83 protein-coding genes and 14 pseudogenes (2 of these 97 cut by a window edge) are annotated in these 115343 nt (G+C 59.8%); 41 read left to right on the top strand and 56 right to left on the bottom strand.

What is annotated here, in order from left to right; translation table 11 throughout:
* The 4 genes and pseudogenes from AC1RQK_RS14460 to AC1RQK_RS14445 form a co-directional block, all read right to left on the bottom strand.
* Positions 1-408 carry the 5' end (the start) of an LLM class flavin-dependent oxidoreductase gene (locus tag AC1RQK_RS14460; RefSeq protein WP_492809471.1) on the bottom strand. Its footprint begins 924 nt before the window's first position, so 408 of the gene's 1332 nt are visible here — the first part of the coding sequence; it begins with the start codon at positions 406-408; its stop codon lies beyond the left edge, outside the window.
* Between the two features lie 8 nt (positions 409-416).
* Positions 417-1262: a class II aldolase/adducin family protein gene (locus AC1RQK_RS14455; RefSeq protein WP_492809470.1), complete on the bottom strand. Its 846-nt coding sequence runs from the start codon at positions 1260-1262 to the stop codon at positions 417-419.
* A complete protein-coding gene (locus AC1RQK_RS14450) occupies positions 1259-2083 on the bottom strand; it encodes an ABC transporter substrate-binding protein (protein WP_492809469.1) in 825 nt (274 codons plus the stop codon). The genes AC1RQK_RS14455 and AC1RQK_RS14450 overlap by 4 nt, the downstream gene beginning before the upstream one ends.
* Before the next feature lie 563 nt (positions 2084-2646).
* Positions 2647-3667, bottom strand: a pseudogene (locus AC1RQK_RS14445) (IS110 family RNA-guided transposase).
* A 1169-nt stretch (positions 3668-4836) separates the two neighbouring features.
* Between AC1RQK_RS14445 and AC1RQK_RS14440 the strand changes: the two are divergent.
* On the top strand, positions 4837-5040 hold the full coding sequence (locus tag AC1RQK_RS14440) for a hypothetical protein (protein WP_492809468.1): 204 nt from the start codon (positions 4837-4839) through the stop codon (positions 5038-5040).
* A 45-nt stretch (positions 5041-5085) separates the two neighbouring features.
* On the opposite strand, the gene AC1RQK_RS14435 is transcribed toward AC1RQK_RS14440, so the two are convergent.
* The 3 genes from AC1RQK_RS14435 to AC1RQK_RS14425 form a co-directional block, all read right to left on the bottom strand.
* The gene (locus tag AC1RQK_RS14435; protein ID WP_492809467.1) at positions 5086-5748 is read right to left on the bottom strand and encodes a hypothetical protein; all 663 of its coding nucleotides are present in this window, start codon (positions 5746-5748) and stop codon (positions 5086-5088) included.
* A gap of 153 nt (positions 5749-5901) precedes the next feature.
* A complete protein-coding gene (locus AC1RQK_RS14430) occupies positions 5902-6030 on the bottom strand; it encodes a hypothetical protein (protein ID WP_492809466.1) in 129 nt (42 codons plus the stop codon).
* Between the two features lie 242 nt (positions 6031-6272).
* A complete protein-coding gene (locus AC1RQK_RS14425) occupies positions 6273-7853 on the bottom strand; it encodes a methyl-accepting chemotaxis protein (RefSeq protein WP_492809543.1) in 1581 nt (526 codons plus the stop codon).
* Positions 7854-8538: 685 nt separating this feature from the next.
* On the opposite strand from AC1RQK_RS14425, the gene AC1RQK_RS14420 reads away from it, so the two are divergent.
* Entirely contained in the window at positions 8539-8820 is a 282-nt protein-coding gene (locus tag AC1RQK_RS14420) for a hypothetical protein (protein WP_492809542.1), read from the top strand.
* 214 nt (positions 8821-9034) lie between these two features.
* Here AC1RQK_RS14420 and AC1RQK_RS14415 read toward each other — a convergent pair whose 3' ends face one another.
* The 5 genes from AC1RQK_RS14415 to AC1RQK_RS14395 form a co-directional block, all read right to left on the bottom strand.
* The gene (locus AC1RQK_RS14415; protein ID WP_492809465.1) at positions 9035-9460 is read right to left on the bottom strand and encodes a transposase; all 426 of its coding nucleotides are present in this window, start codon (positions 9458-9460) and stop codon (positions 9035-9037) included.
* Between the two features lie 237 nt (positions 9461-9697).
* On the bottom strand, positions 9698-10180 hold the full coding sequence (locus tag AC1RQK_RS14410) for a hypothetical protein (protein WP_492809464.1): 483 nt from the start codon (positions 10178-10180) through the stop codon (positions 9698-9700).
* 215 nt (positions 10181-10395) lie between these two features.
* Complete coding sequence (locus AC1RQK_RS14405; protein ID WP_492809463.1) at positions 10396-10719, bottom strand: alternative oxidase; 324 nt, start codon at positions 10717-10719, stop codon at positions 10396-10398.
* A gap of 275 nt (positions 10720-10994) precedes the next feature.
* Positions 10995-11267 carry a hypothetical protein gene (locus tag AC1RQK_RS14400; RefSeq protein ID WP_492809462.1) on the bottom strand — a complete coding sequence of 91 codons (273 nt, stop codon included), beginning with the start codon at positions 11265-11267 and terminating at the stop codon, positions 10995-10997.
* A 431-nt stretch (positions 11268-11698) separates the two neighbouring features.
* Entirely contained in the window at positions 11699-11911 is a 213-nt protein-coding gene (locus tag AC1RQK_RS14395) for a hypothetical protein (protein WP_492809461.1), read from the bottom strand.
* A 378-nt stretch (positions 11912-12289) separates the two neighbouring features.
* Between AC1RQK_RS14395 and AC1RQK_RS14390 the strand changes: the two genes are divergently transcribed.
* Together AC1RQK_RS14390 and AC1RQK_RS14385 are read left to right on the top strand one after the other, a co-directional pair.
* Positions 12290-12412 (top strand): hypothetical protein, encoded by a 123-nt coding sequence (locus AC1RQK_RS14390; RefSeq protein ID WP_492809460.1) that lies wholly within the window; start codon positions 12290-12292, stop codon positions 12410-12412.
* 3 nt (positions 12413-12415) lie between these two features.
* On the top strand, positions 12416-12553 hold the full coding sequence (locus tag AC1RQK_RS14385) for a hypothetical protein (RefSeq protein ID WP_492809459.1): 138 nt from the start codon (positions 12416-12418) through the stop codon (positions 12551-12553).
* Between the two features lie 583 nt (positions 12554-13136).
* Here the strand turns inward: AC1RQK_RS14385 and AC1RQK_RS14380 are convergent.
* From AC1RQK_RS14380 to AC1RQK_RS14340, 9 genes and pseudogenes are all read right to left on the bottom strand, one after another.
* Positions 13137-13685 (bottom strand): annotated as a pseudogene (locus AC1RQK_RS14380) (beta-keto acid cleavage family enzyme); the annotation flags it as partial.
* A 99-nt stretch (positions 13686-13784) separates the two neighbouring features.
* Positions 13785-14678 (bottom strand): alpha/beta fold hydrolase, encoded by an 894-nt coding sequence (locus AC1RQK_RS14375; RefSeq protein WP_492809458.1) that lies wholly within the window; start codon positions 14676-14678, stop codon positions 13785-13787.
* 37 nt (positions 14679-14715) lie between these two features.
* The gene (locus AC1RQK_RS14370) at positions 14716-15510 is read right to left on the bottom strand and encodes a substrate-binding domain-containing protein (protein WP_492809457.1); all 795 of its coding nucleotides are present in this window, start codon (positions 15508-15510) and stop codon (positions 14716-14718) included.
* 36 nt (positions 15511-15546) lie between these two features.
* Complete coding sequence (locus tag AC1RQK_RS14365) at positions 15547-16488, bottom strand: SMP-30/gluconolactonase/LRE family protein (protein WP_492809456.1); 942 nt, start codon at positions 16486-16488, stop codon at positions 15547-15549.
* Position 16489: 1 nt separating this feature from the next.
* Positions 16490-17785: an MFS transporter gene (locus AC1RQK_RS14360; protein ID WP_492809455.1), complete on the bottom strand. Its 1296-nt coding sequence runs from the start codon at positions 17783-17785 to the stop codon at positions 16490-16492.
* A 12-nt stretch (positions 17786-17797) separates the two neighbouring features.
* Entirely contained in the window at positions 17798-18622 is an 825-nt protein-coding gene (locus AC1RQK_RS14355) for an amidohydrolase family protein (RefSeq protein ID WP_492809454.1), read from the bottom strand.
* Positions 18623-18624: 2 nt separating this feature from the next.
* Positions 18625-19449 (bottom strand): SDR family NAD(P)-dependent oxidoreductase, encoded by an 825-nt coding sequence (locus tag AC1RQK_RS14350; protein WP_492809541.1) that lies wholly within the window; start codon positions 19447-19449, stop codon positions 18625-18627.
* A 31-nt stretch (positions 19450-19480) separates the two neighbouring features.
* On the bottom strand, positions 19481-20041 hold the full coding sequence (locus AC1RQK_RS14345; protein WP_492809453.1) for a carboxymuconolactone decarboxylase family protein: 561 nt from the start codon (positions 20039-20041) through the stop codon (positions 19481-19483).
* 19 nt (positions 20042-20060) lie between these two features.
* Complete coding sequence (locus AC1RQK_RS14340) at positions 20061-21371, bottom strand: cation:dicarboxylate symporter family transporter (protein WP_492809452.1); 1311 nt, start codon at positions 21369-21371, stop codon at positions 20061-20063.
* Positions 21372-21728: 357 nt separating this feature from the next.
* Here AC1RQK_RS14340 and AC1RQK_RS14335 point away from each other — a divergent pair, with 357 nt between their 5' ends.
* Complete coding sequence (locus tag AC1RQK_RS14335; protein WP_492809451.1) at positions 21729-22670, top strand: LysR family transcriptional regulator; 942 nt, start codon at positions 21729-21731, stop codon at positions 22668-22670.
* Positions 22671-23406: 736 nt separating this feature from the next.
* Here the strand turns inward: AC1RQK_RS14335 and AC1RQK_RS14330 are convergent.
* The 3 genes from AC1RQK_RS14330 to AC1RQK_RS14320 are packed head-to-tail and all read right to left on the bottom strand — an operon-like array spanning position 23407 to position 26072.
* The gene (locus AC1RQK_RS14330) at positions 23407-24639 is read right to left on the bottom strand and encodes an NAD(P)/FAD-dependent oxidoreductase (RefSeq protein ID WP_492809450.1); all 1233 of its coding nucleotides are present in this window, start codon (positions 24637-24639) and stop codon (positions 23407-23409) included.
* 4 nt (positions 24640-24643) lie between these two features.
* Positions 24644-24952 carry a non-heme iron oxygenase ferredoxin subunit gene (locus AC1RQK_RS14325; RefSeq protein WP_492809449.1) on the bottom strand — a complete coding sequence of 103 codons (309 nt, stop codon included), beginning with the start codon at positions 24950-24952 and terminating at the stop codon, positions 24644-24646.
* A gap of 16 nt (positions 24953-24968) precedes the next feature.
* The gene (locus AC1RQK_RS14320; RefSeq protein WP_492809448.1) at positions 24969-26072 is read right to left on the bottom strand and encodes a fatty acid desaturase family protein; all 1104 of its coding nucleotides are present in this window, start codon (positions 26070-26072) and stop codon (positions 24969-24971) included.
* A gap of 168 nt (positions 26073-26240) precedes the next feature.
* On the opposite strand from AC1RQK_RS14320, the gene AC1RQK_RS14315 reads away from it, so the two are divergent.
* The 3 genes and pseudogenes from AC1RQK_RS14315 to AC1RQK_RS14305 form a co-directional block, all read left to right on the top strand.
* Positions 26241-27302, top strand: coding sequence for a LacI family DNA-binding transcriptional regulator (locus tag AC1RQK_RS14315; protein WP_492809447.1), 1062 nt, complete (start codon positions 26241-26243; stop codon positions 27300-27302).
* Positions 27303-27521: 219 nt separating this feature from the next.
* Positions 27522-28556, top strand: a complete 1035-nt coding sequence (locus tag AC1RQK_RS14310; RefSeq protein ID WP_492809446.1) for a xylose isomerase — start codon at positions 27522-27524, stop codon at positions 28554-28556.
* Between the two features lie 74 nt (positions 28557-28630).
* Positions 28631-29320, top strand: a pseudogene (locus AC1RQK_RS14305) (aldehyde dehydrogenase family protein); the annotation flags it as partial.
* A gap of 11 nt (positions 29321-29331) precedes the next feature.
* Here AC1RQK_RS14305 and AC1RQK_RS14300 read toward each other — a convergent pair.
* From AC1RQK_RS14300 to AC1RQK_RS14265, 8 genes and pseudogenes are all read right to left on the bottom strand, one after another.
* Entirely contained in the window at positions 29332-30225 is an 894-nt protein-coding gene (locus AC1RQK_RS14300; protein ID WP_492809445.1) for a MurR/RpiR family transcriptional regulator, read from the bottom strand.
* A gap of 214 nt (positions 30226-30439) precedes the next feature.
* Positions 30440-31612: a Gfo/Idh/MocA family protein gene (locus tag AC1RQK_RS14295; protein WP_492809444.1), complete on the bottom strand. Its 1173-nt coding sequence runs from the start codon at positions 31610-31612 to the stop codon at positions 30440-30442.
* 28 nt (positions 31613-31640) lie between these two features.
* On the bottom strand, positions 31641-32567 hold the full coding sequence (locus AC1RQK_RS14290; protein WP_492809443.1) for a TIM barrel protein: 927 nt from the start codon (positions 32565-32567) through the stop codon (positions 31641-31643).
* 134 nt (positions 32568-32701) lie between these two features.
* Positions 32702-33653: pseudogene (locus AC1RQK_RS14285) on the bottom strand (Gfo/Idh/MocA family protein).
* 318 nt (positions 33654-33971) lie between these two features.
* Entirely contained in the window at positions 33972-34883 is a 912-nt protein-coding gene (locus tag AC1RQK_RS14280) for a sugar phosphate isomerase/epimerase family protein (RefSeq protein WP_492809539.1), read from the bottom strand.
* 238 nt (positions 34884-35121) lie between these two features.
* Entirely contained in the window at positions 35122-36147 is a 1026-nt protein-coding gene (locus AC1RQK_RS14275) for an ABC transporter permease (protein ID WP_492809442.1), read from the bottom strand.
* A gap of 27 nt (positions 36148-36174) precedes the next feature.
* Positions 36175-37719 carry a sugar ABC transporter ATP-binding protein gene (locus AC1RQK_RS14270; protein WP_492809537.1) on the bottom strand — a complete coding sequence of 515 codons (1545 nt, stop codon included), beginning with the start codon at positions 37717-37719 and terminating at the stop codon, positions 36175-36177.
* Between the two features lie 86 nt (positions 37720-37805).
* Positions 37806-38735: a sugar ABC transporter substrate-binding protein gene (locus AC1RQK_RS14265; protein WP_492809441.1), complete on the bottom strand. Its 930-nt coding sequence runs from the start codon at positions 38733-38735 to the stop codon at positions 37806-37808.
* A 307-nt stretch (positions 38736-39042) separates the two neighbouring features.
* Between AC1RQK_RS14265 and AC1RQK_RS14260 the strand changes: the two are divergent.
* A pseudogene (locus tag AC1RQK_RS14260) lies at positions 39043-39421 on the top strand (thiamine pyrophosphate-binding protein); the annotation flags it as partial.
* Positions 39422-39688, top strand: a pseudogene (locus AC1RQK_RS14255) (aldehyde dehydrogenase family protein); the annotation flags it as partial.
* Positions 39689-39992: 304 nt separating this feature from the next.
* On the opposite strand, the gene AC1RQK_RS14250 reads toward AC1RQK_RS14255, so the two are convergent.
* From AC1RQK_RS14250 to AC1RQK_RS14230, 5 genes and pseudogenes are all read right to left on the bottom strand, one after another.
* A complete protein-coding gene (locus AC1RQK_RS14250) occupies positions 39993-40886 on the bottom strand; it encodes a MurR/RpiR family transcriptional regulator (RefSeq protein ID WP_492809440.1) in 894 nt (297 codons plus the stop codon).
* A 514-nt stretch (positions 40887-41400) separates the two neighbouring features.
* Positions 41401-42414, bottom strand: coding sequence for a bifunctional inositol 2-dehydrogenase/D-chiro-inositol 1-dehydrogenase (gene iolG, locus AC1RQK_RS14245; protein WP_492809439.1), 1014 nt, complete (start codon positions 42412-42414; stop codon positions 41401-41403).
* Positions 42415-42429: 15 nt separating this feature from the next.
* Positions 42430-43251: a TIM barrel protein gene (locus AC1RQK_RS14240; RefSeq protein WP_492809438.1), complete on the bottom strand. Its 822-nt coding sequence runs from the start codon at positions 43249-43251 to the stop codon at positions 42430-42432.
* Between the two features lie 152 nt (positions 43252-43403).
* Positions 43404-43776, bottom strand: a pseudogene (locus AC1RQK_RS14235) (TIM barrel protein); the annotation flags it as partial.
* A 105-nt stretch (positions 43777-43881) separates the two neighbouring features.
* Positions 43882-44267 (bottom strand): annotated as a pseudogene (locus tag AC1RQK_RS14230) (substrate-binding domain-containing protein); the annotation flags it as partial.
* Between the two features lie 368 nt (positions 44268-44635).
* On the opposite strand from AC1RQK_RS14230, the gene AC1RQK_RS14225 reads away from it, so the two are divergent.
* From AC1RQK_RS14225 to AC1RQK_RS14195, 7 genes and pseudogenes are all read left to right on the top strand, one after another.
* Entirely contained in the window at positions 44636-46597 is a 1962-nt protein-coding gene (locus AC1RQK_RS14225; RefSeq protein ID WP_492809437.1) for a bifunctional 5-dehydro-2-deoxygluconokinase/5-dehydro-2-deoxyphosphogluconate aldolase, read from the top strand.
* Between the two features lie 5 nt (positions 46598-46602).
* Positions 46603-48486 (top strand): 3D-(3,5/4)-trihydroxycyclohexane-1,2-dione acylhydrolase (decyclizing), encoded by a 1884-nt coding sequence (gene iolD, locus AC1RQK_RS14220; protein WP_492809436.1) that lies wholly within the window; start codon positions 46603-46605, stop codon positions 48484-48486.
* 67 nt (positions 48487-48553) lie between these two features.
* Positions 48554-49483: a myo-inosose-2 dehydratase gene (gene iolE, locus AC1RQK_RS14215; protein WP_492809435.1), complete on the top strand. Its 930-nt coding sequence runs from the start codon at positions 48554-48556 to the stop codon at positions 49481-49483.
* Positions 49484-49516: 33 nt separating this feature from the next.
* The gene (iolB, locus tag AC1RQK_RS14210) at positions 49517-50332 is read left to right on the top strand and encodes a 5-deoxy-glucuronate isomerase (protein ID WP_492809434.1); all 816 of its coding nucleotides are present in this window, start codon (positions 49517-49519) and stop codon (positions 50330-50332) included.
* A gap of 166 nt (positions 50333-50498) precedes the next feature.
* Complete coding sequence (locus AC1RQK_RS14205; RefSeq protein ID WP_492809536.1) at positions 50499-51551, top strand: porin; 1053 nt, start codon at positions 50499-50501, stop codon at positions 51549-51551.
* A gap of 272 nt (positions 51552-51823) precedes the next feature.
* Positions 51824-51993: pseudogene (locus tag AC1RQK_RS14200) on the top strand (IS6 family transposase); the annotation flags it as partial.
* A 57-nt stretch (positions 51994-52050) separates the two neighbouring features.
* Positions 52051-52375, top strand: a pseudogene (locus AC1RQK_RS14195) (glucose-6-phosphate dehydrogenase); the annotation flags it as partial.
* Positions 52376-52415: 40 nt separating this feature from the next.
* On the opposite strand, the gene AC1RQK_RS14190 reads toward AC1RQK_RS14195, so the two are convergent.
* The 9 genes from AC1RQK_RS14190 to AC1RQK_RS14150 all read right to left on the bottom strand — a co-directional run bounded on the left by AC1RQK_RS14190 (position 52416) and on the right by AC1RQK_RS14150 (position 64154).
* Entirely contained in the window at positions 52416-54086 is a 1671-nt protein-coding gene (locus AC1RQK_RS14190; protein ID WP_492809433.1) for a dipeptide ABC transporter ATP-binding protein, read from the bottom strand.
* Entirely contained in the window at positions 54083-54952 is an 870-nt protein-coding gene (locus tag AC1RQK_RS14185) for an ABC transporter permease (RefSeq protein WP_492809432.1), read from the bottom strand. Before AC1RQK_RS14185 ends, AC1RQK_RS14190 begins: the two co-directional genes overlap by 4 nt.
* Complete coding sequence (locus tag AC1RQK_RS14180; protein ID WP_492809431.1) at positions 54949-55944, bottom strand: ABC transporter permease; 996 nt, start codon at positions 55942-55944, stop codon at positions 54949-54951. Before AC1RQK_RS14180 ends, AC1RQK_RS14185 begins: the two co-directional genes overlap by 4 nt.
* Positions 55945-55947: 3 nt before the next feature.
* On the bottom strand, positions 55948-57540 hold the full coding sequence (locus AC1RQK_RS14175; RefSeq protein ID WP_492809430.1) for an ABC transporter substrate-binding protein: 1593 nt from the start codon (positions 57538-57540) through the stop codon (positions 55948-55950).
* A gap of 499 nt (positions 57541-58039) precedes the next feature.
* Positions 58040-58477, bottom strand: a complete 438-nt coding sequence (gene tolR / locus AC1RQK_RS14170; RefSeq protein ID WP_492809429.1) for a protein TolR — start codon at positions 58475-58477, stop codon at positions 58040-58042.
* 1 nt (position 58478) lies between these two features.
* Positions 58479-59279: a MotA/TolQ/ExbB proton channel family protein gene (locus tag AC1RQK_RS14165; protein ID WP_492809428.1), complete on the bottom strand. Its 801-nt coding sequence runs from the start codon at positions 59277-59279 to the stop codon at positions 58479-58481.
* Between the two features lie 34 nt (positions 59280-59313).
* Positions 59314-60078 (bottom strand): TonB family protein, encoded by a 765-nt coding sequence (locus tag AC1RQK_RS14160; protein WP_492809427.1) that lies wholly within the window; start codon positions 60076-60078, stop codon positions 59314-59316.
* Positions 60079-60256: 178 nt separating this feature from the next.
* Positions 60257-61573 (bottom strand): LLM class flavin-dependent oxidoreductase, encoded by a 1317-nt coding sequence (locus AC1RQK_RS14155; protein WP_492809426.1) that lies wholly within the window; start codon positions 61571-61573, stop codon positions 60257-60259.
* 139 nt (positions 61574-61712) lie between these two features.
* Entirely contained in the window at positions 61713-64154 is a 2442-nt protein-coding gene (locus tag AC1RQK_RS14150; RefSeq protein ID WP_492809425.1) for a TonB-dependent receptor plug domain-containing protein, read from the bottom strand.
* Positions 64155-65246: 1092 nt separating this feature from the next.
* Between AC1RQK_RS14150 and AC1RQK_RS14145 the strand changes: the two genes are divergently transcribed.
* Together AC1RQK_RS14145 and AC1RQK_RS14140 are read left to right on the top strand one after the other, a co-directional pair.
* Positions 65247-65621: a winged helix-turn-helix transcriptional regulator gene (locus AC1RQK_RS14145; protein WP_492809424.1), complete on the top strand. Its 375-nt coding sequence runs from the start codon at positions 65247-65249 to the stop codon at positions 65619-65621.
* A gap of 71 nt (positions 65622-65692) precedes the next feature.
* A pseudogene (locus tag AC1RQK_RS14140) lies at positions 65693-65788 on the top strand (DNA-binding protein); the annotation flags it as partial.
* A gap of 355 nt (positions 65789-66143) precedes the next feature.
* Here the strand turns inward: AC1RQK_RS14140 and AC1RQK_RS14135 are convergent.
* Both AC1RQK_RS14135 and AC1RQK_RS14130 read right to left on the bottom strand, forming a co-directional pair.
* Positions 66144-68120, bottom strand: coding sequence for an acid phosphatase (locus AC1RQK_RS14135; RefSeq protein ID WP_492809423.1), 1977 nt, complete (start codon positions 68118-68120; stop codon positions 66144-66146).
* A gap of 86 nt (positions 68121-68206) precedes the next feature.
* A complete protein-coding gene (locus AC1RQK_RS14130) occupies positions 68207-68581 on the bottom strand; it encodes a hypothetical protein (protein WP_492809422.1) in 375 nt (124 codons plus the stop codon).
* Between the two features lie 351 nt (positions 68582-68932).
* On the opposite strand from AC1RQK_RS14130, the gene AC1RQK_RS14125 reads away from it, so the two are divergent.
* Entirely contained in the window at positions 68933-69100 is a 168-nt protein-coding gene (locus tag AC1RQK_RS14125) for a hypothetical protein (protein WP_492809421.1), read from the top strand.
* Positions 69101-69242: 142 nt separating this feature from the next.
* Here AC1RQK_RS14125 and AC1RQK_RS14120 read toward each other — a convergent pair.
* Positions 69243-69593, bottom strand: a pseudogene (locus AC1RQK_RS14120) (IS110 family transposase); the annotation flags it as partial.
* Between the two features lie 118 nt (positions 69594-69711).
* Here AC1RQK_RS14120 and AC1RQK_RS14115 point away from each other — a divergent pair.
* From AC1RQK_RS14115 to AC1RQK_RS14085, 7 genes and pseudogenes are all read left to right on the top strand, one after another.
* A pseudogene (locus AC1RQK_RS14115) lies at positions 69712-69884 on the top strand (ISKra4-like element ISBte1 family transposase); the annotation flags it as partial.
* Positions 69885-70422: 538 nt separating this feature from the next.
* Positions 70423-70707 carry a YciI family protein gene (locus tag AC1RQK_RS14110; protein ID WP_492809420.1) on the top strand — a complete coding sequence of 95 codons (285 nt, stop codon included), beginning with the start codon at positions 70423-70425 and terminating at the stop codon, positions 70705-70707.
* A gap of 105 nt (positions 70708-70812) precedes the next feature.
* Positions 70813-72120, top strand: a complete 1308-nt coding sequence (locus AC1RQK_RS14105) for an NtaA/DmoA family FMN-dependent monooxygenase (protein ID WP_492809419.1) — start codon at positions 70813-70815, stop codon at positions 72118-72120.
* A gap of 14 nt (positions 72121-72134) precedes the next feature.
* The gene (locus AC1RQK_RS14100; RefSeq protein WP_492809418.1) at positions 72135-74117 is read left to right on the top strand and encodes a primary-amine oxidase; all 1983 of its coding nucleotides are present in this window, start codon (positions 72135-72137) and stop codon (positions 74115-74117) included.
* Between the two features lie 238 nt (positions 74118-74355).
* The gene (locus tag AC1RQK_RS14095; RefSeq protein ID WP_492809417.1) at positions 74356-74859 is read left to right on the top strand and encodes a flavin reductase family protein; all 504 of its coding nucleotides are present in this window, start codon (positions 74356-74358) and stop codon (positions 74857-74859) included.
* Positions 74856-75395: a hypothetical protein gene (locus AC1RQK_RS14090; RefSeq protein ID WP_492809416.1), complete on the top strand. Its 540-nt coding sequence runs from the start codon at positions 74856-74858 to the stop codon at positions 75393-75395. The genes AC1RQK_RS14095 and AC1RQK_RS14090 overlap by 4 nt, the downstream gene beginning before the upstream one ends.
* Positions 75396-75594: 199 nt before the next feature.
* Complete coding sequence (locus AC1RQK_RS14085; protein WP_492809415.1) at positions 75595-77037, top strand: MFS transporter; 1443 nt, start codon at positions 75595-75597, stop codon at positions 77035-77037.
* A gap of 67 nt (positions 77038-77104) precedes the next feature.
* Here the strand turns inward: AC1RQK_RS14085 and AC1RQK_RS14080 are convergent, their stop codons facing one another.
* Positions 77105-77686, bottom strand: a complete 582-nt coding sequence (locus AC1RQK_RS14080; protein ID WP_492809414.1) for a TetR/AcrR family transcriptional regulator — start codon at positions 77684-77686, stop codon at positions 77105-77107.
* Positions 77687-78333: 647 nt separating this feature from the next.
* On the opposite strand from AC1RQK_RS14080, the gene ribB reads away from it, so the two are divergent.
* The 14 genes and pseudogenes from ribB to AC1RQK_RS14010 form a co-directional block, all read left to right on the top strand.
* Positions 78334-79401: a 3,4-dihydroxy-2-butanone-4-phosphate synthase gene (ribB, locus tag AC1RQK_RS14075; protein ID WP_492809413.1), complete on the top strand. Its 1068-nt coding sequence runs from the start codon at positions 78334-78336 to the stop codon at positions 79399-79401.
* 908 nt (positions 79402-80309) lie between these two features.
* The gene (locus tag AC1RQK_RS14070; RefSeq protein WP_492809412.1) at positions 80310-81803 is read left to right on the top strand and encodes a DUF1329 domain-containing protein; all 1494 of its coding nucleotides are present in this window, start codon (positions 80310-80312) and stop codon (positions 81801-81803) included.
* Between the two features lie 65 nt (positions 81804-81868).
* Positions 81869-83695 carry a DUF1302 domain-containing protein gene (locus AC1RQK_RS14065; RefSeq protein WP_492809411.1) on the top strand — a complete coding sequence of 609 codons (1827 nt, stop codon included), beginning with the start codon at positions 81869-81871 and terminating at the stop codon, positions 83693-83695.
* A 145-nt stretch (positions 83696-83840) separates the two neighbouring features.
* Positions 83841-86237: an efflux RND transporter permease subunit gene (locus AC1RQK_RS14060; RefSeq protein ID WP_492809410.1), complete on the top strand. Its 2397-nt coding sequence runs from the start codon at positions 83841-83843 to the stop codon at positions 86235-86237.
* A 15-nt stretch (positions 86238-86252) separates the two neighbouring features.
* Positions 86253-87242, top strand: a complete 990-nt coding sequence (locus AC1RQK_RS14055; RefSeq protein WP_492809409.1) for a WD40/YVTN/BNR-like repeat-containing protein — start codon at positions 86253-86255, stop codon at positions 87240-87242.
* A 468-nt stretch (positions 87243-87710) separates the two neighbouring features.
* Positions 87711-90134, top strand: coding sequence for a TonB-dependent receptor (locus tag AC1RQK_RS14050; RefSeq protein ID WP_492809408.1), 2424 nt, complete (start codon positions 87711-87713; stop codon positions 90132-90134).
* 1028 nt (positions 90135-91162) lie between these two features.
* Positions 91163-92182: an extracellular catalytic domain type 2 short-chain-length polyhydroxyalkanoate depolymerase gene (locus AC1RQK_RS14045; protein WP_492809407.1), complete on the top strand. Its 1020-nt coding sequence runs from the start codon at positions 91163-91165 to the stop codon at positions 92180-92182.
* Positions 92183-92871: 689 nt separating this feature from the next.
* Positions 92872-94524, top strand: a complete 1653-nt coding sequence (locus AC1RQK_RS14040; RefSeq protein ID WP_492809535.1) for a sensor histidine kinase — start codon at positions 92872-92874, stop codon at positions 94522-94524.
* The gene (locus AC1RQK_RS14035) at positions 94505-95185 is read left to right on the top strand and encodes a response regulator transcription factor (RefSeq protein WP_492809406.1); all 681 of its coding nucleotides are present in this window, start codon (positions 94505-94507) and stop codon (positions 95183-95185) included. Before AC1RQK_RS14040 ends, AC1RQK_RS14035 begins: the two co-directional genes overlap by 20 nt.
* Positions 95186-95351: 166 nt before the next feature.
* The gene (locus tag AC1RQK_RS14030) at positions 95352-95822 is read left to right on the top strand and encodes an SgcJ/EcaC family oxidoreductase (protein WP_492809405.1); all 471 of its coding nucleotides are present in this window, start codon (positions 95352-95354) and stop codon (positions 95820-95822) included.
* Positions 95823-95888: 66 nt separating this feature from the next.
* Positions 95889-96299, top strand: coding sequence for an IS66-like element accessory protein TnpA (gene tnpA / locus AC1RQK_RS14025; RefSeq protein ID WP_249679065.1), 411 nt, complete (start codon positions 95889-95891; stop codon positions 96297-96299).
* On the top strand, positions 96296-96643 hold the full coding sequence (gene tnpB, locus AC1RQK_RS14020; RefSeq protein ID WP_492809404.1) for an IS66 family insertion sequence element accessory protein TnpB: 348 nt from the start codon (positions 96296-96298) through the stop codon (positions 96641-96643). Before tnpA ends, tnpB begins: the two co-directional genes overlap by 4 nt.
* A 30-nt stretch (positions 96644-96673) precedes the next feature.
* Positions 96674-98254, top strand: coding sequence for an IS66 family transposase (tnpC, locus tag AC1RQK_RS14015; protein ID WP_492809403.1), 1581 nt, complete (start codon positions 96674-96676; stop codon positions 98252-98254).
* A 775-nt stretch (positions 98255-99029) separates the two neighbouring features.
* Positions 99030-99504, top strand: a pseudogene (locus AC1RQK_RS14010) (transposase); the annotation flags it as partial.
* Positions 99505-99665: 161 nt separating this feature from the next.
* Here the strand turns inward: AC1RQK_RS14010 and AC1RQK_RS14005 are convergent.
* The 6 genes from AC1RQK_RS14005 to AC1RQK_RS13980 form a co-directional block, all read right to left on the bottom strand.
* Complete coding sequence (locus AC1RQK_RS14005) at positions 99666-101075, bottom strand: hypothetical protein (protein ID WP_492809402.1); 1410 nt, start codon at positions 101073-101075, stop codon at positions 99666-99668.
* Between the two features lie 811 nt (positions 101076-101886).
* A complete protein-coding gene (locus tag AC1RQK_RS14000) occupies positions 101887-102804 on the bottom strand; it encodes a DMP19 family protein (RefSeq protein WP_492809401.1) in 918 nt (305 codons plus the stop codon).
* 51 nt (positions 102805-102855) lie between these two features.
* Entirely contained in the window at positions 102856-104214 is a 1359-nt protein-coding gene (locus AC1RQK_RS13995) for a TolC family outer membrane protein (protein ID WP_492809400.1), read from the bottom strand.
* Between the two features lie 128 nt (positions 104215-104342).
* Positions 104343-105710: an HlyD family type I secretion periplasmic adaptor subunit gene (locus AC1RQK_RS13990; protein WP_492809399.1), complete on the bottom strand. Its 1368-nt coding sequence runs from the start codon at positions 105708-105710 to the stop codon at positions 104343-104345.
* Positions 105711-105770: 60 nt separating this feature from the next.
* The gene (locus AC1RQK_RS13985; RefSeq protein WP_492809534.1) at positions 105771-107948 is read right to left on the bottom strand and encodes a type I secretion system permease/ATPase; all 2178 of its coding nucleotides are present in this window, start codon (positions 107946-107948) and stop codon (positions 105771-105773) included.
* Positions 107949-107992: 44 nt separating this feature from the next.
* On the bottom strand, positions 107993-115343 hold the 3' portion of the coding sequence (locus AC1RQK_RS13980) for an SPM autocatalytic domain-containing protein (RefSeq protein WP_492809398.1). The gene runs 6800 nt beyond the window's last position; only the last 7351 of its 14151 coding nucleotides appear in the window; the start codon falls outside the window, past its right edge; its stop codon occupies positions 107993-107995.

Raw genomic sequence — 115343 nt, 5'->3', positions numbered from 1 at the left:
CTCCGCACCGAAATTGAGGGCGGCTGCGGCACTCGACGAGGTGACGATGTTCCAACCGGCCCGTCCACGGCTGATGTGGTCGAGCGAGGCGAGCTGACGCGCCGTGACGTAGGGCTCGCTGTAGGTGGTGGACACCGTTGCCGCGAGACCGATGTTCATTGTCTGCATGGCCACTGCGCTGAGCAGCGTGAGTGGCTCCAGTCGCGCGGCGACAGACGGACTGGCATGCCGCGAGGTGCTCAGCCCGTCGGCGACGAAAGCGAGCTGGAACTTGCCACGCTCCGCAGTGCGGCAAAGACGAATCAGGTAATCGATGTCTTCCGTGTCAGAGCAGGCGCTCTCATGCCGCCATCCTGCCGTGTGGTATCCCGCCGCGTGAAGAAACAGGCCCAGAATGAGTTTGCGCATGCCCGAGTTCATTGCCGATAGGACGGATCGATACGGTCGAGCTGCCGGATGATGGCCTCCCAATGACGCTGCGTGCGAAATCCGCCGACGGACTTGGCAATGTGGTTGGCCACGCGCTCGGCGATTTCTGACGGAGGAACCAACAGTGCAGTGCCACCGGCTTGGGCGGCGATCTGTGCCGAGCACGCGCGCTCGAGGAAGTGCAACTCCTGGAACGCCTGCGGAATGGTCGCGCCACACGCGATCAGGCCGTGATTGCGCAGAATCAAGGCGCTGTGCCTACCCAGGTCTGCGACCAGCCGCTCCTGCTCGGCGAGGTCGAGGGCAAATCCCTCGTAGGCGTGGTAGCCTAGGCGCCCCTGGTAGCGCATGGCATGCTGCGAGATCATCAGCAGTCCATCGCGTTGCGATGAGACCCCCACACCCGCTGCAGTATGCGTGTGAAGCACACAATGCAGATCAGGGCGCGCGCGATGGATCGCGCTGTGGATGACGAAGCCGGCCGCGTTGACCCCGAGGCCCGTGTTGTCCTCAATGATGTTTCCATCCAGGTCAATCTTGACCAGGTTCGAGGCGGTGACCTCGTCGAAGGTCAATCCGTAGGCATTGACCAGATAGTGCTCGTGGCGACCTGGAACACGCGCCGAGAAGTGGGTGTAGATGTGGTCGGTCCAACGGAAATGGACCGCGGCGCGGTAACAAGCCGCCAGCGCGATCCGAGCTTCCCGCTCATCCTTCGGCGCGCCCAACGGAGACACCGTGCGGCCCGAGGATTCCGGTACGCCGCCTTGCTCCTGCACGGCGGCTGGAAGACCGCTCTCCGCTGTCAACTGGCTGTCTAGCGCTCCCATCATTGATAGGCTGCCGCGACTTGACCGTAGGACGACAGGCCCGTGGTCAGGCCCCAGCGCTTCATGCTTTCGTACGTATCCTCGAACCGATCCGCAGTGAACGGCGTTGTGTGGACATAGCGGATGTACTGATTGCCCAGCTCCTCGGGTGCCAGCGCGTCACCGACGCGCGCCGTGATGACGTGCTTGTACTCGGCGAAGTCGCTGTTGATCAGATCCACCGCCTTGTCGATGGCGGCGAAGTAAGCGCGCTGCTGCTCGACATTGAGGTCGGCCGAAACAACCTCGACACCGCGATAGAACGTTAGGCTCACGATGTGCGCGCCCTCCTTCAGAGCCAGGCTGATGAAGGGCTCCATGAGCGTGACGGCGCGGTATTTTCCGCTTTTCAGTGCCGCATACCGGTCTTGCGGTGCACCGGCGTGTTCGATCAGCGTCTGGTCGGCCGGAATTGCGCCTTCGAGCAGTTGCGAGGTGGCATAGTGCGATCCCGCGCGGTCGTTGACACCGATCTTCACACCGGCGAGGTCGCGCGGTTCCTGGATCGCCGCGTCGAAGGTGATGATAGCTTGAGCAGCCACCGCTGCGCGCAAGCCCACCACCCGGGCCGCCCGCTGGCCTCTCTCGGAACGGTCAACGCCTGCCCATTCGCAGATGTTGTAGGTATCGGCCTCACATTTCTCGAACTGGTTTTCCTTCAGACGCTCGAACACGTCCTGCTCCGATGGGGACGTGTTGCCGTCTCCATCGGCGAATTCGACATCCAGGCCGGCCTGGTTGAAGAATCCCTCGTCTCTTGCCACATACAGCGGCAGGTAAAACATGGAACTTCCGGATGCAATCCGGATTTTTGGGCGTTGCCTAGACATTGCGTAACCTCAGGTGGATAAAGGATGACCGTAGTATCTAGCCAGGAACAATCTATCGGAAGTATTAGTTTCTCATATTAAATTACCGATTATTCATATTCATTTTGAAATTAGAATCCGTGGATGCCGTGGATGGATCGCGCGTAGCCTTAGAACCCACTTTCGATCGGCAATTGAAGCGTCCGACGGTGGAGGGGCACTGTTCGCAGTGCCCACCTGTAGAGCAGCGGTTCCTCTAAGAACGTCTTACGTGGACGCCTCCCGGATTGCAAGCTGTTTGGCATGTTGGTCGACGGGTAAAGGCAGCACGCTTATGTCCGGCACGTTGATGCAGGCCATCTGGCCTGCTGGCCCATATGGAATTCGCCGACGAGGGTCCCATCTAACAATCGAACGCTAAGGTTCAGCGCTCTTACCAGACTTTTCTCGTCCCGGTCCAACCTGTTAGCCATCATGTATTAGTGGCTTGCGTTCCTTGGTGAAGGGGTGAATGGATCGACGTTGGCCGGGCGGCAAGGCTAGGTAGCTTTGATCTCGCCTTGGTATCTTGTGCCTCGCGATAGCACTGCCCAGATAGTGCGAGCGAGCTTGTTTGCCATCGCGGCAACGACAACGTTAAAGGGGCGTCGCTGGAGCATCCCGTCTAGCCACTTGGTTCGTGTACCGCGAGTGATCACAGACCGCGCACCATGCATCAATAGAGTCCGCAAGGAGGTATCGCCGCGTTTGCTTAATCCGAACTGTCGAACATGACCGCCAGTCGCAGTTTGCCTCGGTACAAGGCCGAGCCACGCGGCGGACTCACGGCCGGAACGAAAGGTGGCCGCATCACAGATGGCGGCAACGGCTGCTGTGGCGGTGAGCAGACCAACGCCTGGGATTACCGCGATCCGTTGGCAGTCCAGATTGTCGTGAAGCGCGGCCTTGACCCGGCGTTCGAGCAATGCTATGTCTTTGTCAGTAGCCTGCACGCGGGCCCACTGCTCGCGCAGGCTATCGATTGGCATGGCAGGCACGCGATCCGCGAGCTTGGCAAGCGCCGTAGCAAACTTTGTTGAGAAAGCCTGATAGCCTTCCGGAAGTGTTTCTCCGAATTCATGGAGCAAACCACGCAGGGCGTTGGTCTGCATGATGCGGAGCTTCATCAGTTGTGTGCGCAAGCGGTGCAGCGCAAGAATGGTTTGTTGCGCTTCGCTCTTGATCGCTATAAACCGTGCCTCGGGTTGCTGGACTGCCGTCCAGATGGCGCGGGCGTCGGCGGCGTCCGTCTTGTTACGCAGCGCGAATGGACGCACTGAGCGTGCGTAGATGAGCCTGACCTGACGTGATGGCGTGTCCGAGGTGCTGCAGTTGTCGCGCCCAGTGGGGTGCTCCGCCACATGCCCCAATCGCCACCAGCGAGCGTTCCCTCCTCCCAAAAAACTCGAGAAACTGTCTTCGTCTGAGTTTGATGCGCTCGATTTCGCCCGTGTACGGGTTGACCGCATGCAGTTGGAAGACTTGCTTGGCAATATCCATGCCGATTACGGTAAGCTTCATTTCGGATCCTCCCGCAGGTGGTTGCACTCGGCAGCTCCACTTTGGCACAGCTTGGCCTACGCAGTGTACGATCTCCGGATCCCTATCCTTGCGCCAGAGATACCCTTTGCCGGGAGGAGGCGGCCATACCATCTAACAAAATGACTTCCTGAGGTGCCGCCAGCAGATGATGCCTAGTGTGTCGATTCGGCTGCCAATGCGTCACGCAAAAGCAGAGAGTAAACGCCAAGTGCCGCCTTGCGATTACCCACATTAAATTTAGTCAACTCCGCTGACGCCGTCGGCACTCGACCCCTGCGCGGCTTGTCCACAGGCTTGTCCCCTCGTGCGGCGGATAAATTCCATCGGACATCGCCGGCGCCCCCGTTAGGCCAGCCCGGGTTTGAAATTGGTGCGCGTCACCGGCGCCCGCCGCCTCGTGCTCGTCAAGCGGTGCGTCGGCGTGACTTCCGCCTGGGCACGCTCGGGCCACCGCAGCGCCGCCCCCAGTTCTGCCCTGCGCCGCCGGCCCCTCCGCTAGTGTCTGCAGCACCGCCAGCAACTGCCAACTGAGCTTGTCGCGCTCGGCCTGCAGCCGCGCTTGCGCCATCGCGAGTTCGGTCCGTAGGTCCGCCACCGCCTGCTGGCCCTCCTGCCGCAGCGTGCTCTCCTTGTCTATTTCGTGCGGCGCGCGGCGCTCCGTGGCGCTGGCCCGTTCCTGCGCCACCGCCACCTACTCGGGGGTGCGCTCGAGGTCCGCCGAGAACTGCGTATGCATCTCGCCCAGTTGCCGCTCGAGCGCCTCGATCTGGCACCGCCTTCCTCCTGGCGCGTCTACGTGGCGGCGTGGGCCTGGCGCTCGGCCTCTAGTTCCGCCTGCGCGCCGCGCGCGCTCGCTGGGCGACCTCGAGCCCGGCCTCTACGACAGCTTTCTCCTGCTCGGCCACGACCACTGCGGCGCGCGCCAAGTCGAGGGATGGCCGGGATTAGTCATATGAGTAGCTTCACATATTCGAGAATGCCGACCATCCCTCTATCCGGGTAGCGCGGAAACTGGCTTCGGGTCTAGGAAATGCTAAGTGGTAGGGAGCAATTCGAGGAATTCGAACGCTCCCCCAACATTGGGGGATCAAAGAACGCAGACCGGCCGTACACTGCTTCCAACGTGTGCACTGCACCATGAGGCCGCTATGAGCATCTCCCTGCTGGGCTTCCTCGTCTTCGAGGCGCTCTGGTTCTTCCCGTTCCGGAAGGTTTTCCGCACGGCTCGCTTCAAGTCGGGCTACGAGTATCTAGCCCTGATACCTATTTTTGGGCCTCTGGCCTGTGTCTGGATTCTCGCATTTAGGCCTTGGCCACTGAAGTCGAGACTGGTGCGCACGCTGACGCCCTAGATGAATAAAGCCACCCGAAGGTGGCCGTATTCTGGCGAATCGGTTCTACTGCGGTCGCTTTATCTGTGGAAGCGACTCTTGGAATCCGTGGAGCAAACAGCGGACGAGCGCCGGACCGTAATTGCTATCCGGACTATCTGGGATCTTCCATTCAAAGAAACCATCCTCGGAAAAGGTTGCGTTCCCCTGATCCTCGATCAGGATCACATGGAACGGAACCAGCCGCATCATCTCATCCGTGCCTAGAACGAAGCGCGAGAATTGGTACCGCCCCACGAGGTGTCCATCCCAGTTCGCAAAGCCGAACTGAGCATAAACGCGACCGAAGCTAGTATTGAGTTCGAAACTCTCTCTCTCATCACCCGGTAACGCTGGGCCTTCCACCCCGGAGCGGGCCAAGAATCCCTCTTGGGCGAGACATTCGCCCACGAACCTCATGAACCGCCTCGCCTGCGCGCGAAGCATCTCGGCGCGCATGGCATTTTTCCTGGCGGCGTCACCCTGCTCTTTTGTGGCGTCCATGTCAGCTGCATGATGGTGAAGTGATGGCCAGTCTCCGATGTGCTGGCTGTGTCGGCAATAGCCCTTCATGGGGGAATGTAGATCCCCGGATCGAGCTGGCGTGGCGAACCAATAGGTATAAAAATCCGACAAGAGCAACCTCGGCCCACCGCAGGCCTGCTCGCTCGCCCGTTCCAGTTCGGTCAAGATTAGGTACGTAGCACCACCAACTGACGGCCGGCTGCCTCCGGCTCCGCCCGGCCTCCATCGGGCCGCAAAGCTAGATCTTGCCCCGTGTCAGTCAATTCGCCCAACATCCGATTTCGTCGCTATGCGGCTTACACGTCAGCCAGAAGTTGATCAGCGCGCCACAAAGTGCCAGTCGATGTCCGTGCCCGGCCCGCAATGATATTCACCCGGCTCGACGCAACCGGCGAGCTGGAGCTTGGTCAAGGCTTGCCGGTAGCCCAGGACCATGCGTGGGTGCATCGACCCATGTCATTCCGGCCTCGGTCGCCTCGTGCGAGGTCAAAGATGACTTCGCGACGAAGTCTTGCTGCGTATCTGCCGTGGGATGGCGCACGGGTAAAGCGTACGCTTCCAGCAGCGTCAAGAAGTCCTGGGATGGAGGAGGAAGCCTTTGCAACTGTTTCCACGTCCGCGAGGATCCTGACAAGACACTCACCTCTGCGCGCGACGGTTTGGGCTTCTCGCACTCTGATCCAGCGAGCTCAATAGCCGCCAGCCCCCGCCAGCGCTACGCCGCCGGCAGGCAGCCGGAACGATGCCACCGCGGCCTTCAGCGCGTCAGCTTGTTCCGCCAGCGCCTGCGCTGCCGATGCTGCCTCCTCCACTAGGGCGGCATTCTGCTGGGTCACCTCGTCCATCTGGTTGACGGCTAAGCCGATCTGCTCGATACCCGTACTCTGCTCGTTGGAGGCTGCGCTGATCTCAGCCATGACGTTGGTGACTCGACGCACCGCTTGCACCACCTCGGTCATTGTAGAGCCGGCTTCGTCCACCTGATGGGCGCCGTTTTCCACTTGACTTACCGTGCTGCTGATCAGTTGCACGATCTCCTTTGCGGCCGACGCCGAGCGTTGGGCCAGCGCTCGGACCTCGCCCGCCACCACCGCAAAGCCGCGGCCCTGCTCGCCCGCGCGCGCTGCTTCCACGGCGGCATTTAGCGCCAGGATGTTGGTCTGGAAGGCAATGCCTTCGATCACGCCGGTGATCTCGCCAATCTTGCTGGAGGCGAGCCGGATGTCACCCATCGTATCTACCACGCGCCGCACGGCCTGCCCGCCGCGTGCAGCAAGGTCGGAGGCCTGTGCGGCCAGTGCATTGGCTTGCCGCGCGTTGTCGGCGTTCTGCTTCACGATGGAGGTCATCTGCTCCATGCTCGATGCGGTCTGCTCCAGGGCGCTGGCCTGTTCCTCGGTCCGCTGCGACAGGTCGAGGTTGCCTGCGGCGATCTGTTGGGTGGCACTGGCAATCGCGTCGCTGCCGCCGCGCATTGTGCGGATGGTGGCGATCAGGCCACGCTGCATTTCCTGCACGCCGCGCGCTAGCGCGCCCATCTCGTCCTGGCTGGTTACGGCGATGGTCTCTGTCAAGTTTCCGCGCGAGATCTCACCGAAGCTGCCCAGCATGCGTGCCATCGGCGCGGAAATGGCGCGCTGCAGGCCGATCGCGCAGCCGAGCGCTGCCGCGATGCCGATGCCAATGGCGCCCATTGCCAGCAGCAGAAAGCGCTGCGATCGCGCTGCAGCTTTGTCATACATGGCCTGGGCTTGCTCGCTCTGGTTGCGCTCAAGCGCATCCACGGCACCGGATAGCGCCACGAACAGCGGCGGGATAGTGATCATCACGGCCTTGTCGACGGCGGCGGGATCGCGGGCGCGGAGTGCGGCAACCAGCGGGTCGATGCCGTGGCGGAAGAACGTCTCGCGGTTCGTGGCGACCGTCGCCGACAGGTGCTTCTCCTCCTCGGACTTGGGCAGCGCCTGGTAGGCCTCCCATGCGGCCTCGGACTTGGCGCGATAGCCGAGCGCCTTGTCTACGATGCCGGACACATCGGCAGCATCAACGTGGAACGCCGCACGGTCCAGCGTAGTCCGCACAATAGCCGCACTCAGCTGCGACCTGGCAACGAAGACGGTGGATGCCATCTGGTTGGAGTGGATTTCCTTGATGTCTGCACTGGAGGCCTGCATGCCGACGATCCCGATCAGGCCGATGACGACCAGTAGCGCAGCCAATAGTGTCAGGGCGGCGTTGAGCCGGATGCGAATAGAGAGCTTGTGGAACATGACGAACCATCTGTACTTGGATGCTGTCGTTAACGGCGACGCCAGCGATCGACTGAAGCACTGACTGTGGAATGTGCCCGGCATCGTCCCTGCCAACGGCCAGCGATGGGCGCCGGCGCCGCGCAGTCGCCACAAAGTGCCGAATGACAGACTCCGCATACCGGTCAGCGGCGTCGGGGCGATTCGCCAACCACCACACAGTTCATACGTGGCGTATTCTCGAATGGATTCATCCAAAATCCGCCCGCCCTCTTCACGTTGCAACAGAATCCGTAAAGCGCGTCTTGGCGTGAAATCGAGGCATCCAAAGTAAGTTCGCATCGTCTCAGATGCTCAAGTTGCTGCCCCCTCGGCCCACCTCATGCAAACTTCGCACGGTGTGGACGCGCTCGACGGCGTGCTCGCCTTGCTTGCGGCATTCCATGTCTGAACCTGAGCGGCCGGAAACTTCGAAAGACTATCCTCACTCTCGATCTCGACGCATCGATATCAACGCATCAAAATCAGCTTCAACATCAACAAGACGTTACAAAGCACTCCCTGCCCCTTCGTCATCGTCGCCCGGTTCCGCGGCGTTACTGAATCATGCGCGGCCAATCCTGCCGGGCATCAACAAGTAAGGGAGCTCACGGTGTTTACTCGCAAACTGATCGGAAGTGTGGCAATCGCCGTTCTGGCGGCAGGCATGGCTGGTGGCGCAATGGCAAACGATACCCAGTGGCAGAAGAATCACCCGCGTCGCGAGCAGGTCAACGGGCGTCTTGCCAACCAGAATGCTCGTATCCACCAAGAGGTCAAGGAAGGTGAAATGTCCCGCGGCCAGGCAGCCAAGCTGCACAGAGAAGATCACCAGATCCGCGCCGAAGAACGCACCATGGCAAGCCATGACGGAAGCCACATTACCCGTGCCGACCAGCGCGCCCTTAACCAGCAGGAAAACGCAGTGAGCAGGCAGATTGGCCGTTGATTGATCGCTAAGGATTCGCGTTCTGATATCACTGCTTGCCAGGCAGGAATCAAGAAGCAAGCCGACGACCCAGTCGTCAAGCCCGCCGCTCGGCGGGCTTTTTTTAGGTTCTGTCGCAGTAAGAGACCATTTGATGTGCGACACGTGTCGCTGGCCGCCGCGCGTTAAGCGGCATGCTGAAAGAATGGCAAAGCGCTTTCTTGCCTTGTCACATTCAACAACCGAGACATTGGAGATTAAAGCCGTGACCTGCTGTACGACCAGCAGTTGCGACGACAATGGCGGCTGCGGCTACAGCGCGCGAACAGGCACTGGCCCGGGCACGGTTGGCCGCGCCGGCTCCATCTGCGGGCCGACACCGTGAACCTCCACAACCGGAATGAACGCCGCCGGTGCATTTTCGATGACGTCCATCGTGCCAGCAGCGTTTTTTCTGTTCCGCCTTGTATTGCTCAATCCAGCGGCGCAACTGGTTCGCGTTCACCCCGGCCTTGATTGCCATGCTGGCCACCGATACCCCCGGCTGCAGGCAAGCTTCAACTAACCGCCGCTTGTTGTCGCCTTTGGCAAGGCTGCGCTTGCCGTTGGCGCCGACGTTGATCACCCGCAGCGGCAAGAAATCCAAATCGATCTGGCCCATGACTTGTGTCCACTAAAAACAGTGGATACAATCCTGCGCCGTCTAGGCTTCCGACGCTATGTCTGGCAAGTTTCGCGCTTACGATGCAGTCGTGCAGGCCGCAGCGCGTCGCCTCGCACAAGGCGCCGGTCTGCTGCTAGGCAACACCAGGATGCCGAGGCAGATGCGGACGGTTCCTGGCTGCCCAAAGAACGTGCTGATGACGATCCTGTCAGATCATGCCTGGCACGCTCAACTTTAGCCGTGGCGCGTCGTGTCTAAGCCGTTCGTTGCCCAGTCGATGTCCCGTTTCTTGGCGCTCACGCGAAAGCTACCTGTTTGGATGAAATAGCCATCTGGCACCGGGAAGCAGTGCGACCAGTGGTCGGTCCCATTTTTTCCGTTTTCAGAAGGCACTACCAGCGTCACGTGGTCATTATCGAAGAAGAACCCAACGAACTCCTGCAGCGTAAGTGGCGTCTCACGCTCGACGAGAGCCACGCCGCGTTCCTTTCGCTCCATCTTGTGGTGGCCGCGTGGAACCCCCTTGGCATCGCCGGTCGCTCGGATGCTTTTGACTGCTTCCAGCGAAATATGAGTGACGTGCCACTGCTTGATTTCGAGGGCCAACTCTTCCAGACCCCGCCGCTTGAACTGGGTCCTGAAGGGCGTTTCGAAGAGGGCGAGGTAGGCGTTATACAGGTCGTCATCCGGCGCATTCGACGGGGCTCGCACTTTCATTTTTCTGCTTCCCCGTGAGGCACGATGCGTGTCGCGGCATTATGCCGGGTTACGGCGCGTGCGGCGATCCATCGGCGCCGGTGTGGGGGCGAGCCTATACAGGACGAGAGTGATTGGGATTGTCGCCGGCTAGCCGGCTTGAGGGATACCCTCAATTGCAGCTAGCAAAAGGCCCGCCGTTTAAAGGCGGGCATCTCTTTGTCATGGGGCTCTGCTTACTCAGCTTGACTGAAAGTTACCCCGGTTGTGAGGGCGTTGGCGAAGCCGTGGTTGACATCACGGTGACCGACCTCGTCGGCGCGCACTGCCACCACCACGTCACGAAGGCGGGCATTAGTCGGCAGGTTCCAGTATTCGATCGCGAAGGCTGGGGCGGAAACGTTCTCGACGCGACCAGCATCGATTTCGGTTAGGTAGAGGGTGTAGCTGATCACCGCTTGTTCTTCGAAATATCCAACCAGCCGCTGCGCGGTCCGGGCGGACGCTCCGGATGGCATCCCCACAATAGGGAAGACGTGTGGCGACAGCAATTTCCGCAAGGTCGCCTAGGGCCCGGGTGATTTGGAGGCTCGTCCTGGACGCTACCGGTCGGAAGTGGCGACTTTGGCCGATGAGCGAACGATCTATTCGCCGGGCAGATTAGCACCGCACCGGCGGCTCGCGATCGGTCCTCGTCGTCACTGCGGCTAGCGCCGGCGCGATCGCCAACACGCCCAGAAACCAGCGCCTCAGCCCCTAAACGTGCCGTGGTCGACGCGGCCTTACCACTCTCCCCGACGGTAATTCGATACCCATCGATACATGCCCATGATGTTCAAGGTCTGCATCGTGTCGAAGCGATCCACCGTTTTACCTCCTCGCTGAAACGGACGTTTCGATAGAGTTGACCCCAAGACTGCCCTGCCCGCACCAGATCCAGTACCTGCCGATGGAGATCGACCAGATAGGCTCGTAGGGTCATCTCGTCGGCCTTAGTAGCAGGAGAATAGTGACCGACATTGATGATGTCCACATCTTGCTGCGCCACCCAATCGAGCGTCTCAATCCAACCGTCATAGTAGAAATCGAGGAAGTCGTTGTAGGGCATCGATTTGCTTTCACAGATATCGGTGCACTGCAATGCAAGGGACCGTCGGCGGGGTAGGCGTCCGGATTGTCCCGGTCGAAGCCAACCATAGCCGCCAAGACGTCGAACCAATCCCTGCCCTGACATCCGAGCTCCAGCGAGTATTCGAAGCGTAGCTCGTAGGTGTAGATGGATGAACCCTTCAGTTCGTGCGGCGCGTGACCACGACGGGCCACTTCATGGCTGTGGATATACGTCGCGTTTTTCAGCCTGCGCCCGGTCTTCGGATCTACCCACAAGCCGAGCGGCCTTGAAACCTGCGGGCCGCGGGAGAGGCGGTACCCGAGCCGAGACAAGCGGGAATGTTGCGCCGTGGCCTTCGCAGAACGCAATCGTACCTGTCCATGGCTCTGCATCGCCGCATCCGTCCGTCGCAGCCTCCGGCACGTTCATCACATGCACAGGCGCAGCCACACCTCCTGCAGGCTGTCGCGCGCCGTATCGGGGCAACAAACATGGCGCGTCAGACGTCGACGGAGCTGGTCATAGTTCAATACCAGGAAGTCGCGCAGGACGACCCCGGACTCACCGGCATGGGAGGCCGCACCGGTCGCGTCGCCAGTTGTCCCGAGAGCCTTGATGCAATGCCGAATGCTCGTATCCATAAGACGTCTATCCCCGTGTTCCACTACGAAGTCCTTAACCGCACAGGTGATTCCAGCGCGAACGCTCCCGCCTCGACGACGTAATGCCGAACGCTGAGAGGAGTTGGAGAAGGCGATGCCACGATAAACGCGGATGCCGCTGGATCAGCCGCTACCGGATCTGTTTCAGATTGCGGCGCTCGTCGTCGGTCAGTCGCTCCAGTTGGCCGACGACACGCAGCCGCCTGCCAGGGACCCGGCACTTCCAGCGGCTGATGGCACGCGTGGAGCCCGGTGATCCGGCGGCTCTGTTGGCTCCGACTGACCTCAACCGCGGCCGGGCTGGTTCCCGGGGCATGGTGACTGTGGACGCGGACAACTACGGAACTGGAGCATTGCATGAACAAGGACGTATCCCAAGCCGTCAAGCTTGAACGCCTGTCGGACCACATCGCCGTTGTCACCATCAACCGGCCCGAGGCCCGCAATGCCGTCAATGGCCCCGTGGCATCCGGGATCTAGGCCGTGGTCGACGAGGTCGAGGCCGACGATGACATTTGGGTTGTCGTGCTGATCAGCGCCGGGCAGGACGCCTTCTGCGCCGGTGCCGACCTGAAGGAAATCGCAGCCAGTCGTGGCTGGAAACCAGCTTTTGCTATCTGAAGCTGGCCATGCCAGCGGAGAAGGCCAAGGGAACTATCCCCTTCCTGGGCGCCAATGTCGTCGCGCTGGTCCTGGTCATCCTCATTCCGGGCATCGCACTCGGGCTTGTAGGATTGATGCGCTAGTCGGAGCCGTGCAAGACTATTGCCGGCGCGTTGACCCCTGAAGCGCCAAACCGGTGAGGTACACGAAACGTCAACCGCAGACTGACGCTCGGGCAGTTGCGGTCGATGGCCGGTTAGGGCGGTGAAGGGCGCTTGCCGGCCAATTTGAGGCGCCCACGGGCGCCCTACTGGGCGGCCGAGTCGGAAGGGGCCGGTCGGCACCTCGCTTGATGGGTTCGGACTTCGGAATCGGATTGGTCACTTGTTCCCCACCGCTGATCTGTCTGAGTGGTTTTTACCAGATAGCTACCAGCTATCCTTTGGCACCGTAGCCTGGCCCCACCCTGAGCCAGACTCGGCCGTCTCCGGCCAGCACCACTGGCCCAACAACAACCCGTCAGGATCGCCTCGACCGTGCGCACACTGCACGTCCGTGCCGACATTTGAAAATGGGCCTTCCAGCCACATCAGAATGTCCTCTGGCGGTCCACCGGCATCGCGTTCATGATCCCCATATCGAACTGGATATGCAGCGCGCCGTGGATCTGGCCGGCCTTCTGCATCGCCACGGCTAGGAAGATCATCGAGAGGTCAAAGGCCTCCACCTCGGGCTTGACGCCGTAGGCCTTCATCTCGGCGGCGAGCCAGTCGACCAGGTCGGGGGGATTGTCGTAGACGCGTGTCGGGAAGTTGACCGAGCCCGTGGCCAGCGAGGCCATATCGGGACGCAGGGAGATCATTCCGCCCCGCTCCCGGCCGGCGCCGGAACGGCCGCCGGTGGAGACCTGGGTGATGATGCCGGGCGCGTATTTCCGGATGCCCTCCAGCACACGGGCAAAGCGGTCAGGGTCGGACGATGGCGTCTCATCGTCGTTGCGCACGTGCAGGTGGACGAGCGTGGCGCCGGCCTCGAACGCAGCCTGGGTGGACTCGATCTGTTCGGTCACCGTGATCGGCACGGCCGGATTGTCTTTCTTGCGCGGCAGCGAGCCGGTGATGGCGACGGAGAGGATGCAAGGATGTGTCATGACGAGGAACTTCAGGAGAACGAAGCAAGTTTGGCTGGTCTGCAGCCGGCTGCGAATTACGCTACCGGGAAGCGCGCCAGCGAGCTTCCCGATTACGGGCTATTGAGGGGTCGAATACACGCGGCGTGCGAAAGCCGCGATCGCATCGGCCATTGCTTTGGGCTGTTCCGGCGCCAAGGCATGTCCGGCGTTCGGAATGACCACCACCGTCACCCGGTCGCCCAGCATTGACTTCAGCACCTGCGAGAAGCGCCGGGGCGCCACCGCGTCATGTTCGGCCTGAAGGTCAAGGATCGGTGCCGTGCCCGCGGCAAAATACTCGTCCACAGGGGTCACATTCCGTGCATGCGATTCGGCTTCGTGCGTTGCCTCATGCCAGCCATCGAGCCACACCCGGGGATCGTTACCGGGCGCAAAGAAGGCTTCGCGCAGGTAGGCCAGACGCTGGGACTCCGGCAGCCGCATATCGCCAGCGCCATCGATGGCTTTACGCATCTCCGCACTGATCGGCTTCTCGGTTGAGCCGGGCGGTACCTTGCCGGCAGAGGCCCCGGCCAGCACTACGCCACGGACGAGTGCGGGGCGGTCCACAGCCAGTTGGCGTGCCGGGAAATTGCCCCATGCGTGTCCGACCACTACCGCCGGCCCGGCGTTTTCGTGCTCGATGACAGCCGCAACGTCAGCAGAGAAATCGTGCACGTTCAGATTTTCCATCGGTCCGCTGCTTTGGCCGATGCCACGCGGCTCGGGACGCAAGACCCGGAAGCCCTCGGCCGCAAGCTGCGCGGCGACCACATCGTAGTCGCGCCCAGAACGACCCAGCGATGGCAAGATGACGATGAGTGGACCCTTCCCTTCCCGCGTCACCTCTATCTGCACGTTGCGGTATTTCACAAGTTCGTGGTCGACCGGGGCGGCGCCGGTCGCCGCGTACGCGGAGAAGGAAAAGGCCGCTGCGACCAGGGCAGCACCGACAAGATTGACGAATTTCATGATTCAGACCTTGGACAAGAGAAACGGCGGATGGCGCTCAGGGGTGGATCGGATCGAGACCACTGCGGAGCAGCGCGGCGGTCACCGATGGCGACCGCAGGTATTCGATAAAGGCCTCCGCAGCCGCACGCTCATTGGCCCGCGCGGCAATTGCAGCGGCCACCACGTTGACCTTCTGGACAGCCGCAGGCAGCGGCCCGACGTACTGAATGCCAGGAATGGCGCGCAGCTCGCTGATCTGCTGAAGACCCAAATCGGCGTCGCCACGCTCCAGGGCATGGCCAACCAGTTCCCGCCCCTTGATCAGCACGCTCTTTCCCTTCATCTGCTCGGCGATGCCGAGCTCATTAAAGAGGGTTCCGGTGATGTACGTTCCACTGGCGCCTTCCGAAAATGCGACCGACTTCGCCGACAGCAGGGCCCGACGCAATTGCTCCACGGTCTGGATCGACGGCTTGTCGAGCCCTGCCCGTACCGCAACGCCAATGCCTGTCGAAGCCAGATCGATGCGTGATCCCGGATCGAACGCGCCGTGCTTGATCTGCTCGTCGAGTGCCGCGGCAATCATGAGGCAGACATCCATCGGCTCTCCATTCCTGATACGTATGGGCAACGCGTCCGGCGAGATGCCGTAGGACGGCCCCCAAGAAATGACCAGATGATGGCCCGTCTTCTGTTCAAAGGCCGGCACGACTTCCTTGAAGGCGGCCGAGAGCGCCCCCGTCGCAAGGACATGGACTTCGGCCCCCTGACTGCCGTGGACCAGTGCGCAAAGGGGGAGCACGCACAGCGCGCGAAGCGCCGCGCGCTGGATGATCCTGAATACTGGCATGACTTGTCTCCCTTGTATGAGGTGTAGGAATTAGGGCTAGGCGGCACCGCGCGTATTGACGTAGAGTGCGTACAGCGACGAGGTCGCCGCCATAAACAGGCGGTTTTGATGTCGACCACCGAAACACAGGTTTGCGCACCGCTCGGGCAAATCGATGTGTCCAAGTGCGATGCCATCGGGCGCGAAGACCCTCACGCCATCGAGCGCGGCGCTTCCGGTCCCCCAGCCGCACCAGAGGTTGCCATCGACATCCACGCGGAAACCGTCCGGCGTACCATCCCCCGCATCGATCAGCACACGCGGACGACGCAATGCCCTGCCATCGATGACATCGAACGCAAGAATGGTGCGGGGCCTGGCCCGCGATGCGACGACATAGAGCGTGCGTTCGTCCGGTGAGAGCGCCAGCCCGTTGGGACCCGGCACATCGTCTGCCACGCAGACCAGCGAGCCATCGCCGGGATCGAGGCGATAGATGCCGGCCGGCAACTGCGGCTCCGCGATTTGCCCCATGTAATCGCTCACAAGTCCAAAGGGCGGGTCGGTGAACCAGACCGCCCCGTCGCTGGCCACGATCACGTCGTTCGGCGAATTGAGCGCCTTGCCCCGGTAAGCACAGGCCAGTACCGTGGTGCTGCCGTCGTACTCGATCCGCGTGACGCGGCGCTCGCCGTGCTCGCAGACGATCAGACGCCCGACGCGATCTCGCGTCAGGCCGTTGGCCTTGCTCGCGGGCGAGCGATAGGCTGCCACCTCGCCAGTGACTTCATCCCAGCGCAGGATGCGGTCATTCGGCAGATCGGTCCAATACACGGCGCGTGCATCTCCGAACCAGACCGGCCCTTCGGCCCAACGCGCTCCGGTCCACAGGCGTTCGACCCGCGCGTGGGCCAGCCGGTAGCGCTCGAATCGCTCATCCAGGATGCGGATAGCCGGATCTGGCGTGCGCAGACTTGGCTGCCAGGAATCGATCGTCATGTCAGGCCTCCTCAATCTGGCGCTTCAGCACAACAGACAGCAGCGTGGCGAGCACGAGCATGGCGCCCATTCCGATCAACCCCGCCTTAAACGAACCGGTGACATCCCTCAGCCAGCCGACCATATAGGGGCCGACCAGACCGCCCAGACTACCCACCGAGTTGATGAATGCGAGGCCACCTGCAGCCGCCTCGCGGTCGAGGAACGTTGCCGGAATGCTGTAGAAGCACGTCCGCACCGACGACAGCCCAACCACCGCCACAGTCAGTCCAAGCATTGCCGGCATCAGCGCATCGGACGCCACGGATGCGAAGAACCCGATCGCCGCCAGCCCGCACGTCAGGATCAGATGCTTCACATAGCGGCGCCGGCGGGCCAGCACCCGTGCCCATGCCAGCATGGCGAGACTGCCGATGGCATAAGGGAGTGCCGTAGCCAGGCCAACCTGGGTATCCGAAAGCTGGTGGCCCTTCAGGATGGTCGGCATCCAGACACCGATCCCAAGAATCCCGATGATGTAACTGAACAGGATCGCGGCCAGCAGCCACACGCGCTTGTCCTTGAGCGACTTTCCGAAGTGGCGCTCAAGCGCCGGCTTCCGATCGCGCTCCAGCGCGGCTGTCAACGAGGCTTTTTCTGCCTCCGAAAGCCACGCTGCGCGCTCAGGTCCATCCGCGAGCATGCGCAGGCACAACAGTCCCATAACGCATGCCGGCAAGCCTTGCAGGATAAAGAGCCATTGCCAGCCGTGGACACCCAACCATCCGTCAAGCTTCAGCATCGACACGGACAGCGGACCGCTGAAGACCGATGACAGCGGAATGGCGGCCAGAAACCACCCCATCATTCGGGTCCGATACTGCGACGGGAACCACAGCGTCAGGTAGAAGATGACCCCGGGAAAGAAGCCAGCTTCACCAATTCCGGCAAGCAAGCGAATCAGAGCATAGCTGGTCGGCCCCACCGCCAGGCTCGTCGCTGCGGCGAACAGACCCCATGTGATCATGATGCGCGCCAGCCATCGGCGTGCGCCGTAGCGATATAGCGCAAGATTGCTTGGGACCTCGAACAGGCAATAGCCAACGTAGAAAATTCCGGCCGCGAAGCCGAACTGCGACGCGCTCAGCCCCAGGTCATGGTTCATCGTCAGCGCTGCGAAGCCGACGTTGGTGCGATCCAGGTAATTGATGAAGTAAGCCACAGCGAGCAGCGGCACCAGCCGCCAGGCAGCCTTCTTGCAAGCGCGCTGCTCGGCAGTATCATGCTCGGGCGTGACGTCAAGTGTTGATGCATGCATGGAACACCTCGGTCAGAAGTACAGGCGCTGGGGGTTATGGATGAGCACCGCCTCCGCAAGCGTCTGGACACCGCACACTTCGCGCACGAAGTCCAGCAGGTCGCCGTCGTCCGGGGTGTCACCCTGGATGTTCGGATGCGGCCAGTCCGTCCCCCAGATCGCGCGCTCGGGCGCGGCATGCAGCAGGCGACGGGCCAGCGGCAGGGCGGCGTTCCACGGTGGAGCAGCCCCCTGCATCAGGCGATCGACACCCGAGAGCTTGATCCAGCGCAGCGGATGCCGCAGGTGTCCCTCGAGCGACCGTACCTTAGCTTCGTCAAGCGGCGCGGTAGCATCCTGCCGGGCCATGTGGTCGATCACCAGCGCCGTATCCAGGTCTTTCCACTCCTCCAGCACAGGCAGGAGCTGGTCGAGTCGCCCGTGCAACAACACGTGCCAGCCCAACGACGCGATCCGCTCGGCGAGCACGCGCAGCCGATCGAGGTCCCGGTCCCCCGGCAGATGCCCCATGAAGTTGAATCGGATGCCCCGCACCCCCCCGTCGTGGAGCGCCCGCAACTCGTCATCCGTCGTGGCATGGTCCAGCAGCGCGATGCCGCGATACCGGCCGCCCGAAATTGCCAGGGCCGCCAGCAACGCACTGTGGTCGTTCCGGTAGCACGCCGCCTGGACCAGCACGCCATGCGTAATCCCGAGCCGTGCATGGACGGCCAGGAGCCGCTCCATCGGCGCCTCGGCCGGCTGGTAGGCCGCATCGCCGGGGAGTGGATGGATCTCCCACGGGCCATAGATATGGGTGTGGCAGTCCCACAGACCGCCGTTCAGTTGCGCCTGCATGGTCAATCGCAGCGCGCAATCATGCCGCCGTCAACCACCACTTCCGTGCCGGTGATGAAGCGTGCCTCATCGGAAGCAAGGAACAGCGCCGCGTTGGCGGTATCGCGGCCATCTCCCATGAAGCCGAGCGGGATGCGTGCCACACGGCTTTCCAGAAGCTTGTCGACATCACCGCCAAAGCGCTGGCCGGCAAGACGCGCCTCAACCATCGGCGTGTGCAACTGACCAGGTACGACAGTGTTGACCCGGATTCCCTTCTTGGCGTATTCCACCGCCACCACCCTGGAAAGATGGATGACCCCGGCCTTGCACGCCGCATAGGCCACTTGGGCCGATCCAGTCCAGCGCAGCCCCGAGGTCGAGGCGGTATTGACGATCGCGCCGCCACCAACACTTTCCATGGCCGGAATCACGTGCTTGCAGGTCAGGTACACGCTCTTCAGGTTGAAAGCGACCTGGGCATCCCACTTCTCTTCCGACAGATCAACCGGCCCGCCCGCCGCGGACCCGCCGACGTTATTCACGAGAATGTCGACACGTCCGTATTGTTCAACGCACGCATCCACCATGGTCTTCACCGCCGTGCTGTCGGTGACATCACATGTGTACGGCGTAACGTCGCCACCTGCGTCGCGCACCCGGCGCAGCGTTTCTTCCATCGCCTCCATGCTCTTGTCCACGGCGAAAACGCGTGCGCCAGCCATGGCGAACAGGACAGCGACAGCCCGGCCGTTGCCCCAGCCGGGCCCGATGCAGCCAGCGCCGGTCACGATTGCCACCTTGCCTTGCAGGCGGCCGGCGGACGAAGAAGTTGTCGAAGGGTTCATGGTATCCACGGTATTCACAGCAGGTTCCTTGTCAGAGAGTCGTTGGCAGTTCAGGCGTCGCACCGGCGGGCGGCGGAACATTGAAGACCTTGATGGTCATCGAGATGAGCGTGTAGTAGCCGGCAACGCCGACCAGGTCGACAACACCGTCCTGCCCGATCGCATCGACGAGCTCGGCGTAGAGGACATCATCCACGGCGCGCTGTGCATGAAGCTGGGCGAGAAACTCGTACACCAGTGCCTCGTCCCGCTGGGCGAACGGTGGCTCGGTGCCATCCCGGATCGCATCGATGACTGCCGGCGCAACGCCCGCCTCCAGGGCAAAGGGCTTGTGCGCGGCCCATTCATATTCGGCGAGCCAATGCCGGCCCATGAACAGGATCGTAAGTTCCGACAGGCGCGGCGGGAGGCTGCTGTCATAGCGACAGTACCGGCCCAACGCCTGGGCGCGGTCAGCCAGTTGCGGGCGATGCAACCAGACAGCGAGTGGTCCACGGACGCCCTTGCGCGGGCCGCTCGCGATGGCGTCGTACACCGTGCGCTGCGCCGCATCGAGAACTTCTGGGTTGAGGGGTGAAATACGTGGCTGCATGACAAGACCTTGGTGAAGTTCAGTTCGCTTTGGGTGCGGCAGTACTCGTTGCCGCGGTCGTATTCATTGATAGAAGAGGAGTTCGGACACGACCACCAGTCTCGCGGGTGAAGGCGTCTGCATCGAACGCCCCTTCCCAGCGCGCGATGGTAAATACAGCCATGGTGTTACCGACAACATTGACTAATGCCGTGGCGACGGCCATGACGCGGTCGATGCCGAACAACAGGCCCAAGCCGGCAAGGGGCAGGGAGTTCACGGATTGAAGCGTCGCAGCCAGCTTGACGAAGGCGCCGCCGGCAACGGTGGTACCGCCCTTGGAGGTCAGGCTCAGGATCGCCAGCAGCCCGAGCTGCTGCCAGAGCGAGAACGGCGTATCGGTCGCTTGCGCGATGAAGCCGATTGCAATCGCCATGTAGATCGACGTGCCATCCAGGTTGAAGCTGTAGCCGGCCGGCAGAACGAACCCCACCACGGCTTCATCGCAACCCGCGCGCTGGAACTTTTCGACCAGCCGCGGGAACGCGACCTCGCTCGAAGCCGTCCCGAAAATCAGGAGCAATTCTTCACGGATCAGCTTGAGGATCGAGAAATAGGGCAAGCCGATCATCCAACTGACCGAGCTCAGCACGCCAAACACGAAGATCAGCGACGCGGCGTAGTACAGCACAATCACCTTGAGCAGATACACGAGCGTCATGCCGCCATAGCTTCCGACTGCCGCCGCCATGGCGCCGAAGGCCCCGAGCGGCGCCAGCTTCATGATGAAGGCAAGCATCCGGAAAAGCACCGACTGGGCCTCGTCAAGGCCGCGGAGCAGCACGGATTCCGACCCCACCGAGAGATTCAGTGCCAAGCCCGCCAGAATGGAGATAATCAGCACCTGGACGATGTCGCCCTTGGCAAAAGCATCCACCAGCGTGTGCGGAATCAACCCCAGGATGTAGTCGATAGCGGAAATTCCACCTGCATTCGCTGTGGCCTTGACGGCATCAACGCTTTCGGCGAGGTTGGTTGCGTGCAGCCCGAGGCCGGGCTGGAATACATTGACCAGCACGAAGCCGAGGACCATTGCCACGGTGCTCAGTACTTCGAAGTACACAAGCGATTTCACGCCCATACGGCCCAGCATGCGCAAGTCACGGACATGGGCGAGACCCTGAACCAGAGTACAGAAAATGATGGGGGCAAGCATCATCTTCAGCAAAGCGATGAAGCCCTGCCCTAATGGCTTCATTGCGATCGCCCACTGAGGAGCAACAAGGCCGAGGATGACTGCACAGACGAGTCCGAACAGCACCTGGACGTGCAGTTTCTTGAAATGCTTCATTTGATTACGTCTCCTGTGCCCGGTGCAGTCTTACCAACCGCGAATGCTCTGCGGCGGTGTCACCGGGCCTTGTACAAAGTCAAAGGGCTCCCCGCTCGCCAAATGGCAAGGCGGAACTCTCGTGCAGCGGCGTTCCAGGAATGCTGGTTGCTCGCCCGGTTACGTCCGGGCAGGCCGCATGGCGGTGGCGGCTAGGGAAGGAATGAGGGTCGCAGGAGTGCGAAGGGCAACATGGATGTCTCCGACTGATCTTTTGAGTACTTCGTATCTGTCGGAAGCATAGATTGCTGCTATTCGCTTGACAAAGACCGTATAAACATACAAAGCTATGCCGTACAGGCATCGCTCATCGTACACATGGATATCCGCGAACTCAGAAGCTTCATACACGTTGCACGCGCCGGCAGCTTCAGTCGGGCCGCGGCCGAGCTTTACATTGCGCAACCAGCACTTAGCCGGCAGATAGCCAAACTGGAAACGGAGATTGGCGTTCCACTGCTTGTTCGCCATGGACGTGGCGCAAGAGTCACTGCCGCGGGATCGCGATTGCTCGAACGAGCGGAAATGATCACGCACATGCTTGCGGAGACCGGTGAGGCCGTTCGCGCCAGCGCCGATGAAGAACGGGGCCATCTGGCTGTGGGCCTACCACCGACTATTGGCCTGCTTGTCGGCGCCGAGTTAACTGAAGAATTCCGCGCCCGATGGCCGCGAGTTTCTCTGCACGTGCGCGAGGGATTGAGCAGTTCGCTGCAGGAATGGGTGCTTGACCGGCGCGTCGACCTGGCGGTGGTCTATAACCAGCCGCCGCTGGACGCATTCGACGTTCGGCCGCTATTCAACGAGCCGATGATTCTGGTTGGGCCACCGGGATCCGGTGCCAGCAAATCGGAGTTGCAAATCCGTGACCTGGCCGACATCCCCCTCATCCTGCCCGGCCTTCCCCACAGCAACCGGCGTCTGGTCGAGCAGGCGGCGATTCAGCACGGGGTGCGCTTGCGCGTGGCGCTCGAAGTGGATAGCGTTGCGCTAACGAAGCGGCTGGTCAAGGCTGGATTGGGGTACTCCATACTGACCTATGTTGCAATCCAGCAAGAGATCGAATCGGGAGAGTTGGTGGCGCACCGTATAGAGCGGCCAGCGATTCGCTCTACGGTCGCGATCACAACCCTGCGTGATCAGCCTCCCTCGCGCTTCGCAGAGGCATGGATGACAATGATGCGCGAGAAGCTACACGACTTCATCGCGAATGCCACCTGGAAATCAGACGTGGCGTGGCTGGACGATGGCGGTTCCTGAACGCGCGCACCGACTCGGAAGAGACGACATGCACAGATACATTGCTGCACCCGAATGACATTTCCAGATCGAGCATATCTGGTGAGCCTTGGTTGTTGGCCACACTCTCCGAACGTCGCAGTCGGCGGATCGCGCCCCAGTCAGCCAAGGCTGGCCGAATGGCCGTTGTAACTCCTGGCCGCACACCGGATGATCTGATCAGTTATCTCGCGCGGCAGCGCCAAAGCGATTGCCCGGAGGGAATCTGAACGCGGGCTTCGACGACCTGACGTCTGCCCCCTCTCCTGAAACCTAGGCCCAGGCACCAGAGAGGGAAGTCTCGCGCTTCACGCAGATCAAGCATCGAACGAAACCAGCGATTCGACTGCCCCACAGTCCCCCAAAAAAGGCACGTTCGTGCTGACATTTGAACCTAACTGGCGCGACAATTCAAGCCAACCTTGACATTTTCTGTCAGGGATAAATATTAACGTCGTACTTGAGCCAAATAGAAAAGTCGTACCCGTAGGCTAACGCGAGCGTGCTGGCGCTCTATCCGTTTGGATTGGAGCGCCAGCCATGCCGAAGCCCGAGATGGTCACCATGTCGATGCGCGAACTGGACCGGTTCAAGGTGATTCAGGCCCGCGCGCCGCAGCGTTTCGGGTCAGGCCGTCATATAGGGGAAAGTGTCACTACCCCAAGATCGCTAGTCCCTATGACGGCCATTCGAAATCGTCTACCATACTCTACCTCGTTTACAACAGACTTTTGAGCCTCACGCTTTCATCACTCAGCCGCTCAGGCGCAACCGCCGTGCCGCGATCGACCAGCATTCGTGCAAGCTTCATATCTTTCGCGAGACTGTTAACGGGACCGAAGCCACTCGCGCCCACAAGCGTGGCATTCGCATCAAAGTAAAAGTGGATTTCCGCATGGCAGGCCAGCGTCCGCGTGACCGATCGAGCAGCCAGTGCCGGCTCGCCGGTCACCTGCAGTTGATGATCATACTGATCGGACCAGAACCATGGCAATTCGCGATAGGCGTCCCGCCCGCCCAGCATGTTGCGTGCCGCCACGCGTGCCTGCGTCTCGGCGTTGTGCCAGGTCTCCTGCCGAATGTGTTGAGATGAAAAGCGGCTCGGAAACACCGCGACGTCCCCCGCCGCGAATATCCCGGGTACTGAAGTTTCGAGTTCCGAATCAACGACGATCCCGCGGTCGACTTCGATTCCAGACGTACGTGCGAGCTCGTCGGCCGGATCGATACCGATTCCGACGACGATCGTATCAGCTCGTGCGACGTCGCCGTTCTCGAGAAGTACGGCGAGTGTGCTGTCCGGCAGCCGCTCAATCGCGCGCAGCGAAACTCCCGTCTCGATACGCACGCCGTTGCGCTCATGAAGTGCGTGCACGCGCGCCGCTACCGACGGCGGAACGACTCTCGCGAGCAGCCGTGGCCCGCCTTCGACGATGGACACGTCGCAACCGCGCGATCGCGCCGACGCCGCAACTTCGAGTCCGATAAATCCGCCTCCGATCACGACTATTCGCGCGCCCGGAACGAAGCGCGGCGCGAGCGAGATCGCATCGTCGATCGTACGAAGCGTAAAGACGCAATCATCGGCCGCACCGGGGACGGATAGGCGTCGTGCACTGCCGCCCGTCGCGAGCAGCAGCGATTCGTATCCGATCGCCCTGCCGTCATGCAAATGCACAACGCGCTCGTCCGTATCAATCTCTTGCGCCATCGCAACAACATGCTCGACATTGGCGTCACGCCATGCTTCTTGCGATTGCAGTTGACATTGCGCAGCACTCTGCTCGCCCGTCAGCAACCCCTTGGACAACGGTGGCCGCTCGTACGGCAGATGCGATTCCGCGCCGATCAGCACGATCCCACCCTGCCAGCCATATTCTCGCAGCGCCTGCGCGGCGCGTCCGCCGACATGCCCCGCCCCGACGATCGCCATCACACGTTCGGATGCCATTGCGTCAGACCTCGATCAGAATTCGACCGCCCTCGACTTTCGTCGGATAGGTCCTGAGTTTCTCGCAGACCGGCGCGCCGAGCGGCCGGCCGTCGCGCACATCGAAGCGTCCGTTGTGTTTTGGGCATTCGATTACGTGTCCGATCACGAGTCCGTCGCCCAGATGAACGTGCTCGTGCGTGCACATCCCGTCGCTCGCATAGACCTCGCCGTCGACCCGGTAGATCGCGTAGGTCCGCTCCGCGTGATCGAAGCGCATTACGTCTTCTTCATCGATATCGTCCAATGCGATTGCGTCAATCCATTGACTCATGTTGCGTCTCCCTGGTTCATGTCGTTCGTTCGGTCGGCCGGAGATCGACCGCCTCGGGTATCGGTCGCGCAATCCGATATGAAGGATCGCGCGTCTGCCGCACGAGCGCTGGAATGATCTCGGCGTAGGCGGCAAGACTGCTCGGGTACGGCGGCGGCATATCCGCCCTCACGGTTTCATGCAGTTTCGGCAGCGCGTGAAACGGCACCATCGGAAACATGTGATGCTCGACGTGATAGTTCATGTTCCAATAGAGAAACCGGAACACCGGATTCATCATCACCGTGCGACAGTTCTCGCGATGATCCAGCACGTTCTCCGGCAAGCCCGCATGCTGCGTCAGGCCGAAGTACACGTACAGCCATGCACCGTAGAGGCTCGGCAAGCCGATATAGAGCAGCGGCAGAATCGACTGAAAATACATGCATGCGCCGATCACCACCCCATAAACGGCGAGGGAGATCCGGGCCTCGCGGAAAATCTTCGGCCATTCCGATTGCGGAATGTACGTCTTCTCGTCATCGCTAATGCGGCCCAACGTCGCCGACGCCATCTTGCGAAACTCGCCCGCGACATGCTTCAGCGCGATGACGCTCAGCGCGAGGCTCATCCAGTCGGTCGGCTTCTGCGCGCCAATTTCCGGGTCCCGGCCGACGATCAGCGTATCCGTGTGGTGGCGCGCATGACTCCAGCGCCAAACGGTCGCGCGCCGGAAGATCTGAAACGACGCGAGCTGATACAGTACGTCGTTCATCCAGCGCGTTCTGAACGCGGTTCCGTGTCCCGTCTCGTGCCAGCGCGAATCCGCCGGGCTGCAGTAAAGCGTGCCATACAGCAGGAATGCGGGAATCGCCCAGAGCGAATGGCGGTCCCACGCAAGCCACGCGAGCGCGCCGCTCGCGACGATCGCCGCATACCAAATCAGCGTGTCGCGAATTGCGAGCGCGTCATTTCGCTGCATCATCTGCTTCATGACCGGACGCGGCACCGGGCACTTGTACCAGTTCGCGTTTACGAGGCCTTCCGCTCGCGCAAACTCGCCTGCGCCACCGATGAGGCGATAGGCCTGACGTTGCGCGGCGGCCGATCCCGCAAAGGGGTGGACATTGCTGTCTGACACTTATGTCTCCTTGATTGAACTGAAGCGCCTCGAATGCAAGGCGTCGCGTGTGATCAGAATAAGCACCGGCCAGATCTCGCTCAACATTTATCTTGACGAAATTTCGTCATCTCTTTAGCGTGTCATTCTGAACACAATACGCGTCGAAGCGAAAGAACTGGAGGAGACATGGCCGGAGAGACGGCGCCCCGGTGGCGCAAGCGAACCGCGCGCTTCGCGGAAATCGCCGAATTAGCCGGCGTCAGCACAACGACGGTCGACCGAGTGTTGAACGAACGCGGTAGCGTATCGGCGCAAGCGCGCGAGCGCGTCGTCGTCGCGGCCCGGCAACTCGGCGTGCCGCGGATGCTGCCTGACACGCGGCACGGGCTAGTACACGTCGACGTGCTGCTGCCGGACACAGACGCGTTCTTCTTCAAGCGGCTGCAGCAAGCGCTGCAGCGCTCGCTGCAAATGCTCGACCGGCGCGTGGTCGTGCATCGGACGATCCTGCCGGCGGGCGACGACAGCCGGATCGCTGCGCTTATCGAGCGGCCCGCGTACCGGCGCGCGGCGATGATCGTCACGGCGCGCGACACCGCGCGCGTGCGCGATGCGCTGGCGCGCGCAATCGCGCGCGGCGAGACCGTCGTCACGATGGTCACCGACATCGGCGGCATCGCGCGCGTGCACTACGCGGGCATCGACAACTATCGCGCCGGCCATACAGCCGGCTACTACATCGGCCGCCTGCTGCACCGGCCCGGCCGGGTGCTGCTGCTGGGCGGGCAGATGGACTATCGGGCACACATGGACCGGATCGCCGGCTGCCGCGACCAGCTGACGCGGGCGTTTTCTGATCTCGTGCACGACGATCCGATTGAAACGCACGACCAGGACGATCGCTGCTACCGGGCCGTGACGAAAGCCCTGCAGAGGCACGACGATGTGGTCGGAATCTACAATAGCGGCGGGGGCTCGGTCGGTATCGAGTCGGCTCTGCGCAACTCAGGCGTGCTCGGCCGCGTCGTCTGGGTCGGGCACGAGATGCTCGACCTGCATCGCACCTACATAGAGGCGGGAGCGATGGACATCGCGATCGATCAGGACCCGGATGGACAGGTGATCTCCGCGTTGCAGCATTTGCTGCATGCCTGCGGCGTGGTCGAGGAGCCGCCACCGGACAACCCAGTCGAGTTTCGGGTGTTCTGCTCGGCGAACGTGCGAACCAGCCCTTACCTGCAAACCTGAGCCGCGCGTCCGCGTCTCATGCAGGCCGCTGCACGCATCAGGCGAAGCGGCCTGCCAAACGTAGCGACGCGTCCACACCGACGCCGCGATCCGGTGTCGCTCCCCGCTGCCGAAAAGTCGATCTTTATCTTGCCGATTTTTCGCCAACGCCACGCGTGCAGAGCATCGTCCGAGTCCGTACATTTGACAGCCATCCACGGCAACAACGGAAGGGAGACGATGGCTGAACCGATTCTCATTGGCGTGAACATTGACGGCGTGCTCGAGCACGATGGCTTGCCGTCGCCGACCGCCGCGGAACGCTTCCGGATGATCGCCGACGCCGGCGCATTCGACTACGTCGAGAAGAACCCGATGCCCGGCGAGGACCTGACGCCCTATTTTTCGCTGGTCGAACGCCACGCGCTGCCAATTCGCACGATCGGCGGCATCTGGCGCGCTGGCCTCGACGAAGCGCACGTCGTAGAGATCATCGACGCGGGCGCCCGCTTTGGCAGTAAAGTGCTGAACTGCCAGTTGCACGCGACCCACGCGGACGGACACCCACTGTCGGACGACGAAGTCGCGTCTTTCTATCTTCGCGCCTGCGAGCACGGCGAGCCAGTCGGCTGCCTGCCGTGCCTCGAAGTGCACGTCGACATGTGGAGCGAGGACTTCACCCGCGTTGCGCGGGTCGCGAGACGGGTCGAGCAGGCCGGCGCGACGTTTCGGATCACGCTCGATCATTCACACCTGCTGTTCAAGATCGGCAATCTCGCCGAGCTCGACGCATCGGGCATTCGCGAGCAAGTCCGGACCGGGCAGCTAGTGCTGGACCCGGCATCGCCCGCGGCTATATACGCCGACTGGATCGAGCGCGGCTGGGTGCATCACGCCCACGCGCGCAGCGTGATGCCGAACAATCCCGCGAATCGCCGGATGAATCGTCCCGACGGACGGCCCGGACGAGGCATCCAGTATCCGTTCCTCGAGCCCGCGCCCGGCGCCTACCACGACACATGGTGCGCAGCGAATCTCGAGACATGGAAGGACGCACTGCGCCAGTTGCTGCAATGGCAGGTGTTAGCGCGACCGACGCGACTCGAGCAGATAAGTTGCGAATTCATCCCGTTTCCCGACTATGGTGGAGGCGCACGCTATTCGATCTTCGACAACAACGTCGCTTGCGCACGATGGCTACGCGATACCTGGTTCGACTTGATGGCAAGACAAGCCGGTCCGTCGCGCGAAGACGCCGTGAACGCCAGTTTCTGATTCGATATTCGAAAAAGCCCCCTCCAGGACATGACGATGACTCATGCATTCGAATTTTGCCTGAACAGGTTGAGTTCCCGGTCGCGATCGCCGCAGGCAACACCTTCGTGCCCAAGCCAGGCGAATGCGATCCGCCGGCCACTCTGTCCATCGCAGATCTACTGACTCAGGCGGCTCCGCCTGCCAGGACGTTCAGCGTCCTGCGGTCGACTCCACGCCGATCGCATTCTGTGTTCAAGAACGCGGCGTTCAGCACGATAAGCGCGTGCAGGCGCTCGGCGAGGCGAAGAATCACCTCATCGGTGCCACCTACGGTTCAGCTGGCGAACGATGACGGGCTACTTCATCGGTGGAACGCTGTTCGACCACGTTACGCCCGACGCTTGCATCTGCATAAGGAAGAGAATTTCGGCCCGCTGCTCGCCTGCGTGCGCGTGAGGGACTTGTCCGAAGCGGTGACGCCGATCAGCGTGCACGAATTCGGCAACAGCGTATCGTTGTTCACCATCGCTCGCGAATCCTGGCGCCGCGTCCAGATCGGTATCAATGCGTTCCGATTCCGATGGCGTGGCATAGCTTCGGCGACTGGAAGAAGAGCCTCTTCGTCGACATGAATGCATGTGACGAGGAAGGCGTGCGGTTCTATAGACAGCGGAAGTCAATCATGCAGCGCCGATCGGCGAGCAAAGAGGGCCGAATTTGCGATGCCGACCACCTGGATATCGCCCGCCGATGCCCGTCGCCATGCACATTCATTCGCATAGCGGCGGGCATTTTAGATTGTTTCTTCAGTGCCGCGCGTGCCGGCAGGCGTCGTGGTCGGTCGATATGAAAGCTCGAGCCGATAAGCGAGCGCGACGAAAAGGCTCTGCGCGAGCCCCATCGTCGCCGTTAGTGCCCGGAAACCGAAAGTCGCGCTGTCCTGTACCAGCAGCGTCGCCTCGGCTTCGCGAGCCAATGGACTCATACGACTGTCGGTAATGGCGATCAGCCGTGCGCCTCGTTGCGTCGCGTGTTGTGCGACCTGTGTCGTCTCTTCCGCATAAGGCACGAAGGAAATCGCAATCAGCACGTCTCCCTTGCATACTGATCGGGTTTGCCCCTGCTGCATGCTCCCGAGCGCACTGAAGAGGCCAATGCGCTTGTCAGTGTGCTGTAGCGCATAGTCGAGATAGACGGCGATCGGAAAGGATCGCCTCGATCCGGCAATCCAAATCGCTTGCGTTTCCGCCAGCATATGAACAGCGTGCGCAAACGCATTCTGATCCAGCGTCTGGCGCAATTGCTGCATGCCGGCAATGCTGCCGTTGAAAAATTCGTCGGCGATCTGCTCGGGTTGGAGGCTGGAAGAGCCAGACTCGATCATATCGCGAAGCCGGAGGTTGTAGGCTCGCCCCGGCGCGATCTGTTCCGCCAGTCCGTCACGGAACAAACGTTGCATCTCGGAAAAACCCGAGAAGCCGAAATGCTGCGCGAAGCGCACGATCGCGGACGGCTGCGCGCCACACTCGTCAGCCAGAGACTGGATGCCTTCGAGGCCTAGGTGGTCGCGGTGTGTCTCGACATAATGAGCAATTGATTTAAGTCGCTTGCTCAGACCGTCGTATTCTCGTGTGATGCACTGCAGGAATTCGTCGACGGTTGCAGGTGGGTTCTGGAATGGGCTCATTTGAGGCGAGAAAGTAGCGATCCCGAATTCGTGACTCCATTGGTCAGGGCTCGACCGAAAAATTTCCATCAAATAGTGAAAAACGCCCCCATGATGCCACGAAGACCAGTGCGTCAACCAGGTCGCCCCTGGGTACGCGTCTACGCCGGCTCGGAGCATGGACAGTTCGCCCTTGTTCCGAGCCGGCGTGGGCCGGAAATCACCGGCCACGCGGTCAACGGTAGTCGACCCAAACGCCGCCAGCATCGGCTGAGCGCACACAGTTCTCCACCCAGCGCACGCCCTCCACCCCTGCGTGGACGTCCGGATAACGGATACTGCGCAACGCTTCCTCGTCCTGACGATCGGCGGCATCCATCGCGAGCGCAAACCTGTAGTACAGGTTCGACCATGCCTCGAACAATCCTTCGGGGTGCCCGGCGCCGATACGGTCGTCGTGCACTGCCTTCGGATGCAGATAGCCCATCCCGCGCTCGAGAATCTGCACAGGCTGTCCTTGAATTTCGTAACGCATCTGGTTCGGTTGCTCGTCCCACCATTCGAGGCTTGCCTTCGATCCGATCACGCGAACCTTTTGTCCATGCATCGAACCTGCGTTCACTGCTGACGACCACACGTAGCCGATCGCGCCGCCGCGGTATTCCATTATCGTAAACGCATTGTCCTCAAGTGGCGCGCGGCTCTTGACGAAACTCTGCCGCGAACACAGGAGCCGCTCGATCTTCAGATCGGGCAGCATCACTTCCGCGATGTATAGCGGATGCGTTCCGATATCGCCGAGAACATAGCTCGGGCCGGCAAATTTCGGATCCACGCGCCAACGGGTGGCCGGATTGGCCATTTCAACCGCTTCGCTATGGAAACCGTGAGCGAACTGCATCTGTACGATGCGGATCTCGCCGAGGTCACCGCGCGCGATCATCTCGCGCGCCTGCTCGATCATCTGATGTCCGGAATAGCCGTACGTTACGCCGACGATCTTGTTTGTTTCACGCGCAAACTGCAGCAGTTCCTCCGCCTCGGCGACTGTGAAGCAAAGCGGCTTCTCGCAGACCACGTGCAGCCCGGCATTCAGCGCCGCCTTGCAGATTTCAAAATGTGTGTTGTTCGGCGTTGCGATTGACACCGCGCGAATGCCGTCCGGACGGCTTGCTTCTGCCTCGAACATCGTCTTGTGGTCCGCGTAGCAGCGTTCTACGTTCACCCCCAATCGCTGGCCGAAGTTCCTGCCGCGATCCGGATCGATGTCGAATGCACCCGCGACGAGCTGAAAGCTGCCGTCGCGCAATGCGGCCGATCGATGGATGTAACCTATCTGGCTGCCCAGCCCGCCACCGACCATCCCCCAAGGAATGGATTTTCCAAGCAAAATTTGTCCGTCGATCATGGTTCTAGCGCTCCTTCATTGTGCTTGTTTAGGCGAAGCCCACCGATGCGAGGAATTCGCGACTGGCCGCTACGTCGCGCAGGCTGGTGCCGGCGTTGCGGGGATCGCGCTCCTGCTCGATCGTGATATAGCCGGAGTAGCCTAGATCATCCAGCGTCTGTTTGATCTTCGGATAGTCGAGCACGCCCTTGCCGATCGGGCACATTACGCCGCGCGCGCAGGCCGCGAAAAAGGCAATGTGTTCTCCCATCACCTGTTCGTACGTTGCGAGATCGATATCCTTGAAGTGGACGTAGTCGAGGCGGTCCGCGTGCCGGCACAGCCACGTCGTCGGATCCATGCCCGAGTAGTAGAGATGGCCAGTGTCCAGGCACAGGCCCGCGATATCCGATGGAATGTCGGCGACGATGCGATCGATTTCGTCCGCAAACTCGATGTAGCCGCCTGCATGTGGATGAATCACCGCGCGCACGCCAAATTCGTCTCGCGCAATCTCGGCGATCTTCCGGATATGATCGACCATGCCAGCCCATTGGGAGGCTGACAGCCGGGGCGCACGATCCGAATGGCCGGCCGCGTAGTCGCGCTCCGCGTGCCCCCAGTCCATCACCACCAGATAAGGCGCCGGGAAACGCTGGCCGGGCTGCGTTGGCAGCTGCGGCAGTTGTTTGATCAGCGCACAAATCTCGCGCGTTTGGCGCAGCAGGCTAGACAGGTTCTCCGGCGACACGAGATCGTCAAAGATCGTCCCGGCAGTGATACTCAGGTGCCGCCGATCAAGTTCGCCACGCACGAGATCGAGCTCCAGAGGAATGTACCCGTAAGGGCCGAGCTCGATACCTGAGTAGCCTGCTTCCGACGCCTCGGCTAACACGTGCCGCCACGACGGAAGGTGCGGATTCCTCACATCGTCCACGCCCCAGCAGCAAGGCGCACAACCAATCTTCATCGTCATATCAGTAGAAAATAGAGTCCGGGTTCCGGACAGATTGAAAGAAATATCGGTGAACTCGGGGATCGATCAATGGCGCAACGCAATGGTCAAGCGTGATAGAACTCCGGCTGCGCCGCCAGGTCGATCTGCTCGACCTAGCCGCTCTTTTGCGCGAGCACGCACGCATCCGCGACAACTGCGGCCGCGTACCCGTCCTACGCAGACGGCCCGGTCAGCGTGCTGCCGCGCACGCAGTCGATGAAGGCCCGCAGTTCGATGTCGTAGGACCCGATAAGCCGCTCCTTCCAGTCGGTAGATCACCATCGCATGCTTCATCGATACCGCCAGCGGATCCGGCAGTTTCGCAATGCCGTTCTCGCCCACCACCTCACACTGGATATCGTAGACATACTGGCAGTTGACGAAGAGCTCTACGTCATCGCGCACGCCGCCCACCGTCTCGAGCACGACGATCTGCGGATCGGCGAGGTGCGACGAGGCGTAGCGCGTCTTCTTCGGATAGACAACCTGGGCGCTCACGTAGTCTTCTCCGAGCAGCCAGCGCAGCACGTCGAGCTTATGGATCAGCGTATCTGTGATCGCCATGTCGGTCATATAGCGCTCGCCGACGGATTCGTTGCGGTGCGCGCAGTGCAGCATCAGAGGTGCGCCTATCCGCCCACTGCCGATCACCTGCTTAAGTGCAGGATATCCTTCGTCATACAGACGCATGAAACCGACCTGCACGAGACGGCGGCCGTGCGCATGTTCGGCCTCGACAATCCGCATGCAGCCGTCAGCAATCATTGCGAGCGACTTCTCGCAGAAAACCGGCTTCTCGCGTGTGATCGACTTCAGCACGAATGCCACATGCGTCGGCACCCACGACGCAACCGGCACCGCTTGCACGTCGTACGCCTCGATCAGCTCGTGGCCGTTCGCGAATACCTCAGCACTCAGGCCAGACATCGACACTGCGTTGCGTGCCAGTTGCGGATCGATGTCGGTCACCCCCACCACGCAGGCACTGGACAGCGTGCGGGTCAGCCGGCGAATGTGATCCCGCCCGATCGCGCCGCAGCCGCTCACACCAATTTGCAGAGCCATACCAATTGCCTCGTTGTCCGGGATGTCAGAACACTGCACTGCGGAAATAAGCGACTCTCTTCGCGATCAAGGTTTCGCCATTGATCTCGGCCATGATTTCGGCCGCGAACGGTTCGAGCTACACGGAGCCCGAGTAGCCGCGATCCGGCATCGTGCGCATCTGGCCGATACTGCCAAGCCAGGTCATTGTGTATCTCGACCGCCGAGACGCCGAGACGCCGGTACATCGCGAAATAATCGGCGACCAGCCGGCGCGGTACGCTGATCCGGTTGACTGCGAATTGAATTGATCGGCTCATGTTCGGAGTACGGTCGGGTTCAGCGGGCAGTGCGGTGGAAGTAGCGATCGACGTAGCGCTGCATTTCACTGCGCATGAAACGGGACGAATCTTCCGCGCGGTCCTCCCACGCGAACACGCACGACGACATCACTCCGTCGAAGCCGACCTCGCCCAGCGTGCCGAAGAACACGTCCCAGTCGATCTCGCCCTGGCCAATGTCGAGGTGCTGGTGTACGCGAATGTTGTTCGACCCGGGAGGATTGACGATGTAGCGCAACTGGCTGCTCTTCTTGGGGTCGAACGTGTCGGCAACGCGCACGTGCGCGAGAACCGGCGCAGCCTCACGAATCATCGCAGCCATGTCGTCGCCGTAATAGAACGTATGCGGCGCGATGTAGGACAGCTTCAGCGCTTTCGACCCGATGTTGTTCACGATGTCGATGGCAGGCTGAAGCTGCTCGATCCAGTCCTCGGGATGCGGCTCAACCGACAGAGTGATGCCTTCGCGCTCGAAAATCGGCAGCAGTTCGTCCATCGAGCGGAACCACGCAGCTTCACACATCTCCTTCGGGTTCGCACCCGGCCGCTCGCCGACGGACCGTTCCGGGGACGCGCCACGGCCGAATTCCGACACCATCAGCTTGCATTCCATTTCGACAGCGACTTCGATGGCCTTCTTCCAGCAGCGCACTGCCCATTGCCGCTCGTCCTCGAACGGGCTAGCCCAGCGATACATCGGCTGCAGCGAGACCAGCCCAACGCCGTTCACCCTCATCGCCTGCTTGAACGCCGCCATGCGTCCCCGGGTCGCGCGCGGCATGACCCACCAGTCGAGGAAATCGCTGCGCGGCGAAAGCTCAATCTGGTCGTAGCCGAGTGCCGCCACGACCTGCGGCAAGGTGTCGAGTGACAGGTGACGGATCATATAAGGATCTAGAGCAATCTTCATGACAATCCCTTTGGTGATTTGAAAGATCGACGGCGAGGCGCGATTGGCCCATTCCGTCCGTGCTGTTACGTGTTCGATGATTCGGCAATGCGCGTTCGGTAGTAGATACAGTCCGTCTCCTGGCCCGCGCGCATGCACGCGCGCGGTGGAGAACCAATCTATGCTCAGAAACTTGCCCACGTTTGCTGCGGCGAATTCTTAAAGGGAAGTCTCCGCAACTGCAATCCACCGTGGGCGATCAACGGCGCTTTTTCTTGTTTCGATACTGGTCCACAACGACAGCCGCGACAATGATCGCTCCCTTAACCATCTCTTGGTAGTATGTGTCAATGCGGATAAACGTGAAACCCGACGTCATCACGCCGAGGATCAGCACGCCTATCACCGTGCCGGTGATGCGCCCCAACCCGCCCGACAGCGACGTGCCGCCGATAACAACCGCTGCAATCGCGTCGAGTTCGTACATCATTCCCATACCGGACTGGCCGGAAATCGCGCGCGCCGCCGTGACGCTTCCTGCTATACCACTCAATGCTCCGGCGATCGCATAGACAAGTAACAGATGACCCGTCACGTTGATACCCGAAACAATCGCGGCCTGACGGTTCGCACCGATTGCATACGTAAACTTGCCAAAGCGCGTATAGCGCAATACCACGTGAAAGATCGCGGCGATTGCCAGAAAAATGATCACAGGGTTCGCACCCGCGCCGATCGCTGCGAACTGGTCGGTCAGCATCGAGACCGGCATGCCATCCGTAAACCATTTCGCGAAACCGCGTGCTGCGACCATTGTGCCGAGTGTCGCAATGAACGGAGGGATGCCCGTAAATGCGATTAGCGAGCCGTTTATCAGCCCTACCATCAAACCAACAATAATGCCAGCTAGCACGGGCCATATCACCGGCAAGTCCGTCAGGTGCGGAAACACAGCACGTGGGAAGTCGGAAACTTGAGCGAGACTTGCTGACACGACCGCAGCTGCAGCGACTACCGACCCTGGAGACAAGTCGATACCACTCGTGATAATGACGAGGTTCGCGCCCACTGCGATGATGCCAATCACCGCCATCTGCAGAATAATAATTTCGAGCCGTTCCGCGTTGAAGATGAAACTCTGGCCGACGACGCTCCAGCCCACCGCCTCGAAGAACAGGCTGATCCCGATCAGTACCAGAAAGATGCTCAGCTCTGGCGGCCACTTGAGGCGCCGCGACCTGGCTGCGACGGACTGCGGGCCCGCGACCGAATTGAAGTTGCTCATTGCTTTGTCTCCGTACAGTGTTCTTGCTTAGCGGGATGCCAGGTCCATAATTCGTACCTGATCCGCGTCTTTGCGGTCCACGATGCCGGTCATCCGCCCGTCGTGCATGACCATCACGCGGTCGCTCATGCCCAACACCTCTGGCATCTCCGACGAAATCATCAGCACCGCCACGCCCTTGCCAGCCAGCCTTGAGACGAGGCGGTGAATCTCGGCCTTCGCACCGACGTCGATGCCGCGTGTCGGCTCGTCGAGGATCAGAATCCGCGGCCGGGTTAGCAGCCAACGGCCAATCAGTACCTTTTGTTGGTTGCCGCCAGACAAGTTCTGAATTTCCTCATGCAGCCCGGGCGTCTTCACGCGCAGCGTGAGGCTCATCTCTTCGCAATCGCGCTTGAGCTGAGCCCGTTGCACGAAATTGAACTTCACGTAGCGGCTCTTGAGCACTGCCGCTTCCATGTTCGCAAGCAGGTCGAGACTCAGGAAGCAGCCCGTGTCTTTTCGATCCTCGGTCAGAAAGGCCATCCCATGCTTCATCGCCTTCGCGGGCGAGTCGATCCTCACCCGCTGATCATCGATGCAGATTTCGCCGGACGTCGCCGGCACCACGCCGAACAGCGCCTCAGCGACATTCGATCGCCCGGATCCAACAAGCCCCGCCACACCGAGTATCTCTCCCGCGCGCAGATCGAAGCTCACGTCGCGAAACACACCGTCCACGGTCAGGTTCTTCACGGACAGCACGACGTCTCCAATCGGCGCCTCCTCCTTCGGAAACATCTGCGTGATCTCGCGCCCGACCATCATGCGAATGATGTCGTCGCGTGTGACATCGGTCGACGCGTGCGTACCGATGTACTTGCCGTCGCGAAACACCGAGAATTCGTCGGCGATTTCGAACAGCTCGTTCATCTTGTGCGTGATGTAGACGATGCCTTTGCCTTGCTCTCGCAGCTGGCGAATGATGCGAAACAGGTGACCGACTTCCTTGTCGGTCAACGCTGACGTCGGCTCGTCCATGATCAGAATGTCGGAGTCGAACGATACGGCCTTCGCGATTTCGACCATCTGGCGGCTCGCGACCGTCAACGTCCGCACTTCGACCTCCGGATCAATGTCGATCGAAAGACGCTCGAAGAGGGCCAGCGTGCGCCGACGTAATTCCGCGTGATCGATTAGCCCAAAGCGATTTTTCGGCTCGCGGCGGATCCAGATGTTCTCCGCCACTGTCATGTAGGCCATCAGATTTAGTTCCTGATGGATCATCGCGATGCCGCGATTGAGGGCATCGAGCGGGCCGTTCAGCGTGACCGGCTCGCCTTTCAGGTGAATCTCGCCCTTGTCCGGCGTATATACGCCGGCAATAATCTTCATCAGCGTCGACTTACCCGCACCGTTCTCGCCCATCAGCGCATGCACGCTGCCTCGGCGCACGCGGAACTCCACGCCGTCGAGCGCGACGACACCTGGGAAAGACTTGCCCACACCACGGACATCCAGCAAAACGTCCTGATCGGGCAGGGCGATCGAATCAGGCGACAGTGCGTCCAGATTGGTCACGGTCGACGCCATCTTGGCGGTGAACATGTTCGCTCCTCAGAATAAGCCCGTGGCCGGCGACACAGCAGCCGGCCCGCTGGCCTTCAACACTCGGCCGATTAGGGCTTTCCCGCGTACTTGCTCATGTTGTCGAGCGTCACGAGTTCGAACGGTACATTCACGAAGCGATCCACCTTCTGCTTCTTCGCGAGCTTGAGCGCCGTCTCGACCGCCTGCGAACCTTGCCCCGCCGCGTTCTGATACACAGTCACCTTCAGATCGCCGCTCTTCATCGCGGCGAGCGCGTCAGGCGTCGCGTCAATCCCAGCGACGACGGTCTTCGGCGTCAGCTTGCGCGCCGCCTTCAGCGCGTTGATCGCGCCGATCGCCATTTCGTCGTTGTTCGCGATAATCGCGTCGAACTTCACGCCGGAGCTCAACCAGTTCATTGTGATGTCCTGCGCTTGCGTGCGACTCCACTTCCCTTCGCGCTTGTCGACGATCTTCATGCCGGAACAGTCATTCGTCCCAAGCACCTCTTCGATGTCCTTGGTCCGCGTGCGGGCTGCCTCGTTGGACATCTCGCCCATCAGCACCAGCACGTTGCCCTTGCCGTCGAGCAGCTTGCACACTTCACGCGTCTGGAGCGTGCCCGACAGCTTCTCATCGGACGCGACGACCGCAACGCCGGCCGGCAGCTTGTCGAAGTCCACCGGCTTGCGGTTCACGTACACGAGCGGAATGTTCGCCGCCGCCGCCATCTTCGTGATCTTCGGCGTCGCATCAGTATCGACAGCGTTCACGATGATCGCATCAACCTTTTGCGCAATCATGTTCTGGACTTGGCTGAGCTGCTTGCTGACGTCGTTGCCGGCGTCCTCGATCTGAACGGTTGCGCCGTCCTTCTTGGCCGTGTTTGCGATGCTGTTGCGCAGGATGGTCAGGAACGTGTCGTCAAAGAAGGCCATCGTCACACCGATCTTCTCTGCGTGGGCCAGCGGCGTCGCCAAAACGGCGGCAGCGGCAACGGCCATCAACTTGATCTTCATGCTCACTCTGTCTCCTATATATAGAGGGCGAAGGGCGGTGTGCGGTGCACGGCCCTGCCGGGGCTCGAATTGCGTTGCATCTTCAGGACGAAACTGTAGTTCATGCCGGACTCGATTTGGAATTTAATTTCTAAGTAATTTTACCTAGAGAAACACATTTCCAAAATGACTAAACTTCATCCGCACACTGGATTTCCCGGGAAACGGGCATCCGCTGCCCTCGACACCCGACGTGACCGCCGATCCGCCGAACCTGTCCTCAATTCACCGGCGCCGCCAGACGTCGGCCGCGAGCGTGACCATGGATATGAGCCTGTTGAACTTTCCGAGTAACCGCCCCATTGACCTAGCCTGCTTGGGCCAGGAAGCCACGGATGTCTATTCGCAGCAGTTTGGTAACCGCATCGAGGACGCGCGCAGCCTCGAGATGTGTCTGGGTGGCTCGTCCGGGAATCTGGCGTTCGGCGTCGCCGGACTCGGCGAGGCATTGCAGGCTGAAAAGGACCGACTGCAAACGCTGAACGCCCATCACTAGCGAGGCATGGCCAACGCGGCGGTAGCGTTTGCGAAAGCCAATTTCCGCCAGTGCGTGATGGCTGTGTCTTCCAGAATTGGTCCGTGGCGCGACAAACATGCTGACGTCGGCCGTACTCGCGCAAGTGGCGCGGCTGCCACTGTTACTGCTGCTCCTGAAGGGCGACTTCACTGATCAGCTCAACACCGGCCTCGACAACTGGACGCTCCGCCAGCCGCTCGACTTCGTCGCCGGCATCACGCCGTTCAACTTCCCTTGCATGGTGCGGTGCTGGATGCTCCCGGTCGCGATCGCCGCGGGCAACACCTTCGTGTTGAAGCCGAGCGAACGCGATCCGTCGGCCTCTCTGTTCCTCGCCGACCTGCTGACGCAGGCCGGGATGCCGGCTGGCGTCTTCAACGTCGTGCAGGGCGACAAGCGCGTCCAGGTCGGCATCAACGTGCCAATCCTTGTGATGGCCAGGCATAGCTTTGGCGGCTGGAAGAAGAGCCTGACGACATGCATGCGTAGGCGAGAAAGGTGTGCGGTTCTACACGCAGTAGAAGTCAGTGATGCAGCGCTGGGCGTCGAGCCTCGACAAGGGCGCCGAGTTCTCGATGCAGACGGCGAAGTAAAGCATGGGAGGTTTGCTCCCCGCTCCCACTTGCGCGAGAGGGGGGTACCAAAGTCAGCCATTCCAACTCTGTCAGTGCACGCAAGCGTGGGCCCGGAAGATGCCGCCTTCAGGTCGCCTCTTCGGCGCCCTCCAGGCCGTCTGGCGCGCCAGTGGGCCGGTATGAAAGCTCGAGCCGGTAGGCCAGCGCAACGAAGAGACTCTGCACCAGCCCCATCGTCGCCGTCAGCGAACGAAACCCGAAGGTGGTGCTGTCTTGGACAATCAGCGCGGCCTCGGCCTCACGCGCGATCGGGCTCATGCGGCTGTCGGTGATGGCGATCAGGCGCGCTCCGCGCTTCCTGCTCTGCTGCGCCACCTGCACGGTCTCCTCGGCGTAAGGCATGAACGAGATCGCAATCAGCACGTCGCCGGCGCGCACCGAGCGGATCTGCCCCTGCTGCATGCTGCCCAGTGCGGTGAACAGACCTATGCGCTTTTCGGTATGCTGCAGCGCATAGTCCAAGTAAGCCGCTACCGGGAACGACCGGCGCGAGCCGGCGATCCAGATCGCCTGCGTGTCCGCCAACAATGCTACCGCATGGGCGAATGCCTGCTGGTCCAGCGCCAGGCGAAGCTGCTGCATCCCGGCGATGCTGCCCTTGATGAACTCGTCGGCAATCCGCTCTGGCTGCAGGCTCGATGAGCCCGCATCGATCACGTCGCGCAGGCGCAGGTTGTAGGCGCGCCCCGGCGCGATCTGCTCGGCCAGCCCCTCGCGGAACAGCCGCTGCATTTCGGAGAAGCCGGAGAAGCCAAAGTGCTTGGCAAAGCGCACCACTCCCGACGGTTGGACGCCGCATTGGTCGGCCACCGACTGGATGCCTTCCAGCCCGAGGTGGTCGCGGTGTGCCTCGACATGGCGGGCAATGACCTTGAGCTGCTTGCTCAGGCCGTCGTATTCCTGCGTGATCCGCTGCAGGAGCCGCTCGACGGATGCGGGTGGCGTCTGAAGTAGGCTCATCGCAAAACGAAAGATATCAAAATGGCGGACCATGTGTTTTTATCGGGTGGCACATGATGCCACGAAGCCCAGCACGGCTGCCAGAGGGGTTTCTCCTGCCCCCGGGAGCCGTCGGCCTGGGTGATCCGGCGGATCTAGGAGATCGTAGCGGCCTGCGCTCGTCGGAGAGCCGCCAGGCGCGGTCCGGATGGCCGGCCTCGTAGTCACACTCGGGGAGGCCCAGTCGATCGCCATCAGATAGGGCACCGAGTAGCGTTGCCCTGCCTCGCCAGGAAATCGGGGCAGCTGCCTGGCCAGCGGCGATAACGAGCCGCCGTTGATCAAGCATGCGCGCACGAGGTCCACGTCGAGCGGGTGGTAGGCCGACGCCCTTGCAACCAGCCTCGGCGGCCTCAGCCAGCACGCGCTGCCAGGGCGGCAAGTGCTGGTTCGTCACGTCGTCCACGCCCCAGAAGCAGGGCGCGTAAGAACCCGGGCCGCGGCCCGGTCGGGGAACGTCGCCTGCTTCCGACGCTCAGTTGCGGTAGAACCTCGGTCGCGCCGGCATCTCGATACGCTCTATCGCGCCGGACTTCTGTGCCAGCACGCAGGCATCGGCAGCCACGGCGGCGGCATAGCCGTCCCACGCCGAAGGCCCCGTCAACTGCTCCTCGCGTACCCCGTCGATGAACGCTTGCAGTTCGACATCATAGGCGGCAATGAAGCGCTGTTTCCAGTCGGTCAGGATCGACACGGAGTTTTTCGCCGCGCTTCGCATCGGCACCGCCGAAGGTTCCGGCAGCCGGGCGATTCCCGTCTCACCCACTACTTCGCACTGGATGTCGTAGCCGTACTGACAATTGACGAACACCTCGACGTCGATGCGGATTCCGCCCAGGGTTTCCAACAGAATGATCTGCGGATCAGCCAGATGCGACGATGCATGGCGCGTCTTTTTCGGGTACACCACTTGAGCACTCGCGTAGTCGTCGTTGAGCAACCAGCGCAACACATCGAGTTCGTGGATCACGGTATCGGTGATCGCCATGTCGGTCATGTAGCTTTCGCCTACCGACAGGTTCCGGTGCGCGCAATGCACCACGAGAGGCGTGCCGATTTCCCCGTTGGTGAGCACCTGCTTGAGTGCGCGATAGCCCTGGTCGTACGGACGCATGAAGCCAACCTGGACGAGCCGGCGGCCATGCGCCAACTCTGACTCGACGATGCGCATGCAGCCAGCGGCAGTCACTGCCAGCGGCTTCTCGCAGAATACCGGCTTCCCGTGGGCGATGGCCGTCAGCACGAATTCCTCGTGCGTAGGGCCCCATGAAGTAACCAAAAGTGCGTGCACTTCTGGAGCAGCGATCAACGCATCGCCACTGCCGAATACCTCGGCATTCAGGCCACACCTGGCCACCGCGTCGCGCGCCTGTTGCGGATCGATATCCGTCACCGCCACCACCCTGGCACCCGACAGCGTCTGTGAAATTCTGCGGATATGGTCCTGTCCGATCGCACCGCAACCAATAACCCCGATCTGCAATGTCATGTTGTCTTCTCCTCTTTAGGATAGTGAATTGCGAATGAAGTCCATGCTCTGTCTGAGCAAGGCCTCGCTGTTGCTCGCGTCCATGATCTCGGCCGCAAACGGCTCAAACGACACCACGCCGTCATAGCCGCGATCCAAAAGCACGCGCAATTGACGGATATTGCCGAGTCGATCGCCCTCCCCTACCAACACGCGATGGCCGTCTCGCATCTGGTGACTCTCTACCTTGAACGACTCGACACCGGAGATATGCACCAACCCGGTCAGGTCAGGAAAGAAGATGTCCTCGTCGGACAGGTGGTGATGGAAGGTATCGTGCACCAGCTTGAAGTGGCCCTCGCCGGCTGCGTCGTAGATCGCTTCCACGGCGTCGGACTTGCGGCGCAGCGAACACTCGGCGAAGCCAAGTGGCTCGACCAGGCCCTGGATGCCGTGATCATCCAGGATGGCGCGCAACTGCTTGAGCGCGTGCACAAGGTCTTGCCTGCGCTCGCTATCCGTGCGCCTGTCCTCGAGGCTGTTCAGCGGGCACATGACCAGGGCCTGCGCGCCGCAGTCGCACGCATAGGCTGCTAGCTCACGCGCTTTGCGTTCCAGCGCGGCGTCGAAAACGTCGAACGGATAGAGCGCATTGATGGAACGAATGGCGATGCCGGCCTGTTCTGCCGCAGCCTTCAGCACGGCCGGAGCCGTGCCGTCACTGATTTCGGCGCCGTTCAGGTCATTGCGGATCTCGATGCTGGATACGCCCAGGCGCTGGCACATTGCCAGATAATCGGAGAACGACAAGCACGGGGCGCTGATGCGGTTGATGGCGAACTGAATACGATTGTCCATGGCTAAAGGTTCTGTTTGGGGTTAATGCGACGCTTGATGGAAGTACTCGTCAACGTAACGCTGCATCTCCTGGCGCATGAAGCGGCTCGATGCCTCGGCACGCTCCTGCCAGGCGAACACGCATGACGACATCACGCCGTCGAAGCCGCCCACACCCAGCCGCTCCCCGATCGAGCGCTCCGTGGACGCGCCACGGCCGACTCCGACACCATCAGCCGGCAATCCATCTCGACGGCAACCTTGATGGCCCGCTTCCAGCAGCACATAGCCCATTGCCGCTTGTCCTCGAATGGGCTGGCCCAGCGGTATATCGGCTGCAGCGCGGCGAGGCCGACGCCATGGGGCCGCATGGCCTGCTTGAACGCAGCCATGCGCTCGCGGGGGGCGCGGGGCATCACCCACCAGTCGAGGAGGTCGCTGCGCGGCTACAGCTCGATCTGAGCCGTAGCCGAGTTCGGCCACCGCGCTTGGTAGTTCTGTCAGCGGAAAGTGGCAGATCATGTACGGATCCAGTGCAATCTTCATTGGGATCTCCTTGATGATGGAAAAGGTGATGACGCCTCGGTTCTTCTTCAGATACTTGTCCATGTTGGCTGGCGTCACCAGCTCGAACGGCACCCACACCCGCTAAGGCACTGGCTGCCCCTTGATCAGCTTCAAGGCCGCGTCCACGACGCCCCGCCCTGCCCCATGCCATCCTGGAAAACAGTCACCTTCAGGTCGCCGGCCTTCATGGCGGCCAACAAGCCGTCCTGCGTGGCGTCGATGCCCGCCACCACGACCTTGTCGAGCTTGCGTGAGGCCTTTAGCGACTGGGGGGCTCCGATCGCCATCTCCTCGTTGTTGGCGATGATGGCGTCGAACTTCACACCCCTGCTCAGCCTGTTGGTCGTGATGTCCTGCGCCCGCGCACGATCCCAATTGCCCTCGCGCTTGTCGACAATTTTGATGCCCGCGCCCCCCTTCGTCGCCAGCACCTCTTCAATATCCGTGGTCCGCGTGCGCGCCGATTCATTGAGGTGTCGAAGTTGGCTATCGTCACGCCGATCCTCAGGGCGTGGGCAAGCCGCGACGTCAACGCGGCAGCGGTGGCGACGGCCATCAGCATCCTTTTCATTCTGGTTGTCTCCGCGGGGTAGGTGCCTTGGCTGGGCCACGATTGACAGGCGCCTCAGCTGGATGCCAGTGTAGTTCCGTCTCACCTATTTTTAGAAATTTACTTCTAATGGATTTCCACTAGGGAATTTTATTTCCATCGTTGCTAGACTCCATCCGCAGCCCTGACTCTCCGGCGTGGGGTGGCCGTCGCTCCGGCACGGCCGTCCGCCGGACCCGATCCCCCCAGTGCCTGGCGCGTGCGCCGGCCGCGAGCCTGACAAGTGACATGAGCGTCTTGAACTTTCCGAATGGTCGCCCCATCGACCTGACCTGCCTGGGCCGTGTGGCCGTGGATCTCTATGCGCAGCAGTACGGCAGCCGCCTCGAGGACGCGCGCAGCTTCCAGATGTATCTCGGCGGGTCGTCCGGAAACCTGGCCTTCGGCGTGGCCCGGCTGGGCCTGAAGACCGCGATGATCTCGCGCGTCGGCGACGAGCAGATGGGCCGTTTCCTGCGCGAGACCCTGGAGCGCGAAGGCTGCGACACCAGCCAGCTCCAGACTGACCCGGAGCGCCTGACCGCGCTGGTTCTGCTCGGCCTGAAGGACCGCGACACCTTCCCGCTGCTGTTCGTGCGCGAAAACTGCGCCGACATGGCCGTGCGCGCGGACGAGATCCGGGAGGACTTCATAGCCGGCTGTCGCGCGCTCGCCATCACCGGTACCCATCTCTCCACGCCGGTCACCCGTGAAGCGTCTCTGGCTGCACTTAGCTACGCCCGCCGCCACGGCGTCGTGCGCGTGCTGGACATCGACTACCGCCCCGTGCTGTGGGGCCTGACGTCACGCGGTGCTGGCGAGAACCGCTACGTGCCCGACGAGCGCGTCACGCAGCAATTGCAGCAGGTGCTCGGCGAGTTCGAACTGCTGGTGGGCACCGAGGAAGAGTTCCTGATCGCTGGCGGCGTGCCGGGCGACCTGATGGCCTCGTTGCGGGCCGTGCGTGGGATCACCCCGGCTGTGCTAGTCGTCAAGCGCGGCGCGCTGGGCTGCTGCGTGATCGAACACGACCTGCCCGAGCGCATCGAGAACGCCCCCACCTACCACGGCGAGCGCGTCGAGGTGCTTAACGTGCTCGGCGCGGGCGACGCCTTCCTCTCCGGGCTGATGTTCGGTCTGCTGCAAGGCAAGGACTGGGCCGAATCCACCCGCATCGCCAATGCGTGCGGCGCGATCGTGGTGTCGCGCCACGCCTGCTCGGCGGCCATGCCGACGCCTGCCGAACTGGCACACTGGTTCGGTGCTCACCGCAATCCGAAGGTGGATGCCGACCAGCAGCTCGCCCACCTGCATCGCGTCACGGCGGCACGCCGGCAGTGGGACGACCTGTGCGTGATCGCCTTTGACCATCGCAGCCAGTTCTACGACCTGGCCCGCCAGGCCGGTGCCGACGAGGGCCGCATCCCGGTGCTTAAGCAACTGCTGGTGCGCGTGGCCGAGCAGGTGGAGCGCAGCCGCGGCCTGCTCGGCCACACCGGCGTGCTGATCGACGGCGGCCCATACGGCAGCGACGCGCTGGCGCGGGCCACGGGGCGCGGCTGGTGGGTCGGTCGACCGATGGAGCTGCCGGGCTCACGCCCGCTGCGATTCGACGGCACGCGCTCCGTGGGCTCGGCGCTCGTCCACTGGCCCACAGAGCAGGTGGTCAAGTGCCTGGTGCACTACCACCCAGACGATCCGGTGGCACTGCGGCACGAGCAGGAAGAGAAGGTGCTCGAGCTGTGGGAGGCCACGCGCGAGAGCGGCAACGAACTGCTGCTGGAAGTGATCCCGCCGCGCGCGCAGACGCCCGCAGGCAGCGAGGACGACGTGGTGCTGCGCGCCGTCAAGCGTTTCTACAATCTGGGCGTTAAACCCGAGTGGTGGAAGCTCTCCCCGATGCAGCCCGAGGGCTGGACCCGACTGGAGGCGCTGATCGCCGAGCGCGACGATCACTGCCGCGGGGCGGTGATCCTCGGCCTGAACCAGCCGCTGCAGTACCTGGCCGACAGCTTCCGCGGGGCGACCAACCCGGTCGTCAAGGGCTTTATGGTCGGGCGCACGCTGTGGGCAGACGCCTCCCTCAATTGGCTGCGCGGCCAGCTCGATGACCAGGGCTTTGTCGACGAGGTAGCCGGCAACTTCGCACAACTCGTGGACGCCTGGCGGGGACGCCTGGCCGGCGCTGCCGCCACAAAAACCGGGGAATAACAACGATGGAACGAACCGTAAGACTGACCGTGAGCCAGGCGCTGGTGCGCTACCTGGCCGCATTGCAAGCCGAGGTGACCCAACCCGACGGCCGCACCGAGATCCTGCCTTACTGCGCCGGCGTGTTCGCAATTTTCGGCCACGGCAATGTGGCGGGGCTCGGGGAAGCGCTGCAGGCCGAACAGAGCCGGCTGCCGACCTTTCGCGCCCACAACGAGCAGGGCATGGCAAACGCGGCGGTAGCCTTCGCGAAGGCCAACTTCCGCCAGCGCATCATGGCAGTGACCTCCAGCATCGGTCCGGGTGCCACTAACATGCTGACCTCGGCAGCGCTCGCGCATGTGGCGCGGCTGCCGGTGTTGCTGCTGCCGGGCGACATCTTCGTCTCCCGCCTGCCTGACCCTGTGCTGCAGCAGGTGGAGAGCTTCGAGCAGGGTGACGTCAGCGCCAACGACTGCTTCCGCCCGGTGACGCGCTTCTTCGACCGGATCACGTCGCCCGAGCAACTGCTGGTGGCACTGCCGCGCGCGATCCAGGTAATGACCGACCCTGCGCAGTGCGGTCCGGTGTGCCTAGCGCTGCCGCAGGACGTACAGACATTCGCCTACGACTGGCCAGAGGACTTCTTCCATCCACCGGTAATTCGCGTGCGCCGCCCGCCGGCAGAGGCGTTCGAGCTGGCCGAGGCCGCCGCGCTACTGAAGTCCGCGAAGACCCCGCTGATCGTAGCCGGAGGCGGCGTGCTCTACAGCCAGGCCTGGGACGCGCTGCGCGACTTCGCGCAAACGCACGGCATCCCGGTGGCCGAATCGCAGGCCGGCAAGGGCAGCCTCGCGTGGGACCATCCGCTCAACCTCGGCGCGATCGGCGTGACTGGCTCGCCCGCCGCGAACAGCGCTGCCGAACAGTGCGACGTGGTGTTCGCCGTCGGCACGCGGCTGCAGGACTTCACCACAGGCTCGCACGCGTTATACGGCCACGCCAGCCTGCTTAGCCTGAACGTGCAGCCATTCGACGCCGGCAAAAAGCGTGGCAGGCAGCTCATCGCCGACGCCCGCGCCGGGCTGGGGCAGCTCTCGGCTGAACTGGCCGGCTGGCGGACCGACCCGGACTGGACCGTCAGTTGCCTCGATCGGGCCGCGGCGTGGGTGGCGCGCGTGACAGCGCTGACCACGCGCGCCCCGAAGGACGAGTTGCCCTATGACGCCGAGGTGATCGGCGCGGTGCGTGAGTCCGCAGCAGACGCCGGGCTGGACAGCGCGCATGACGACATCGTGGTCTGCGCGGCCGGCACACTGCCCGCCGAGCTGCACAAGCTGTGGCGCAGCGGCCTGCCCGGCAATTACCACATGGACTACGCCTACTCGTGCATGGGGTACGAGGTAGCCGGTGGCCTGGGAGTGAAGCTGGCGCGGCCGGAGCGCGAGGTCATCGTGATCGTCGGCGACGGCTCGTATATGATGCTCAACGCCGAGCTGGCCACCTCTGTAATGCTCGGCCGCAAGATCATCGTCGTGATCCTCGACAACCGCGGCTATGGCTGCATCGAGCGCCTGCAGATCAAGAGCGGAGGCGCAAGCTTCAACAACATGCTCGACGACTGCGTGCCCGAGGGCGGCGAGCGTTCGGCGATCGACTTCGCGATGCACGGCCGCTCAATGGGCGCCGAAGCCGTCCACGCGCGCGACATCGACGAACTGCGCCGCGAGATGCGGCGCGCGCGGGCGGCCACGAAGAGCCAGGTGTTGGTGATCGACACCACCCACCATCGCACCACCGGCGATGGCGGCGCCTGGTGGGAGGTGGCGATCCCACAGATCTCTACCCGCCCCGAGGTAGAAACGGCGCACCGCAGCTACCTCGACATCAAACGCCGACAACGGCGCTGAGGCACACATGCCCGACGCGCATCGTTCCACACTGAATCCTGAACCCCCACCCCCACGCGAACTTCTCATGACCTGGAATGTCCGAATCGGCATCAATCCGCTGTCCTGGATGAACGACGACCTGCCTTCGCTAGGCGGCGAAACCCCGCTCGAAACGGCGTTAAAGGAAGGCGCGGAGATCGGCTACGCGGGCTTCGAGCTCGGCAACAAGTTTCCGAAGGAAGGCCCGGCGCTCAAGGCCAAGCTGGCCGAGTATGGCCTGGTCTGCGTCTCGGGCTGGTACTCGGGCTTTCTCGCCGAAGTGGCGCCCGGCCAGAGCGACGCCGATGCGGTGGCCGCCGAGATCGAACGCTGCCGCGCCCACATGACCAAGCTGCAGTACAACGACGTGAATGTCGTCGTCTACGGCGAGTGCGCGGGCACGATCCAGGGCCAGATCGACACGCCGGTCGGCAAGCGCCCGCGCTTTACCGATGACGAGGCGTGGCGGCGCTACGCCGAACGGCTCAACGCATTCGGCGCGCACCTGCTCAATACCTATGGCATCCGGCTCGCCTATCACCACCATATGGGCGCCTACGTCGAATCTCCGGCGGATGTGGACCGCCTGATGGCGCTGACCGACCCGGCGAGCGTGTTCCTGCTGTTCGACACAGGGCACGCCTACTTCGGCGGCGCGGCCGACCCGGTGACGCTCTTGAAGAAGCACGCCTCCCGCGTCGTGCACGTCCATTGCAAGGACGTGCGCGCCGCCGTCATCGCCCAGGCGCGCAACGACAGCTGGAGCTTCCTGAAGGGCGTGATCAACGGCACGTTCACCGTGCCCGGCGATGGCGAGATCGACTACGAGCCCGTGCTGCGCGCGCTGAAGGAAGCCGGCTACGAGGGCTGGATCGTGGTGGAGGCCGAACAGGACCCCGCGGTCGCGCCGAGCTACGCCTATGCGAAAAAGGGCTATGAGACACTTCGCACGCTGGTCAACCGGCTGAGCGCGTAAGCCGCCGGCAACCCGATACCAGGAGTCCCTCCCATGACGATATCCCCCCTGCTGGTCAAAGCCGCGCGCGAGCGCGAGATCTGCAACGTCACCCCCGCGTCCGCCGGCTGGAAGCATGTGGGCTTTCGCGCGCTGCGCATGCGGGCCGGCGATCACGAAACCATCGAGACCGGCGCGCGCGAGCTATGCGTGGTAGTGCTGACCGGCACCATCGAAGCGGAAACGGGCGGCCAGCGTTTCGAAGGACTGGGCAAGCGCGACAGCGTGTTTGACGACATCTCGCCCGATGCACTGTACGTGCCCGGCGGCGAGGCGGTGACGATCACGGCCTCGCGCGATGCCGAGGTTGCATTGTGCACGGCGCCCTATGCGAGCAGCGACAAGACAGTGCGCCGCCTCGATGGCGCCAGCATGCGCCGCTCGGTGCGTGGCGAGGGCAGCAACACGCGCTACGTCTGCGACATCCTGATGGGCGACAACCCGGCTGCCGACCGGCTGCTCGTGGTGGAGGTCGTCACGCCCGCCGGCCATTCGAGCAGCTATCCGCCACACAAGCACGACATCGACAACGCGCCCGAGGAAACCGCGCTCGAGGAGACCTACTACCACCGGCTCAACCCGCCGCAGGGCTTCGCATTCCAGCGCGTCTACACGGACGACCGTAGCCTCGACGAAGCGTGCGTGGTCGAGGACCACGACGTGGTCATGGTGCCGCGCGGCTATCACCCGGTGGTCGCACCGCACGGCTACAACCTGTACTACCTGAACGTGATGGCCGGCCCGAGCCGCGCCTGGGCCTTTAAGAACGACCCGGCGCACGAGTGGATGTTGAAGCTTCCCTCGCGCTAAGCGCCTGATTCCCCCCCTTCCAACGTCCCACGCGTGCCAGCGGCGCACGCGTGGAGGGCGCCCCTGCGCCGCATTTTTGTGCCGCCACTCAGAAAACAAAGAGGAGACAGTCAACATGAGCCTTGCAGCCCACGGAACCGCGCCACGCGGCACCGCGAAGATCGCCATGCGGTTCGCCATCGCTTCCGTCCTTGCCGGTGCAGCCGGTGGTGCGACGGCGGCGAGCGGCGTACAGCTGTACGGACGCATCGTCAATGGCGTCGACTACATGAACAAGATCGCGACGGGACCGGGCCAGTCCGCGAGCAACGCCCGGGTCGGCGGCCAATGGGGAGCCAGCTGGTGGGGCTTGCGCGGCATCGAAGATCTGGGCGGAGGATTGAGTGCTGTGATGAATCTCGAGAGCCAGTTCTCCTCGGCAGACGGCACCACAGGCGACAGCCTCTTCAGCCGCTATGCGGCAGTGGGGTTGTCGAGCCAGGCCTATGGCACGCTGCTGCTTGGCCGGGCAATGAGTCTCCCCGATGGAGAAGTCTGGGCGGTGGACCCCATGGGCCTCCAGTCAATCAGTGTCGGCACGCTGCAGGGCAACAGGACCTGGGGCTCGCGCCCGAAGACCATCACCTATAACTCGCCGAACTGGGGCGGCCTGTCGTTCCGCGCGCAGGCCGGGTTGAACGGCACGGCGGGCAGGTTCAGTTCGGGCCGGCAGCTTGCGGGAAGTGTGAGTTACCAGGGCGGCCCGCTGGTGCTCAAGGCCTTCTATGAGGAGATTCGCGACAGCAATGCCGAGTTCACCAATCTCTATACGGCATCCCGCCTTTACACCGCCGGCGGCGCCTATCAGATCGGCGACCTCAAGCTGTTCGCGGGCTACAGCCTGATCCGCTCGAATGGCAGCACCGTTGTCGACGCCGATAACCCGACGGGCGCCACGAAACAGCAGACCTACTGGGTCGGTGCCAACTACGAGCTCACGCCGGCCCTGACATTGATTGGCGGTGCCTATCGGGCCAACCGGAACAACGGTGCCGGCAACGGGACCTTGCTGAGCGTCGGCGCCAACTACCACCTCTCCAAGCGCACGATGCTGTATGGCACCGTCGGTACCGTCTTCAACGGCAGAAGTGCATCGTTCTCGGTGGAAGCCAATGGCGGCAAGCCGCTGCCGGGTTCCAACCAACAGGGTGTCTATACCGGCATCGTGCACTCGTTCTGACGCCCCCTTCGAAATGACATGCATGCGCCATGGCCCTCTTGGTACTTGAACGTAAAGAGCATGGCGCCCGTCGCCGAGCCCGTACCCCGGCTCTTACTTGCCGCGACGCTGTAGTAGCAGCCGGAGCCATATCGGTAGGTCGCGTGCACGTCGGAAGAAATGCTGCCGAGCGCATTGCGGGTCTGCAGCGGTACCAGGGCGAAGGCGCCTGGCCGTCGATCGGCGCCCCCAGGCGCTGTCAACTTGACGATGTGGTCGTGTAGAGTTGGACCATGACCCAGACTAAATCGCTGTACCATGGCCACCGTTGCCCGGCCGCGATCATCAGCTGCGCGGTGCCTTCCGATTTCAACTCAGCCTGCGCGAGATCGAGGAACTCCTGTTCGACCGAGGCATCGCGGTGAGCTACGAGACGATCGGGCGCTGGCGCGATAAGTGCGGCCACGGTTGCCCGGTGCGCCAAATGGACGCGTCCGCATTGTGGCTCGACCTGGCACTTCATTACACGGGCAAGAAGTCCGTACAGAACCCGATGACGATGCGCTTTGGCGGCGCGAGTGGGTGCGCGACGTGCAGATCACCATCGCCGATGAAATCCGCGTGGAAAAGCGCAGCGCGTTCCAGGACGGTATCGGCGCGCTGCGCGACACGATGCAGAACCACCTTCGACAGCTGCTGCGCATGGTGGAAATGGAGCCGCAGGCCAGCCTATCGAAGGACGCGATCCGCGACGAGAAGCTGGAGATCCTCAAGGCGCCTAAGCCCATCGAGCTGCACGGGTCGCCGAGAAAGTGGTGCGCGGACATTGCGGCCGCGGCCTCCTAGTCTCGCCCCTGCCTTGCCGTTACATAGACACGCCCATCCTTAGGCCATTTCCACAGTGTTGGCCTCGCTTGTCTGCCATTCTCGCAGGTAACGCTGCCCTGGCACGTCCCGTAGTAGATGTCGGGTGTACTCACTGACCGGGGATTCAAAGACTTGGTGTGAGGTGCCTTGCTCGACTACACGTCCGGCTCGCATTACCACCACTTGGTCAGATATCTCCCTCACCACTGCCAGATCATGTGAGATGAACAGGTAGCTCAGCCCGAGTTCCCGCTGCAGCTCGGCCAAGAGGGTGAGGATTTGCTTTTGCACTGATGCGTCTAGGGCTGAAAGCGGCTCGTCGAGCACTACCAATTGTGGCTCCAATGCCAGTGCACGGGCTATCGCCACCCGTTGGCGCTGACCTCCGGATAGCTCATGCGGGCGACTGTGCAGCAGCCGGGCAGGAAGGCCGACGCGCTCCAGCAGGAGACCCGCCAGTTTCCGCCGACTGGCACGATCACCAATAGCGAAGGCTTTAAGCGGTTCGCTGATGATCTGCTCCAAGTCAAAACGCGGATCAAGAGAGGCATATGGGTTTTGGTAGACCACTTGCACCTGGCGACGGTATTCGCGCAGTTGCTGGCGCGAACAGTTCAATACGTCGATCCCTTCGAAGCGGACTTCTCCGGCGCTGGGTCGTTCCAGATGCAATATCATCCGGGCCGTAGTCGACTTTCCGGAGCCGGACTCTCCGACTAGGCTAAGGGTGGACTGACGATAGATATCAAAAGAAACATGCTGCACTGCTGGTGGACGCTCATGGCGCCAGGTGGAAAATTGCTTACTTAGTCCACGCACACGCAAGAGCGGATCTTGCCGCTCCCTCCCGGGCGAGTGTTCTCGGGTGATTGCCCGGGGCGGCTCGACCCGTCGCGCGCGAGCAAAGCTGGGAGCTGCCGCGAGCAACTGGCGAGTGTAGGCATGCCGCGGCCGCTCAAATATCTGTCGCGCGCTGCCAGCTTCGACGATTCGGCCTTGCTGCATCACCACTATTCGGTCAGCACGATCCATAGCTACGCCGAGGTCATGTGTAATCAGCAGTACAGCGGTACCCTTGTCGCGAGCCAGCGTTTGCAAATGATCGAGTATCTGCCGCTGCACGCTCACATCAAGAGCGCTCGTCGGCTCGTCGGCTATCAGCAGCGAAGGTTCGTTGGCAAGCCCAATGGCGATGAGTACCCGCTGGCGCATGCCACCAGATAGCTCGTGGGGATAACGCCGCACGAGCGTATCAACATCTCGCAGCCCCACCTGGTGGAGTATCTCAACGGTCCGTTGGCGTGCGGCGCCTTTTGGGATCCCATGTAGGGTCATGGCTTCCATGACCTGGCTACCAATACGTTTGACGGGATCGAGGGACAACCCAGGATCTTGCGGCACAAAGCCTACCGAGGCACCGCGCAGGTGTCGCCATTCACGCTCGTTGAGGTGTTCCAAGCTCTGACCGTTGAGGCAAATCCTTCCTGCTGTGATGAACGCATTGCTCGCCAGCAGTCCGATCAAAGCAGTCGCGGTGGTGGACTTACCAGAGCCGGATTCGCCGACGATAGCAACGAACTCGCCGGGCAGTATCTCCAGGTCAAGATCGCATACAGCAGGAATGTACTGCTCTCGGGTACGATAGTCGATCGACAGTCCATCGATCGTCAATAGTGGGGGGTTTCTCATTTGTAGCCTCCTTCAGCGTCTTGCAAGGCCTTAGCCAGCTGGTTAGCGGCCAGCACCACGCCGGCTACGACCAAACCAGGTAGGGTCGTGTACCACCAGGCGGCGACCATGAAATTGCGTCCCTCCGAGACCAGCAGCCCCCACTCCGGCTGCGGTGGCGGCGCTCCGAGACCAAGAAAACTCAAAGCGGAAACAGCCAATACCGCGCTGCCAAACTCCAATGTAGCGAGAGAGAGAATAGGACCGATAGCGTTGGGAACAATGTGATGCCGAATAATGGCCAACGATCCGACCCCACACGCCAGAGCCGCTTCGACAAACATGCTACGGCGCCAACGGAACACTTCTCCTCTGCTCAATCGAGTGAAAGTGCCCACCGACGACAGGCCCACAGCGAGGGCAATATTCGTCGTCCCAAAGCCAAGGACGGTTATCACAGCCATAGACAACAGCAACGACGGAATCGCCACCAGTACCTCAATCAGCCGCATTAACAATGCATCAAGCCAACCGCCGAAGTAGCCACTGATTACACCGATGAAGCTGCCTACCAGCAACGCAATCAATAGCGCCAGTGTGGCGGCGCGCATCGACGGCGCTGCGCCGTAAATAGTTCGACTGTACAGATCACGACCAAGCTGGTCAGTGCCAAACCAGTGGGCTACTGACGGAGCTTGGAGGGACTGAGCGGGGTTGCCGAGCAATGGGTCTAAGTTGCTGAAGAGCCCGGGACATAGCGCCCAGCTCACGACCAGTGCCAGCACCGCTAGACTTAAGAACAAGGTCGGCCTGAACCATGCGCGCCGCCGGCTCGTCGCTCGTCCGGGTGAAGCGGCATTTTTTTCGAGCAAGAATTGTTCGCTCATGCGTCGCTCCGCTTGCTCATTCTAGGGTCGAGCCAGGGATATAGTAAGTCAACCAGAAGATTGCTTAAAATATAAGCCAACGCTGACAACAGAACGATCCCCTGCACGAGAGGAATGTCGTGGTTGTTCACCGCACTTTGCGCTAGACGACCGATTCCTTCGCGAGAGAACACCGTTTCGGTCACCACCGCACCAGCTAAAAGATTGCCGATGATTATCCCCGCCAGGGTCAGCAAAGGGATCGCGGCATTGTGCAATACATGAACCGTCAGCAACCGGATACGACCAATGCCCTTGCTGCGCAAGGCCTCGACGAAAGGTTCGCGCAAGGTATTAGCGATCGACCGAGCAAGCACCTGAGCGATTGCCGCGGCAGTGGGAATCGTCAGGGTAAGTGCTGGCAACACGAGCGAAGAGAAACCCTGGCTGCCCATCGCTGGGAACAGGTGGACATGAAATGACAACCATTGCAACAACAGTAGCCCAACCCAGAAGGGTGGCAACGAAACAGCCAGCGAAGGCAGTGCCAGTAGCGCCTCGCGCAATCCGCGCCGGCGAGCAAGCGTGGCGCCCAGCGCGAGCCCGATGCCTAGAAATAGTGACAGAATGAACGCGACTCCTGTCAGCTTGGCGGTGGCGGGCAATGCTTGGAGCAGCGCTTGAAGTACCGGTTGCCCGCTTTGGATCGAGAGACCAAAGTCAAGATGCAATGCCTTGGCGAGAGCAATGCCGTATTGCACAGGCAACGGTTCGTCCAGGTGATAGCGCGCACGCAGTTGGGCAATCTGTTGCGGGTCAATCGATGATAGCTCGCCAGTTCGACCGAGCATAATAGTGACAGGATCCCCTGGCAGCGTATACAGAACCAGAAAAGAGACTGTGAAAGCTGCCCATAGTACGAAGGCGGCTTGCCCGCATCTTGCCGAAGAATAAATGAGCAGGCTACGCCAACCTGCTGTTCGGCGATGCAGTGAGAACATAGGCGTCGCCATGGGTCAACGTTCCAGCCAAGTGTCGAAGAATTGAAGCCGGGTGGAAGCCTCGTAGTGCAGCCCGTTCACCTGCTTCCCGTAGCCTGTGACCGTCGCCTGTTCGTAAAGCGGTATGGCATGCCCTTGTTCGATCAGAAATTGACTCGCCTCCTTGACCAAAGCACCACGTTGCAGCGGGTCGAGTGTCGTCCTTGATCTAGCCAATACTGAGTCGATCTTGCTAGCTTTGAGCACATTTACATTGGCAGCCGTGGTCATGAATACCAGGCGCAATACGTCCGGGTCTGCACGCGTAGCGCTCATGAAAGTCAGACTGTAGTTGTGCGCCAACTGTTGACTTAACACCGTGCCGATTGGTGCCTTATTAAGGCGAAGTTCCACCCCGATTCGCCGCAACTGTTGTTGTACCTGCTCCAGCACTGGCGTTTGTTGCCAGTAGTCGATCGGGAATGAAAGTCGTTTGCCTTCCCGCTCTCGAATCCCGTCTTTACCGAGTCGCCACCCCGCGCCCTCTAAGAGCTTCCGTGCTCCAGTTGGGTTGTACTGCAGCAAATCTGAATGATCGCTGTAAAATGGTGTGTTACCCGCAATAATCGAGGTGGCGGGTTTCTGATTGGTGGAGATAACGCTCTGAAGCTCGGCGCGGTCGATCCCTATATTCAGCGCCTGACGCACCGGGAGCTCGTCGAGCGGTGGTCGCGACTCATTCGCTGCCAGACTGTGTACGATGCCCGGGTTGGTTCGAGCTAAGACCGGGATACCCCGCTCCGCAAGAGTGCGTTCGTTCTGGATGGCGACACCAACGTCAACATCGATCTGCCCCGACAAGATGCTTCCAAGGCGTACTCCAGATTCAGGAATAATTAGGAACTCAATGCCGTCAAGCCAGGCAGCTCCTTGGTGCCGAGTGAGCGATGAAGCCCAGTTGTAGCCATCGCGCCGCTGGAGGGTCACCTTCTGATTGTGCACAAACTCGTTTAAGATGAATGGCCCAGAGCCCGTCACTTTCCCCTGGCATCGCGCCTCAGGCGCAAGTTTGAGGCTTGCTGGAGAGAGCAGGCCAAGACTCATAGTCGAACTGGCCTGCAAAAACTGCGCATTGGGTTCATGAAAGGTCACACGTACGGTGTAAGGCTCAACGACCTGAATCGACTCCATGCCAGAGAGGTAAGACCTTGCTAAAGGTGCCCGTGCGCCCAGGGCAATAATCGATTCGAAGGTGGCTTTGACTGCCGCTGCATCTACCTTGCTACCATCAGTGAACGTGGCATCGTCGCGCAAGTAAAAGGTGAAACTACGCGATTCGTCGCCAATCTCCCAGCGCGAAGCAAGCCAAGGGACGATCTTGCCAGTTTGCGGATCCTGATCCGTAAGTGAGTCGACTAACTGCCGACCGATAGTTAGCGCGTAGCTGTTGCCCGCCTGTTGAGGGTCAAGGCAGTCCGGGTCGCTGTCGAAAGCGACTTTCAGTACTCCGCCAGAGCGTGGTTGGCCAAGCGTTGCGGCGCTCTTTTCTTCGTGTGCTTTGCCGCAGCCGGCAGCGCCTAGCGCGACAGCAACGACGAGGGGTAGTGTTCGCAAAATTGAAAGGGGCATTCCTTGGCTTCCGGCTTTGAATAGTTTCTACATACGGCAGGCGAAGGTCATCCCTCAGAGTTATCTGCCGCATCGTTAGTGGAACCGACAGCGACGCTGTAGTTCGGCCTACTACGAGATTGACCAAGAGGCCGATCACCGTAAATCGGTGGTGAACATGGGAACCGGCGCCGCTAATTGGATCTGCTTTTTTTTTGAGTGGCACAAATTTTATGGCGGCCATCATCATTTAAATGACGATGGCGTGTGTCTTCAGCATTTGATGATTCCGGTTCAGCAGAAAACATAGTCCACGACGAATCGCTGTAGACTGTGCTCTACTCCTCTAAGCGCAATTGATAATCCACTCAGGCGCACTCAGGTATGCGTTACATTCAGCCGATCTCCTTGCACCGCACGAACACCCACTACAGCCTCGTAGAAGGGGCGACCTAAATGGTCGGCTCGCGATCGCAACCGACGCAGGAAATCCTGCCTGCAGGTTCCAATCTACAGAGTGCTAGTTTGTTCTGGCCGGCTCGGACACGAGGGCTACCTTAGAGTAGCCGGCGTTGTTGATCTCTCCCATCGTCGCGATCACCTTGCCGTACGGTAACGATTGATCGCCGCGCAGAAAAATCCTCCGCTCATGGTCACCTTCCGACGCTTGTGCGAGGGCAAGCAGCAATGTCTTCTCCGATACCGCATTCTTATCGACGTATACATGACCCTGCGCGTCAAGACTGACCGCGATCGGAGGCTTCTCTTCATTGAGGGGTTTAGCGTTACTAGTCGGGAGATCCACCTTCACGCCGGACGCCATCAGCGGCGCTGCGACCATGAAGACGATCAGCAGCACCAGCATCACGTCAACCAGCGGGGTAACGTTTATGTCGCTGACTGGCGCACCGAAGGTTGTTCCGGGCGCTTGGCGGCTTCTCGAGATATTGGCTCCCATTTCATGCCCCCTTCTGGACAATGCCGTTGGCAGGCACTCGCGGATTTACCACCTGCGGCCGGGCAGCCTGTACATCCTGTTCACTCGCTACTCGCGGGCGCGCCTCTCCCGTCTCCAGTAAGCGCGAGAGTTCCACTTCGACAATCCCAGTCAACGTCCCAAGCCGGTTTGCATACGAGCCCAGGTCGCCAGATGCGCGGTTATACGCGACAACAGCCGGGATCGCCGCGACGAGGCCCAGCGCAGTAGCGAAGAGCGCCTCTGAAATTCCTGGTGCAACGACCGCGAGGCTCGTGTTGTTGCTCGCCGCAATCCCCTGAAATGAATTGATGATTCCCCACACAGTGCCAAACAATCCCACGAATGGGGCCACGGATCCGACCGTCGCCAGGAGTTGCAAGCCACGTTGAAGATGTTCGATCTCAACACCCGTGGCAACTTGAGCGACGCGGGCCACTCGTTCCTTTAGACTATCGCGCGCAGCGGGAGTTTGGGTAATGCCCCGCTCATGACTACGATCCCACTCCGCGGAAATTGCGGCATAAATTCGTGCGAATGGGTCCCCAGGAACGCTGCGCAACTGCTCCGCCAGCGCAGCCAGTGCGTTCGATCCACTGAGCGCAGTAGTCCAGTCTCGCGCACGGGCGCCAAGTCGGCGGAACCTGAAGAGTTTGTCGGCAATAACGGCCCAGGTCAAAACCGACGCAAGAGCAAGGATGAGCATGATCGCCTTGACGATCAAGTCAGCCTGCAAGAAAAGACTCCAGGGAGAAAAATGTTGCGCGAGTTGAGCTGTATTCATAGTGTGAATTTCCTTCTATTTTGTAAAAATTCTGCTAATCGGCCCGATATACGATCGCACCCTGCAGAACGTAAGATGACCCCCCAAGATCTGGCAGGCGTGGGAACGGTGCGGCAGCGCGGATGGCTTCGATGGCAGCAGCATCGAGCGTTTCGTCGCCGGAAGACCGAATGTCGCAGTGGATCATTGAACCATCGGGTGCCAGAATCAGCTTGTATCCGACTCTCCCCTCGAGATGCTTACGCTTCGCGATACGCGGATAGTGCTCGCCCGCGCTACGATTGATACGAGAAAACACCTGATTCACGTAGTCGCTCGGGATGCCATCCTGGCCAATGACACGCCGTGGTGCTGATTCACCTGCTGTCGTGGACGCATCCGCGACATCCACGGCCGCATTCGATGCCGTCGGCGCCAGCGTCGGTACTGACGCAGTCTGAGCCTCTGCCGCTGGCGCCGCAACGGTGCGCGGCTGCAGCGTTCGTTCGACGCGCGCTGGGCGCGCCGACTGTGTCTTTTGCTCTGCGGGTTGAGGCAACGTCGGCTCAATCTTCGGCTGGGTGAGCCTTAGCGGTTCGGGCATAGACTGTTCGACGACAAGCATAACTGTGCGTTCAGGCGGCGAGAGATCGGGCACACGGGTGGACCACGCGATGAACGCTGCAATAGCTCCAGCGTGCAAGCAAATCGAGACCAGCACGCCGTAGCCCTTCCACCATTGCACATCCCTGTGCGTTAGACGGACGTGGGCATCGATCGGTAGAGAAAAAATGACGGTCGGAGGCTGGCTAATACTCATGTTAGTTCCCCTTGCAAAACAAGAACCTGGGGTTACAAGTGGTCCTGTAGCGTCAGCTTGAAGACGCATACGATCAATGCAACTTTCGATCCATCCTTGGAGCAGCTCGTCATGCCCAACATAATGACGGTTGAAAGAGGAGTCCCAATTACATTAACTCCTATAATTGACATGATCTCTACAATTTAATTTTTGCGTATCGACTTTCCTTGCGTTTTAGTCCGATATTATCGCGCAGTGTCTTCCCGGACAGAAAACGTTGGAAACGGCCGCGCGCCTCGAGAATCGGAATAACCTGGTTGACAAAATCATCAAATCCTTCATTCTGTTCCAGAAGAGCCAAAATGAATCCGTCAGCGACTCCGGCGTCGATCCACCGAATCATTTCATCGGCGATTTGCTCGCCTGTTCCTATGAAAGGCGATCTAGGAGTAACCATTTCTAGTGCTACTTCACGCAACGTCAATCCATTGGAGCGCGCTTTGGCTTTAATCCTATCTGTGTGAGACTGAAAGCCGCTCCTTCCGATATCGCCAATTTCTGGAAAAGGTTCATCGGGTGGGTACTGACTGAAATCATGATGATTGAAGAAACGACCGAGATAATCCACCGCCTCATCGACCGTCACCAAGTCGCGCAGCACAAGATACTTGGCCTCTGCTTCATCCGCTGTTGCACCCACGATAGGTATGAGGCCAGGGAATATCTTGACCTCCTCAACAAGACGGCCCTGAGTCACGGCACTATCTCTTACCCGCTGCGAGAAGATACGGGCCTCTTCTAGCGAAGCCGGAAGGGTGAATACGGCGTCGGCATATTTTCCGGCTAGTGAGATGCCTGCATCGGAGGAACCTGCCTGAAATATCACTGGCTGGCCTTGCGCCGAGCGCTGCACACTTAGCGGACCAGCAACTTGAAAGTACTTCCCCTTATGATTCAGCGTATGACGTTTATTTTTATCAAAATACTCACCGCTCTCCCGGTTTTGCACGAAAGCGTCGTCGTCCCAACTGTCCCACAGCCCCTGTGCGACGCTTACATACTCGTCAGCAATCTCGTAGCGAAGTGCGTGTCCCGGATGGGATCCGCCAAAATTCTTTGCGGTTCCGTCGGATGGCGTCGTCACAACATTCCATCCAGCCCGCCCCCCACTTATCAGATCCAGTGACGCAAGCTGGCGGCTAACGTTGAACGGTTCGCTGTAAGACGTAGATACAGTCCCAACAAGTCCGATCTTTTCGGTAACGGTTGCAAGTGCCGAAAGTAGTGAAATTGGCTCAAAACGATTTAGAAAATACGGAGGCGATTTATCATCAATATAAAGACCGTCTGTAACAAAGGCAAAAGCCATTCCATTCAACTCGGCTTTCTGTACTGTTTTTATGACGAAATCAATATTGGCACTGGCATCTACAGGCGCGCTAGGGTGCTTCCACGAATTAGTGTGCGCACCAGGGCCGTGAAGTGTAATTCCGATAGCGATATTATTTTTCATAATTTACAAACACAAAATATTAATAATAGACAATTATTTAAGTTTTTTAAAATTAATTAAATACTTCATTTAACAAAATCATAAATTATTAGAGCATATTTATTTGTCACGCATGACACTACTAAAAGTAAACGATCGATTAGAACTGATACTTCGCGTTCATGTAGTAAAAAGCACCGCTGACACCTATCTGCGTCGAAGACACATCATATTGCTGACCGAAGGGTCGGTACTCGGTGGAGAGTTTGCTCGGGTAGACGTTGAACAGATTGTTCGCTCCGACTGCAACTTCAAACTTGCGAGTGAACGAATACCGAACCTCCACGTCAGTGATGAACTTTGGTGAGTTATTGAACTTGGCAAATTTTGTGGTTGAAAAGGCGTCTGGACCGCTTAAGATTGTTACGGAACCCGACGTGGGGCCGTATCGCGTTTCACGAAGGCTGACTGCCCACTTGTCAAGACGCCAGGTTCCCCCAAGGATGATTTTGTTTTTAGGGGTCACCGTACTGAGGTACGCAATCTGCTGCGCATTTAGCAGTGCGTTTCCATTGGAATCGCTTGCGACGTGTGTCACGTTGGTCTTGTTGAAGTTGATGCCAAGATCCCAATCTATCCGTCCCCAACGTCCAAAGTTGGTGCGATATGTCCCGACGATGTCAAGGCCGCGCGTGCTGGTGTTCGCGCCATTGGTGAAGTAATTGGCGCGAACATACGAGAGTCCCACAGGTAACGTGACCCCGGCTGTAGCTAACGCGTCAATTGCCTGCTGGCCGCTGTAGGTTCCTCCGACCACAATGCGATCGCGAATGTTGATCTGGTAAGCGTCGACCGAAAAGTTCAGGTTCGGTAGTGGGTTTAGCACCACCCCGAAAGTGATGTTAGTCGACTTCTCCGGCTTCAACTGCGTTGCTCCCAGATTGCGAGCAGCCTGCGAGTTGGCGGCCAGCAGACCAGTCGCCCCGATCGGTGATGTGTTGAGATTGGTGAAGTATTCCTGGGCTAGCGTCGGTGCACGGAATCCTGTGCTGACACTTCCACGTACGGCGATCTGCGGGCTGATATCGTAGCGGTTGGACAGCTTCCCGTTAGCAGTGTTACCCACGTCGCTATAGTGTTCGAAACGACCCGCAATGTTGGTCTGCCATTGCTGTGTTAGTTTCGTGGAGAGATCACCATAGGCTCCTACTACATCGCGCGATTGTGAGGTCACACTCAGCGATGACAACCCAGATCCGCCAGCGGCTCCGCCGCCGTATGAGGAGGCTGCATCGCCCGCCCCTACTGAATAGCTCTCTCGGCGATGCTCAACACCCAGAGAGACATTAACGGGGGCGGACAATAGTGAAAATTTGAAGGGCCGCGTGATATCCAGATTATTAGTCCATTGCGTATTCTTGAATTTTGATATGTGAAAGCTAGTTGGCGTAGAGCCGGTGGCTGCCAGAAGATACGGATTGCCTGTGTTAACGGCACCTAGGTTGAGATTGTCCACCCCGTAGGTAGTACTCAGGTCCCACGACCATCCAAGCAAATTCTCCCCTTTAGCACCCGCTGTCAAAGAGTAGTCATTCTCGCGGCTCTTCGTCTGGGGAGTAAATCCAGCGGGATAGACGCTAGGCAGCACAGAGGGGAGACGGTAGTTCTGATAACTGCTCCCGTCCCGATGGGCATACGTCCCAAAACCGTACAACTCTACGTTGTCGTTTACAAAATACCCCGCGTTGAAGGCCAAGGCTTCACGGGTGCTCGCAGGATCCCCAAGCAGGAGATTATCAAAATTCCCCGTTCGTGGATCCACCCCAGAGCGCTTGGTATGGTTTTGGCGAGAAAACTCCGCACTCAGATCGAGAAAGCCATTCTGGCCGAGAGCTATCCCGATACTGGCTGCATTTCCTTGCCGGAAACCATCACCTTGATAGGTTTTGCCAGTTGTGTTTTCAATAGAAGCGCCTTTGATGTCGGACTTAAGAATGATATTGATGACGCCGGCGATCGCATCAGAACCATATTGTGCTGACGCACCGTCTCGCAAAATCTCTACATGGTCGATTGCGCTAATGGGAAGCATGTCAACGTCGACACCGCTTGATCCTTGCTGAGCCCCATCGGCGGTAGAGATGTTTGCCGTAGTGTGACGCCGCTTCCCGTTCACCAGCACGAGTACGTGATCGGGACTGAGGCCGCGCATTGTAAGTGCGTTGGTTAGGTTTCCACCGCTATAGACAATTGCCTGGCGCCCGATCGACGGCGACAGTTGCACGAGTGCGTCGCGCAGGCTCGTCTGACCAGTCTTCTTAAGATCATCCGCAGTGATTACATCGACGGGAGTCAGACTTTCACTGATTTTCTTTTCTGTTTCACGCGTGCCGGTTCTCACTACGACATCTTGCACGCTCCCGGCAAAAGTTTCCCGCGAGGCCGGTATGGGGCCTGCATCGGTCCCCCCTACTGGCGCGACCTTACTTTGCGCCCATGCCCCGCCACTGCACGACAGCGTCGCCGCAGCGGCGGATATGACCGTTCTTCTACGCCATGAATCCAGACGCCGGCCATCCTTGAATACGATCTCCAGATGCATAAACTATCCAGTATTAATATTTTATAATTTGGTATTAATGATTGTCTCGAATAATAAATTAGTTTAATATTCGGCGCGCAAATACAGCGATTATGTATTGATCAATTTCCACAATCATTTATTGAATTGCCTAATAAAGCTATCGCCCTGAGAAACACTATAATAGTGTTCTGCTTATATTAATTTTTTGCATTTCCATCATGCTTTTTATGCAACGCTGCCATCGCGCACCCAATGAGCCGTCACTGTAACGTCTATAACGCTGGTGCCAAACGAAGGGATTCGATTATAGATATCTGCTATCCACACGAACAAAATTGTCTGTTATAAATTGGCTGATTAATTAACGAACATATTTGTTCGCCTTTCTGTGGAAGACTTCTTTTGTATTCAATGGAAAAATTATGGATGAAATCCAGAAATGAATTCTCGTATGAGTTCGCGTGGCACCTGGTTGGGACAACGAGGATCACGAAAGTCATGTATGAGTCTACCGACGTGGCCTTTCTGACGGCCGAGAGCAGGAGCGAGGATCAACTTTCTCCGAAGGAGACTTAGCACTTGAATCCCAAGAAAACGCCGAGATAGTTGTTTCGAGAAAGCAGCGACGCTTCACGCTATTGCGTGCCATCACGTTCTTCGTCGAGTTCAGTCTGCCTTTGGCAGCGGTTATAGCGAATATTTATTATTTATCTTTGTCGCGACGTTATTCTATTCACTGGATGAACCTCGGCATGAGAGCGAGATGGGGAGGCCGTACTACCATCGATTCAAGCTTCACGTGGCTCGCGGCTATTTGAAACCGGTTGGAAGATAGAAAGAAGATTCGGAAAACTTCGGTTTTCCATGCCATCGTGTTGAACTAAGGCCGTTCTAGGTAATTCGTCAGATTCCGCTCACCTGCCACTCGTCGCGCGGGCAAAAAATGGGCGATGAGTCTTCCGGTCCTGCCGCCGGATTCAACACGTGTCTCACACGATCAGCATCGGATATAGGATGAACAAAAGATCGGCTAGTTGAGATACCATTCCCAACCTAACCGACTAGTGGGGCATACTCTTGAACTCCAATCACAGAAGTGCTCGCGAGAGCATGCCAGCGAACCCCTGCTGCGACGCGTTAATTGACACACTAGCTCGAATAGGGGACAAATGGTCGATAAAGGTCTTTGGTGCGCTCCACTCGGGACGTCGACGCTACAGCGATATTCACCACTACGTCAGCGGGATTTCCCAGCGCATGCTGACGCTGACCCTGAAGAATCTGGAGCGCGACGGCCTTTTGCGCAAGCGCGTAACCTCCACGGAGCCGATTCGTATCGAGTATGAACTGACGGAGCTTGGAGAGAGCCTCATTGCTCCACTTACTGCGCTATACAACTGGGCCGGCATACATCACCCCACTATGCGTGCGGCGCGTAATGAAATCGACAACGAGGTCTCGACATCAGATTTGATGGGGCGCTGAACGGCTGGAACAAGCGGTTTCTAATCAGTAAATCGCTCTCAATAGGTCCATGCTGGATTGGCCCCGAAGTACCGGCCCCCAAGACAGGGGCCACCACGCCGGACCGCGGCCGCGCCCCGGCATGTCTCGGCAAGAATCGAGATAAGTTCCTGATCTCTGAGGTGTAAGGAGCAAGCAATGCTGCGAACGGCGCGCCGTCGACATTCGTCTTGCGTTTGCTCCGAGTCGACGGTTGGTCTGGACACTGTACCTAGGTGATCCCTCATTCCGATGAGTCCGCAGTGCCGTCCAACCAGACGAGTGCACATCGAAGATACACATACGCAGCGCAAAGTTCTCGACAGCTATGCTGCCCTTAGAACCGAAATCTCGGATTGGCCTTGATAGAGCCAACGCGTCAGACGTCGGACTTAAAAAAAATAAATAATCACTTCTTAGATCGATTGGCTCTTCATCGGCAATGGAAACGTCACGGGAAACCAAGAAAGCCGCCCGAAGGCGGCATTCTTCATCATCACAACATCAGAGCGTCCCGTCGAGCCGCACCGACAAGCCCGTGGCCGAGTAGATGGCCGTGGTCTTGTAGCCTGGCACCGAGATGGTGGTGAACTGCCCCTTCAGGCTGCTACTGGAGAGCAGGCTGATGGTGTCCCCCACCGACGGGCGGAAGCCGCTGCGGAAGTTCACCGCCAGCGTACCGCCGGCCACGGTGGCGATGCCGCTCACCGCAACGCGGCCGGCGCCACCGCTGCCCAAGTCTAGCTGCAACGTGGTGTTGGCCAGCTGCGTGTAGGCGCCGGCGATCACCAGTTGTGCGTCGGCGCTGGAAGCCAGCGTGCCGCCGCCAAGGTAGACGTCACCCTTGCCAAATGCTGTAGCCGAGAGCGCCTGCAGCGTGCCGGCCGCGGCCTGCGTACCGCCGGTGTAGCTGTTCTGGCCACCCAGGCGCAGCGTTCCGCTGCCCTGCTTGGTCAGCTTGCCGGCGCCGCCGATGTCGTTGCGCCAGGTGTCGAGCGCGTTGAAGCCGCTCTGGCTGGCATCCATGTTGACCACTACGTCACCGTTGAACGCGCCGTAGCCATCCGCTGCGGCAAACAGGTTGATGCGTCCCCAGCCCTCAACGTCGTCCATCACCGGATAGCCCGACGGCATCGCGGTGGTCTTAAGAACCACGCGGCGCTGATTAGCATCCAGGTAAGGCAGGCGCGTTTCCAGCAGCACCTCGGCGCTCTTGGGGACCACCGCTGGCTTGGTAGTATCGGCGATCTGCGCGAAGCCAAAGGTCATGCGGCGGTTGTAGTTGGCCTTGTTGGTGGTGTAGTCCGCGAAGCGGTCCGTGGCCGTAGTGCCGGAATGCGCAAAGTCGTTGAAGGCCAGCTTCGTGTCCGCCTTGGCTGCGGCCATCAGCGTGCTATGGGCCTGGTCATAAGCTGCGGTCTTACGCGCCGCGTTGGCGCCGGTGGCGATGCTAGCCGCGGCGGTAGCCTGGCCGAGCATGCGGCCACTGACCACATCCAGCGGAGAGTGCATGCCGGCGACGATGCGGTTCTCGCCCAGTTCCAGACCGCGTGTGACCATTTCCTGGAAGCGCTCCGGTACGGCATAGGCCATTGCGATGGCATCGCGCACGGCTTCGGCGGTGTGGCCGCTGGTGAAGCCGCCATCGGTGGCGGGCGTGGCGCTCTTGGCCGGCACCAGCGCGGGGACGACATTGACACTGCTGCTCCAGCGCCACGGCCGCGCGTATTTGTAGAAGCGCTTGGCCGGCTCAGTGGAGCCGTTCTCGCCGATGTTGCTGACAAAGTCCACCACGGTGCCGAAGCTGGTGTTGGTGCTGCCACCCACGCCGACATTGTTGCCGCCGTCGTTGTACAACACGGTGGTGGCGTCGCTCGCGATGCTGGTGATGGTGGTGGTCTGTTGCGCGGCCGACTGCCAAGTGGCCGTCAGCGGACCCAGGCCGTCGCTGACGCTGTACCCTTTGTTGCGGCGATCGTCCAGGTAGGCGGCCAGTTCCTGCGCGGCGGTGCGCTGCGCGGTCACGTTGGCCACGTACTGGATGTTGGCACCGAGCACGCTGGCGTTGAGGATGGTGCCGTCGGTACTGTCACCAGGGATCCCGGTCCAGCTGGATGCCACCACCGCGGGGAAGCTGCCGTTAGCGGGCGCCGTGACGCCTGCATCGACGATCAGGGTGGTGGGCTTCCACAAATCCAGGAAGCCGCTTAGCACCCGCACGCCGGCATTGGTCTCTTTGGTGGCATAGCGCGCATCGCCGCGCTGGTTGGTGTAGGCGTAGTCCACGAAGGGCAGCACGGCGGCCTGGTCTGCCACCGGTGCGGAGTCGACGAAGCCCAGGTCCTTGGGCGCCGCGGGAATCGACAGCGGCTGCGCGACTGCCGAAGTGGCGGTGGCGTCGTCGCCACCGCCGCAGGCGGTCAGCAGCGTGGCGCCGATCAGCGCGGCGGTCAGGACACGGAGGGAACTTGGAGGAAACATGAGGAGCGGGCGCAAGGGCCCGGGACATTGGGATCGGCCGAATGCTACGCAACCATTGTGAATTCCGTATGACTATTAATGCACTTTTATGGTGCAGTGCGTGGCGGTAGTGACTTGATACCAAGCTCGTCCGGCTTCAATCTGTACACCCCATGGGTGAGGGCATGCTCGATGTGCCGCTCCTGCACATCGTCAACCAAGCCCAGGAAGTCAGGATCATTTAGTGCTTCGCGGGCGAGGTCTGGGAGGGGCCGCGGCAATCGGTCCGCAATATTGCCGAGCGCGCCTTGCAGCTCATGCAGATCGACCAAGGCAGCGGTCAGGTGAGGCGATGGCCCGATTTCAATCGAGTGCTCTGGTGAACTCGGCGCCCAACGTTGATAACTCGGATGCCCCGGCACAGAACAAGCGCTGCCCATTCGTGCTGTTTGCAGACCAGCGATCGCCGCCTTGCCCAGCAACGAGAATCACAGGAGGCCAACTTGATTTGGCAGCCCGTCGCGCACGGCGCCACTTGGGCAAGCCGGCAGTTACTTTGGACACGGCTCTGCATTGAAGATGTCCAACAAATGTCGCTGCGATTTCTGAAAGCGCTTCGTCTTTCTGCGTCAACACCCCAAACGCCTTTAAATCCCCCCACCACCGGCAACGTTGTCGGCAATCGGACCTTGACGTGATCCCGCACGACCGACTCCGGCAACATCGCGATCGCCTCTCTAGACTGCAAGAGTTGCAGCGTTGCAAAAATCGACGAGCGCTAGATCACATCCTCCGGACTGCGCACTCCCGCCTGAGCAAACTCGCTGTCCAACATGACTCGCACCGGACCGATCGAACTCGTTGTGATCGAATGGCCCCATGAACCGCCCGACGGCGAGTTCGACTTCGTGCCGTTCCGGCGGCACGCCGAACTGGTCACTGCACTCGCCGAGAATCCGCACATTCTGGGAACCCGTTCCCGCATGATGTCGGCTTTTTAGGTCTGGAGAATTGAAAAAATGCAAGTAATTGATTTAATTGCATATTTTCTATGCGCCTACCTCGAGATCAGCACGGGAGATGGGAATCGCTTCCCTAGCCAATTGCGGAGAAATCAAGAAGACCTCCGGCGGGTCAGTGGATGGCTTGCTGGTGTTCGGCCATGGTCGGCACAAAACGCATGTTGGCGTGGGTCACCGCCTCGCAGATCGCCGCTGCACCGGCCGCGTCGTTCTTGCCACGCGTCCCGAACATGCAGTATGGCGCAACCAGCCTGGGCGCCATCAGCTTGATGGTATGACCTCGCTAGCGAGATAGCGGAGCCCAATCATGTGCGCCCGAGCAAGCCTTCATGCCGATCCAGCAAGGTGGTAACTCGGCGATTGGCATGGTCGTTACTGACAGATTGACGATAAGTGCCTTTTTTGCCGCATCGACACCGTGAACAGCAAACACGCTTTTGGCGAGATCTATATCCACGGTAACAACGGAGATGGGCTTCCCCTCCTGTGGACGCGATGGCGTTTCGACACGCCATCATGGCACCTAGATGCCGCCCTCCAGCTTCCGCCGCAGCATCGAGGCGGAAAAGTCACTTCCATTCGACTGCCCCGTCAGCTTGGTGGTCAGCAAGCGCTTTGTTAGCGGCAACCGATGGCCCGACGCCCGTCGCAAGCGCACGCCCTTCTGCAAATCCGAACTGCCGTGCTCAATGACCATCTCCGATCTCACGACGAACGACGGCGTCCCCCCATTGCCCGTGAATGCGTTCATCGCGTCGCCGCTTTGCCCCGCTTTAGGCGTATGGATCGAAGACTGAATAGGGTTCGGCCAGCCGCCATCGAGGCCGGCTCGCGGACAGCGGCTTGGGCAACATAACGCCGCGACGGTGCGCGGGTAGTGGTGTGTCCTGAAAGCTCAGGCTGCAACGCTGGCAATTGATTTGAAGTACTGGTTGCTAAGGACGCTTTGCGAAGTCCGGTGGTCCATGAAGTCAACGAGACCTCGCAGCTTCGGCACGCGGTATCACTGGAAGACCAATGCCCATGGAGGGCTATCCATCCGCAAACCGGTTGCCGACACGCACCAAAACACGTCCTTCGACACCAATTTCGTGCGTGACGCATAAAGAAGTGGTCGTCCCGCCCTCCGAAAAGACCGAATTTCGGGCGAAATCGGCAGGATGCACCTGGCATACAGCTTGCTCTCATAGCATCCATCAAACATTTCAAATGAAATGTTTGATGGATGCGGATTGATGAGAGGCCATTCATTCGCATGAACGGCCAGTTCCATTTTCTCCTTAACAGAGGTGCAAAGCAGCATGGCAACCATCAAGTATGTAATTTTCTATAAGCCCGATCCAAATGCTATGGGAAAGGCCGCGGCTTCGGAGCTATTTCCCTCTCACCTGCAGCACGCTCAGTCATTCCATGAGCAAGGCAAGTTGATTTCATTTGGCGCCTTTGCGGATTTGATCGGTCAGGGATCGATGGGGATTTTCACCAGTAAAGATGCCGCTGAGGACTTTGTTGCCAACGATCCATTCGTCAAGGGCGGCATCGTCGCTTCACACGAGATCAGGGAATGGACCGACGTCCTTGGCTGAACTGATTTCCCGGAGAACGGCCTGCTAGCGTCGCTAACCGCCGGCGAGTCCATCATTCAATGCCTCTCGCCGGCTGCAAGAACGCAAACACTCAGAGAAGCACATATGTCACACAAAAAATTTAATCTCGGTTTCTTCGCATCCTTCGGCCCACCGTCCTGGCAGGCCACCAGCGATCGGCTCAACGGTGATGGATGGTGGGATGGAAAATTCTACGTCGAGCTTGCTCAGAAGCTGGAAGCTGCAAAGTTCGATTTCATTTTTTTTGAAGACACCTCGACAGTCTCAAGCCAGGTCGGTGGCAAGATGGATATCGATCTGCGCTTCAACATCTATTCTCCAAAGCATGATCCGTTGGCGCTGCTGCCGCTGCTGGCGGGCGCAACGAAACACATCGGCCTCGTCGCCACGGCATCGACAACTTTCTATCCCCCCTTTATCCTCGCCCGCCAGCTCTCGACGGTCGATAGCCTGTCCGGAGGGCGCGTGGGTTGGAATGTCGTGACATCTGGGGAGACAACGGCCGCTCAAAACTTCAGCATGGAGGATCTGCCCCCGCACCAGGTGCGCTATGAAATGGCCGACGAGTTTCTGGATGTGACGAAGAAACTGTGGGCCGCATGGGAACCTGACGCGCTGGTTCGCGACATCGAGGCCAATACCTATGTGGATCCTTCGAAAGTCCGTGAGATCAACCACAAGGGAAAATACTACTCGGTACGTGGCCCGCTGAATGTCCTGCCGTCACCGCAAGGCCATCCCCTTATCGTGCAGGCCGGCTCCTCCGACCGGGGCCGGGATTTTGCCGCCAAGCACGCCGATCTCGTTTTCGCACCTGCCGAGGGCGGCTCGGCAGGTATGAAGGAGTATCGCAATGACATCAGGGCGAGAGCTGAGAAATTCGGACGAAATCCCGACGATGTCAAGATCATGTTTGCTTCGTTCCTGGATTTTCGTCCCGACGACGTCGATCCGTCAACTCCGCGGCGGTTGACCGACGCGCAGGTGGATTACGCACTGGCGTTTATGTCGGCGACCTTCAATCTCGATCTCTACCAATTTCCCTTGGATGAGCCATTTCCTTCGGATATTGCGCCGTCGGGCCATACCGGCATGTTCCAGGAATTCCAGAACCTGGGCCGACAAGGAATCAGCCTGCGAGAGGCCGTCATCCAGTTCATTGCGGGGGGTAGCACCGGATGGTATGGAACGCCCGAGGAAATCGCGCAGAGCATGATCGAAACCATGGATGAAGTTGGCGGCGACGGCGTAATGATTATCCATGGCAGCAAGCTCACGGGAACTTATCTCGACAACGTAGTCAACCGGCTGGTACCTGCCCTTCAGAAAGCTGGCGTAACACGAACGGAATATCGCGGAAAGTCCCTCAGGGAATCCCTTCACCTCATTTGATGATTACTGAAATCATGACGAAATCGAAAGACGATCAAATTGTGACAGATATCCCCAAACATCCGCTTGATACGCTGACAACCGCGGAGATTCGCCGTTTCAAGGAAATCGTCCACGAAGCGGAGATCGCCAGCGAAGCGAGTCGCTTCGGCTATGTCCTCCTGAGGGAGCCTCACAAGTCCGACGTCCTGAAGTTCAAGGCAGGCGATGTCGTCGCGCGCGAAGTATCGGCCGTGCTCTATGACACCGTGACGGGGAAACTCGAATACGTGTGTGCCGATGTCACGACAGGCAGCCTCGTTGAGCGCCGCGAGATCGACCAGGTGGCCGAAGGCACGGGCCCATTCCTTCTCGAGGATGTCATGGAGTCCGGGTCTATTGCCCTAGAGGACCCGTCGGTTCAGGAGGCGCTGCTCGCCCACGGGGTGACGGATTTAGAGCGAGTTCGCTGCCTGCCGCTCGCCGGTGGCACTTTCGGTTACGCGGATGAAGTTGGCATCCGTATCTCCCGTGTGGTTCCCTATTTGGCCCCGACGGCTGAATTTGGTACCTTGGCCAGTTTCTGGGGACACCCGATCGAAGGCCTGCGTGTGGACATCGATCTGACCCACCGCAAGGTCCTCCGTGTGATCGACACGGGTCCCTACGCCATTCCCACCGAGTCGGGTGAAATCCACACACCGGAATCGTTGCCTGCACCACGCGAAGGCCTCAAGCCGATCGTCATCTCGCAACCGGAGGGCGTGAGCTTCACGCTAGACGGCAACGAGATGAGTTGGCAGAACTGGAACTTCCGCATCGGATACAACGCCCGCGAAGGGCTAACCATCCACCAGGTCTCCTATGAGGACAAGGGCACGAAGCGTCCCATCCTCTACCGCGCATCCGTGGCGGAAATGGTGGTTAACTACGGCGACTTCTCGCCGACCCGGGGCTGGATCAACTACTTCGATGCAGGCGAGTACCAGTTCGGGCGCTTCGCCAACTCCCTGAAGCTGGGCTGCGACTGTCTTGGCGAAATTGTCTACAAGGATGTCGTCTTTGCCGATGATCTGGGCCAACCAGTTGTGGTCCCAAATGGGATCTGCATCCATGAAGAAGACTACGGCGTGTTGTGGAAGCATACTGACCCGTTCGACCACAGCCATAGCGACGTCCGTCGACAGCGTCGCCTGGTCGTCTCGTGTTTCCTGACCGCAGGCAACTATGACTACGGCTTCTACTGGCACTTCTACCTCGACGGCAAGATTGAGCTCGAAGTGAAGGCCAATGGCCTAGTCGTCACAGCCGGCGCTCGCGACAGCGATCCGCATCCGGCGCCCCTGGTAGCACCGGGCCTAGCCGGTACCGCCCACCAGCACCTCTTCAGCCTAAGGCTAGATACAACCATCGACGGAACGCGCAACTCGGTTGATGAAATCGAGGCGAAGCCCATCGAGATGGATCGCACCCAGCCCATCTGGGGCGGCGCTTTCGAGCGCAACATCACTCGCCTAAGGACTGAAGGCGAGGCTCAGCGTATCACGGCCAACGAGAAAGGGAGAATCTGGAGAATATCCAGCAGCGAGACAAAAAACCGGCTCGGCCAGGCACCATCGTATGTGTTGCACACTGCCGGCAATCCGCTGCTGCTGTCCAGCCCCGATGCGCGAATCACCCAGCGAGCGAAGTTCGCCACAAAGAGCCTGTGGGTCACGAAGTACCGGCGCGACGAAAACTGGCCGGCTGGCTATCTTGTAAACCAGAGTCCCGGAGGCACGGGCCTGCCGCAGTATGCGGCGCGCAATGAGTCTGTCGAAGATGAGGACATCGTGGTCTGGCACACATTCGGCCTCACCCATTTTCCCCGCTCCGAGGACTGGCCCGTCATGCCGGTAGACCATGCCAAAGTCGCCCTGCTCCCGTCCGGCTTCTTCGAGCGCAATCCCACCCTCGACGTGCCCCCGACAGAGGCAGCGCATTGCTCGCCCAAGAAGGACTGTAGCCACGGCAAGTGACCTGCAGGAGCGTTCTCGTCCGGCGGTGTTTCCTGCCGGCGCGCCGCAGCGCCTCGTCGTGCGAAATTGCGCGGTTAGGCACTGCGGACTGGGCCCGCCCGTAAATGCAAAACCCTATCCAGTCACCACACGTGAAGCACGTATTGGTGGTGCCGCATCCTGCAATTGCGACCCGCCGCCGGTCTTCATTTCCCGAGTCCTTTGCGTTCACGGGAACTCGATAAGGAGTAAACGAAGTATGATAACCGCACCTTGTATCTCTGACGAGGTCGCTCTGCGAAAGGCGTTCGCCCAATACCCATCCGGTCTGGCAGCGCTCGCTGCACACGTGGATGGCGTGGACCACGTTCTTCTTGTCGCCACCTTCAGCGTAGGAATCTCCCTCGCTCCGCCCCTGGTCTCCTGCGCAGTCCAGCGTCAATCCACCACATGGCCGCTGCTACGCGCAGCCAGGACGATAGGTGTCTCGATTCTTGCTGCCGATCAGGGAACTATCTGTCGGCAGCTTGCAAGCAGGGACAAGGACGCACGCTGGACCGGCGTCGACATCGAGAGGACGTATTCGGGATCGGTCTTCATCAAGAATGCCGCGCTGTCGTTCGAATGTGCCATCCATGCCGAACATCCCGCAGGCGATCACGAGGTCGTTCTACTCGAAGTGCAATCGATTCGCACCGCCACCGAATTGGAGCCGCTGGTGTTCCACGGGTCGCGGTTCCGGTCTCTGGAAGCCGCAGCATGAACACGATGCCCGCAATTCCCATGCTACTCGTCATGATCTGCGCATCCTCATGTGCCTTGCTGGACAAATGCCGGACGGTGGCCAGCATCGTGTGCGCCTTCGTGATGGTCATCGGCATGATCGACGCAGCTTACACGCATGTTATGCCACTGTCCTTCGTGGCCATTCTGATCGTCGGGACTGGAGTCTGGGCCGGCGTGGCCGGATGGCCGGGTCAAGCTGTCTATGATCCGGCGCTGCGGGTTTTCCGAACGGTTGCCTCCGTTGCGATGGCCGGACTGATCTTACGCCACCAAGAAGCGATGAACACGGCCGACACCCTGCAGCAGCAGCACCACCATCACCATCAGATGGCTCTTCTGTCGGTTGGTGATAATGCCTGGGCGATTGTCCTGCCTTCGACTGCGCTGCTGGTCGCCGGCATAGTCCTTACGGCCGTGGTCTTGCGATCCCGACCACAGAACACCCTCGCGGAAAACGTGGCGGCTTTCGAGCCGCTGCTCATGGGACTGTCCCTAGTGCTCATGGCTGCCTGAAGGACTCATGGGAGCGTCCCCGACGATCGTCATCGCGCTCGCGGGGCTGCCGATCTCCCCCCCTCGAACATACCCTGCGCCCGGCATAGACCGACCGTGCTTGGCCCCCCACGCTCGTACGAGTTTTTCCAAGCAGCCTAGCACTGGCCGTCCCAGCGAGCCCCTTCTTCCTCCTCTCTCGATCCTAACAGGAGTATAGATGTCTCACGTTGCCGCCTTTCCGTCATCCACAAGGATACCCGCACGCTATCGCTATCGATGGCTGGTGTTCGTAGTCATGCTCGCTGGCGAGGTCATGGACGTTCTGGATGCGACCATCATCAACGTTGCCGGCCCCGCGCTCGAGCACGACTTCAGCGCCAGCTCGACTCAACTGCAGTGGGCAATCGGCGGATATGCCCTTGCCATGGGCGCTGGGCTCGTCGTCGGGGGCCGGCTCGGCGACATCTACGGCCGGCGCCAGATGTTCCTGACAGCCCTGACGGCTTTCGCGCTAGCATCGATTCTGTGCGCGGCCGCGCCAACCATTGACTTGCTCATTGCGGGCCGCTTCCTGCAAGGCACCGCGGGCGCCTTGCTGCTGCCGCAGGGATTCGCGCTACTGCGAGAGGTGTTCGAGCCGGATGAGCTTCCGAAGGCGTTAGCGATCTTTGGACCTGTGCTAGGCGTGGCCGCAGTCGCAGGGCCCGTGATCGGGGGCGGCATTGTCCAGGCCAATCTTTTCGGACTCGGCTGGCGATTCGCGCTCGCGGTCAACGTGCCGATCGCGTTGGTCGCGCTCGCGATCGGGTGGCGCTTCTTGCCCCAGGAACGCACGCAGGCACACACTGGCGACATCGATATCGCTGGCGCCCTGCTCATCGCGACGGCATCAGGGATGCTTGTGCTGCCGCTCATCCAGGGGCAGGACACCGGCTGGCCGTTGTGGACTTGGGCAAGCCTGGCCGCAGCAGGCGTAGGCCTATTTGCGTTCACTCTCCAGCAGCGCGCTCGCCTGCGCCGTGGCCGCGTCCCGCTTGTCGAGCCGGGAATCTTCGCAAAGCCCGCGTTCACTGGCGGGATAGCTGCGATGGCACTGTTCTTCTCAGCATTCATGGGCGCGCAACTCGTGCTCACGCTGTTTCTCCAACTCGGGCACGGCTTTACCCCAGGCCAATCCGGACTCGCCGCACTGCCGCTCGCAATCGGAACCCTCGTCGGCTCAGCGCTCGCCGGTGGATTTTTGCTGGAGCGCATCGGTAAGCGGGTGCTACAGATTGGCGCATTGCTCCAGATCGCCGCCGCCGTCTGGCTATGGCTCACTTTGGCCAACAGTCCTTTTGAATTGCAACGGCTGATACCAGCGCTCACGCTCTCAGGCGTGGGCGGCGGGATGATCATCGCATCGCTCATCACAATTGTCATCAGCGCAGTAGACAGCAATGAGGCCGGCTCCGGGGCCGGCACGCTCGCCGCCGTCCAGTCAGTCTCCTCCGCGGCCGGTATTGCGGCACTAGGTGGGCTGTTCTTTGCTCGGCTTGGTGTTGATGACCCGGCGGGAGGTTACCAACTCGCAGTCGGATTGCAGGTACTGCTACTAGTAGGGTTTCTGACTGTCACTGCCGCCCTTCCCGCGCATCTGCGGCGAGCACCTTTGCTGTGAGTATCTCCATATTAGTACCCAATTCCCATTCTCCTCGCTGGATATTTAATAAAGGATATGATTTGCTTCAACTAACGTGGCATAGGGAATAGCTGGAAATGATCTGATTCAGTGCTTCGATCTGCTGATTCGTTCGAGAGCGCTGACTCTCATCTTCTCGAAATACTACGGATTGAAAGACAATGCCATCGACTGCTGCCATGATGATCTCGATAAGTCCCTCATCGTAAGCAATGCGCGAAGCACCAAGCACCTCACGAGATATCTCCCGATACGATTCTTGATGCCTCGCGACCAGCACAGAAAGTTTTGGTCGGAGACGGGCGGCGATGAATACTTCCACTTGAAATTGCGCAATTTCTGGCTGTTCCAGCATGTCACTGAAGATGGCCTCGAGAAAATCCGAGACCGAATGCGATTCCTTTGCAGATTTTCGCGATTTATTCATGCAGTACTCAAGCGCACTATCTACCACCTCATGAACAGATCTGAAATGATGCTGCAGTGCTCCACTGGTAACGCCGGCTTCAGAGGCCAGAGACCGATTCGTCAACTTACCAAGCCCTTCTCGAGCGACCAAACGAATCGCAGCTTCAATCAAAGCTTGTTTTCCTTCTCCATATGCGGGTTTACCGCTTGCACTTCGCATATCCAAAAATCTCCAATTAAACTCGATACCGTAACCTGAAAAAGGCTCGCCTGAATGGACATCGGCTCACCACTTGATCTTCTCCAACTAAGCCAGATGAAAATCTGGCAGATCAGCTCCGACCCGGTGCATTCTTCATGGGGTGTAAAAAGCTCCTTCTTTGTCCCGTGGCGCTCCCTCCTTGGCCGAGGCCGATGTGAGGTTGATATCTCAACCCCTCTCCCCCAAACTATCGAGGCAGCGCGATGCATAGATTAATCATTATCTACGCGAAACAGCGAGATCTTGGCACAAATTGGAGCATATGACGAATATGAAAACCGGCACCTGTCACCAAGTGGAAGTACACCGGAGGCGCGATTTGGTGCCGCGGGCTAGCTTGCATTCCTTTACGACCGTCAGCGGGCAGCGGGCAGCGGTTGGAATTATGCATTGAGTTCACTTCCTGTAGTTAATGGGTTGCTAGCTTCATTATGGAAAAAAATGCATGCAGGTCATGCCAATCGCGCAAACGTCCTGCGCTATCGCCCGTCCCTTAAATGCGCACGACAGGCGAGACGCTACCAAGACCGCACGGAAGGAAAGTCCGTAGCACCTGAGAGGTGCTTGCTTTGTCGACACGCGGTTGACTATCCAGGAGTTATGACATGAGCGTCCCCCACAACATCAACTCTGCAGGCGTGGCTATCTCGCCAGCCGAAGAGATTATCGCCGACATCCGCGCCGGCCGCATGGTGATCCTGGTCGACGAAGAAAACCGCGAAAACGAGGGCGATCTCATCATCGCCGCCGACCATATCACGCCGCAGGCGATCAATTTTATGGCACGCCACGCGCGCGGCCTGATCTGCCTGAACCTCTCGCGCGAGATGTGCGAGCGCCTGCGCTTGCCGCCCATGACCCAGCGCGACAGCGCCAGGCACAGGACCGCCTTCACCGTTTCGATCGAGGCCGCGGAGGGTGTTACCACCGGCATCTCGGCTGCGGATCGCGCGCGCACCGTGCAGGTGGCGGTGGCCCCCGACGCGCGTGCGGAGGACCTCGTCCAACCCGGGCACGTCTTTCCGCTGCAGGCGGTAGATGGGGGCGTGCTGATTCGAGCTGGCCATACCGAGGCCGGCTCCGACCTGGCGCACTTGGCTGGCTGCAGCCCGGCCGCCGTCATTTGCGAGGTAATGAATGAGGACGGCACAATGGCGCGCCTGCCGGATCTATGTCAGTTCGCAGCCCATCATGGCCTAAAGATCGGTACCATCGCCGGCCTCATCGAGTACCGCAGTCTCCGTGAGTCGCTTATCAAGCGAATTGGGGGCCGCACACTGCAGACCCACTGGGGTCAATTCGTGGGCCACGTCTACCGAGATCAGCCTGGCAAGGGCATGCACCTGGCGCTGGTGCATGGTTGTTGGAAAGCCGATGACGTTGTGCCTGTAGCCCTACACGAATCGCTGTCTGTCGTCGACTTGCTTGAAGTCAACCAGTCCACGCCCCCCGGGAGTCTGGACCGCAGCCTGGCTCGTATCGTTGAGCATGGTTGCGGAGTCGCCGTTCTACTCAATTGTGGCGAATCCGCCGACCAGCTGCTGGCGCAGTTCGAGGGCACGGAGCGAATCGCCCACCGGGCAGTACGCCGGCGGATGGACTTTCGCACGTACCTGGCTGGCGCACAGATTTTGCACGAATGTGGCATCAACTGCAGACAGCTCATCCAATAGGGCATTCATCAGTAATCGGCGATCCGGCAGCATTTCGCTCTCAAGCGGCATCTCCTATGCGCCTCCCCTATCGCCAGCACCTCGCCTCAGTTTTCCTCCGCATAGCATCGTTTCACCGAACTTGCCATGAACTCGCCAACTGCATCATGAGCCTTCGTCGCCCCCCGGCCGGCCCTGCGTCCATCTTTCGTTGAATTGACGGAGCCGCGATATGCTCCGCCTTAACGCCAGCAGTGTCGCAGCAATCGGGAATCAGCTCGCGCCTCATGACCAATGCCCACGACGCGCGCAGCCTCACACTGCTGTATGAGGCCTTCTCGCAGACCTCTTCGGTTGGATTGAAGCAGTGTGGATGAAGTACATGCGCAGCGGGCGCTCCATTCCGATTGGCGGATCCCGCACAGATTGCTCTTGGAGCCGCAGCTGACTAGTTATTCCGGGCCTCCGGCGTCTTGCGCTAGACGTTCGCCAGCGCGCGCGCACAGTAGGTCCCGATCTTATCAGTCGATTCGTTATTCTCATGCGCCCCCATGCGCACCCGTTTCCAATATTTTGGACCGTTTCCGGTCTTCCTGATTCAACACATTCCCCCGTTGACAACAAAAAACGGGCCTGGTTATCACTCCGCAGAACACTCCCGATGTGCACCAGGAAGACCTACTGGAGCACTAACGCCATGCGTTCCGCACCAAAAGGCAGCCATGCTCGACCTGAAAAACACTGAACTCATTGAAAACTCGTGGATATCGGCCTGGCACGCATTTCGCTAGCATTCCAACAATCAAACATTTCACATGAAATGTTTGATTGCACATTAATTCTGGGCGATCGATCGAGTACATCACACGATGTGTCATATGGCGGAACACTCGTCGAGGATCCATTCATCTTATTTAGCTACCATCACCATGAAAAACGCCAAAATATGTCGGATTGCGACGGATAATAAAAAATATTATAGTGATTATATTAATTCGGATGAAACAAATATCAGAGAAAATGTCAAATTAAATACAAAAAAAATCTTCAAGCATGTATTTATGAGGACCATATTAGTCGGAGCAGCAGGCGCACTGGTATTTTCTGTGTCATCCATGGCTGCAGACAACACAACGCTCGGACACGATTTAACCCCGATGGGCGGGGAACGAGCTGGAAACAGTTCTGGAACGATCCCAGAATGGACAGGTGGAATGCCCACCCCGAGCGGTTGGACAGTGGGCGCAGATCGGGCCAAGTACTCCCCGTTCAAGAACGAAAAGCCCCTATTTTCGATTGACACATCGAACGTCGATAAATACGCAGAGCACCTGACGCCAGGGCAGCAACTTCAAATCAAGCAAAACAAGGGCTATCGGATGGATGTTTATCCGACCCATCGGACCTGTGCAGTGCCGGATTTTGTAGCGGCGAATACCGCAAAGAACGTCGGTCAGGCGAAGATCGCGTCAGACGGTACGTCACTCGCGATTGCCAATTTGCCAGGTGTGCCGTTCCCTAAGCCGTCGAGTGGTATCGAAGCAGTCTGGAACTTTCTCACCCGCTATCAAGGTGTGGGCATGAACGCGCCTAGCCAGATGACCTACATTTCTCCGCGTATGGGTAGTTCGGACCCTGTCATTGTAGCCGGACCAGCGAAGGCGTACTTTCCTTGGGCAGCCAAAGGCACAGCAACTCCAAGCAGCGTGAATGACGTCTACTCCGCGACGTGGGTCGGAACGGATACGCCGGCTGCGCTTGCCGGTCAGGGCTTTACGCAAACGCTGTCATTCAGCAAGTCTCCGGACTCCTTCTTCTATTTCGTTGGCCAACGCCGGGTACGACGCATGCCGACCTACGATCACGATGCACCGCTGATTGGGTATGAAAATCAGTATCTGAATGATCAGGTATCCATCTTCAACGGGAACCCGGATCGTTACGACTGGAAAATCGTTGGAAAAAGGGAAATCTACGTTCCCTATAACACCTTTGCGATCTACAACGACAACGCGAAGATCAGCAGTCTTATGGGGCCAAATTCGGTGAATCCAGACGCTCGCAGATATGAGCTACATCGCGTCCTGGAGATAGCGGGTACGGTCAAGTCCGGCATGCGGAATATCAGTGCAAAACGTACCCTGTATCTCGATGAGGATAGTTGGATTGCGCTTGCCGGCGACTCATACGATTCGGCCGGGAAAATCTGGAAGGTCGCCGAGGAACATCCCATTCCCGTCTGGGAGATCGGTGCCTGCGCTGCGACCGTGCTCATGCAATATGACACCGCAACCGGGCGCTATCTCGTTGATGGTAGGCCTGTAGATGGGAAGGCCATAACCTGGTTCCAGGATGGAAAGGGAGCTCAGTTCGATATGTCATTTTATTCCCCTGACGCACTTCAGGCGCGCAGTGAACGATAAGGACTTTTGTTCTAGGAGACCGGCGCACCTAGTCGCGCCCCACGAAGTATTTCAGGGAAATTCGTATGAAAACCCGGGTAAATGCTCTAACCGTAGTTGTATTTTTTGCAGTTCTGGCAACACAGATAAAAAATGTACACGCTTATGATTTTTCAACGGGATTTGAAGATCTAAAGGGATCGTGGGTATCCAATTTGACTGCTGGTGCAGGTATTCGGACCAAGAGCCCCAGTTGCTCACTTACTGGCGATCCCAATTCTGGCTCGTGCGGGGCTGCGGCAAACATTGGTCAGTGGAGCTCTGGTGACGACGGAGATTTAAACTATCGCAAGGGAAAGCCGTTCAGCACTTACACAAGCGCAACCAGCGAACTTCTCATGACAATGCCGAGCAACGGACTAAAGTTCATGGTCCGCGGCACAGCCATGTACGATTTCCTTGCGGGAGATACAGATCGGACATCGCTTTCGAGTTCGGCCAAAGCACAAACTGTGTATAACGCGCAGCTCTTGGATCTGTGGGCTCAAAAAGACTTTTCGTTGGCGGGTAACCCGGCTCACTTTCGCCTTGGCAATCAGGTAGTTAATTGGGGCGAGAGCTATTTCGCCTCCGGTGGCATCAATGCGACCAATTCGGTTGACATCCAGAAATTGTTGATTCCGGGTACGCAGCTTAAGACAGCATTGATTCCGGCCCCAATGCTGAGCTTCGCATCCGGTCTTCCGAACGGATTCAGTACCGAGGTGTACTACCAGTTTGGCTGGAACAGCAATCGGATTCCTGCGGTGGGTTCATATTGGTCAACTTTGGATATATTGGGGCGCGGCGCCGGACCGTCTACGATCAACACGAACAACGGCAACCTTGGGGGTCTGGACGGCGCGACGATAGCCGGGGGCCGTAGCGGTAATGCGTCTACCGTATCAGGCATCAACTCTGGGCTGGTCAACGGGCTTTATGCTGGCGCGCCTTACTACTCGCTCGGGATCCCGGTCGGCACCGCCCTTCCCGCGAAATACCGACCTCAATACGGTGTGAAGGTGGGTTACCGTCCGCGCAGTGTGGATGTGATGTTCGGTTTCTATTACGAAAATTACACGGACAAAAATCCGGTCGTGCAAGCTCTTTCGAACGGATCGGCACAGTTTTCCTACCTCGAAGATCGGCAACTCTTCGGCGTCAGCGCCAATTTCTCACTGGGCGACTGGGCTATCGGGACAGAGCTGTCTTACAGGCCACGCGATGCAGTATCTCTCTCAGGCTGTTATGGGGCGGGTGGTCCCCTTGATGCAAATACGAACGGGGTCTCTGGGGCCTGCCAGCAGTGGGTCGACAAAAAGAAGTTTCAGTACGCTATCAATGGCCAGTTGAGTCTTACGCCGAGTAACTACCCTTTCCTTAATCTGATCGCTGCCAATACCGCCACGTTCACGGCCGAATTGACCTGGATCTATTACCCCGGAGTCAGCACACGAGGTATCACGCGAACTCCCAATGGTACAACTGTGCAACAGGTACCGGCGGCAGGGTACTACACGTGGCTTAACAATAGCTCGGGTTCGGGGTATGCGATCGTTGCCGAGAAGGGTACCTCGAGCTCGGTCGGGGCAACGGTCGACTTCAACGTGACCTACGACGGTAGCTTGATTCCAGGATGGCAGGTGACGCCAGGGGTGACATTCACCGATGCCGTGTACGGCTATACGCCAACGGCCAGCGCCAACTATTTGCAAGGCGCGAAGTCCGTGAACGTCTACATATTGTTCAATCAAAATCCAACGCTATGGCAGGCAGGTGTTAACTTTACCGCATTCTTTGGCGGGCATCAGACCGTTGGGCAAGCGTATGCAGACCGGAACTTCGTCGGGGTGTTCGCTACGCGAAACTTCTAAGACGTTGCAACTACTTTTGGATCCGGGTTCCGGATAGACAACGATGCGTCCCGGAGACCCTCCGCTGGCAGAACAATGTGACAAGGTCCGTCCGCAGCAGTGGCATGAGACGGGCGCCCCCGCAACTTAAAGTGCAGGCTATATCATGCAAACAGGTAACCGCCACAGCGGCGCCACAGGCTTTATCAACACTTCACTACAGTACGTTGAGCGGTTCATCTTCAAGCATCGGACGCTGATCCTGGTGTCACTAATGGTGTTCACCGTCATCATGGGATTCTTCGCATCGAAGCTACGAATTGATGCGGGCTTCGAGAAGCAGATGCCAGTTGGCCACGAGTACATCAAGATCTTCAATCGATACAAGAGCGACGCCACTGGCGCGAATCGTCTTACTGTGGTTGTGAAAGCTAAGCATGGCACAATCTGGAATGACGATGCCTTGGGTCGCCTCTACAGCGTGACGCAAGCGGTCATCGCGTTGCCTAATGTGACACGACCTAGCGTTCAATCGTTGTGGACGCCCAATTCTTTTGTCAATCTGATAACGGAGGATGGATTTCGCGCAGATCCGCTCATACCGTCGACGGTCACGCCGGATCGGCTTGACGATAGCGTGATTAGAAGCATCCAACAGGCCGCGAGCCAGGGAGGCTTCATTGGTAGCCTCATCTCACGGGATCAGTCGAGCGCGATGATCGTCGCCGATCTGAACGAATATGATGCAAGCGGAAACAAGCTGGATTACGTCGCGTTCAATCGCGTGCTCGAAGAGCAGGTTCGCAAGCCCTTTGAGGACGCGAACTATGAGATCCAGATTATTGGGTTCGCGAAGCAGATCGGTGACATCGCGGACGGGGCAAAAGGCGTGCTAGCCTTTTGTGGAATAGCACTGCTGCTCACTGCGGCTGCGGTCTATTGGTACTGTCGCTCGGTACGCTTGACGCTGTTGCCTGTTTTCTGTTCGCTGACGTCACTTGTCTGGCAATTCGGGACACTGCATTTGCTCCAATACGGTCTCGATCCGTTGGCCATTCTGGTGCCGTTCCTTGTGTTCGCGATCGGTGTCTCGCATGGCGTCCAGCAGATCAACCACATCGTCCGGGAACTCTCGCATGGCAAATCGACGGAAGCCGCAGCGAGATCCAGCTTCACGGGTCTGCTGATTCCTGGCACCCTCGCGCTCGTAACCGCGTTTGTGTCGTTTATCACGTTGGCGCTTATTCCAATTCCGATGGTGCGGGAGTTGGCCATCGCCGCGTCAATCGGGGTCGGATATAAGATCCTCACCAATCTGGTCATGCTGCCGCTGGCCGCCTCGAGGCTCAAATTTTCGCAGACATATGCGTTAAGCGCCATGCGTACCAGAGAGTCACGCGCAAAGTGGCTCAAGCAAATTGCCCGTGTTGCGGAGCCTCGGAATGCGGCGTTTACCCTCGTCGCAGTCTCGATCGTGTTCGGGCTGGCAGTCTGGCAGAGTCAGGGGCGCGTAATTGGCACGGTGGAGCCTGGCGCCCCAGAACTTCGCGCCGACGCACGATTCAATCGAGATGCAGTCTCGATTACGAACAACTACAACACCGGGCTTGATTGGCTGACCGTATTTTTCGTTGCGCCTGCCGATTCGTGCGGAAATCCCGCGCTCGGGTTGTATCAGGATCGATTCGTCAGCCGTATGCGTCATGTCAAAGATGTGATTTCGGTGGACAGCTACTCGACCATGCTGCGCACATACAACGAGGGCTACAACGAAGGCAACCCGAAGATGTACGTGATTCCCGTCGACCCGGAAAACTATGGTGCACTCTCGGCTGAGATTGGGCGCGCTAACGGATACATGCGAAAGGATTGCAGCATGATCGCAGCGAACCTGTACCTCAGTGACCATAAGACAACGACGATCAACCGCGTGATCGACGAGGTCAGGCATTTCAGTGAAGCCGATAAGGTGGAGGGGGTGCAGGTTGCCCTTGCAGGCGGAAACGCGGGTGTTCTTGCCGCAGTCAACGACGAAGTCGAGCGGAGCGAACTGCCGATGATGCTGTACGTGTATGCGGCGATCGTCGTCCTCGTCTTTGGAGTTTATCGCGACTTTAGGGCCGTGATTGCATGCTGCTTGCCGCTGACAGTTGGAACCTTCATCGGTTATTGGTTCATGAAAGAACTAAAAATCGGATTGACTGTGGCAACCTTGCCGGTGATGGTGCTCGCGGTAGGTATCGGTGTCGACTACGCCTTCTATATATACAACCGCTTGCAGCGGCATCTGGCCGATGGTCAATCGATCACTAAAGCGACGGAGCATGCCATGCTCGAGGTTGGCGTAGCCACGGTGTTTACGGCGATCACAATGGCGGTCGGGGTAGCGACATGGTCGCTCTCCGCGCTTAAGTTTCAGGCTGACATGGGTAAGTTGCTCGCGTTTATGTTTATGGTCAATCTCGTGATGGCGATGACCGCGTTGCCGGCGCTGGCGGTGTGGCTTGAGCGGCTGTTCCCGCGCAAATCCCCCGTTAGGGCGCTTGGATTGTTTGAGCATTAAGTAGAAAGGACGACTATGCAGCTAAAGAACCTTTTAAAATCTGGCATCGCGGCCGCGTTCACCCTCCTTAGCCTCGCCGGTGTGGCGAGATCTGAGCAGGGGAACACACTGGTTAAAGTTCACTCTGCAGTGCCGGATCCCTACGCATCCAGCGAGATGCTGCTGGCACAAGGTGTGGCTGGTGAACGGATTGTGGCGGTTGGAAACAACGGCGTCATCCTATTGTCGGATGACAGCGGGAAAAGCTATCGTCAAGCGAAGCGTGTCCCGACCGATACCACCCTGACTTCGGTTGCGTTTGTGGACGCGCGCCTAGGTTGGGCTGCAGGGCACTGGGGCACCATTCTCCATACGGAGGACGGCGGTGAAACCTGGGAGACGCAACGAAGCGATACGAACATCGATCGGCCGTTGTTTTCTATTTACTTTAGCGACAGCAAGCATGGCATTGCCGTCGGACTGTGGTCGCTTTTGCTGACGACAAACGATGGAGGCGCCACGTGGCAGGCAGGGACATTGCCGCCTCTCCCTGACAATGGCCGGGCAGATAAAAACCTGTTTTCCATTTTCGCGAGCCAGCGAGGGACGGCATTCATTGCCGCCGAGCACGGATTCGTATTGCGCTCCGAGGATCATGGCGCCACATGGACCTATGTCAACACGGGCTACAAGGGATCCTTATGGAGCGGGATCGCGCTGAGCGACGGTGGTTTGCTGGTCGGCGGACTGCGAGGCTCGCTCTATCGAAGCGACGACGATGGCCAATCATGGAAGGCCGTCGAAACCGGCACTCATAGTTCGTTGACAGGGATCGCTGAAGCGGGCGGGCACGTAGTTGCCGTAGGTCTAGACGGGGTGATCCTACAGAGTAAGGACTACGGGCGTAGTTTCACCGCGACGCAGCGTGAAGACCGCTTGGCGATGACGTCCGCGATTTTCCAAGGCAAGAATCTGGTGGTGGTATCCAAGTCGGGCATCGTTGCGCGCCAGCCCATGGCACAGTAGTGGTTAGTGGCAAACGACGCAACTAACTAATGGATGGTTGAAAAACCTCCCGCGGCCATCATCCGAGCGGGAGGGAAACGCTGAGACGAAACATCGAGCAATACTGAGGCAGAAGAATTCTGCGGAGTGGTTGGCCACACCGAGTCAATGTTTTCGGTGTCGAAGCAATAGTGTACGTACCCTTTGTCCTTCGGCCACACCTCAGGCAGCTTGCTTTCGCGCGGCCGGTGCTGCAGCGGGATGCAATCGCCCCCAACCCGGGCATTCTTCGCACGATAGCCCGAGTGCTGCACTTGGCATGACCTGCTTCGCCTGACAACGTGCGTGCCCACGCAACATGGCGGACTATCGGTTCGCCTCCATACTGCCAAGAGAACCATGAATACGATTCCTCGCGTCGGCGCCGCAGATGCCGGCTTGTATATCAACTTGCGTTACGACCGAGATCGACTCCAAGTAGATTCACCTATGCCCACAATGATCTCCCGCGATTGGGCCGCACTACGCGAAGCTGCATCTATTGCCCTTCGCAGCCTGCTTTCCATAGCCATCCTGGGGGCCTCCGGCGCTCACGCCCAGACGCCAGTCGTGACGGCCACGCTCGCCACGGACAAAGGCATAGCGGATAGTACGCCGGGTGAAAGGAGCCTGCCAATTGCCCAGGTCACAGAGACCCGTTCTTTCGCCGAGAAGTACGAACTGCCGCAAACGACCGAAAGCATCACGGCCCGGCAGGCTTCTGAGACCATCAACGTCATGGCCACGGAAGACATGCTAAAGTACCTACCTGATGTGCTGGTTCGCAAACGCTTTATCGGCGACACCCAATCGCCGATGGCCACGCGCACGACGGGCATCAATGCCAGCGCGCGCAGCCTGATCTATGCCAACGGCGTCCTGCTATCGACCCTGATCAACAACAATAACGGCAATGGGTCACCCCAGTGGTTCATGGTGGCGCCGCAGCAAGTCGATCGCATCGACGTGATGTACGGCCCCTTCTCCGCCGCCTACCCCGGCAACTCATATGGCGCCGTGACGGAAATCACCACACGGATGCCGAAGGCCTTCGAAGGCAGCCTGGAATTCACGGGCGCCCTGCAGCATTTCGGCAAATACGGCACCGGCGAGAACGAGCCGGCCCAGCAATACAGCGCTACACTGGGCGACCGCGTGGGCGGGCTGTCGTGGTGGTTCAATGCCAACCACCTCAACAGCTTCAGCCAGCCTCTCAGCTTTGGTACGGTCAGCCAGTCGACGATCCCGGCCAGCGCCGGGCTGCCGGTCATCACGGGCGCCATCGCGGACCGCAACCGCACGGGCAACGCGATCCAGGTGATCGGCGCGGGCAACTTCGTCCACACATTGCAGGACAACGCTGCCGTCAAGCTAGCCTATGACTTCACGCCAACACTGAGCGCTGCCTACACGCTGGGCTACTGGCAGAACAGCTCGAAGGCAAACGCCCAGACCTACCTGAGCACCGCCGCCGGCACGCCCTTCTATGGCGCCCAGAGCGGCAGCGTCAGTATCGGCGGGTTCGCATACAACGCCAACACCATCGCCGGCCAGTTCTCGAGCAATAACATTGAGCAACAGCACTTGATGCAGAGCCTGAAGGTGGAAACCCACACGAAGGGACTGTTCGACTGGGAGATGACCCTGAGCAATCTCTACTATCTCCGGGACCTGAGCCGCCTTTCCACCGGACTCTACCCAGGCGCGCAGAGCGGCGGCCCCGGCCGCGCCACCGACATGAGCGGGACCGGATGGACCACGGTTGATCTCAAGGGAACCTGGCGGCCGCAGGGCGCCGCGGGGGCGAACATCGTCAGCTTTGGCGCGCACTACGATCAGTTCAGGCTCGCCAGCCCTACGTACACGACGACGAACTGGACATCGGGAAGCAGCGGCCCGCTGTTCAGCAACTCGCTCGGCAAGACACAGACCAGCGCGCTGTGGTTGCAGGACGTCTGGCGCGTGGCGCCTACCGTGCAAGCCACGCTGGGCGGCCGCTACGAATGGTGGCGCGCGTACGACGGTTTCAATTTCTCGACGGGCAGCAATGGCGTGGGGGTGCCGATCAACCAGCCTGGCGTGGACAAGGCGGCCTTCTCTCCCAAGGCGTCGGTCACCTGGGACGCGACCGAGATCTGGTCGGTCACCGGCTCGTTCGGCAAGGCGTATCGGTTCCCCACCGTCGGCGAACTGTATCAATCCATCCAGACCGGCACGACCTTTGTCCAGGCGAATCCCTTCCTGGAGCCCGAGCATGTCATGTCCGGCGAACTGGCTGTCGAGCACCACAACAGCAACGGCAAGATGCGTCTCTCGGTATTTAACGAGTATGTGTCGAACGCCCTGATCTCGCAAACGTCGACGGTCCCCGGCTTTGCCACGCCGGTCTCCTTTACACAGAACGTGGGCAAAACACGCCAGGTCGGCTTGGAACTGGCAGGCCAGCAAGACAACGTGCTGATCCACGGACTGTCGTTCTCGGGCAATGTGACATACGTCGACTCACGCATACTGTCCAACGACAGTTATGTCCCCACCATTCCGGGCGCGACATCGGTCGGCAAGCGAGTCCCATACGTGCCTGCGTGGCGTAGCACCCTGGCTGTAACGTACCGGCCGGACAACAAATGGGCCTACACCCTGGCAGCGCGCTACAGCAGTCGCGTCTATGCGACGGTCGACAACACGGATATCAACCCCGCCACCTATCAGGGCTTCGAGAGCTTCTTCGTCATGGACGCGCGGGTACGCTACCAGTTCGACAAGCACTGGAGCGGTGCGCTGGGCGTGGACAACCTCAACAACCGCATGTATTCCCTGTTCCACCCGTTCCCGCGGCGTACGTTCTACCTGGCCATGAAATACGCGCTGTAGGCGACAGTCACCTCGACGATGGCGGCCGGGCATGAGCCACCGCAAGCGTGTTGGCATCCGCGACGATGCGGCATAGACGATCGTCCCGAGCGCCTGCACTCTCCGCTGGACGTGATGGTGGCTTGCTTGTGCCAGTATCTGGTCGACCCGGTCAGTCTGTGCCACCTCAAGCAGGTGATGGTCACGCGCGGCATCGCACTAGATCCTTCAACGGTACACCGCGGGACGATCAAGCTACTGCCAGCACTAAACAAGGTGCTGAACCGACGACAGCCGCCAGTGGGCAAAAGTTTGCGCGCCGATCTTCATTCGACTGTTCAAATACCTGAATCACACCATCAAGCAGGATCATCGGAGCCAATCACGCGAATGGTCGGTCAACTGCAGCGATTGCGTCTACACGGCTTACCATCTGCCGTCACAACAGCATCACCACAGGCCAGCGGGGCGCGGGGAATCCACCTGCACCAAGCATCCACATCTTGCGCCCCGCACGGTGAACTACGGTCTAGTACTGACACAGTGCACCATAATATTTCATTTAAAATAAATTAAAACAGATTTAATTAATTTTAAATTCATGATCCGAAGTTTTGCGACCAGTTCCTAGTTGTTCCACATGACAATCAGACGACATCGTTGCAAATACCGCACACATACAAAAATAAAAGATCGAAATTCCTTCGCATCGCCGATAATGCTGCATAGCACAAGACTAAACACTTGTGCATGCCGCCCTCGAAACGCTGCAGCCCGCTGTGTCGCAAGCACAAAAGTAGTGCATTGACCAAAACGGCCTTTCGGAATTCGACGATGTTGGCACCACATTCAGTTGTGATGTTGCGATGTCATTTGACCGCAGTCGGCTGTTCTATCGCGGATCCACAGCACGGAAAGTTCGAAGCGCGACCGTATATGCGAGGCCCCGCTCCCTTCGATTCACCTGCCCCAAAGGGCAATGGATCTTTCAGCCCGCGCCTTCCTTTAGTCCAATTCTTTTCGATCGTTGTGCCACAGGAGCTACCGTGATGAAATCGCTTCGCACCCTTACCATTGCTGCCTTTGCGCTCGCAGTTCTTCCTCATACAGCGCTGGCCGCCGATGCGCTGCCTTCTTTTGCAGGTGATCTATCGCAGACCTCAGTCTCCGGCCTGTCATCGGGCGCCTTCATGGCAGTCCAGTATCAGGTCGCATACTCAGGCTCGGTCGTCGGTGCCGGTGTGGTAGCGGGTGGGCCGTATTATTGCGCGGCTGGGAACATCCTCAACACGACGATCTGCATGGGGCAAGTGCCGTTCGTGCCGCCGAATCCAGCACTGATGGTGGCCGCCGCGACGGGCTTTGCGTCGCTCGGTCAGATTGACCCGCTATCGAATTTGCAGAAGGCCCGGGTCTATGTATTTAGCGGAACGAAGGATACCGTTGTCTACCAGCAGGCTGTCGATGCGACGGTGTCATTCTTCAAGGAGGCCGGCGTTCCTGCGTCTAACCTGCAGTATGTGAATAACGTGGCGGCCGGCCATGCATTCATCACACCGGCATTCGGCAACGTGTGTTCGGATAACGCCTCTCCATATATCAGTCACTGCGCGGTCGGCAAGCGAAAGTACGATCAGGCTGGCGCATTGCTGCAGCAGATCTACGGCACGCTGAACCCGCCGGCGAAGAGTCTGTCAGGAAGAATCGTGCCGTTCAACCAGCGCGAATTCGCGACGACCGCGACAGGCATGGCAGATACAGGCTTCGTTTATGTGCCAAACTCATGCGCTCGGGGAGCAGCGTGCAAAGTCCACGTGGCATTCCATGGGTGCAAGCAGTCCGAAGCCGTGGTCGGCAATGATTTTTACGCGAAGACGAACTACAACTACTGGGCGGACACAAACAACATCCTTGTGCTGTACCCGCAGGTGAATGCGTCTACGCTTCCATTTAATCCGCAAGGCTGCTGGGACTGGTTCGGTTATACCGGTTCCGATTATGCGCTGAAATCTGGGTCGCAAATGAGCGCTGTCAACGCCATGGTCGGCCGCCTGCTATCCAAGCCGTGATGTACGGCGGCCGCCAAGCGGTCCTGATGTTGCCTGTCGCAGTTGGCAACACCAGGGCTTAAGGAGATGAGTCGCCAACGTTGCCACGAATAGCCCAGCCGGCCCCAATCATGGGAGCACTTCCGACGCGCCGGAATTCCTAGTCGTGTCTCGGCCATGGCGGCTTCCCGGTAGTGCCAGAGTCTAACGATCAGCATGCGACAGTTGATGGCGTTCCGCTTGTCGACGGGGGCGCATTGCGTCCGCGAGGAAAGGCGCGACGTTCAGGCTGGTGCAACAGAAGAAGACAAACGATGCGATGGCCGCACTGCGATGCAAGGGTGTGACGTACAATCACCACCGCGCTAATTTCGAACCGGAGCATTTACCAGCAGACGATCGTCGAAAGTGCTGGTAGCGGAGTCATGTCTGCGGGATACCGCGAGCTGCCACAAGATTTGTGGAGGCCAAAATCAGAATGTCCCCCAGCCAGCCACATCAGAATGCCCTCTGGATAGACCTATACTGATAGCGCCCGGATTGGAGGCCCCCCCGGCGCAAGTCGCCAAAGTCTTCCTGGCGCCTCGCAAGCAGGATTGCGCCGAAGTTCGTGACGTCCCAACTGCAAATATCTTACGACCAACTCTTTTCAAGCCACTGCCAAGGCCTGAGAATGCATGCGCGTAGCTACGCCAATTCCAAAGCTCGTCATGTTCCGTTTTCGTCTTTCTCTCGCCTTTACCTTACTTGTCGCCCTTGTCTGCGGTCAGGCAAGTTTTGTCTACTGGGGCGCAAATCGGGTGAATGACTATGCGCAACACAGTCGGCTCGCCAGCGACATCCTCTCTGAACTACTGGACCTGTCTGCGAACAAGCAGCGGCTGCGAGTTTGGGCGTCACAACGGGTGATGAACGCCGACGCACAGCCAGAGACTCGAGACCGGCTGCTGACAAGGATGAAGTCTAGCGTCCGTACACTGCAGCAGCTTGCCCAGCGCGATATCGTGCTGTGGAATGAAATTTCCGCGCGTGACGGCGTGCCGATCCCTTTGGAAGTCGATCAACTGGCCAGCACGACGGAACTATTGGGCGACAACATTGCGGCCGTCGAAACCCGGCTCCTTGAGTTGCAGCCGCTTCCGCGGGACGCCGATTTCGCCGGAGTATGGCGTGAACTGAATGATGTCTTCGACAAGGCGCGCGGCCGCGACCTACGTGAACGGCTCAACGGCGCGATCGAGCGCCAGCGCACGGCGGTGCCAGTCGCCCGGGCGGCCACGGAGCGCGCCCTGGATCGACTCCGGACGCAAGCATTCGGCATGGCGGGCGTCGTGCTGCTGGCTGCAATCGGCCTCGCCTTGCACCTTAATCGCAGGCTTCAGCGGCCACTCGATCAACTGCTCGAAGGGGCCAAGGCCCTACAGTCCGGAGCGCTGGATTACCGCTTTCCGATCTGGTCCGGCGACGAATTCGACCGTGTGGCTGAAGGTTTCAATGCCATGGCTTCGGAACTCCAGCAGCACCGCAGTGATGCCGATGCAGCTCGCCGTAGGCTGGAGGATGCCGTGCAGGCGAGAACGGCAGAGTTGCGTTCCGCGCACGAAGCGCTTCAGCGGATCGATCAGCGTCGCCGACAGCTCTTTGCAGACCTTGGCCACGAACTGCGTACGCCCACAACGGCGATCCGCGGCGAAGCCGAGATTGCCCTACGCGGCGCGGAAAAGCCGGTGCAGGATTACCGCATGGCGCTGGAGCGCATCGTTGACGGAGCTGAACAGCTTACCGGACGCATCAACGACCTGCTGCTCATCGCCAAGGCGGAAGCCGACCAATTAGCGATGCAACCGAGCTGCATCGACCTGGTTGCGCTCCTGCAGGATGCCGCGCACTTCGCGGAAGCACTGGGAGTGGACCACGATGTCAGGATGCAATTAGTGCCGCCAAAGGACACCACCGAGGTCACAGTGCTGGCTGATGCCGACCGACTGAGACAGGCCATCGTCATCCTCCTGGATAACGCCGTGCGCTACTCACTGCGGGGCAGCACGGTGCGCCTGCGCTGCAAACCAGGCCCTGACGTCGTGCGGATCGAGGTGGAGGACGAGGGAATTGGCATCGATGCGGATGAACTTGCGCTGGTCTTCGAGCGATTCGTGCGCGGCCGGCGCGCCCGCGCCCATCGCGCCGACGGCACAGGTATTGGTCTGTCCATCGCGCAAGCCATCGTGCAGTCGCATAATGGTCGCATTTCATTCGAAAGCGCCCAGCCACAAGGCACTCGCGCGTGCATTGACCTTCCCCGCTACCGCAGAGCGATGGAAGCAAACGACCAACAGTACAGTTATGAACATTCTGGTAATTGAGGACGACACCCGAGTTGCGGACTTCCTGGTGCGGGGGCTACGCGCAGAAGGCTATCGCGTCCAACTCGCGCGTACCGGCCCAGAAGGGCTGGATTTGGCACGCGGCGCTGAGCCCGCCCTGCTCCTGCTTGACCTGATGCTGCCGGGCATCGACGGCCTCGAGCTTTGCCAGACGCTGCGTGCGGAACGCAACCACGTGCCCATACTCATGCTCACGTCGCTGACCGATGTGGATGACAGGGTTGCCGGGCTACGCCTTGGCGCAGATGACTATCTCACCAAACCGTTCGCTTTCGAAGAACTGCTTGCGCGCATCGAAGCGCTGCTACGACGCGGCCGCGAACAGCGGCCAAAAGAGAACCTGCTTCAGGTGGCCGACCTCCTGCTCGACCGCGAACGCATGCACGTCACCCGCGCCGGAAAACCGGTCGCACTGACTGCCAAGGAGCTGGCTTTTCTCGAATTGCTGATGAGTGCGCCCGGCCGCATCTTCAGCCGCGAGCGCATTCTTTCCAATGTGTGGGGCGCGAATGAGGACCCCTTGACCAATATCGTGGACGTGTACGTGCGTCGCCTGCGCAGCAAGGTCGACGAAGGCCACCCGCTCGCCCTCCTCAAGACTGTGCGGGGACTCGGCTATCGGCTTGACAGCGAGCCCTAATCGGCACTCGCCCTACCCTGTTCATTTTCGGTTCATCTTTGCGTCAGGATCGGTTCATCGAATTCTCAGGATGTGGTTCATGTCGGGGTTTAACAATGGACTCGTGCCGCTTCACTGGCACCGCACCGGCAAGGTGCGACGAATAAACGAACGATAGGACACTTCGATGAAGACCGTTGGTGCAGCCTCCCTGATGACTGCCGCAGCAAGCACTCTGTTCATGTCCATTCCAGCCAGCGCGCAAACGACGTCATCCGCGACGTGCGCCCCGGCTACCGAGCAGCAGATTGCCGCCTTGTTCGATCGCTGGAACGATTCACTGCACACTGGCGAACCGGACAAGGTCGTCGCAAACTATGCTCAAGACGGCGTACTGCTGGCGACCGTATCGAACGACCCGCGCACAAATCCCGCAGCCATCCGTGACTATTTCGTAAAGTTCCTGAAGGGCAAGCCGCAAGGGGCGATTGACAGCCGCATTATCAAGCTCGGCTGCAAGGTCGCGCAGGACGTCGGCACGTATACGTTCAAGTTCGCCGACGGCAAGACGGTACACGCGCGCTATACCTACGCGTATGAATGGCAGAATGGCAAGTGGCTGATTGCCCATCATCATTCTTCGGCAATGCCAGAGTAAGCGAGTCGCCAGCACCGTCTGTACCGTTCAGTAGAGTGGCGCCAAAGTAGTTCCCACCAAATAGTGATGGGAACTACTTTGTCACAGTCACAGGAAGAACCAGTCGCCGGCAGTCGCAAAGGCCGGCCGAACCACAGCGAGGAATTCAAGCGGCGGTTGGCAGCCGCTGCGTGTGAGCCGGGTGTCTCGGTATCGAAATTGGCGCGCGAGCACGGCATCAACGCGAACATGCTGTTCACCTGGCGCCGACGCTATCGAATGGAGCAGCGCCAGGAAGCCGCGGTGTTGTTGCCGGTGACCGTTGAACACCCAAGCTCGCCACCCGGTCCGATGCCAATGAGTCCGGCCGCTGCGGTTTGCGAGCCGACTCCGCCGCACGGCGCCATTGAGATCCGTTTGGGCCGAGCGGTGATTCGCATTGAAGGGGCAGTCGACCCGGCCACGTTGCGTACCGTACTGGACCGTTTGACGCCATGATCGGGTTGCCGGCGGGAACACGCATCTGGATCGCTGCAGGCGTGACCGACATGCGCTGCGGATTCAACGGGCTCGCAGCGAAGGTGGAGGCGACTCTGCAGGAGAGCCCGTTCTCCGGCCATGTCTTCGTCTTCCGCGGCAGGCGCGGCAATGTCGTCAAGGTGTTGTGGTCAACGGGCGATGGGCTTTGCTTGCTCTCGAAGCGCCTGGAGCGTGGACGTTTCGTCTGGCCGCAGGCCGACAGCGGCAAGATCCACCTGACGCAAGCGCAGTTGTCGATGCTGCTGGAGGGGATCAACTGGAAGCAGCCCGAGCGCACCTGGCCGCCACTGTCGGTGTTGTAAACCTTGTGGCATGTGCGTAAACTGCCGCGCATGCCAATCGACCCCAGCGATCTCCCCGACGACATTGAGGCCCTGAAGGCCCTGGTGTTGGCACAGCGGGAATCGATCGCACTCATGGAACGGGCCTTGGTGGTCCGCTCCATGGAGATCGAGCAGCTAAATCTGCAGATCTCGAAGCTGAGGCGGATGCAGTTTGGCCAGAAGTCCGAGAAGCTGGATCGACAGATTGAACAGCTCGAGACCCGACTGGAAGATCTGCTGGCCGAGGAAGGTGCGGCCGAAACCGAAGCCGATCCGCAGGCTACCCCTCCTGTCCGGAAGAAAGCGGTACGCAAGCCGTTGCCGGAGCACTTGGAGCGGGAGGAGCGGGAGGAGCGGGAGGAGCGGGAGGAGCGCATTCTCGAGCCTGAGACCGAAGCCTGTCCAGAGTGCGGCGGTAAGCTCAAGCCGCTGGGCGAGGACATCTCGGAGCAACTCGATATCATCAGCAGTTCATTCAGGGTGATTCGGCAGGTTCGGCGCAAGAAGGCCTGCGCCTGTTGTGATTGCATCGTCCAGGCTGAGGCGCCAAGCCGGCCGATTGAGCGCGGCATTGCCACGGCGGGGCTGCACGCTCACATACTGGTTGCCAAATACGCTGATCATCAACCGCTGTACCGCCAAGCCGCCATCTATGCCCGGCAGGGCGTGGAGCTGGACCGCACGACCATGGCTCGCGGTGTCGGCGCTTGCGGTGCGCTGGTACGCCCCCTGGTCGAAGCTTTGCACCGATACGTGATGATGCCCGGCAAGGTGCACGCGGACGACACACCGCTGCCGGTACTTGCGCCAGGTAAGGGACAGACCAAGACGGGAAGACTATGGGCTTACGTGCGGGACGATCGCGCATCGGGTTCGGATGCTGCACCTGCGGTCTGGTTCGCCTACACACCAAATCGCCAGGGTCAACATCCCCAAGCGCATCTGGCCGGCTTCCGCGGCATCCTGCAGGCAGACGCGTATGCGGGCTTCAACGCTGTTTTTACCGATGGCAGTGTGCGCGAAGCAGCTTGTATGGCCCACGCGCGTCGTAAGGTGCACGATCTGCATGTCCGCAAGGCAACGCCGACCACAACGGAGGCGTTACGCCGGATCGGCGAGCTCTATGCCATCGAAGCGGAAATCCGGGGTAAGCCACCTGCCGTGCGTCAACAGGTGCGGCAGCAAAGATCCCGGCCCCTACTGGACAGCTTTGAAGTGTGGTTGCGAGAGCGGCTATTGACGCTCTCGACGCAGTCGGAAACGACCAAAGCCATCAACTACATGCTGAACCAGTGGCAAGCGCTAATCTACTACTGTGATGATGGCCTGGCAGAGATAGACAACAACATCGCGGAGAATGCGCTGCGCGGTGTCGCGTTGGGTCGGAAGAATTTTTTATTCGCCGGCGCTGACAGTGGCGGCGAGCGCGCGGCCGCAATGTACTCGCTCATCGGGTCCTGCAAACTCAACGGCATCGATCCTGAGGCCTATCTGCGTCACGTCTTGGCCCGCATCGCCGATCATCCCGTCAATCGGATCGACGAACTTCTGCCGTGGAACGTCGCCGCTCAACTGGCGTTGCAAGCCTAAAGCAGCACCACTCCTGTCTCGTCGTCAACCACGGTGCTGGCGATCCGCTTACATGCCAGAGACGACTGTGCATAAATAACCGTCCCAGCGCACCCTGCCGGCAGGGTGCCGGGATTCCATGGCATTCGCCTTCTTGGCCATCCCCTTGCTCCCAAGCTGCATCTTTGCGTTTTCATGGACGAACGAATGCAGCTGCACTTTGCACTCCCCATAGCCGTCGAAGTTACGATGGCAGCTTTTGGCTGGTGGCGCTAATCTTTGGCCGTTAATTGCAGAAATGCCAAGTTATGCCGGAAGACATTTAGCGAACGCCGACGATTCCACCCAATCTACCGACCCGGCAAAGGCCTCTTGGCAATTGCGTAGACCTGGCTCTTACGTGCGAGCTGACACGCCCGACGGCGACTAGTCCCATTCCCGGTCGCTGCCGCGCTCTGCTTCGTATGTCTTAACCTCTTCTGCCGCATGAGAAGCCGCCTTCTCGAGGAGAGGCACGTGTCCTTCGGGACGACCAGCATTGCCAAACCCAAGCCGTCCAGAGCGCGGAGAACGTAGTCAAGGTGAACGTGCTGTAGCGCGTGTACGGGAAGGTCGTGGCTTCCTGGTTGGTATTGACGAAGTCAATATCCTTGTTCTCCAGCATTACCTCAGCCGTCACTTGCACCCCATCGGGTACGATCGCCATGATGGGTTGCACCTCTGTGAGCACGCTGGCTTCCGTATGCGTGAACAATTGCTGCACAGTGCCGGCCACGGGTGCGGTCAATGTCGCCATTCCCCGGCGGGCGACACTGGCCCGAATCCCACGGACCGCAGCAATCTCGGCGGCAAGCCCCACCTCGTCGTAGACCGGCGTGGCCTGCCACTGGCGCTGACTGTGATCGGTGCCAACCGCCATGACTCGATTGTCTTCCGGGCGTTGGTCGATGCGATTCCCTCTGTGCCGAGGTTTGTCTGGCCGGCCACGATCTCGCCCCGAGAAGCTGCACGCTGACAAGGGATGCGACTTCCTGCGCTGCCGTCGGCATCTGCGCAAGCGTGGCATTGAACCACGCATTGGGCGTCGCGGCGTAGAAAGTCATGAGCGACGCGGAGAGCATCGCCGGGTTGTCGAACGGACTCCTGCTTGGCCTGCTGCCGTCGGTAAGCTGCTTCGCACTCGTTTCGAACGTCGCATCGATACCCAATTGGCTTTACTGACTCTGGATTGCGCCGTCATCTGTTCCAGGCTCGTGGAGCGGTTTTGTTAGCCGTTCTTAGCCGCTACACGCGAAACTCGCCGTATAAGGCTATGTTAAGTTTCGAGTCATTCGGCGATGCCAATGGACACCGATGACGCCAAGGCGCGGCTTTGGCCGGACTCAGCCCTCATGTTCTTGCAAGGCTTTCTTGACGCAGGTCTTGCCAAATCTCAACGGATTCCGCGCAGTCTTTCCAGAGCGACTCGCTCACGGGCCAACTCTTCTTCTTGCCAACCGCAAAAGCATTGCCTGAGCCGTTGCTCGCTGGCATCGAACTGTACGGCCGCCTGATCGATTCGCTGGGAGCGCTCTGCCGGAATGTTGCTTGCGGCAGCCAGAAGGCGGTAGCCCACCCCAAGCCCCAGTTCGAGCGAGCTTGGTTGCATGGACTGCGGCTGACGTGAAAGCGCGACCTGAGCGCGCTGCAGCGCAGCGATGGCCTCATGCACGCGAGCCGCGTCAGGATGCCCGGCATCCGTCAGGAGCGACTGCTCCAGGATATCGACCATTGCGCGCTGACGCTGCAGCTTCACGCGCTGGAGGCATGGGCTGTCGCCTTGGACCATGTTGATCTGCCAGTGTCCTTTCGCAGATTCCAGCCCTCTGTACGTGGCGTCGGAAAGACTGGGGCCCCAGCCCGGTGATTTAGCCATGAGAACGACTTGCTGATCAAAGCCCCATCGAAGTTCTCCAATGACCTTCAGTCCTTCATCACCACGCACAAGGGACGCGAGGTCATAGAGTGCTTTGCCCAACGCATCAAGTTGTGCGAATTGTTCAACGGGTATTGCCCGGACATCCAGTGCGTCACGTAGGCCCCCGATCTGCTTCCTTAGCTCGTCTGCATCTCGATGCAAAAAGGCCCGTTGCGCCAACAATTGGCGATGCTGGCCCTCAAGGAGCCGTAAGCCTTCGTTGGACTCTACCTTGGGTGCCAGAGACAGCAGCGCGGTCGACTCCCTGATCGCTTCTTCCCACAAAGAACGCCCAGCAGCTCCGCCTAGGCCGTCGGCTTCCTGATAGAGAGCACGCACGAGGATCTGCCTTGAGTTTAACTCGACAAGTTGGCCGTTCGATCCTCGACTCGAGTGGAGCATCTGCGTGAGCTGCTGGCGCGCTGTAGCATGAGACAGAAGATCGCGGCGCAAGGCCGCCAGTCGCAAGCTCGCGATCAAGGCAGCACGCTGCATGCCCTCTTTTTCAGGCCATTTCTTCAACTGGTCAATCGCCTGCAGCAAGTGCGCTTCATCGCCCTCCGCATATCCAATGCGGAGATTGAGAAGTGCCTTCGCCTCCTGCGCAGTCGCAACGTTTGGCGGCGAAAACCCGCGCTGCAGGTCGTCAAGTCCTTTGCGCGACGCTTCATCACGCGGAGGCGCACACACGGAGTAGGTCGAAGGTCCGCTTGGTCCTCCAATAGTGAAAGGGCGCGCTTGCCCGAAGGCCGAAAGGGATGTAACGAGACATGCGGCCAGCGCGCTGGCGATCAACCAGGTCCGGTGCGACGTAGTGCAGAAGCGGCCAAGCTTTGCCAGCCTCGCCCGGCAAGCCAACTGTGGATGTGCGGATGGTACGACCATGTTGCTTTTAGACTCCTGAGCAATCGCGTTATCCAGAATTACTCCGGCCTCTCCTGCCGCTCGGCTGGATAACAAGAGGCGTCCTCTTTCAATTCAGGACGCCTTCTTGCAGTGAGAGAGCTTGGTGCCGATTCACCTGTTCTCCGCGAGTAGCGCCCCCGGAAGCGAGGCGAAATGCAGTGGTGTGCGAGATATTAGTATTCCAGATCTCTGTGACAGAAGGCCCAGAGTCTGTATAGGCCTCGCCGTATCCGACACCACCCGGCTGTTGCGGTAACGCGCTGGAAGACCGTTTCTTTCAGACTTGCTCATTTCCGCTCAACCAGGAACTAAGCTGACGTCCTGCTTGGTCCAGGCCAGAATTAATTCTGGCGTTTTCGCCGTGGCCAGGTCTTTCCTCCACAGAGGCACCGCACAGGTGTAAGGGGTGTTCACTTAGCTCCGGGCGCTTATTCGCCATCACGGGCCTAGTCGGATTAAGTTGCCGTCAACGCTGCGTACCTCGGAGACGCCATGTGGAGCATCAACGGTTAAACTGATCACGGCGAAGTGGTACTTGTCGACGGTCAAAACGCGGAAGCGGGTTCGCCTGGCACGCCGGCGACTTCTCCGGCCACACCTCCGACCTGAAGTCAGCTAAACAAGTACGGAAGCGGCTGCCGCATTTTGAAGCAGGCAGCTCGGCCTATTCCCGACATACTCGCCTTCGCATCTCCGTCCGCGTTCGCTCTCGGTTAGCTGTAAATCCGCGGAAACTCACTTTTGACGGTCCACGAGATACTCGATAGAGATCATACCGATATCCGACTCGTTAGACCTCCGTGTATTCCAAGTCGGTCCGATCGATGACCTTGTCAATAACAAGGGCGTCCGGCGTCTCCCTCATGTTGCAGAACACCACCTCGTCGGTGTAATAGATCGCCAGGTAGTTAACACCTGATATTTCGAAATGCGAAAGCCATACTTCCTTTCCTTTGTGCTCTTCCGTCCAATTATTTTTGGCCATAAAGGGCAAATCCAGGCCGTTCTGCCTGGCGAGGCCGGCGGCGTATTCCCATCGGCTCTTCTTCAGCGGCGCATTCGCGATTAAGTCTGTCACGAAATCGCGCTTCTGCTTGCCCAATGCCGCCAGCCTGGCATCCAGCAAGGGGTTACGTCCGAAAATTTCCGCCATGCTGAACTTCCATTGCAGATCCGGAACGGGCTTGATGTACGACAGAGATTTCAGCCACCTCTTCTGCAGCGTGGCCACGTCGTTGGTTGCGTTCAGCATGTGGAATTCACGGTCCTTCTGCTCGATCCATTCGTCAACTTTGCCGTGGATTGGGTGGTTGAACCCGCCTCGCGCGCGCACGGCGGCCGTGCGTTCGGCACTCGCGTTGGTGTATTGCGCAACCTCCCGGAAGAGGCGCTGATGAGCGTAGGCGCCTACCGCCCCGAGCCCTTCTTCCACTTCGCGCTGTACGTCTTCCGACCATCCGCTATTGGCCACGAACTGCTCATGCCCGCCGTTGCTGACCTCAGCCTGGTAATTGCTGAGGCGATGGTTGTAAAGAAGCGCTGCGGGGATTTCGTGCCGGGTGTAGGCACCATAGTCGGCTAGGTATTCCATGATCTTCATCAGCGCCCCGATCAACGCATGAGGATCGTCACTGTCATAAATGCCTTGGCGGACTGGAATCATGTTCAGACGGGGCAAGTGTGGGGCCAGGGGGTCAAAGATATCCATTGCCGGTTCAGTAAGGTATTTGCCTCCGCACGACAGTGCGGACGATGGCGGTTAATGGCTGCTCAACGGTCTTGAGGCGCTGTTGACTTCGAAGTACTGCGCCATGGTGTTCACATGAGCCACGGACAACTCACCGGCATAGAAGCGGAGCTTTAGCCATGACAACAGGTGGGCGTAGCGAGCCTGCGCCAAGTTGCGCAGCGCGTCATAGAACTGCTGTTCGGCATCCAGGATATCCGCATTGACGCGCTCACCTCCGGCCACGCTCTTTTTCATCGCGACGGTCAGTTCGCGCGCTGAATCCACGGCATATTGATAGGCTCGCATTTTGGCCGCACTGCTGTTTTGCAGGTTGAACTGCTTGCGCAACTCGTTTAACACTTCACTAAACCTGGCATCGTTTTCGTAGCGTAGGCGCTCCTTGCTGTCCACTGCCTGCCTCACCGTCGCGGACACGCCACCGCCAGCAAAGATCGGCACGGTGACTTGGATGCCGATGCTGTTGGTCACATAGCGCTGATCGAAAGTCGCTTCCGAACTGGATTTTTGGCGGCCCGCCGTCGCGTATAGACTGACCTTGGGCAGATGGCCGGCGCGAGCCTGCTCGACCTGCTGCTCAGCTGCATCCAGCGAGTAGCGCAGTGCCGCAAGTTCCGGATTACCTACCAGGGCCATCTTATGCCAGGCCTCGAAACCGCCGGGCTCCTGCGGCAGCGCGCCAAACGCCCTGGCCAGCGGCGCTAGGTTCTCGGCTCGCAACGACTGTCCTATCATGGCGCCAAGATCACGCAGCGCGGCGTCCAGATTGTCCCGCGCCTCGATCTCCTGCGCCTGTGCCAGGTCGTAGCGGGCCTGGGTCTCCAGCATGTCGGTGCGAGTGCCTTCGCCAGCGTCGAGGCGCCGCGCGTTCAACGTCATCTGCTCAGCAAACGCGCGCTTCTGCGCCTGCGTCAGGTCGATCTGGTCTTTAGCAAAAAGCGCCTCGGTATAGGCCTGCGCGACGCGCACAGCCACCTCCTGGCTGCGGCTGCGGAAGCGGGCGTCAGCATGGTGTGCTTGCGCAATGCCACGGTAATAGCGCGAGATCGCCTCGTAGTCGAAGACCGGCTGCTCCAGCGTCAGTGACGACGAATAGCTACGGTAAGAACGGTCCGACGTGGACCTCCCCAAAAACCCCGGTTGGGTCACCTCAGATTGATTGCGCCCCGCCTGATACTGGAAAGACAGCTTGGGCAACAAGGCCGCCCGGCCGATAGCGCGTTCTTCGAGTCCTGCATCCCGCTCTTTGAGAGCTGCGTGGTAGGTCGGATCGTATTCCAGCGCCATGCCATAGACTTCCATCAACCCGATCATACGGGTGTCGGCGCCGACTTCCATTGCAAACCGAGGCGGTGACGCTTCTGCGTCCATGTCTGTCGCCGCAGCGGCATCCGTACCCGCATCCAGGCACAGCAAAGCAAGCGCCAGTAAACCTCCCGGTCCGCCCCATCGCCATCTCTTGCTCCCGCCCCCTGCGCACCGCGCCAACCTGCTGCTCATCAACGCTCCCGAATACTCTCGCTGCCATACTGGATCAGCGGATCGAGGAAATACTCGATCACGCGTCGCCTGCCTGTCTTGATCTCCGCGGTCACCGCCATGCCCGGTGCCAGACGAATGTCCGCCCCATTGACGGCAATGGTTGAGCGCGCCATGGCGATACGCATCGAATAGATTAGGCCGCGCTTCTCATCGCTGATTGCATCGTCCGACACCGAAGTCACGGTGCCTGGCACGACGCCGTACTTGGTGTAAGGAAAGGTCTCGATCTTGACCTCGGCTTCCTGTGTGGGCAGTACGAAGCCCACGTCCTTGTTCTCCAGGAACGCCTCGACCTCCAGCACGTTTTCTTCCGGCACCACCAGCATTAGAGACTGGGCTTCCGTCACCACGCCGCCCAGTGTGCGCACAGCCAGTTGCTGAACCGTGCCGGACACGGGGGCGGTCAGCCGCGTCAGGTGCTCTGACTGTCTGGCCTTGATCAGGTCCTGCTCCAGCAAGGAAATATGCTGGCGGCCTTCATTCAAACGGTCCAGGCTTGCGTGCCGCGCGTCCGCCCGCAGTGTCTCGCGTTGCTGCCTGGCCTCTGCGATAGAGGCCTCGATTTCTTTCAGGCGGCTGCGTTGCACGGCGAGATCCGCCTCCTGTTCGATACGCTCGCGCTCGCGTTCCAAATAGGTATTGCGCGCCACGTATTGCTCGCCCGCCAAGGCTTTCAGGGCCTCAGCGCGCTGGCGCACGATAGGTGAGGTCTTTTCCAGCTTACTCACAAGCGCCAACGTGGACTGGTGCTCGGCCTGGCGGCGCGCCAGCTCCGCATTGATGCCGGCCAGCTTGGCCTGCAATGCCGAGAACTCTGCCTCAGCCAGACGCTGCACATCGGCGAAGGCGCGCGGATCGACATCGGCCTGCGCCAGTGCGGGCGCACGCTTTCCATCAATGGCCGCCAACATGGCTTCGGCATGTCCGACCTGCAAGGTCCACGTTTGTAGTTCGTTCACGATGCGCTGCTGTTCTGCTCGGGTAACGGTGCCGTCAAGTTCGATCAGCAAATCCCCCGCCCGCACCGATTGCCCTTCGCGCACGTGGATGGCCTTGACCGTGGCCGTACCGATGGGCTGCACAACCTGGGTGCCTTCGCTGGGGATGATCTTGCCTTGCGCAGTCGCCACGATGTCCACCTGGCCGAAGATTGACCACAACAAAGCCAGCAGCGCAAAGACGATCAGCAACCACATGGCCACCCTTGGTGCGGGCGACACAGCCGTCTGCTGCAGGGACAAGGCGGCCGGTAGAAACTCTGCTTCGTCGGCATCGTAGCGCTTGCCCTCCCAGGACTTGCGCTCTCGCCAGGATGCCGCAAACACTCCGACGTAACGTTTGCACAGGTCGCCCCATGCACCAAAAATATGCCCCCAAGCCACGCGCTACCCCTGCTGCATGCGATGCAGGGCGGCGTACTGCCCTTGCTCACGCTGGATGAGGTTGGCATGCGTGCCTTCCTCGACAATATCGCCGCGCTCCATGACCACGATGCGGTGTGCGTCCTTGACTGCCGACAGGCGATGTGCTATGACGAGTACTGTCCTGCCACGGCTGATCTCGCGCATGTTCTGTTGAATGATGCGCTCGGACTCGTAGTCCAGCGCGCTGGTCGCCTCATCGAAGATCAGGATGCGTGGGTTAGACAACAGCGCCCGCGCAATGGCGATACGCTGGCGCTGCCCGCCAGACAGCGTGGCGCCGTGCTCGCCCACCATGGTGTCATAGCCTTCGGGCAACTCAGCAATGAACTCATGCGCGCCGGCCAGCTGCGCGGCGCGAATCACCTGCTGCAAGGGCGTGCCGGGATCATTGAGCGCGATGTTGTCGCGGATGCTGCGGTTGAACAGCACGTTCTCTTGTAGAACCACCCCGATCTGCCGGCGCAGCGAACTAGCGTCGATGGTCGATATATCCACCCCGTCGATCAGCACACGCCCCTGCTCGGGCTGGTAGAGCCGCTGCACCAGCTTGGTCAGCGTGCTCTTGCCCGAGCCCGAGCGGCCAACGATGCCCACGGTCTCGCCAGCTTGGATCGCCAGGTTCACGCCGCGCAACACTGGCTGCGCGCCTGGCCGATAGCGAAACTCGACCCGGTCGAACTCGATGCGCCCCTGCACCGGCGGCAGCGCTGGCCGGGGCGTATGGACTTCGGTGCGGGTGTTCAGGATATCGCCCAGCCGCTGCATGGAAATGCCCACCTGCTGAAAATCCGTCCATAGTTGCGCGAGCCGCATCACCGGCCCGGCCACGTTGCCCGCCAGCATATTGAAGGCGATCAGTTGCCCCACCGTCAACTGACCGTCGATGACCAGCCGTGCGCCAAGCCACATCGTCCCCACCGTCACCAGCTTGCTGATCCAGGTCACGCCGCCATTGGCAATAGTGCTAATCGCCGTCGTGCGAAAGCCCGCCCTTACGTATGCGGCCAACTGGTTGTCCCACTTACGTATCCACTGGGGCTCTACCGCGCTGGCCTTCAACGTCTCGACACCGCTGATGGTCTCAACCAGGAAGGACTGGTTTTCAGCGCTGCGATTAAATTTTTCGTTCAACCGCGCTCGCAAGGTGGGTGTAAACCCGAGCGACAGCAGAAAATAGCACGGCAGCGAAGCCACCACGATCAGGGTCAGCCAGACGCTGTAGTGCGTCATGACAGCCAGAAACAGAACTGAGAAGAATAGGTCCAGCACGACGGTGATGGCATTGCCCGTCAGGAAGGATCGGATGTTCTCCAACTCGCGTATCCGCGCCACCGAGTCTCCAACTTGCCGCGCGCGGAAGTAGGCTAGCGGCAGGTTCAGGAGGTGTCGAAACAACCGTGCGCCCAGCTCCACGTCGATACGGCTGGAAGTGTGCGCAAAGACATAGCTGCGCAGGGCATTGAGCACCACCTCGAAGGTCACAACCGCCAGCAAGCCGACCGCGATGACATCCAGCGTCGTAAAGCTGCGATGCACCAGCACCTTGTCCATCACGACCTGGAAGAACAAGGGAGTGACCAGCGCAAAGAGTTGGATCACGAACGAGACAATGAAGACTTCCAGTAGCAAGCGACGGTACTTGACCACTGCCGGGATGAACCAGCTGAAATCGAATTTGGCCAAAGCACCGGCCACAGAAGCACGCGAGGCGAGCAAGATCAGTTCGCCGGACCACGTCTGTCGGAAGTCTTCCAGCAGCAGCTCCGTCGGGCCTGGCTTGCGCGGATCCTGGATCAGCACCTTGCCTGCGTCGTGGCGGGCCAGGATGAAGTAATTGCCATCGTTGTCGCGCCCGATGGCAGGCAAGGGCGTAGTCGCCAAGCGCTTGGCGCGGATCGTCGCCTGGCGGGCGCGCAGATCGAGCTTCTTGGCGGCGAGTAGGATTTCGATCGCGCCAAAGAGCTTACCGTCCGCCCGAAATTCATGGGCAAGCTGATCGACGTCGGCGGCAACTTGGTGAAAGCGGGCCAGCATGACCAAGCATACGAGACCGGTGTCGAAAGGAGGTGGTTGGTCCGCCCCCTCTTCCCCCGATTCAATGCCAAGCCACGGCGGCGAACGACTGGGCCCGCCGGGCATTTCCTCAACGCGTTTCATGGGATTGATGCGTTCCTGATCTCGTATTACTGCCAGTTGGCAGCGATAACCGGGGCCAACGTGGTGGCGTAGTTGGGCGGCAGGGTGAGTTGACCGCTGACGGGCGGAGTAAACGCTGCCATTGCGGTGACCAAGTTATCGACCTTGCTGTCCAGCAAGAGCTTGGCACCCGCCTGGAATGTCTCGACTCGGTGTTGGCTGCCGAGGTACCAGTCGTCCACCAGAAACTTGTCGCCTGTCCCGATCACGCTGACCTCCAGGTCGTCGGCGACCTTTCGGAACCACAATTGGTTGATCGTGATGGACCCCATGATCATCGCAACGTCGGCATTGCCCGCAGTCGCATCGTTTTCAACGATGCGGTCCATTCCGCCGCCTGGCATCAATAGATACCTGTCGTTGCCAGTTCCACCAATCAGGGTATCATTGCCCGCATAGCCGTTCAGGGTATCGTTGCCGGCGCCACCGTTTAGGGTATTGGCAGCTCCATTCCCGAACAGAACGTTGACCGCATCGTTGCCCGTGCCATCAATAGCGGCGTTGCCTACCAGCGTCAATCTTTCGACATGCTCGGGCAAAACAAAGGACACGGAAGCCCGAACCAGGTCCGAACCCTCGTTGGCCAACTCCACGATCACGTCCTGCGCGCTGTCGACATCGTAGGTGTCGTTGCCCAGTCCGCCGATCAGGGTATTGCGGCCGGAGCCGCCCGACAACGTGTCATTGCCGGCGTGGCCGATCAGGGTGTCGTCACCCGCGCCCCCCGAGATCGCATCGTCGCCCGCCCCGCCCTCGATCGTGTCGTTGCCGGCCCCTCCAATCAAACCAAAGGACTCACCTTGCTCGCCTTGCCAGTTCGCCGCCATGACGGGGGCCAATGCTGATGCATAGTTCGGGGGCAGCACGACCTGCCCCAAAGCCGGAGGCGTCAGGTTCGCCATGGCTTGGACCAGGGCTTCTACCTGCGAGCCGAGCAACACTCCGCCCGTCGCAGTCTGGAACTTTTCCACCCGGTGCTGCGCACCGGCATACCAGTCGCTCACAAAGATACGATCATTCGTTCCAATGATCCTGATACTCAAGTCGTTTAGCTCACGCCCAAACCAGAGTTGGCTGGCCGTGATTCCTCCCGTGAAGAGTATGGTGTCCGTGTTGCCGGCTGTCGCGTCATTTTCAATGATACGATCGATATCGCCGCCACGCCCAAACACATAGGTATCACTGCCCAAGCCACCGATGAGCGTGTCGTACCCCGCCTCACCAAACAAGGTGTCATTGTTGTCGCGGCCATCGAGCCAGTCGGCACCTGCTCCGCCGTACAAGGCATTGGCCTCGGCATTGCCGCTCAGCTTGTCATCGGACTTGCCGCCAATCACATTTTCGACATTGATCAAGGTGTCGTTGCCAGAGCCTCCCGTCGCTTGGCTGCTTGTCACGGCAAGGTCGATAGTGATTGCGCCTGTCGCACTCACGTAAGACACGGTGTCGATGCCCCCAGCGCCGTTGATTACGTTATCCCCCGCGGCAGCCTCGATCCGGTTATCCAGAGCGTTCCCTGTCATGTTGGCCACTCCGGTCGAATCGATCACCACGTTCTCGACATTCTGTGCGAGGGTGTATTGCACGGCCGAAGAGATGACAGTGTCCACCCCGCCATCCGTCGCTTCAATGATGACATCACCAACGTTATCCACTCGATAGATGTCATCGCCAAGTCCTCCGCGCATAACGTCGGCGCCAAGCCCGCCATCAAGACTGTTGTTGCCGGTATTGCCTATGAGTACGTCGTCATACCGGGTGCCAATCACGTTCTCGATAGCGATCAATGTGTCTCTGCCCGACCCACCAGTCTCTTGGGCCGCCGTCAATTCCAGATTGACCGCGACCGCCGATGTCATGTACTCGTAGCTGACGGTGTCGACACCACCGGCCCCGTCGATCACGTTGTTGTCTTGACTGGCATACAAGACATTGGCCAACGCGTTGCCGGTCAACCAGGTCGTGCCCATCTGCATGATGCGGCCATTCTCGACGTTATCGGTCAGCGTATAAGCGACAACGTAGGAGTGCACCAGATCGTTGCCGGCATTGGCCCCTTCGATCACTACGTCGCCAGAATTGTCGACGTAGTACACATCGTCCCCGGTGTCGCCGGCCATGATATCGGCCCCGCTTGCACCATCAATCACGTTGGCTTTCTCGTTACCCTGGATCGTATCGTTGTAGCCGCTGCCAACAATGTTGTCGATATCGAGCAAGTCATCTTTACCGGAGCCGCCTGTCACCTCCGGACCGGAGTGGTCGACATGCAGATTGACCTGTACCGCCGACTTAGCATACTGATAACTCACCGTATCGATGCCCGGGAGGCCATTGATTCCCGGCGTCGATCCGATGATAGTGTCGTTGCCGTCCCCCGCGTACAGGATGTTTGCTAACGCGTTCCCCCGAAGAGAAGTACCGCTCGGACCGATGATGCGCCCATTTTCGACGTTTTCCGGCAAATCGTAGTACGTCAATGAGACATAGACGGTGTCCGTCCCGCCGTTGACGTTCTCCGCGATCTTGTCATCCTTGTGATCCACGTAGTACAAGTCGTCCTTCGCACTACCCACCATGGTGTCGGCAACCGGACTGCCCTGCGGCGGCTGGGGTCCGGACCCACTAATGGGAATGGCCGCGTTGGCAAGCGCAGAGCTAAATTCGGCCGCGCCGGGAATCTCGAAGGCCGTTTGCACATCAAAACCCGGGTGTGCGGTCCGGTAGGCGGTCATCGCTTGTACCAAGCCGTCGATCTCGTACAGCGAAATGCCATCGCCCGCCAGAATCCGTTCGAGCCGGAAGGTTTGCCCGGAATACCACCCCTTTACCTTCACCCGGTCATCACTTCCCAAGATTTCGATGATCAGGTCATCGCCCGTACGGCTAAACCAAAGTTGCCGAGAGTTGATATCGCTTCCCAGCAGCAGGGTCCCGCCTGTCTCCCTAATACCGGACAGCCCGTGGACTATCGTATCCTGCCCGTCACCGCGCTTGAACAGATATGAGTCGTTGCCACCGCCGCCATAAAGCAAGTCGTTGCCGCGGCCGCCACTGAGCGTGTCTGCACCCATACCGGCATTGAGCAGATCGTCGCCGCCCAAACCGTACATCACGTTGTCGCCAGCATCGCCGTGCAATTCGTTGTCCTGGGCGTTGCCTGTCAGATGCAGACCAGACCCCATGGACACCAAGACTTCGACGTTCGCAGCCAACTGCAGCACACTCAATGTCGTGTGGATCGCATCGTAGCCATCACCTGCCGCCTCGACGACGGCATCGGGGCCATTGATCACATAAACGTCGTCGCCACCAAGCCCCGTCAGGCGACTGCCTTGGCCGTTCCCCGACAAGCGGTTGTTACCATCGGTGCCCGTCAACGCCAACGTCCCCGCGCCTGTCAGCTGGCCGTTCTCCACGTTCGCAAACTTGCGCAGATCCAAATCCACAGCCGACTGAATCGTATCGCTGCCTTCTCCAGCGAGTTCTATGATTTCGAGATGTAGGTCTGCATCATCCCAGATGTAGATGTCATCGCCGATGCCGCCGTACAGGTGATCGCGACCCGAGCCACCAGCCAGCGTGTCATTGCCATCGCCGCCATAGAGGAAGTCATCGCCGTCGCCGCCATAGAGCGCATCATTGCGGGTATTACCATACAACGTATCGTTGCCGCTACCACCGTACAGACGGTCGTCAGAGTTAAAGCCTCCGGAGATGACGTCGTCACCGCCCCGGCCATAGACAACCGCACCATTGAAGGGCGCCATGAGCTGGTCGGCCCCCATGGTGCCGACGACAGGCCGGTTGGTATCCAACCAGCCATTGAACAAGTCACTGCGCTGGAAGAATTGGTCGAAGTACGTTCCATTGGCGCCCATGACGTCCGCTAGCACCATATAGCTGGTGAAAACCGATCCATCCGCCCTCGTCTTTTCAAAGGTGAGCAGGATATCGCTGGCGATTTCATTGTCGGCCGATACAGGCACCCAGGCGTCGAGCGAGTATTTCCCGTCCTTGGCGCGCGCCGGATCGAGACGGCCTAGCTGCCAGCCATGACGATTGCTGGCGTCATCCCGGATAAGATTCAACGAATAACCGTCATAGTTCGGTGCCCCTCGCTCGACGACACGATCACCACGGTCCATCTGGACGACCGCAAAGGTCAAGGTATCTCTGTCGAACACGTAAGTATCCGCGCCTTCGCGGCCTCGTACGTAGACATTGCCGCTCAACGCAAAAGTTTCCGAATTGGCCGTGCCGATGACGACATCCGCCGCGGCCATCGGCCCCTGGAGGTTGCGAAGATTGTCGGCCGGCATATCCGCTTCGACAGGACGCGTGACCGGAGGTGATTTCCCACCCGCGGTCATCAAGCTGCGTACAGATACCGAGGCGTCGTCGAAGACGATGAAATCGACCTGCAGTTCGCCATTCGCACCTTTTTCAACGCGGATGTCGGCAGCGGCAGAGCCCGTTCCCCCTCCCGAGATGCGCATTGCTCCGTCGTCCATAACTTGAACCGTCACATCCTTGCGCAGATACCCTTCCATCCTCAAACGATCCTGGCCCTTGGCTCCCGCAGTCGCCGAGCCGACGAGCGCAATGACCGTCATGCCTCCATCGCCTTTGCGATAGATGTAGGTATCATTGCCGTCGCCGCCGTTCAGATAGTCACGCAATACCAGGCCGTCGCCTGGCGTCGGATTCCCATTGGGATCCAGTATGAGTGAATTGTCGGCGTGATAGACGGGGGTGGACCAGCGCTCCGTGACAGTTGAGGTGTCGCGCTGCTGCTTGCCGCTGTCCAAGTACGTGCGCTCCAGGTATGCACCGCCACCCCATAGCGTGTCGTCGCCACCAAAACCGAACAAGACATCGGACAGCCCAATCACGTCACGGTAGGACGTGCTGTCTATCAAGGAGCTAGTAGGCGCGATACCGAAGTTCCCATAGCTACTGGCGGTAAGGTCGTTGCCGCCCTTGGTATAGAGATCCATCCACGAGGGGCTGCCAGGCGGGAGAGACTTGATGCTCCCCAGCCGGAAGCTGATGCGACCTTCGATAATCTCGCCGGCTTCGGATCCAGTCACCATCGACGATTGACGGCTGCGAGCCACCTTGAACGCCTGGTCCAAATAGTAGTTCTGCCCGCTCTGACCTCCCCCAAAGAAACGCCCATTCAGATCCGGATCGGTGCGTGTCATCCGTCCCTTGCTCTCGATCAGGGCAGCCAAGTCCATCACCAGGGGGGTGCCCTGTTCATCCAATATTGAATTGAACGAGATGTTCTTGACGTTGTTGTGCTCCACACCCTCAGCAAAATAGCCGACGATGTCCACCGTCATCTTGCCATCACGCGATTGCACCCTGAGCGTATCGAAGGCGTCGCCATTGAACCCGAATCGTAGAGGATCTGACGTATTTATCAGAAAGTGCTCCAACTCAGTCGCGTTGCTGCGCGGCCCATTGCCATCCATGCTATAGGTGTCGTATCGCAGCGGGTTGGCAATTCGGTTGAACACCAGTGTATCGGGTGTGTTAGCCGAGACGACGAGTGTGTCTTCGCCATCATCCCGGTAGGAACCGCGAATAATGGCGACGCCGTTGCTTGCCAGGTACTTGTCATTGCCTTCGCCGCCATCGAGCAAAGCTCCCGACGCGCCGCCGGCCAAGTCATCATTGCCTTCGCGCCCGACCACATACCAGTACGCTGCCTCCGTGGGGAGAATCGGGCCGCCATACAGGTGATCGTTAGAGACCGTCCCAGTATAGGCACTCAGCTTCGTCTTGTCGCCGATCAACCCTGTGTCGTAGACTGCCACCCAACCAAAATCCACGGGAACGTAGCCGTCGTCCGTCGGCTCGTAGTCGCGGAGTTTCTTGCGCACGCCGTCTGCAAAAACCAGCGTCGTGTCGTCGGAAAAGTCCTTGAGCGTCAGCGAGTTCGTGCCCCATTTGAGGGTCCCACGAATTTCATGAAAGAGATCAAATGTCACCGCATCCGCCTTCACATCTGTGAAGACGATCGTGTCCGCAGCCGACAAGGCCCATACGGTGTCGTGCCCTGAGTTAGAACTCAGGCGTATCCTGTCTGTGCCCGAACGGGCAATGATCACGTCGTCCCCCACGCCGCCCTCATAGAGATTGACCCCGTCGCCGCCGATCAGCGTGTCATTGCCCGCTCCACCGTACAGTTCATCATTGAAGTCGCCCCCATTCAGCAGGTCATCTCCCTCATCGCCGTACAGGAAGTTGTTACCCATACCGCCAGACAAGCTGTCATTGCCGGCACCACCAAAGAGCTTGTCACCGCCATTGCCCCCACTTAGTACATCGTCACCCGCGTCGCCGCGCAGTTCGTCATCGCCATTGCCGCCCACCAGCTTGTCCTGACCGTCCCCCCCGGACAGCATGTCGTTGCCATCACCGCCGAGCAATTCGTCCAGGCCGTCAGCGCCAACAAGACGATCGTCGCCACCCAGGCCCTCGATCCTGTCGTCGCCCGTGCCGCCGTCCATGCTGTCCTTGCCGGCACCCCCGCGCAGCGTATCGTTGCCACTGCCACCGAAGAGGATGTCATCGCCCTGACCGCCACCGTCCAACACATCACTGCCCCCCCCGCCATACAGGGTATCGTTCCCCAGGCCACCCAGCAGCGTATCGTCACCCGAAGCAGTGCCGGCGACATCATCTCCATAGATGGTCGAGCCGTTATTTGCGGCCCTCAGGATGTCGTTGCCCGCCCCACCAATCAGCGTGTCGGCAACTGTGGCAGCGGTGGAAACCAGCACCTCAATGCGGTCATCGCCTACGCCTGTATCGATTCGGTCGCCGCCTGCCAGGGCATAGACAACATCGTTGCCTTCACCGGTATTGATGGTGAGTCCGCTGTTCTTCCGCGCAAAAACGATGTCATCGCCACCCAGTGTGTCGAAGGACTTGGCGCCAAGCTTCTCCTGCACAATGACGTCAGCGCCCTGCGTGACCGCCTTGCCGGTTAACAGCAATGCTGCCCGCTCACCGCCCTGGAAGACGAAATTGGTTGGAACCAAATCGATATCGTTGGACGCTAGCCGATCAGCACTGTAGGTGAACGGAACATACAATTCGACGCGTTCGCCATCGTTGTTCGTCAACCGGATTTTGGCTGAAAAGCTGTTGACGTCCGTGCTGGAGAATGTGGCTCCAACGGTAAAGTGGAAACTGCCGGCGTTCTGGAACTCCACCGTATCCAGGCTATCGAGATCGCGGATCCCCGAGGTCTTGAAGCCTGGCGCGAAGACGAAGCGGTCAGCGCCCGCGCCGCCCGTGAGGATGCCGCCGAGCGACACCAGG

This window comes from Cupriavidus sp. GW822-FHT02D05 (assembly GCF_058802485.1).
Note: the sequence above shows the minus strand (reverse complement) of the source record. Positions and strands in the feature narration are given on the sequence as shown.

Excerpts from the sequence above, each read along its gene's own strand:
- AC1RQK_RS14240 (WP_492809438.1), bottom strand. The coding sequence starts at position 43,251 with ATGGACAATCGTATTCAGTTCGCCATCAACCGCATCAGCGCCCCGTGC.
- AC1RQK_RS14295 (WP_492809444.1), bottom strand. The coding sequence starts at position 31,612 with ATGATCGACGGACAAATTTTGCTTGGAAAATCCATTCCTTGGGGGATG.
- AC1RQK_RS14365 (WP_492809456.1), bottom strand. The coding sequence starts at position 16,488 with ATGACGATCGATTCCTGGCAGCCAAGTCTGCGCACGCCAGATCCGGCT.
- AC1RQK_RS14055 (WP_492809409.1), top strand. The coding sequence starts at position 86,253 with ATGCAGCTAAAGAACCTTTTAAAATCTGGCATCGCGGCCGCGTTCACC.
- AC1RQK_RS14335 (WP_492809451.1), top strand. The coding sequence starts at position 21,729 with ATGGATATCCGCGAACTCAGAAGCTTCATACACGTTGCACGCGCCGGC.
- AC1RQK_RS14135 (WP_492809423.1), bottom strand. The coding sequence starts at position 68,120 with ATGTTTCCTCCAAGTTCCCTCCGTGTCCTGACCGCCGCGCTGATCGGC.
- iolG (WP_492809439.1), bottom strand. The coding sequence starts at position 42,414 with ATGACATTGCAGATCGGGGTTATTGGTTGCGGTGCGATCGGACAGGAC.
- AC1RQK_RS14310 (WP_492809446.1), top strand. The coding sequence starts at position 27,522 with ATGGCTGAACCGATTCTCATTGGCGTGAACATTGACGGCGTGCTCGAG.
- AC1RQK_RS14035 (WP_492809406.1), top strand. The coding sequence starts at position 94,505 with ATGAACATTCTGGTAATTGAGGACGACACCCGAGTTGCGGACTTCCTG.
- AC1RQK_RS14080 (WP_492809414.1), bottom strand. The coding sequence starts at position 77,686 with ATGCGAAGTGCAAGCGGTAAACCCGCATATGGAGAAGGAAAACAAGCT.
- AC1RQK_RS14410 (WP_492809464.1), bottom strand. The coding sequence starts at position 10,180 with ATGAAAGTGCGAGCCCCGTCGAATGCGCCGGATGACGACCTGTATAAC.
- AC1RQK_RS14455 (WP_492809470.1), bottom strand. The coding sequence starts at position 1,262 with ATGATGGGAGCGCTAGACAGCCAGTTGACAGCGGAGAGCGGTCTTCCA.
- AC1RQK_RS14110 (WP_492809420.1), top strand. The coding sequence starts at position 70,423 with ATGGCAACCATCAAGTATGTAATTTTCTATAAGCCCGATCCAAATGCT.
- AC1RQK_RS14145 (WP_492809424.1), top strand. The coding sequence starts at position 65,247 with ATGCCAGCGAACCCCTGCTGCGACGCGTTAATTGACACACTAGCTCGA.
- AC1RQK_RS14060 (WP_492809410.1), top strand. The coding sequence starts at position 83,841 with ATGCAAACAGGTAACCGCCACAGCGGCGCCACAGGCTTTATCAACACT.
- AC1RQK_RS14390 (WP_492809460.1), top strand. The coding sequence starts at position 12,290 with ATGAACAAGGACGTATCCCAAGCCGTCAAGCTTGAACGCCTGTCGGAC.
- AC1RQK_RS14105 (WP_492809419.1), top strand. The coding sequence starts at position 70,813 with ATGTCACACAAAAAATTTAATCTCGGTTTCTTCGCATCCTTCGGCCCA.
- AC1RQK_RS14085 (WP_492809415.1), top strand. The coding sequence starts at position 75,595 with ATGTCTCACGTTGCCGCCTTTCCGTCATCCACAAGGATACCCGCACGC.
- AC1RQK_RS14330 (WP_492809450.1), bottom strand. The coding sequence starts at position 24,639 with ATGGCATCCGAACGTGTGATGGCGATCGTCGGGGCGGGGCATGTCGGC.
- AC1RQK_RS14315 (WP_492809447.1), top strand. The coding sequence starts at position 26,241 with ATGGCCGGAGAGACGGCGCCCCGGTGGCGCAAGCGAACCGCGCGCTTC.
- AC1RQK_RS14370 (WP_492809457.1), bottom strand. The coding sequence starts at position 15,510 with ATGCCAGTATTCAGGATCATCCAGCGCGCGGCGCTTCGCGCGCTGTGC.
- iolD (WP_492809436.1), top strand. The coding sequence starts at position 46,603 with ATGGAACGAACCGTAAGACTGACCGTGAGCCAGGCGCTGGTGCGCTAC.
- tnpB (WP_492809404.1), top strand. The coding sequence starts at position 96,296 with ATGATCGGGTTGCCGGCGGGAACACGCATCTGGATCGCTGCAGGCGTG.
- AC1RQK_RS14000 (WP_492809401.1), bottom strand. The coding sequence starts at position 102,804 with ATGGATATCTTTGACCCCCTGGCCCCACACTTGCCCCGTCTGAACATG.
- AC1RQK_RS13995 (WP_492809400.1), bottom strand. The coding sequence starts at position 104,214 with ATGGACGCAGAAGCGTCACCGCCTCGGTTTGCAATGGAAGTCGGCGCC.
- AC1RQK_RS14155 (WP_492809426.1), bottom strand. The coding sequence starts at position 61,573 with ATGAAAAATAATATCGCTATCGGAATTACACTTCACGGCCCTGGTGCG.
- iolE (WP_492809435.1), top strand. The coding sequence starts at position 48,554 with ATGACCTGGAATGTCCGAATCGGCATCAATCCGCTGTCCTGGATGAAC.
- AC1RQK_RS14375 (WP_492809458.1), bottom strand. The coding sequence starts at position 14,678 with ATGAAATTCGTCAATCTTGTCGGTGCTGCCCTGGTCGCAGCGGCCTTT.
- tnpC (WP_492809403.1), top strand. The coding sequence starts at position 96,674 with ATGCCAATCGACCCCAGCGATCTCCCCGACGACATTGAGGCCCTGAAG.
- AC1RQK_RS14290 (WP_492809443.1), bottom strand. The coding sequence starts at position 32,567 with ATGACGATGAAGATTGGTTGTGCGCCTTGCTGCTGGGGCGTGGACGAT.
- AC1RQK_RS14360 (WP_492809455.1), bottom strand. The coding sequence starts at position 17,785 with ATGCATGCATCAACACTTGACGTCACGCCCGAGCATGATACTGCCGAG.
- AC1RQK_RS14040 (WP_492809535.1), top strand. The coding sequence starts at position 92,872 with ATGTTCCGTTTTCGTCTTTCTCTCGCCTTTACCTTACTTGTCGCCCTT.
- AC1RQK_RS14415 (WP_492809465.1), bottom strand. The coding sequence starts at position 9,460 with ATGGGCCAGATCGATTTGGATTTCTTGCCGCTGCGGGTGATCAACGTC.
- AC1RQK_RS14095 (WP_492809417.1), top strand. The coding sequence starts at position 74,356 with ATGATAACCGCACCTTGTATCTCTGACGAGGTCGCTCTGCGAAAGGCG.
- AC1RQK_RS14440 (WP_492809468.1), top strand. The coding sequence starts at position 4,837 with ATGAGCATCTCCCTGCTGGGCTTCCTCGTCTTCGAGGCGCTCTGGTTC.
- AC1RQK_RS14185 (WP_492809432.1), bottom strand. The coding sequence starts at position 54,952 with ATGAGCGAACAATTCTTGCTCGAAAAAAATGCCGCTTCACCCGGACGA.
- AC1RQK_RS14420 (WP_492809542.1), top strand. The coding sequence starts at position 8,539 with ATGGCTGGTGGCGCAATGGCAAACGATACCCAGTGGCAGAAGAATCAC.
- AC1RQK_RS14205 (WP_492809536.1), top strand. The coding sequence starts at position 50,499 with ATGCGGTTCGCCATCGCTTCCGTCCTTGCCGGTGCAGCCGGTGGTGCG.
- AC1RQK_RS14150 (WP_492809425.1), bottom strand. The coding sequence starts at position 64,154 with ATGCATCTGGAGATCGTATTCAAGGATGGCCGGCGTCTGGATTCATGG.
- AC1RQK_RS14160 (WP_492809427.1), bottom strand. The coding sequence starts at position 60,078 with ATGAGTATTAGCCAGCCTCCGACCGTCATTTTTTCTCTACCGATCGAT.
- AC1RQK_RS14450 (WP_492809469.1), bottom strand. The coding sequence starts at position 2,083 with ATGTTTTACCTGCCGCTGTATGTGGCAAGAGACGAGGGATTCTTCAAC.
- AC1RQK_RS14325 (WP_492809449.1), bottom strand. The coding sequence starts at position 24,952 with ATGAGTCAATGGATTGACGCAATCGCATTGGACGATATCGATGAAGAA.
- AC1RQK_RS14265 (WP_492809441.1), bottom strand. The coding sequence starts at position 38,735 with ATGAAGATCAAGTTGATGGCCGTTGCCGCTGCCGCCGTTTTGGCGACG.
- AC1RQK_RS14250 (WP_492809440.1), bottom strand. The coding sequence starts at position 40,886 with ATGAGCCTACTTCAGACGCCACCCGCATCCGTCGAGCGGCTCCTGCAG.
- AC1RQK_RS14275 (WP_492809442.1), bottom strand. The coding sequence starts at position 36,147 with ATGAGCAACTTCAATTCGGTCGCGGGCCCGCAGTCCGTCGCAGCCAGG.
- AC1RQK_RS14180 (WP_492809431.1), bottom strand. The coding sequence starts at position 55,944 with ATGGCGACGCCTATGTTCTCACTGCATCGCCGAACAGCAGGTTGGCGT.
- AC1RQK_RS14125 (WP_492809421.1), top strand. The coding sequence starts at position 68,933 with ATGACTCGCACCGGACCGATCGAACTCGTTGTGATCGAATGGCCCCAT.
- AC1RQK_RS14345 (WP_492809453.1), bottom strand. The coding sequence starts at position 20,041 with ATGCAGCCACGTATTTCACCCCTCAACCCAGAAGTTCTCGATGCGGCG.
- tnpA (WP_249679065.1), top strand. The coding sequence starts at position 95,889 with ATGGGAACTACTTTGTCACAGTCACAGGAAGAACCAGTCGCCGGCAGT.
- AC1RQK_RS14340 (WP_492809452.1), bottom strand. The coding sequence starts at position 21,371 with ATGAAGCATTTCAAGAAACTGCACGTCCAGGTGCTGTTCGGACTCGTC.
- AC1RQK_RS14395 (WP_492809461.1), bottom strand. The coding sequence starts at position 11,911 with ATGGATACGAGCATTCGGCATTGCATCAAGGCTCTCGGGACAACTGGC.
- AC1RQK_RS14005 (WP_492809402.1), bottom strand. The coding sequence starts at position 101,075 with ATGGTCGTACCATCCGCACATCCACAGTTGGCTTGCCGGGCGAGGCTG.
- AC1RQK_RS14300 (WP_492809445.1), bottom strand. The coding sequence starts at position 30,225 with ATGAGCCCATTCCAGAACCCACCTGCAACCGTCGACGAATTCCTGCAG.
- AC1RQK_RS14425 (WP_492809543.1), bottom strand. The coding sequence starts at position 7,853 with ATGTTCCACAAGCTCTCTATTCGCATCCGGCTCAACGCCGCCCTGACA.
- AC1RQK_RS14100 (WP_492809418.1), top strand. The coding sequence starts at position 72,135 with ATGACGAAATCGAAAGACGATCAAATTGTGACAGATATCCCCAAACAT.
- AC1RQK_RS14225 (WP_492809437.1), top strand. The coding sequence starts at position 44,636 with ATGAGCGTCTTGAACTTTCCGAATGGTCGCCCCATCGACCTGACCTGC.
- AC1RQK_RS14430 (WP_492809466.1), bottom strand. The coding sequence starts at position 6,030 with ATGCACCCACGCATGGTCCTGGGCTACCGGCAAGCCTTGACCAAGCTC.
- AC1RQK_RS14070 (WP_492809412.1), top strand. The coding sequence starts at position 80,310 with ATGAAAAACGCCAAAATATGTCGGATTGCGACGGATAATAAAAAATAT.
- AC1RQK_RS14350 (WP_492809541.1), bottom strand. The coding sequence starts at position 19,449 with ATGAACCCTTCGACAACTTCTTCGTCCGCCGGCCGCCTGCAAGGCAAG.
- AC1RQK_RS14270 (WP_492809537.1), bottom strand. The coding sequence starts at position 37,719 with ATGGCGTCGACCGTGACCAATCTGGACGCACTGTCGCCTGATTCGATC.
- AC1RQK_RS14175 (WP_492809430.1), bottom strand. The coding sequence starts at position 57,540 with ATGCCCCTTTCAATTTTGCGAACACTACCCCTCGTCGTTGCTGTCGCG.
- iolB (WP_492809434.1), top strand. The coding sequence starts at position 49,517 with ATGACGATATCCCCCCTGCTGGTCAAAGCCGCGCGCGAGCGCGAGATC.
- AC1RQK_RS14280 (WP_492809539.1), bottom strand. The coding sequence starts at position 34,883 with ATGAAGATTGCTCTAGATCCTTATATGATCCGTCACCTGTCACTCGAC.
- AC1RQK_RS13985 (WP_492809534.1), bottom strand. The coding sequence starts at position 107,948 with ATGCCCGGCGGGCCCAGTCGTTCGCCGCCGTGGCTTGGCATTGAATCG.
- AC1RQK_RS14190 (WP_492809433.1), bottom strand. The coding sequence starts at position 54,086 with ATGAGAAACCCCCCACTATTGACGATCGATGGACTGTCGATCGACTAT.
- ribB (WP_492809413.1), top strand. The coding sequence starts at position 78,334 with ATGAGCGTCCCCCACAACATCAACTCTGCAGGCGTGGCTATCTCGCCA.
- AC1RQK_RS14355 (WP_492809454.1), bottom strand. The coding sequence starts at position 18,622 with ATGCAGGCGCAACTGAACGGCGGTCTGTGGGACTGCCACACCCATATC.
- AC1RQK_RS14165 (WP_492809428.1), bottom strand. The coding sequence starts at position 59,279 with ATGAATACAGCTCAACTCGCGCAACATTTTTCTCCCTGGAGTCTTTTC.
- AC1RQK_RS14030 (WP_492809405.1), top strand. The coding sequence starts at position 95,352 with ATGAAGACCGTTGGTGCAGCCTCCCTGATGACTGCCGCAGCAAGCACT.
- AC1RQK_RS14065 (WP_492809411.1), top strand. The coding sequence starts at position 81,869 with ATGAAAACCCGGGTAAATGCTCTAACCGTAGTTGTATTTTTTGCAGTT.
- AC1RQK_RS14045 (WP_492809407.1), top strand. The coding sequence starts at position 91,163 with ATGAAATCGCTTCGCACCCTTACCATTGCTGCCTTTGCGCTCGCAGTT.
- AC1RQK_RS14050 (WP_492809408.1), top strand. The coding sequence starts at position 87,711 with ATGCCCACAATGATCTCCCGCGATTGGGCCGCACTACGCGAAGCTGCA.
- tolR (WP_492809429.1), bottom strand. The coding sequence starts at position 58,477 with ATGGGAGCCAATATCTCGAGAAGCCGCCAAGCGCCCGGAACAACCTTC.
- AC1RQK_RS14090 (WP_492809416.1), top strand. The coding sequence starts at position 74,856 with ATGAACACGATGCCCGCAATTCCCATGCTACTCGTCATGATCTGCGCA.
- AC1RQK_RS14400 (WP_492809462.1), bottom strand. The coding sequence starts at position 11,267 with ATGCCCTACAACGACTTCCTCGATTTCTACTATGACGGTTGGATTGAG.